The 113026-nt window shown below is 70.1% G+C and carries 92 protein-coding genes, 1 pseudogene and 1 riboswitch (1 of these 94 cut by a window edge); of the genes and pseudogenes, 34 read left to right on the forward strand and 59 right to left on the reverse strand.

The window, feature by feature from the left end; genetic code table 11:
* Window positions 1-63 carry the final stretch of a response regulator transcription factor gene (locus tag AB0J78_RS28470; RefSeq protein WP_363794270.1) on the forward strand. Its footprint begins 591 nt before the window's first position, so 63 of the gene's 654 nt are visible here — the last part of the coding sequence; the start codon falls outside the window, past its left edge; it ends in the stop codon at window positions 61-63.
* Window position 64: 1 nt separating this feature from the next.
* On the opposite strand, the gene AB0J78_RS28475 is transcribed toward AB0J78_RS28470, so the two are convergent.
* A complete protein-coding gene (locus tag AB0J78_RS28475) occupies window positions 65-1492 on the reverse strand; it encodes a protein kinase (protein WP_363794272.1) in 1428 nt (475 codons plus the stop codon).
* Window positions 1493-1708: 216 nt separating this feature from the next.
* On the opposite strand from AB0J78_RS28475, the gene AB0J78_RS28480 reads away from it, so the two are divergent.
* On the forward strand, window positions 1709-2905 hold the full coding sequence (locus AB0J78_RS28480; protein ID WP_363794274.1) for a cytochrome P450: 1197 nt from the start codon (window positions 1709-1711) through the stop codon (window positions 2903-2905).
* A gap of 97 nt (window positions 2906-3002) precedes the next feature.
* Here AB0J78_RS28480 and AB0J78_RS28485 read toward each other — a convergent pair whose 3' ends face one another.
* The 3 genes from AB0J78_RS28485 to AB0J78_RS28495 all read right to left on the reverse strand — a co-directional run bounded on the left by AB0J78_RS28485 (window position 3003) and on the right by AB0J78_RS28495 (window position 7081).
* Window positions 3003-4430: an aminotransferase class V-fold PLP-dependent enzyme gene (locus AB0J78_RS28485; protein ID WP_363794276.1), complete on the reverse strand. Its 1428-nt coding sequence runs from the start codon at window positions 4428-4430 to the stop codon at window positions 3003-3005.
* A gap of 473 nt (window positions 4431-4903) precedes the next feature.
* Window positions 4904-5503 carry a cadmium resistance transporter gene (locus AB0J78_RS28490; protein WP_363794278.1) on the reverse strand — a complete coding sequence of 200 codons (600 nt, stop codon included), beginning with the start codon at window positions 5501-5503 and terminating at the stop codon, window positions 4904-4906.
* A 132-nt stretch (window positions 5504-5635) separates the two neighbouring features.
* A complete protein-coding gene (locus AB0J78_RS28495) occupies window positions 5636-7081 on the reverse strand; it encodes a glycoside hydrolase family 30 beta sandwich domain-containing protein (protein ID WP_363794280.1) in 1446 nt (481 codons plus the stop codon).
* 339 nt (window positions 7082-7420) lie between these two features.
* On the opposite strand from AB0J78_RS28495, the gene AB0J78_RS28500 reads away from it, so the two are divergent.
* On the forward strand, window positions 7421-9244 hold the full coding sequence (locus AB0J78_RS28500; protein WP_363794282.1) for a glycoside hydrolase family 3 N-terminal domain-containing protein: 1824 nt from the start codon (window positions 7421-7423) through the stop codon (window positions 9242-9244).
* 126 nt (window positions 9245-9370) lie between these two features.
* On the opposite strand, the gene AB0J78_RS28505 is transcribed toward AB0J78_RS28500, so the two are convergent.
* The gene (locus AB0J78_RS28505) at window positions 9371-9652 is read right to left on the reverse strand and encodes a hypothetical protein (protein WP_363794284.1); all 282 of its coding nucleotides are present in this window, start codon (window positions 9650-9652) and stop codon (window positions 9371-9373) included.
* A 123-nt stretch (window positions 9653-9775) separates the two neighbouring features.
* Between AB0J78_RS28505 and AB0J78_RS28510 the strand changes: the two genes are divergently transcribed.
* Both AB0J78_RS28510 and AB0J78_RS28515 read left to right on the forward strand, forming a co-directional pair.
* Complete coding sequence (locus tag AB0J78_RS28510; protein WP_363794286.1) at window positions 9776-10777, forward strand: aldo/keto reductase family protein; 1002 nt, start codon at window positions 9776-9778, stop codon at window positions 10775-10777.
* 76 nt (window positions 10778-10853) lie between these two features.
* A complete protein-coding gene (locus AB0J78_RS28515; protein WP_363794288.1) occupies window positions 10854-11576 on the forward strand; it encodes a haloacid dehalogenase type II in 723 nt (240 codons plus the stop codon).
* A 20-nt stretch (window positions 11577-11596) separates the two neighbouring features.
* Here AB0J78_RS28515 and AB0J78_RS28520 read toward each other — a convergent pair whose 3' ends face one another.
* From AB0J78_RS28520 to AB0J78_RS28530, 3 genes are all read right to left on the reverse strand, one after another.
* The gene (locus tag AB0J78_RS28520) at window positions 11597-12472 is read right to left on the reverse strand and encodes a LysR substrate-binding domain-containing protein (protein WP_363794290.1); all 876 of its coding nucleotides are present in this window, start codon (window positions 12470-12472) and stop codon (window positions 11597-11599) included.
* 101 nt (window positions 12473-12573) lie between these two features.
* The gene (locus AB0J78_RS28525) at window positions 12574-14004 is read right to left on the reverse strand and encodes a PrsW family intramembrane metalloprotease (RefSeq protein ID WP_363794292.1); all 1431 of its coding nucleotides are present in this window, start codon (window positions 14002-14004) and stop codon (window positions 12574-12576) included.
* A gap of 106 nt (window positions 14005-14110) precedes the next feature.
* A complete protein-coding gene (locus tag AB0J78_RS28530; protein ID WP_363794294.1) occupies window positions 14111-15400 on the reverse strand; it encodes an aspartate aminotransferase family protein in 1290 nt (429 codons plus the stop codon).
* Window positions 15401-15858: 458 nt separating this feature from the next.
* Between AB0J78_RS28530 and AB0J78_RS28535 the strand changes: the two genes are divergently transcribed.
* Complete coding sequence (locus AB0J78_RS28535) at window positions 15859-16089, forward strand: hypothetical protein (protein ID WP_363794296.1); 231 nt, start codon at window positions 15859-15861, stop codon at window positions 16087-16089.
* Between the two features lies 1 nt (window position 16090).
* On the opposite strand, the gene egtD is transcribed toward AB0J78_RS28535, so the two are convergent.
* The 4 genes from egtD to egtA are packed head-to-tail and all read right to left on the reverse strand — an operon-like array spanning window position 16091 to window position 20329.
* Complete coding sequence (gene egtD / locus AB0J78_RS28540; RefSeq protein WP_363794298.1) at window positions 16091-17056, reverse strand: L-histidine N(alpha)-methyltransferase; 966 nt, start codon at window positions 17054-17056, stop codon at window positions 16091-16093.
* A complete protein-coding gene (gene egtC / locus AB0J78_RS28545; RefSeq protein WP_363794300.1) occupies window positions 17038-17814 on the reverse strand; it encodes an ergothioneine biosynthesis protein EgtC in 777 nt (258 codons plus the stop codon). The genes egtD and egtC overlap by 19 nt, the downstream gene beginning before the upstream one ends.
* A gap of 2 nt (window positions 17815-17816) precedes the next feature.
* Window positions 17817-19151 (reverse strand): ergothioneine biosynthesis protein EgtB, encoded by a 1335-nt coding sequence (egtB, locus tag AB0J78_RS28550; RefSeq protein ID WP_363794302.1) that lies wholly within the window; start codon window positions 19149-19151, stop codon window positions 17817-17819.
* Window positions 19152-19168: 17 nt separating this feature from the next.
* Window positions 19169-20329 (reverse strand): ergothioneine biosynthesis glutamate--cysteine ligase EgtA, encoded by a 1161-nt coding sequence (egtA, locus tag AB0J78_RS28555; protein WP_363794304.1) that lies wholly within the window; start codon window positions 20327-20329, stop codon window positions 19169-19171.
* Between the two features lie 253 nt (window positions 20330-20582).
* Here egtA and AB0J78_RS28560 point away from each other — a divergent pair, with 253 nt between their 5' ends.
* The 3 genes from AB0J78_RS28560 (at window position 20583) to AB0J78_RS28570 (ending at window position 24947) form a co-directional block, all read left to right on the forward strand.
* Complete coding sequence (locus AB0J78_RS28560) at window positions 20583-21176, forward strand: helix-turn-helix domain-containing protein (RefSeq protein ID WP_363794306.1); 594 nt, start codon at window positions 20583-20585, stop codon at window positions 21174-21176.
* Window positions 21177-21246: 70 nt separating this feature from the next.
* The gene (locus AB0J78_RS28565) at window positions 21247-23328 is read left to right on the forward strand and encodes an FUSC family protein (RefSeq protein ID WP_363794308.1); all 2082 of its coding nucleotides are present in this window, start codon (window positions 21247-21249) and stop codon (window positions 23326-23328) included.
* 101 nt (window positions 23329-23429) lie between these two features.
* Complete coding sequence (locus AB0J78_RS28570) at window positions 23430-24947, forward strand: alpha/beta hydrolase (RefSeq protein ID WP_363794310.1); 1518 nt, start codon at window positions 23430-23432, stop codon at window positions 24945-24947.
* A gap of 67 nt (window positions 24948-25014) precedes the next feature.
* Here AB0J78_RS28570 and AB0J78_RS28575 read toward each other — a convergent pair whose 3' ends face one another.
* Entirely contained in the window at window positions 25015-26493 is a 1479-nt protein-coding gene (locus AB0J78_RS28575; protein ID WP_363794312.1) for a peptide MFS transporter, read from the reverse strand.
* Between the two features lie 411 nt (window positions 26494-26904).
* Here AB0J78_RS28575 and AB0J78_RS28580 point away from each other — a divergent pair, with 411 nt between their 5' ends.
* The 4 genes from AB0J78_RS28580 (at window position 26905) to AB0J78_RS28595 (ending at window position 32065) form a co-directional block, all read left to right on the forward strand.
* On the forward strand, window positions 26905-28245 hold the full coding sequence (locus tag AB0J78_RS28580; protein ID WP_363794314.1) for a hemolysin family protein: 1341 nt from the start codon (window positions 26905-26907) through the stop codon (window positions 28243-28245).
* Entirely contained in the window at window positions 28242-29282 is a 1041-nt protein-coding gene (locus AB0J78_RS28585) for a hemolysin family protein (protein ID WP_363794316.1), read from the forward strand. Before AB0J78_RS28580 ends, AB0J78_RS28585 begins: the two co-directional genes overlap by 4 nt.
* A gap of 162 nt (window positions 29283-29444) precedes the next feature.
* On the forward strand, window positions 29445-31160 hold the full coding sequence (locus AB0J78_RS28590) for a protein kinase (protein WP_363794318.1): 1716 nt from the start codon (window positions 29445-29447) through the stop codon (window positions 31158-31160).
* Between the two features lie 26 nt (window positions 31161-31186).
* Window positions 31187-32065, forward strand: a complete 879-nt coding sequence (locus AB0J78_RS28595) for a 3-methyladenine DNA glycosylase (protein WP_363794320.1) — start codon at window positions 31187-31189, stop codon at window positions 32063-32065.
* 34 nt (window positions 32066-32099) lie between these two features.
* Here AB0J78_RS28595 and AB0J78_RS28600 read toward each other — a convergent pair whose 3' ends face one another.
* Entirely contained in the window at window positions 32100-33416 is a 1317-nt protein-coding gene (locus AB0J78_RS28600; protein WP_363794322.1) for a hypothetical protein, read from the reverse strand.
* A 249-nt stretch (window positions 33417-33665) separates the two neighbouring features.
* Between AB0J78_RS28600 and AB0J78_RS28605 the strand changes: the two genes are divergently transcribed.
* Entirely contained in the window at window positions 33666-34727 is a 1062-nt protein-coding gene (locus AB0J78_RS28605; protein WP_363794324.1) for an NAD-dependent epimerase/dehydratase family protein, read from the forward strand.
* On the opposite strand, the gene AB0J78_RS28610 is transcribed toward AB0J78_RS28605, so the two are convergent.
* Genes AB0J78_RS28610 through AB0J78_RS28625 form a run of 4 tightly spaced genes read right to left on the reverse strand, consistent with a single transcriptional unit; the run spans window position 34659 to window position 39770 of the window.
* A complete protein-coding gene (locus AB0J78_RS28610) occupies window positions 34659-34994 on the reverse strand; it encodes a DUF2304 domain-containing protein (protein ID WP_363794326.1) in 336 nt (111 codons plus the stop codon). The genes AB0J78_RS28605 and AB0J78_RS28610 overlap by 69 nt on opposite strands.
* Complete coding sequence (locus tag AB0J78_RS28615; RefSeq protein WP_363794328.1) at window positions 34991-35686, reverse strand: glycosyltransferase family 2 protein; 696 nt, start codon at window positions 35684-35686, stop codon at window positions 34991-34993. Before AB0J78_RS28615 ends, AB0J78_RS28610 begins: the two co-directional genes overlap by 4 nt.
* Window positions 35683-37686 (reverse strand): DUF6541 family protein, encoded by a 2004-nt coding sequence (locus AB0J78_RS28620; RefSeq protein WP_363794330.1) that lies wholly within the window; start codon window positions 37684-37686, stop codon window positions 35683-35685. Before AB0J78_RS28620 ends, AB0J78_RS28615 begins: the two co-directional genes overlap by 4 nt.
* Before the next feature lie 2 nt (window positions 37687-37688).
* The gene (locus AB0J78_RS28625; RefSeq protein ID WP_363794332.1) at window positions 37689-39770 is read right to left on the reverse strand and encodes a DUF6541 family protein; all 2082 of its coding nucleotides are present in this window, start codon (window positions 39768-39770) and stop codon (window positions 37689-37691) included.
* Window positions 39771-40013: 243 nt separating this feature from the next.
* On the opposite strand from AB0J78_RS28625, the gene AB0J78_RS28630 reads away from it, so the two are divergent.
* The gene (locus AB0J78_RS28630) at window positions 40014-41699 is read left to right on the forward strand and encodes a hypothetical protein (protein WP_363794334.1); all 1686 of its coding nucleotides are present in this window, start codon (window positions 40014-40016) and stop codon (window positions 41697-41699) included.
* Window positions 41700-41727: 28 nt separating this feature from the next.
* On the opposite strand, the gene AB0J78_RS28635 is transcribed toward AB0J78_RS28630, so the two are convergent.
* The 14 genes from AB0J78_RS28635 to AB0J78_RS28700 form a co-directional block, all read right to left on the reverse strand.
* A complete protein-coding gene (locus AB0J78_RS28635) occupies window positions 41728-42924 on the reverse strand; it encodes a Bcr/CflA family multidrug efflux MFS transporter (RefSeq protein WP_363794336.1) in 1197 nt (398 codons plus the stop codon).
* Window positions 42925-43093: 169 nt separating this feature from the next.
* On the reverse strand, window positions 43094-44593 hold the full coding sequence (locus AB0J78_RS28640; protein WP_363794338.1) for an AMP-binding protein: 1500 nt from the start codon (window positions 44591-44593) through the stop codon (window positions 43094-43096).
* A 65-nt stretch (window positions 44594-44658) separates the two neighbouring features.
* Window positions 44659-45435: an ABC transporter ATP-binding protein gene (locus tag AB0J78_RS28645; RefSeq protein ID WP_363794340.1), complete on the reverse strand. Its 777-nt coding sequence runs from the start codon at window positions 45433-45435 to the stop codon at window positions 44659-44661.
* A complete protein-coding gene (gene cbiQ / locus AB0J78_RS28650; protein WP_363794342.1) occupies window positions 45423-46190 on the reverse strand; it encodes a cobalt ECF transporter T component CbiQ in 768 nt (255 codons plus the stop codon). The genes AB0J78_RS28645 and cbiQ overlap by 13 nt, the downstream gene beginning before the upstream one ends.
* A complete protein-coding gene (locus AB0J78_RS28655) occupies window positions 46191-46526 on the reverse strand; it encodes a PDGLE domain-containing protein (RefSeq protein ID WP_363794344.1) in 336 nt (111 codons plus the stop codon). It lies immediately after the preceding gene.
* Window positions 46523-47212, reverse strand: a complete 690-nt coding sequence (locus tag AB0J78_RS28660) for an energy-coupling factor ABC transporter permease (protein ID WP_363794346.1) — start codon at window positions 47210-47212, stop codon at window positions 46523-46525. Before AB0J78_RS28660 ends, AB0J78_RS28655 begins: the two co-directional genes overlap by 4 nt.
* A gap of 301 nt (window positions 47213-47513) precedes the next feature.
* The gene (locus AB0J78_RS28665) at window positions 47514-47783 is read right to left on the reverse strand and encodes a HesB/YadR/YfhF-family protein (RefSeq protein ID WP_125089038.1); all 270 of its coding nucleotides are present in this window, start codon (window positions 47781-47783) and stop codon (window positions 47514-47516) included.
* 84 nt (window positions 47784-47867) lie between these two features.
* Window positions 47868-50756, reverse strand: a complete 2889-nt coding sequence (gene gcvP, locus AB0J78_RS28670) for an aminomethyl-transferring glycine dehydrogenase (protein ID WP_363794348.1) — start codon at window positions 50754-50756, stop codon at window positions 47868-47870.
* 162 nt (window positions 50757-50918) lie between these two features.
* Window positions 50919-51015: riboswitch (glycine riboswitch) on the reverse strand.
* Window positions 51016-51098: 83 nt separating this feature from the next.
* Window positions 51099-51671 (reverse strand): MerR family transcriptional regulator, encoded by a 573-nt coding sequence (locus tag AB0J78_RS28675; RefSeq protein WP_132673654.1) that lies wholly within the window; start codon window positions 51669-51671, stop codon window positions 51099-51101.
* A gap of 271 nt (window positions 51672-51942) precedes the next feature.
* Window positions 51943-52419, reverse strand: coding sequence for a bifunctional nuclease family protein (locus tag AB0J78_RS28680; protein ID WP_132626999.1), 477 nt, complete (start codon window positions 52417-52419; stop codon window positions 51943-51945).
* 394 nt (window positions 52420-52813) lie between these two features.
* Window positions 52814-53281, reverse strand: a complete 468-nt coding sequence (gene garA, locus AB0J78_RS28685; protein ID WP_132673653.1) for a glycogen accumulation regulator GarA — start codon at window positions 53279-53281, stop codon at window positions 52814-52816.
* Window positions 53282-53399: 118 nt separating this feature from the next.
* Entirely contained in the window at window positions 53400-53783 is a 384-nt protein-coding gene (gcvH, locus tag AB0J78_RS28690) for a glycine cleavage system protein GcvH (protein ID WP_363794351.1), read from the reverse strand.
* Window positions 53784-53884: 101 nt separating this feature from the next.
* Window positions 53885-54478 (reverse strand): CDP-alcohol phosphatidyltransferase family protein, encoded by a 594-nt coding sequence (locus AB0J78_RS28695; RefSeq protein WP_363794440.1) that lies wholly within the window; start codon window positions 54476-54478, stop codon window positions 53885-53887.
* A gap of 253 nt (window positions 54479-54731) precedes the next feature.
* Complete coding sequence (locus AB0J78_RS28700; RefSeq protein WP_363794442.1) at window positions 54732-54947, reverse strand: hypothetical protein; 216 nt, start codon at window positions 54945-54947, stop codon at window positions 54732-54734.
* A 299-nt stretch (window positions 54948-55246) separates the two neighbouring features.
* Between AB0J78_RS28700 and AB0J78_RS28705 the strand changes: the two genes are divergently transcribed.
* A complete protein-coding gene (locus AB0J78_RS28705) occupies window positions 55247-57160 on the forward strand; it encodes a propionyl-CoA synthetase (protein WP_363794353.1) in 1914 nt (637 codons plus the stop codon).
* Between the two features lie 150 nt (window positions 57161-57310).
* On the opposite strand, the gene AB0J78_RS28710 is transcribed toward AB0J78_RS28705, so the two are convergent.
* Window positions 57311-58681 (reverse strand): IS1380 family transposase, encoded by a 1371-nt coding sequence (locus AB0J78_RS28710; protein ID WP_363794355.1) that lies wholly within the window; start codon window positions 58679-58681, stop codon window positions 57311-57313.
* A gap of 452 nt (window positions 58682-59133) precedes the next feature.
* Between AB0J78_RS28710 and AB0J78_RS28715 the strand changes: the two genes are divergently transcribed.
* Window positions 59134-60096, forward strand: coding sequence for an IS481 family transposase (locus AB0J78_RS28715; protein ID WP_363794357.1), 963 nt, complete (start codon window positions 59134-59136; stop codon window positions 60094-60096).
* Window positions 60097-60109: 13 nt separating this feature from the next.
* On the opposite strand, the gene AB0J78_RS28720 is transcribed toward AB0J78_RS28715, so the two are convergent.
* The gene (locus tag AB0J78_RS28720; protein ID WP_363794359.1) at window positions 60110-60709 is read right to left on the reverse strand and encodes a TetR/AcrR family transcriptional regulator; all 600 of its coding nucleotides are present in this window, start codon (window positions 60707-60709) and stop codon (window positions 60110-60112) included.
* 112 nt (window positions 60710-60821) lie between these two features.
* Between AB0J78_RS28720 and AB0J78_RS28725 the strand changes: the two genes are divergently transcribed.
* Both AB0J78_RS28725 and AB0J78_RS28730 read left to right on the forward strand, forming a co-directional pair.
* A complete protein-coding gene (locus AB0J78_RS28725) occupies window positions 60822-61676 on the forward strand; it encodes an NAD(P)H-binding protein (protein WP_363794361.1) in 855 nt (284 codons plus the stop codon).
* A gap of 116 nt (window positions 61677-61792) precedes the next feature.
* Window positions 61793-63379, forward strand: coding sequence for a beta-N-acetylhexosaminidase (locus AB0J78_RS28730; RefSeq protein ID WP_363794363.1), 1587 nt, complete (start codon window positions 61793-61795; stop codon window positions 63377-63379).
* A gap of 151 nt (window positions 63380-63530) precedes the next feature.
* Here AB0J78_RS28730 and AB0J78_RS28735 read toward each other — a convergent pair whose 3' ends face one another.
* The 7 genes from AB0J78_RS28735 to AB0J78_RS28765 all read right to left on the reverse strand — a co-directional run bounded on the left by AB0J78_RS28735 (window position 63531) and on the right by AB0J78_RS28765 (window position 71167).
* The gene (locus AB0J78_RS28735) at window positions 63531-63767 is read right to left on the reverse strand and encodes a phosphopantetheine-binding protein (RefSeq protein ID WP_363794365.1); all 237 of its coding nucleotides are present in this window, start codon (window positions 63765-63767) and stop codon (window positions 63531-63533) included.
* A gap of 32 nt (window positions 63768-63799) precedes the next feature.
* Window positions 63800-64453, reverse strand: coding sequence for an isochorismatase family protein (locus tag AB0J78_RS28740; protein ID WP_363794367.1), 654 nt, complete (start codon window positions 64451-64453; stop codon window positions 63800-63802).
* Between the two features lie 39 nt (window positions 64454-64492).
* Window positions 64493-66118, reverse strand: coding sequence for a (2,3-dihydroxybenzoyl)adenylate synthase (locus AB0J78_RS28745; protein ID WP_363794369.1), 1626 nt, complete (start codon window positions 66116-66118; stop codon window positions 64493-64495).
* Window positions 66119-66135: 17 nt separating this feature from the next.
* Window positions 66136-67392: an isochorismate synthase DhbC gene (gene dhbC / locus AB0J78_RS28750; protein ID WP_363794371.1), complete on the reverse strand. Its 1257-nt coding sequence runs from the start codon at window positions 67390-67392 to the stop codon at window positions 66136-66138.
* Window positions 67393-67418: 26 nt separating this feature from the next.
* Window positions 67419-68204: a 2,3-dihydro-2,3-dihydroxybenzoate dehydrogenase gene (locus AB0J78_RS28755; protein WP_363794444.1), complete on the reverse strand. Its 786-nt coding sequence runs from the start codon at window positions 68202-68204 to the stop codon at window positions 67419-67421.
* A 178-nt stretch (window positions 68205-68382) separates the two neighbouring features.
* On the reverse strand, window positions 68383-69720 hold the full coding sequence (locus AB0J78_RS28760; RefSeq protein ID WP_363794373.1) for a carboxyl transferase domain-containing protein: 1338 nt from the start codon (window positions 69718-69720) through the stop codon (window positions 68383-68385).
* Window positions 69713-71167: an acyl-CoA synthetase gene (locus tag AB0J78_RS28765; RefSeq protein ID WP_363794446.1), complete on the reverse strand. Its 1455-nt coding sequence runs from the start codon at window positions 71165-71167 to the stop codon at window positions 69713-69715. The genes AB0J78_RS28760 and AB0J78_RS28765 overlap by 8 nt, the downstream gene beginning before the upstream one ends.
* A 179-nt stretch (window positions 71168-71346) precedes the next feature.
* Between AB0J78_RS28765 and AB0J78_RS28770 the strand changes: the two genes are divergently transcribed.
* From AB0J78_RS28770 to AB0J78_RS28790, 5 genes are all read left to right on the forward strand, one after another.
* Window positions 71347-72048: an FCD domain-containing protein gene (locus AB0J78_RS28770; RefSeq protein ID WP_363794375.1), complete on the forward strand. Its 702-nt coding sequence runs from the start codon at window positions 71347-71349 to the stop codon at window positions 72046-72048.
* Window positions 72049-72086: 38 nt separating this feature from the next.
* Window positions 72087-72587: a VTT domain-containing protein gene (locus AB0J78_RS28775; protein WP_363794377.1), complete on the forward strand. Its 501-nt coding sequence runs from the start codon at window positions 72087-72089 to the stop codon at window positions 72585-72587.
* 87 nt (window positions 72588-72674) lie between these two features.
* The gene (locus AB0J78_RS28780) at window positions 72675-74759 is read left to right on the forward strand and encodes a catalase (RefSeq protein ID WP_363794379.1); all 2085 of its coding nucleotides are present in this window, start codon (window positions 72675-72677) and stop codon (window positions 74757-74759) included.
* A gap of 147 nt (window positions 74760-74906) precedes the next feature.
* Window positions 74907-76364 (forward strand): amino acid permease, encoded by a 1458-nt coding sequence (locus AB0J78_RS28785; RefSeq protein WP_363794381.1) that lies wholly within the window; start codon window positions 74907-74909, stop codon window positions 76362-76364.
* Window positions 76365-76428: 64 nt separating this feature from the next.
* Window positions 76429-76596, forward strand: a complete 168-nt coding sequence (locus tag AB0J78_RS28790; RefSeq protein WP_363794383.1) for a hypothetical protein — start codon at window positions 76429-76431, stop codon at window positions 76594-76596.
* Between the two features lie 49 nt (window positions 76597-76645).
* On the opposite strand, the gene AB0J78_RS28795 is transcribed toward AB0J78_RS28790, so the two are convergent.
* The 3 genes from AB0J78_RS28795 to AB0J78_RS28805 all read right to left on the reverse strand — a co-directional run bounded on the left by AB0J78_RS28795 (window position 76646) and on the right by AB0J78_RS28805 (window position 80683).
* Complete coding sequence (locus tag AB0J78_RS28795; protein WP_363794385.1) at window positions 76646-78016, reverse strand: FAD-linked oxidase C-terminal domain-containing protein; 1371 nt, start codon at window positions 78014-78016, stop codon at window positions 76646-76648.
* Between the two features lie 208 nt (window positions 78017-78224).
* Window positions 78225-79490 carry an SLC13 family permease gene (locus AB0J78_RS28800; protein ID WP_363794387.1) on the reverse strand — a complete coding sequence of 422 codons (1266 nt, stop codon included), beginning with the start codon at window positions 79488-79490 and terminating at the stop codon, window positions 78225-78227.
* Between the two features lie 2 nt (window positions 79491-79492).
* Window positions 79493-80683, reverse strand: a complete 1191-nt coding sequence (locus AB0J78_RS28805) for an aminotransferase class V-fold PLP-dependent enzyme (RefSeq protein WP_363794389.1) — start codon at window positions 80681-80683, stop codon at window positions 79493-79495.
* Between the two features lie 169 nt (window positions 80684-80852).
* Here AB0J78_RS28805 and AB0J78_RS28810 point away from each other — a divergent pair, with 169 nt between their 5' ends.
* Window positions 80853-83735 (forward strand): FAD-linked oxidase C-terminal domain-containing protein, encoded by a 2883-nt coding sequence (locus AB0J78_RS28810; RefSeq protein ID WP_363794391.1) that lies wholly within the window; start codon window positions 80853-80855, stop codon window positions 83733-83735.
* Window positions 83736-83816: 81 nt separating this feature from the next.
* Here the strand turns inward: AB0J78_RS28810 and AB0J78_RS28815 are convergent, their stop codons facing one another.
* The 3 genes from AB0J78_RS28815 to AB0J78_RS28825 form a co-directional block, all read right to left on the reverse strand.
* Window positions 83817-84755, reverse strand: a complete 939-nt coding sequence (locus AB0J78_RS28815) for an NAD(P)-dependent oxidoreductase (protein ID WP_363794393.1) — start codon at window positions 84753-84755, stop codon at window positions 83817-83819.
* 165 nt (window positions 84756-84920) lie between these two features.
* Entirely contained in the window at window positions 84921-85124 is a 204-nt protein-coding gene (locus AB0J78_RS28820; RefSeq protein WP_145739725.1) for a cold-shock protein, read from the reverse strand.
* Window positions 85125-85433: 309 nt separating this feature from the next.
* Window positions 85434-86627, reverse strand: coding sequence for a Glu/Leu/Phe/Val dehydrogenase dimerization domain-containing protein (locus AB0J78_RS28825; protein WP_363794395.1), 1194 nt, complete (start codon window positions 86625-86627; stop codon window positions 85434-85436).
* A 508-nt stretch (window positions 86628-87135) separates the two neighbouring features.
* Here AB0J78_RS28825 and AB0J78_RS28830 point away from each other — a divergent pair.
* The 3 genes from AB0J78_RS28830 to AB0J78_RS28840 all read left to right on the forward strand — a co-directional run bounded on the left by AB0J78_RS28830 (window position 87136) and on the right by AB0J78_RS28840 (window position 92051).
* Window positions 87136-87957 (forward strand): hypothetical protein, encoded by an 822-nt coding sequence (locus AB0J78_RS28830; RefSeq protein WP_363794397.1) that lies wholly within the window; start codon window positions 87136-87138, stop codon window positions 87955-87957.
* 183 nt (window positions 87958-88140) lie between these two features.
* On the forward strand, window positions 88141-89739 hold the full coding sequence (locus tag AB0J78_RS28835) for an amidohydrolase (protein WP_363794399.1): 1599 nt from the start codon (window positions 88141-88143) through the stop codon (window positions 89737-89739).
* Window positions 89740-89870: 131 nt separating this feature from the next.
* Entirely contained in the window at window positions 89871-92051 is a 2181-nt protein-coding gene (locus AB0J78_RS28840; protein ID WP_363794401.1) for a germacradienol/geosmin synthase, read from the forward strand.
* On the opposite strand, the gene AB0J78_RS28845 is transcribed toward AB0J78_RS28840, so the two are convergent.
* The 6 genes from AB0J78_RS28845 to AB0J78_RS28870 all read right to left on the reverse strand — a co-directional run bounded on the left by AB0J78_RS28845 (window position 92012) and on the right by AB0J78_RS28870 (window position 95999).
* Window positions 92012-92842, reverse strand: a complete 831-nt coding sequence (locus tag AB0J78_RS28845; protein WP_363794403.1) for a serine hydrolase — start codon at window positions 92840-92842, stop codon at window positions 92012-92014. The two genes, AB0J78_RS28840 and AB0J78_RS28845, sit on opposite strands and share 40 nt — an antisense overlap.
* Before the next feature lie 292 nt (window positions 92843-93134).
* A complete protein-coding gene (locus AB0J78_RS28850) occupies window positions 93135-93269 on the reverse strand; it encodes a hypothetical protein (RefSeq protein ID WP_363794405.1) in 135 nt (44 codons plus the stop codon).
* 143 nt (window positions 93270-93412) lie between these two features.
* Window positions 93413-94267, reverse strand: a complete 855-nt coding sequence (locus AB0J78_RS28855; protein ID WP_363794407.1) for a helix-turn-helix transcriptional regulator — start codon at window positions 94265-94267, stop codon at window positions 93413-93415.
* A complete protein-coding gene (locus AB0J78_RS28860) occupies window positions 94254-94763 on the reverse strand; it encodes a DUF6879 family protein (RefSeq protein ID WP_363794409.1) in 510 nt (169 codons plus the stop codon). The genes AB0J78_RS28855 and AB0J78_RS28860 overlap by 14 nt, the downstream gene beginning before the upstream one ends.
* Window positions 94760-94960 (reverse strand): hypothetical protein, encoded by a 201-nt coding sequence (locus tag AB0J78_RS28865; RefSeq protein ID WP_363794411.1) that lies wholly within the window; start codon window positions 94958-94960, stop codon window positions 94760-94762. The genes AB0J78_RS28860 and AB0J78_RS28865 overlap by 4 nt, the downstream gene beginning before the upstream one ends.
* A gap of 100 nt (window positions 94961-95060) precedes the next feature.
* The gene (locus AB0J78_RS28870; RefSeq protein ID WP_363794413.1) at window positions 95061-95999 is read right to left on the reverse strand and encodes an ornithine cyclodeaminase family protein; all 939 of its coding nucleotides are present in this window, start codon (window positions 95997-95999) and stop codon (window positions 95061-95063) included.
* Between the two features lie 154 nt (window positions 96000-96153).
* Between AB0J78_RS28870 and AB0J78_RS28875 the strand changes: the two genes are divergently transcribed.
* From AB0J78_RS28875 to AB0J78_RS28890, 4 genes are read left to right on the forward strand one after another with little or no spacing between them, the layout of a single operon-like run.
* Window positions 96154-97734 (forward strand): aldehyde dehydrogenase family protein, encoded by a 1581-nt coding sequence (locus AB0J78_RS28875; protein ID WP_363794415.1) that lies wholly within the window; start codon window positions 96154-96156, stop codon window positions 97732-97734.
* On the forward strand, window positions 97734-98870 hold the full coding sequence (locus tag AB0J78_RS28880) for an FAD-binding oxidoreductase (protein ID WP_363794417.1): 1137 nt from the start codon (window positions 97734-97736) through the stop codon (window positions 98868-98870). The genes AB0J78_RS28875 and AB0J78_RS28880 overlap by 1 nt, the downstream gene beginning before the upstream one ends.
* Window positions 98871-98882: 12 nt before the next feature.
* Window positions 98883-100034 carry a Glu/Leu/Phe/Val dehydrogenase dimerization domain-containing protein gene (locus tag AB0J78_RS28885; RefSeq protein ID WP_363794419.1) on the forward strand — a complete coding sequence of 384 codons (1152 nt, stop codon included), beginning with the start codon at window positions 98883-98885 and terminating at the stop codon, window positions 100032-100034.
* Window positions 100035-100052: 18 nt separating this feature from the next.
* The gene (locus AB0J78_RS28890) at window positions 100053-100967 is read left to right on the forward strand and encodes a LysR family transcriptional regulator (protein ID WP_363794421.1); all 915 of its coding nucleotides are present in this window, start codon (window positions 100053-100055) and stop codon (window positions 100965-100967) included.
* A gap of 5 nt (window positions 100968-100972) precedes the next feature.
* On the opposite strand, the pseudogene AB0J78_RS28895 reads toward AB0J78_RS28890, so the two are convergent.
* Window positions 100973-102185 (reverse strand): annotated as a pseudogene (locus AB0J78_RS28895) (IS110 family transposase).
* Between the two features lie 227 nt (window positions 102186-102412).
* Here AB0J78_RS28895 and AB0J78_RS28900 point away from each other — a divergent pair.
* Window positions 102413-104617 (forward strand): thiamine pyrophosphate-dependent enzyme, encoded by a 2205-nt coding sequence (locus AB0J78_RS28900; RefSeq protein ID WP_363794423.1) that lies wholly within the window; start codon window positions 102413-102415, stop codon window positions 104615-104617.
* Here the strand turns inward: AB0J78_RS28900 and AB0J78_RS28905 are convergent.
* Entirely contained in the window at window positions 104610-105986 is a 1377-nt protein-coding gene (locus AB0J78_RS28905; protein WP_363794424.1) for a PLP-dependent aminotransferase family protein, read from the reverse strand. The genes AB0J78_RS28900 and AB0J78_RS28905 overlap by 8 nt on opposite strands.
* Window positions 105987-106023: 37 nt before the next feature.
* Between AB0J78_RS28905 and AB0J78_RS28910 the strand changes: the two genes are divergently transcribed.
* Entirely contained in the window at window positions 106024-106896 is an 873-nt protein-coding gene (locus tag AB0J78_RS28910; protein WP_363794426.1) for a DMT family transporter, read from the forward strand.
* Window positions 106897-106932: 36 nt separating this feature from the next.
* Here the strand turns inward: AB0J78_RS28910 and AB0J78_RS28915 are convergent, their stop codons facing one another.
* The 4 genes from AB0J78_RS28915 to AB0J78_RS28930 form a co-directional block, all read right to left on the reverse strand.
* Window positions 106933-108333 (reverse strand): FAD-linked oxidase C-terminal domain-containing protein, encoded by a 1401-nt coding sequence (locus AB0J78_RS28915; RefSeq protein ID WP_363794428.1) that lies wholly within the window; start codon window positions 108331-108333, stop codon window positions 106933-106935.
* A gap of 67 nt (window positions 108334-108400) precedes the next feature.
* A complete protein-coding gene (locus tag AB0J78_RS28920) occupies window positions 108401-109861 on the reverse strand; it encodes a carboxylesterase family protein (RefSeq protein ID WP_363794430.1) in 1461 nt (486 codons plus the stop codon).
* Between the two features lie 57 nt (window positions 109862-109918).
* Window positions 109919-111268 carry a wax ester/triacylglycerol synthase family O-acyltransferase gene (locus AB0J78_RS28925; RefSeq protein ID WP_363794432.1) on the reverse strand — a complete coding sequence of 450 codons (1350 nt, stop codon included), beginning with the start codon at window positions 111266-111268 and terminating at the stop codon, window positions 109919-109921.
* Between the two features lie 610 nt (window positions 111269-111878).
* Window positions 111879-112763, reverse strand: a complete 885-nt coding sequence (locus tag AB0J78_RS28930) for a mycobacterial-type methylenetetrahydrofolate reductase (protein WP_363794434.1) — start codon at window positions 112761-112763, stop codon at window positions 111879-111881.
* Between the last annotated feature and the right edge of the window lie 263 nt (window positions 112764-113026).

Consider the following 113026-nt stretch of genomic DNA (forward strand, 5'->3'; position numbering starts at 1 on the left):
CTCGGTGCGCGCGACCGCGCCCAGCTGGTGGTGTTCGCCTACCAGTCCGGCGTCGTCGACTGACTCACTTGCTGACCGGCGTGAACTCCGACCAGGGCGTGTCGGCGAGCTTCTTGTTCGCGTCCCACAGCTCGACCATCACCCGCACCGAACCCTCGGGCCTGAGCTGGAGCTTGCACTCGACGTACTCGCCCTCGCTGCTGGTGTCCCGGCACTCGGCGGTGTGGTGGTAGTCGGTCTCCGAGCGGATCTTGACCCAGTACCCGTCCTTGTAGGTGTCCTTGATCCCGATGTGGTCGCGGTCGGCGTTGAAGCACCCGTTGCCGCGCGCCTTGCCCTCGTAGGTGATGGTCTTGCACGTCTTCGGCACGTACGGCGGCCGCGAGGTCGTCGGCTTCGCGGTGGTGCTGGGCGGCGCAGGCGCCTCGGAGGACGGCGTGACGGTCGGCGGGCTGGTGGGCGCGAGCGAGGCGCTCGTCGCGAGCAGGCTCGTCGGCGCCGCGGGCGATGTGGGGGGCACGATCGGCGTCGCCTGGCCGTCGGTGGGTTCGGGTTGCAGCGTCATGACCGCCGCGGCGACGCCGGCCACAGCGGCGACCGCGCCGATGCCGGCGAGGGCGATCGGCCACCGCGACTTGCGCCGCTCGGGCTCGGCTCCGGCGGCCCCGAGCGGGGCGGTGCTGCGCAGCGCCCGCCGGGCCGCTGCGGCGAGCTCACCGGCGGTGGCGTAGCGGTCGGCGGCGTTCTTGGCCATGCCGGTGGCCACCACGCGGTCGAACTCCGGCGGCACGCCGGCCACCTCAGCCGAGGGCTTCGGGGGCTCGCGGTTGAGGTGGGCGTAGATCAGCGCTTCGGTGCTGGTCACGCCGTAGGGCTTGGCGCCGGTGAGGCATTGGAAGAGAACGCAGGCCAGCGAGTACACGTCCACGCGGTGGTCGGACGGGGCGTCGCCGAAGCGCTCCGGCGCCATGTAGGCCAGCGTGCCCATGGTGACGCTGCCGGAGGTGCGGCTCGTGGCGTCCTGGATGGAGGCCGCGATGCCGAAGTCCACGAGGTAGGCGAAGCCGCCCGCGCCGAGCAGCACGTTGGAGGGCTTGACGTCCCGGTGCACGACGCGCGCGGCGTGCGCGGCGTCGAGCGCCTGCGCGACTTGCTCGATCACGTGCACCACGTCCTGCGGGTGCATCGGACCGTGGGCGTTGAGCCGCGCGCCGAGGTCTTCGCCCTCGACCAGGCGCATGTCCAGGTAGAGGCGGCCGTCGATCTCGCCGTAGCCGTGGATCGGGATGACGTGGGGTTCGTTGAGGCGGCCGGCGGCGTGCGCCTCGCGCTTGAAGCGCTCGCGGAACTCCTGGTCAGCCGCCAGGTGCGGGGCGAGCAGCTTGAGCGCGACGATGCGGTCGTGGCGGGTGTCGTAGGCGCGCAGGATCTCGCCCATTCCCCCGCGGGCGATGACGCCCTCCACCCGGTACGGGCCGAACTGCGACTGCACGACTGCTGCTCCTCATCCGAAGTTGCGGCCATCCTATTGGGTGACGCAGAGCGCTCAGCACGGCCCACTGCCCGCTCCGCTGAACGGCCGCTGCGCTCGGTGAAGTTTCCGCTACGAAGCGCCGGACCCGGCTGCGCCGACCCTCGCGCGCCTGCTACCAAAGGTGAGGCAAGATCATGTTCCGCCACCGGCTTCGGGAAAGGACCGGTCCCACAGATGTCGACGACCGACGACGGCACGGACGCGCGCAAGATCGAACGCGGGGAGAGCACCGGCGGATGCCCGGTGAGCCGGGATTCCGACGGTGTGTGGCGAGTTCGCGGTCACGCCGCCGCCCGCGCGGCCCTGCGCAGCACCGACACGGTCCAGGCCGGTCTCGGCGTGGAGACCGTGGAGAAGATGCCCGCCAAGATCCGCCGTCCGGTCCTCTACCGGGACGGCCCGGAGCACCGCGAGCACCGCCGCCAGACTGCGAAGTACTTCACTCCCCGCAAGGTCGACGAGTCCTACCGGGGGATCATGGAGCGGGTCAGCGACGAGCAGTTGGCCAAGCTCACCGCGAACGGCACGGCGGTGCTCTCCGAGTTGAGCTTCGAGCTGGCGATCGGCGTGGCGTGCGCGGTGATCGGGCTGACCGAGAGCCGTCCGGGACTGGCGGGACGCCTGGAGCGGTTCTTCCCGGAGGAGTTCGGCGAACCGGGTTTCACCAGCCTGCACGGCTTGTACTGGGTGTGGCGGCAGGCGGTGAACTGGGGCGGCATCTACTTCGCCGACGTGCTGCCCGCGGTGCGCGCCCGGCGCAAGCAGCCGCAGGACGACCTCATCTCGCACCTGCTGGCCGACGGTTGCTCGTCGGCGGAGATCCTCGGCGAGTGCATCACCGTCGCGGCGGCGGGCATGGTCACGACCCGCGAGTTCGTGAACCTGGCCGCCTGGCACCTGTTCACCGACGACGCTCTGCGCGAGCGCTACGTCAGCGCCGAGGAGTCCGAACGGCTGGCGATCTTGCACGAGTTCCTGCGGCTGGAGCCGGTGGTCGCGCACCTGCTGCGCCGCACCACGGCTGAGGTGGAGCTGCCCGGCGAAGACGGCCAGACGCACACCGTTCCGGCCGGTGAGGTCATCGACATCGACGTGACCAGCACCAACGCCGATGAGGCCGCGTTCGGCGAGAAGCCGCTGCAGGTGTGCCCGCACCGCGAGCTCACCGACGCGACGGCACCGGGGCTGTCGTTCAGCGACGGCCCGCACCGCTGCCCGGGCAACAACATCGCCGTCCAGGAGACCGACGTCTTCCTGACCAGGCTGTTCGCCCTGCCCGGCGTCCGCTTGCAAACCCCGCCGAAGGTGTCGTTCAACGACGCCATCGGCGGCTACGAACTCCGCGGCATGGTCGTGGCCGTCGGCGAGTGACGCTGCGGCGGGGGAAGTTCCTGGCGCGGTGACCGGTGGGAGTTCCGTTCCTTACGGTGTCATGCCGTCGGTGAGGCTGGGTCGGTAACCGGTGAAGTCATGGCTCATGCACTTGCCCATCCAGGGCTTTGCGAACGGCGCTGATGGCGCGGGTGATGTCCTCGTCGTCGGTTTGCCAGCTGACGACAGAGATGCGCATAGCGCGCATCCCGTTCCATGTGGTGGCGCCGAACCATGCCTCTCCGGACCGCTGGACATGCTCGATCACGTGCTCGGTTCGGGCATCGTGATTGCCATCAGCAGCGAGAAAACGCACAAGGCCCTGGTTGATCTGGGGTGTGACGAGCAGCTCCGCACCCTCCAACGCCCCAATTTCGGTCGCGAGGCGATGTGCATGGTCGCTGCAACGCTCGATGATGTCCGCGATACCGCGCCGCCCCAGCGCACGAATTGCGGCATAGACCGGTACGGCCCGCCCACGGCGGGACCACTCCGGGTTCCAGTCGATTTGGTCGCGGGCCGGCCGGGTGGTTGAACCGCTGTGGGCATCGTCGGCGTGGGTGAGGTAGCTGGCGCGGGTGGACATTGCGGTGCGGTGCGCGTCGGGGTGGCGCACGAATGCGAATCCTGAGTCAAACGGGACGTTGAGCCATTTGTGGCCGTCCGTGGTCCAGGAATCGGCGTGCTCAACACCGTCCAGCAGATAGCGGTAGCGCTCACTCACTCCTGCCCACAGCCCGAAGGCACCGTCGACGTGTACCCACGCACCGTGGTCGTGGGCGAGTCGGCACGCCTCGGCGAACGAGTCAAAGGCTCCGGTGTTGATCTCCCCGGCTTGTAGACACACGATGGCCGGGGTGTCCTGCTCGGCAAGATGCCGTTGCAGAGAGACAAGGTCGAGGCGCCCGCACTCATCGGCGTCGGTGGCGTGGAGACAGTCCATACCCAGGCCCAGCAGGCGAATCGCCCGTTCGACGGAGGCGTGCTGGTGTCCGGAAGTGAACACGCGCAAGGCGGGCGCTCCCATCAGTCCTTGACGTTCGACGTTCCAGCCGTGATCAGCCAAGACCTTCGTGCGAGCCGCTGCCAGCGCGGTGACGTGGGCCTGTTGCGCCCCTGTGGTGAAGGCGAACGACGCCTCCGTCGGTAGCCGAAGAAGCTGTTTGAGCCAGTCTCCGGCCACCTCCTCGATGACGGCCTCGGCCGGTCCGCAGGCGTACAGAGCAGCGTTTTGATCCCAGGTCGAGGTCAGCCAGTCGGCGGCCAGCGCCGCCGGAATCCCGCCGCCGATCACCCAGCCGAAGAACCGACCCCCGGCACTGCCGAGAATGCCCGCTTCGCTGTCATGGACGAGCTCATCGATAACCCGCGCATCATCGGATCCCTCCTCGGGGAGCTCTCGCGTCAGAGCCTCGCGCAGCTGTGCCAGAGTCGCTCTCGCCGCCACCGGACGTTGCGGGAGGCCGTCGAGAAACGTGGCAGCGTGTGCGGCGGTCTGTTGCAGGAGCTGCTGCCGACTCGTCATCAAAGCCTCCGGGATGACACGAACGTTGTCTCAGGTAGACGTTGGCGCAGCGCAAAACCGGAGATCGCCCGGGATCGGCCATCAGGTTCTCGTGCAGCCGCCACTCAGGAGTGCACCGACCCAGCGGGCAGGTCGGTCAGTTCCAAGCCCCGTATTCTTCAGAGACCGGTAGGCAAGCGCTGGCGGCTTTCGGCCGTCGCGTCCGCGCAGCCTCCAGCCACGTCACAAGCAACCGTCCGTAAGACGATCAACTACGGGGACATACCGGGACGACCGGGAAAGCAAAAGTAGTTGACGAGGAGATTGAGATCCCCCCGCGATCGCGGGTCGAACGGGGCCGGTCGTGAGGTTCCTGGCGCGTCCTGGGATGCCAGGAACAGCACTTCTGCCGACCTTGCGCCGTATGGGCACTCGGGATCAACGCACTTCCCAGCGAGAACTGGTTGCGGCGACCTAACCGACTCACCCGCCTCTCAAAGCCCGAACGCTCCCCCTTCGATCAGGATCGCCAGGCCGATGCCGATCAGGACAACGGGCAGCACGACGTGCCCCCAGCGCGACAGGGAGCGAGCGATCACGGGTCGAGTCGCGAAGTACCGCCCTGAGGCACACCACACGGCCACCAGCAGCACGAACACAGCGGCGAACACGACCAGCCCGCCCGGGCCGGTGGTGGCGAACACCGGGACGTAGACCCCGATGTTGTCCCCGCCGTTGGCGAACGTCACCGCGGCGACCGCCCACGTCGTCGGGCCATCGCCCGCGCTCGGGATCTCTCCGCCATCCGTGCCGTGACGTTCGCGCCATGCCGTCCACCCTGCGCGGATACCCAACAGCAGCGGAAGCAACCCGAGGTACGGAATGGCCGCCTCGGGCAGCAGACCAGCGCCAAGCGCACCGATGATCGCCGCCGCCAGAATCGCGCCGAAGCCCAGGTACTGTCCGGCCACGACCCGAACGGCACTCCCAGGATGACCAGCGGCCTGACCGAAGAACAACGCCAGGATCAAGATGTCATCGATGTTGGTCACCGCGAACATGCCCACGGCCTGCCCGACCAGCGTCAGCTCCACCGCAACCTTCCCGCCTCAACCGTCTGCCCCAGCAACCCTATGCGGTCGACGGCAGGCATGACCCGAGCTCAGCGCGAGCTACGGCATCGACACGGGCCTTGAGAGGGAGGTGGGCACTTCCCCCACCTCGTCTCAGGGTCCCTGCCAGGTGAAAGTCGTGACGGCTCCCGCTGGGAGGGTGTGCTCGAAGCTCTGACCGCCGCTGCGGACCTGGAAGGTCTGCTCGGAGTCCGATGCGTTCAGCGCCATCAAGGCGGTGGAGCCGTCGGTGTTGCGGAAGGCGACCGACTCGATGCCGTTGGGGTTGCTGGTCGATTCGACACGCTGCGCACCGGGTTTCACGAACTTCGCGACGTGGCCGAGGACGTAGTACTCCTCGTTGTAGGTGACCTGCCCGTCGTCGGTGTTGACGGTGACCACGCCCCGGCAGTCGGAGCAGCCGCCGTTGGTCGGGCCGTGGTGCTGGTCGAGCGCCACGTTCCACAGCGCGACGCCCTTGGCCCAGTTCCGTGTTCCGCCGATGATGAGGTTCTGCGTCTGCCACTTGAGGTTCTGGGCGAAGTCCGGCGACCAGTCACCGCCGGAGCACTCGGTCAACCAGATGCCCTTGTCCGGGTGCGCCTGCTGGAACTCGCTCTGGCCGGACGCGTCGCCTTCGTAGCAGTGGAAGGCCGCGCCCGCGACGTGCTGCCCCGCTTCCGGGTCGTCGGCGACGATGCCCGGGTACTCGGGGTGCGACCAGTTGTGGTCCCACGCGAGCAGCTGGGTCTTCAGGCCGGATTCGGCGAACTTCGGGCCGATCTCGTCGCCGATCGCCGCGGCCTGCTGCTCCGGGGACATGTGCATCGACGGGTACCCGGAGGAACCGTCCCCGGATTCAGGGTGGTAGGGCTCGTTCTGGATGCTCAGGAAGTCCAGCGGCACACCGGCGTCGGAGTAGGCCTGGGCTGTCTTGAGGAGGTAGTCGGCGAAGACGCCGTGGTTTTCGGTCTTGAGCTCACCGCCGTCGACGTTGTCGTTGGTCTTCATCCACGCCGGAGCGCTCCACGGCGTGCCCATCACCTTCAGGTCCGGGTTGATCTGCTCGGCCTGCCTCAGGATCGGCAGGATGTAGGCCTCGTCGTGACCGGTGTTGAAGTCGGAGAGGTCGCAGCAGGTGTCGTCGAAGGTGTAGTCGCCGGACTCGGCGGTGGCGAAGTCGCTGGCGCCCAACGGCTGCCGCACCATGCTCAACCCGATGCCGTCGGCGCCGAAGAGGTTGTTCATCAGCTCGTCGCGCGCGCCCTGGTCGAGGTCGTTGGCGACCAGGGCGGCCGAGGAGTCGGTGAAGGCGGCGCCGAACCCGTCGATGGTCTGGTAGGTCGTGGCCGGGTCCACGTCGATGATGGTCTGGGCACTGCCGCCGGATCCGAACTCCTCGTCCTCCTGGCGTTCGAGGAGCTTGCTCTTGTCGCCGGTGGTCTCCCACACCTGCACGACCGGCGCGGCACCCCCGGGCGCGGCGCCCGCCGCCGTTCCCAGCAGCAGGGTGCCGGCGAGCAGCGCGGCGCGCCTGCGCCAGGGTCGGGTTCGCTTCATCGCGAGTTCCTCTCAACCGGGGGACGGGTGAACGACGCGGATTGTTCGCCGAATTCCTCCGGAGCGCACATGGGAATTCCCATTTGATACGGCATTCCGGCGAACATGCCGCCGACTTTTGGGCCACCGTGTCGAACTTTCGCCAACGATCCCGCAATTCGCGTTCCCGGTGCTACGTTCGGCAATCGCGACAAACCCGACCACACCGCGACGTCCCAGGACTGTATCGGTTCGGAGGCATTCGATCCGCGCAGGAATCCGAAATCTTTCGGAATTCGACTCGCAGTCGCGCGAATGCCTTTCAGCACTGTGCTTTCTCAACGCCGAGGAGATGCGTTCATGGCCTTCAGCAGACGGATGCGCGTGGCGGCGATCGGCGCCGCCCTCGCGTGCACGGCGGTGATCACCCCGACGGTGACCGCTGCCGCTCCGACCTACCGCGACGCGTCCGCGCCGGTTCCCGACCGGGTCGAGGACCTCCTGTCGCGGATGTCGTTGCAGGACAAGATCGGTCAGATGACGCAAGCCGAGCGCGTCGCGGCGGACCCGCAGACCGCCGCCTCGGCGTCGCTGGGCTCGGTGCTCAGCGGCGGCGGGTCGACGCCCGAACCCAACACCGCCGAGTCCTGGGCGGACATGTACGACGACTACCAGCGCGCGGCGACCGCCACTCCGCTGGGCATCCCGCTGATCTACGGCGTGGACGCCGTGCACGGGCACAACAACGTGCACGGCGCGACGATCTTCCCGCATAACATCGGCCTGGGCGCGGCCAACGACCCGAAGCTGACCGAGGACATCGGGCGCGCGACCGCCGAGGAGATCTCGGGCACCGGCATCGACTGGGACTTCGCCCCGTGCCTGTGCGTGGCCCGCAACGACCGCTGGGGACGCACCTACGAGTCCTTCGGCGAGACCCCGGAGCGGCCCACCGCCCACGCCACGGCCATCAACGGCCTGCAGGGCGAAGCGCTCAACGCCCCCGGATCGGTGCTGGCCACGGCCAAGCACTACATCGGCGACGGCGGCACGACCGGAGGTGACGACCAGGGCAACACCGAGATCGACGAGCAGGAGCTGCGCCGCGTGCACCTGCCGCCGTTCCAGGAGGCCGTCAACCGGGACGTGGGTTCGGTGATGATCTCCTACAGCAGCTGGAACGGCCTGAAGCTGCACGCGCACTCGTACCTGGTCAACGACGTGCTCAAGGGCGAGCTGGGCTTCAAGGGCTTCGTGATCTCCGACTACGACGCGATCGACCAGATCGACGGCCAGCTGGGCTTCACCGCCGAGGAGGTCGCCACCGCGATCAACTCCGGCCTGGACATGATCATGGTGCCCAACGACTGGAAGAAGTTCACCGAGCTGCTGCGCGGCGAGGTGGAGAACGGGCACGTGCCGATGTCGCGCATCGATGATGCCAACAGGCGCATCCTCACCAAGAAGTTCGAGCTCGGCCTGTTCGAGAACCCCTACACCGACAGGCAGTTCACCGGCACGGTCGGCAGCCCGGAGCACCGCGCGCTCGCCCGCGACGCGGTCCGCAAGTCGCAGGTGCTGCTGAAGAACGACGGTGGCCTGCTGCCGCTGCCCAAGGACGGCGGGAAGCTGTTCGTGGCGGGCAAGAACGCCGACGACATCGGCAACCAGTCGGGCGGCTGGACGATCAGCTGGCAGGGCGAGAGCGGCCCGATCACCCCGGGCACGACGATCCTGCAGGGCATCAAGGACGCGGCCAAGGGCTCGCAGATCACCTACGACCGCCACGGCACGGGCATCGACAACACCTACAGCGCCGCCATCGCGATCGTCGGCGAAACCCCCTACGCCGAGGGCAAGGGCGACCGCCCGGCCGGCATGGGTCTGGACCAGGAGGACCAGGAGACGCTGAAGAAGCTGGAGGACAGCGGAGTTCCGGTCATCGCGGTCACCGTCTCGGGACGTCCGCTGGACATCAGCCAGCACCTGCCGAACTGGGACGCGCTGCTCGCCTCCTGGTTGCCGGGCACCGAAGGCGCGGGCGTCGCCGACGTCCTCTTCGGCGACCACAACCCCACCGGCACCCTGCCGATGACCTGGATGAACTCGGCCGACCAACAGCCCATCAACGACGGAGACGGCCAGAAGCCCCTGTTCCCCTACGGCTTCGGCCTGCAGTACTGACGTGATCCTGGCGCTCACCCCGGTTCGCGGGATGAGCGTCCGGTTCGGCTCAGGATCATGGCGCCCTGCCGCACCGCGGACCGGAGCGGTCCCGGGCGCAGGACCGGCCGTCGCCGCAGGGCGGACTCAGCGCACGAAGGAGGTGAAGAGCTGCAGCCAGGCCGCGCGGAGGAGGAGGCGGGTGGGACTTGCGTTGTCGTCGGCGGTCGGTTGCCGGCGGATGTTGCGCACCTGGAAGTCCTCTTCGAATCCGTCGGGCCGGGCGTCGTCGCACATCGGCCCTGAACTTTCGACGCCTGGCAAGACTCCGTTGTCTCGCCAGGCCACACACCCGGCCGAAGCGCGGCGTGCGCTGGATACCTTGGCGGTTACCTCGCGTTTACGCAAGAGATCATCATCGGCGAACACGCTCAGTTGATCGTAAATGCAGGTCTGACCTGCGAGGATCGAATGAGAGTTAGCCGATCGGGTGGAGCAGCGGCTTATGCTGCGAACGGCGGCTTGCGCTTCGAGGCGACCAGGAGGACGCGAATGCACTACCGGCATCTGGGCAGCAGCGGCTTGATCATCAGCGAGCTGGTCTACGGCAACTGGATCACGCACGGCTCCCAGGTCGAGGAGAACGCCGCCGTGGCCTGCGTGCGCGCCGCGCTGAACAACGGCATCACCAGCTTCGACACCGCCGACGTGTACGCGGGCGGACGCGCCGAGGAGGTGCTCGGGCGGGCGTTGCGGTCGGAGCGCCGCGAAGGGCTGGAGATCTTCACGAAGGTCTACCACCCGATGGGCGAGGGCAAGAACGACCGCGGGCTTTCGCGCAAGCACATCATGGAGTCGATCGACAACTCGCTGCGCAGGCTGCAGACCGACTACGTCGACCTCTACCAGGCGCACCGCTACGACCCGGAGACGCCGCTGGAGGAGGCGATGGAGGCCTTCGCCGACGTCGTCCGCAGCGGGAAGGCGCACTACATCGGGGTTTCCGAGTGGACCGCCGAGCAGATCCGCGCGGGTCACGCGCTGGCCCGCGAGCTGCGCATCCCGCTGGTGTCCAACCAGCCGCAGTACTCGGCGCTGTGGCGGGTCATCGAGGGCGAGGTCGTCCCGGCGTCCCGCGAGCTGGGAATCGGGCAGATCGTGTTCTCCCCCATCGCCCAGGGCGTGCTGACCGGCAAGTACAAGCCCGGCGCCGCGCCGCCGGAAGGCTCGCGCGCCACCGACGAGCGCGGGTCGACGTTCGTGGCCCGCTACCTGCGCGACGAGGTCCTGGAGCGCGTCCAGCAGCTCAAGCCGCTGGCCGAGGATGCGGGCTTGTCGCCGGCTCAGCTGGCGGTGGCGTGGGTGTTGCAGAACGACAACGTTTCGGCCGCCATCATCGGTGCCTCCCGACCCGAGCAGGTCTCGGAGAACGCCGTCGCCGCAGGTGTGAAGCTGGACGGGGAGCTGGTGGCGAAGATGAACGACCTCCTCGCTCCGGTCGCGGTCACCGATCCGGGCAAGACCGCCGAAAACGCCCCGAAGTCCCGCAGCTGACCCACCACGTCGCCCTTCCGGGCGTGCCAACGAGCCCGTAACCTGCGAGCGTTGGACACGACCCGGGAGGGCGACGATGCGACCGAAGCACCTGGTGGACGCGGTGCTGTTCGACACCTTCGGCACCGTCGTCGACTGGAGGACCGGCATCTCGCAGGCGCTGGCGGAGTTCTCCGGCACCGTCGACCCGAACGATTTCGCGCTGGCGTGGCGCGGCCGCTACCAACCGTCGATGGCGCCGGTTCGCAGCGGCGAGCGGGAGTTCGTCGACCTCGACGTCCTGCACCGGGAGAACCTCGACGCCACCGCAGCCGAACTCGGCCTCCCCCTCGACACCGCCGATCCGTCCGATGTGGACTGGCTCAACCGCGCGTGGCACCGGCTTCCGCCCTGGCCCGACAGCGTCCCCGGACTGACCGAGCTCAAGCGGCACTTCATCATCGGCCCGCTGTCCAACGGCCACACCGCGCTGCTGACCAACATGGCCAAGCACGCGGGCCTGCCGTGGGACGTGATCATCGGTTCCGACATCACCCGCGCCTACAAGCCCGACCCCACCGCCTACCTCCGCACCGCCGAACTGCTCCGGCTCCCGCCGGAACGCGTCATGCTGTGCGCGGCCCACAACACCGACCTGGAGGCCGCGCAGCAGGCAGGGCTCCGCACGGCGTTCATCCCGCGGCCCACCGAGTACGGGCCGAGCCAGCGCCAGGACCTCCACGCCGCGGGGCCGTGGGACGTCATCGCGCAGGACATCGTCGACCTCTCCATCCAGCTCCCGCAGCACGTCCCGGGCTGACCCGCGCGGGCGAACCTGCCTCAGAGCAGGTCGAGGAGAGCGCGGAGGGCCGGGTTGTCGTTGGCGTGGCGCCAGAGGAGGTGGAGTTCGACCGGTTCCGGTTCGGGGAGGTGGATCGGGCGGAAGGACACTCCTTCCAGGCGCAGCCGGGCCGCGGTGGCGGGCACCAGGGCGGAGCCGAGTCCCACCTGCACCAGCGCGAGGGCGGTGTGGATCTGGCTCACGTGCTGGACGTAGGTCGGTTGCACGTCGGCGTTGCCGAAGATCGTGACCAGCAGTTCGTGGAAGTAGCGGGCTTCGGTCGGCGAGTACATCACCATGTCCGCGCCGTGGAATCTCGCCAGTTCCAGGGGTTCCGAGCCCTCGGCCAGCGGATTCTCCTCGGGCAGGGCCGCCAGCAGCGGTTCCGCGCGCAACCGGCGCGACGCCAGCTCCGGCCGCGCGGCAGGGGGCCGTGCCAGGCCGAGGTCCAGGGAACCGCCGGAGAGGCGTTCGATCTGGTCGCGGGTGACGAGTTCGTGCAGCACCACGTCCACGTGCGGCAGGTGTTCGCGAACGGTCGCCAGCACCCTGCCGAGCTCGCCGTAGGCCGACGTCGCGGTGAACCCGACGCGGATCATCCCGGCCTGCCCGGCCGTCACCCGCCGCACCGACAGCGCCGCGTTCTCCGCCTCGCTGAGCAACCGCCGGGCGTCCTGCAGGAAGGCTCGTCCGGCCGGGGTCAGCCGCACCGTGCGGCTCGTGCGGTCGAACAGCTGGACCTTCAGCTCCTTCTCCAGCTGCTGGATCTGCCGCGTCAGCGGCGGCTGGGTCATGCGGAGCCGCTGCGCGGCGCGGCCGAAGTGCTGCTCCTCGGCCACCGCGACAAAACCGGTCAGGTGGGTCAGGGTGAACATCGATGCCGCCTCAGTATCGGTGGCCGCCTCAGCAGGTCCGGTCCTGCATTGATGGCTCACCTTACCGAGGCCGCAGCCGAAAACCGACCGTCAGACCGCCACTACCGCGGCGGCCACGGTCCCTGCTGCCCCGGCCCCTGCTGAGGCCCCGGCTGACCCGGCCACTGCTGCCCGGGCGGCATCTGCTGTCCAGGCGGCATCGCCTGGCCGGGCGGCATCGGCGGCTGCGGCCCCGGGCGGGGCGGGTTCCCCGGACCCTGTCCCGGGTGCTGCGGCGGCTGCGGCTGCGACGGTGGCTGGATGCGCAGCTTGTGGGTCGGCATCTCGTTGAGCTGCTTGGGGAGCGTGAAGAAGCCCGACTGCTCGTTGCGGGCCCACGGAGCCGGTGCCGGCTGGGGCCTGCGGAGGAAGAAGGCGTCCCGGGCCACGCGCATCAGACCGACGATCTGGTCCCGGCGGGTGAAGAACGCCTGCGGCTCGATCGTGCGGCGCTCGGCCTGGGAGTGCAGCAGCGCGAGTTCCGTCGCGGCGAGCTGGTAGTCGCCCATGGCCTGCGCCCCGACGTTGCCCGCCTGGGAACGCGCCCAGTGCCGGGCCTGCCTGCGGCCTTGCATGGTGCCGAGCATGTTCAGGTCGTTCGGCGCCACCAGACCGCTGGGGATGTAGGCGGGCAGGTACCGGCCGATGAGGTGCACCAGACGCCTGCGGTCGCGGATCAGGATGATCACCAGGATCAGCAGCACGACGGCCTCGACGATGTAGGCCAGGATCAGGCCGCCGATCCCGAACAGCACCGACCCGCCGTTCCACAGCGCGTGCAAGAACACCGCCGCGCACCAGCCGAAGAAGATCGCGAAGATCCGGCCGGCACCCCGGTGCGTGGCCGCGTAGGCGATGCCCAACCCGGTCATCGCCGTGTACATCGGGTGTCCCAGCGGGGCCACCACGCCCCGGATCAGGACCGTGCCCCAGATCTCGCCGGGAACCGAGGCCAGGCCCTGCATGTAGTAGAGGACGTTCTCGACCAGGGCGAAGCCCAGCCCGCACAGGCCCGCGTAGACGATTCCGTCGGTCGGGCCGTCGATCTCGTTGCGGCGGACCACCAGCAGGAACAGCAGCAGAGCGCCCTTGAAGCTCTCCTCCACCACCGGTGCGATCACCGAAACGGTCAGCACCGTCGCCGTTTCCGGACCGAAGACCACGGCCAGCACAGACTCGCCGAGGGTGTTGACGATCAAGGCGCCCAGCAGCGCCACCCCCGCACCCCAGCCGAAGGCGACGAGCAGGTTCAGCCGCGGCTCGGGTTCCAGGCGGTCCACCAGCAAGAACAGGGCCACCAGCACGATCGCGGTCGGCAGCGCCAGCAGCATGCCGAGCACGACGTTGCCGGGGGCGCCGGGGACGAGCAGGAAGTAGGACGCCAGGGCCAGCAGCATGCAGATGCCGGAGACCACCAGGCCGATGATCAGCGACACCGGCGCGCGGTTGGAGTTGCGGCCTTCCAGGACCGACTGCGGGCTCAGAGCGGGCATGCCCGGCAGCGTAGGAGATGAACCCCGATCACGTCCGGTCAGCCCCGAAAATCACCGGGCCGACCGGACGTGCTCCACCACCTCAACGATGAGTCCACAGAGGACGTCACAGCTCCCGCTCGGCCTGCGAGATCGCGTCGGTCAGGATCCGCAGCGCGTCGGCGGCTTCGGACTCGGTCAGCGTCATCGGCGGAGCCAGGCGCAGCACGTTGCCGTGCAGCCCGCCCTTGCCGATCAGCAGGCCGCGCTGCTTGGCCAGCTCCATCACCCGCGCGGCGGCCTCCGGCACCGGCTTCTTCCCGCCCGGCGCCACCAGCTCGACACCGATCATCAGGCCCTTGCCGCGCACGTCGCCGACGAGCGCGCTGTCGTGCGAGCGAAGTCCCTGCAGCAGCTGGGAACCGAGCTTCGCGGCGTTGCCCTGCAGGTCGTGCGCGAGCAGGTACTCCAGCGCGGCGTGCGCACCACCGGTGGAGATCGGGTTGCCGCCGAAGGTGGAGATCGAGTTCGCGCCGATGTCGTCCATCAGCGCGGCCTCGGCGACCAGACCGCCGATCGCCAGCCCGTTGCCGAGCCCCTTGGCGAAGGTCATCGCGTCCGGCGTGACGCCGTGCGCCTGGATGCCCCAGAAGTGCTCGCCGGTGCGCCCCCAGCCGGTCTGGACCTCGTCGGAGATGAGCAGGATGCCGTACTCGTCGAGCACCTCGGCGAACGCGCCCAGCAACCCGTCCGGCGGGGTGGCGAAGCCGCCGACGCCCTGGATCGGTTCGGCGATCATGCAGGCCACGTCCCCGGCCGTCGTGGTCTCGATGACCTCGCGCAGGTCGTCGACGCAGGCGGCGATGTAGTCGGCGTCGGAGAACTCCGCGAACGGGCTGCGGTACCGGTAGCCGCCGTGCACGTAGCTGACCTTCACCGGCGACAGCGACGTCGCCGACCAGCCCCGGTTGCCGGTCACGGCCAGCGTCGCGAAAGCCCGCCCGTGGTAGGAGTTGCGCAGCGCCAGCACCTGGTTGCTGCGGCGCTTCTGCGTCGCCAGCATCAACGCGGTCTCGTTGGCCTCTGTGCCGGAGTTGGTGAAGAACACCTTCGGCTCGCGCAGCCCTGACAGCTCGGCGATGCGCTCGGCCAGCTCCACCTGCTGCCGGATCAGGTACAGCGTCGAGGTGTGCAGGACTCCGGTGTCGACCTGGCGGCGGATCGCGTCGCTGATCTCGTCGATGTCGTAGCCGATGGCGTTGGTGAGGATGCCCGCGAAGAAGTCCAGGTAGGTGTTGCCGTCGGCGTCGGTGACGTGCCGTCCCGAGCCGCTGACGATCTCGATCGGCTCCTGGTAGTACAGCGACAGCCAGTCCGGCAGCACGGCTTTGTGCCGAGCCAGCAGCGAATCCGACATGCTTCCTCCTGCTCTTGCGACCACGTGCGGTCAGGCCAGTGTCCCGCGCCGAAGGCCTGCGGGCCATGACCGGCCGTCTGGTCGACTACCCCCGATGATCGCGCGCCCACGGGGTGTAGCCTGTGCCGCGCCGGTCACGCCGCACCAGCACCTCCCCCCAGTAGCTGGCGCCGCGTGGCCGGCCCTATCAGCCCCACTCCCCGTGCTCAGCGGTGCGGACAGCCGCACCCGGGCAATCCCTTCGGGTGATCAGTTGGGCGTTCTCGCGCAACGTCGCTAGGCCGAACGGGTCAACACACCTAGCCTCGCGTCACGTGCCACCGGCGGACGAGTCCCGTTCGCAGGAGGTGCCAGATGATCAACCGAGTCCACATCGCCCTGCCCGCCCGCGGTCTGCCGGGAGACCCGGTGGACACCAGCCTGCGGCCGGGCCGGGCACAACCACCGGGGGCGGCACTATGAGCTCAGTGGTCGCGGTGAGGTTCGCCGCGGGAGTGGTGGCCGAGTCGCGTCGCCAAACGCACCTCGCGGCGCAGCCGGAAGGACCGTTCCCAGCCGCTTGGCGCACCTTGTGCGGCATCCAGATCCCCTCGTACGTCGCCGAGGTGTCCGACCACCCGGCCGGGATGCCCTGCGTGCGGTGCATGGCGCGGCTGCCCGGACCCTCCGAGCAGGAGCTCGAGCGGTGATTCAGCGCGCGATCGACAGCGACAGCGCGTACTCCGACGCGTCGTCCAGCCACCAGCTCCCCAGCTCGAAACCGGCCACCGCCAGCTCGTCGGAGATGCGATTACGCCGGAACTTCGCCGAGATCTCGGTGCGAATCTCCTCGCCCTCGGCGAAGTCGACGTCCAGCGCGAGCTCGCGCACCCGCACGTGCATCGGCCGCCGGGCGCGCAGCCGCATCTCGATCCACTCCTGATCGCTGTTCCAGCGCGCCACGTGCTCGAAGGCCTCGGCGTCGAAGTCGGCGCCGAGCCGGTTGTTGAGCACCGTGAGCACGTTGCGGTTGAACTCGGCCGTCACGCCCTGGGCGTCGTCGTAGGCGCGGATCACCCGCGACGGCTCCTTGACCAGGTCGGTGCCCAGCAGCAACCACTCCCCCGGCCGCATCGCGGCGTGCAGCGAGGCGAAGAACCCGGCGCGCTCCTCCGGGAGGAGGTTGCCGATCGTGCCGCCCAGGAACGCCACCAGCCGGTCCTCGCCGTGGTCGAGGCGGCCGGTGGTGAAGTCGTCGACGACTCCGGAGACCTCCAGGTCCGGGTAGTCGGCCTCGATGGCGGCGACCGCCGATCGCAGAGCCGATTCGGAGACGTCCAGCGGCACGAACCGGCGCAGCGTGCCGTGCTTGCTCAGCGCGTCCAGCAGCAGCCGGGTCTTCTCCGACGAGCCGGAGCCGAGCTCGACCAGCGTGGCGGCGTTGGTGAGCTCGGCGATGGTCAGCGCCGTCCGCCGCAGGATCTGGTGCTCGGCGCGGGTCTGGTAGTACTCGTCGAGCTCGGTGATGCGCTCGAAGAGCTCGCTGCCCGCCGCGTCGTAGAACCACTTGGGCGAAAGCCACTTCGGGTGGTCGGTGAGTCCTTCTCGGACCTCGGCGCGCAGTTCGCGATCGGCATCGGCTTCGGTGAAGCGCACGGTCAGCTCGGGAATTCGCACGAATCCTCCCCCAGGGAGACGATCTCGGTGTGTTCGGTGTCGGCGACCACCAGGCAGCGGTCGGGAATCTCGACCCAACTGGTTCCGCCGGTCTCAGCGGTCCGGCCGAAGGGTTCGGAGGCGACGGTCACCGCATCGGGCTCCCGGCGCACCCACAGCGAGTGCGTCCAGGTGGTGGCCACGATCCGGGTGCCGTCGCCGAGCAGCAGGTTCAGCCGCGAGTCGGGTGCTGCGGCGTGCACGTCGCGCACCAGATCCGCCATCGCGGTCCCGGGCTCGGCGCCGTCGGCGAGGCTCCGGCGAAGCAGCGCCCACAGCACCGCGGAATCGGTGGGCTGGGCGGTGAGCAGCTCCGCCGGGTCCAGTCGCGCGGCGAGCTTGGCCAGCGAGTCCGGCCAGCCGCCGACCTTGCCGTTGTGGCTGAACAGCCACCGGCCGTCGGTCAGCGGCGCGCACAGCTCGGGGCCCACCGGCATGCCGACGGTCGCCGACCGCACGGCCGCCACGACCGCGGAGGACCGCAGGTCCCGGGCCAGCCCGGGGAACGACGTGTCGGTCCACATCGCGGCGCCGTTGCGGTAGACGCCGGTGGTGCCGTCGTCGCGGAACCAGCCGGCGCCGAAGCCGTCCGCGTTGACGGTCCCGCCGCCGCGCATGTCGTTCGGCGCCCAGGACTGCTCCAGCAGCGAGTGCTCCGGGTCGAGCAGCAGCTCGTCCAGCGGCACGGGCGTCCCGAGGTAAGCCAGGTGCCTGCACATGCTCAGCGCTCGTCCGGGCTCGGGGTGCGGGCGCAGCGGAAGCCCGCGAAGATCTGCCGCCGGATCGGGTAGTCCCAGTTGCGGAACGTGCCCCGGCAGGCCGACCGGTCGGTGCCGAACGAGCCGCCGCGCAGCACCTTGTGGTCGGTTCCGAAGAACACCTCCGAGTACTCGCGGTACGGGAACGCCGCGAATCCCGGGTACGGCAGGAAGTCGCTGGAGGTCCACTCCCACACGTCGCCGATGAGCTGCCGCGCACCGCACGGCGCCTCGCCCAGCGGGTAGGCGCCGGCGGGTGCGGGTTGCAGGTGCCGCTGCCCGAGGTTGGCCTGCTCGGGTGTCGGGTCCTCGTCGCCCCACGGGTACCGGCGGGAGCGCCCGGTGCCGGGGTCGAAGCGGGCCGCCTTCTCCCACTCGGACTCGGTGGGCAGCCGCTTCCCCGCCCAGGCCGCGTAGGCCTCGGCCTCGTAGAAGCTGACGTGCACCACGGGTTCGTCGCCGGGCACCTCTTCGACGTGGCCGAAGCGGCGGCGCATCCACCGCTGCCCGTCGCGGAACCAGAACCGGGGCGCCTCCAGGGAAGCCTTGTGCCGGTAGCGCTGCCCGGCTTCGCTCCACCACCGCGGATCCCGGTAGCCGCCGGCCTCGATGAAGCGGGCGAACTCGGCGTTGGTGACCGGTGTGGTGTCCAGGTGGAAGGCGTCCACGTGCACTTCGTGGGCGGGCCGTTCGTTGTCCAGCGCCCACGCCTCGGTGGAGGTGCCCATGGTGAACGCTCCGGCCGGCACGAACACCTCGGCGGGCAGCGCGTCGGAGGAGCGCGGCGGCGGTTCGGCGGTGAGCGCGGGTGGGCCGTCGCGGAGCTGGTGGGTGGCCAGCATCGTCTCGTCGTGCTGCTGCTCGTGCTGCACGATCATGCCGAAGGCGAAGGCGCGCTCGACGAGCCTGCGGCCTTCCATCGGGGTCTCGTCGAGCAGGTCGAAGACCTTGTCGCGCACGGTGGCGATGTAGTCGCGGGCCTCGCGCGGGCCGAGCAGCGGCAGCTCGGGCCGGTCCGAGCGGCGGTGCTGGAAGGCGTCGTAGAGGTCGTCGATGTCGGGCCGGACGGCCTCGCGCCCGCCGACGTCGCGCACCAGCCACAGCTCTTCCTGGCTGCCGACGTGCGCGAGGTCCCACACCAGCGGTGACATCAGCGGCGAGTGCTGCTTGACGAGCTCCTCGTCGTCGACGGCGTCGGTGAGCTGCGCGCTGCGCTGCCGGGTGCGCGCCAGTTCGGCGGCGACGTGCTCGCGCAGCTCTTCGGTTCCCAGTTCTTGGACGTCTTTCACCGTCCACACCTCCGGTCGTGACGGGTTCAGCTCAGGCGCCGGGCGACGTGCTCGGCGAGTCGGTCGGAAAGCCCGTCGCCCGTGCCGCCCAGCAGTCGGCAGGCCAGGTCGAAGATCTCCCGGGCGCAGCGGGCCAGCACGGGGTCGGCGAGGCCGAAGCGGGCGGCGTGCACCCAGCGCCCGGCGGCGGGCGCGGCCATCACGGCGACCTTGTCCACGATGGACTCGTCGCCGAACAGCGCGGCGAGCGCGGCGGTGGGCAGCATCCAGTCGGATCCGGATTGCGCATCGAGGAAGCGCACCTCCAGGTAGCCGTGGGCGCGGACCGGCGGGAACACCGTGGTCAGGTGGTAGTCCAGGTCTTCGCGGGTGGGTGGTTCCGGCAGCCCGCCGTGGATCCACTCGGCGAAGCTCAGGCCGCTGGGCGCCGACCAGTCCTCGCCGTCCCGGCGTCGGCAGACGACCGACATGTCCAGCATGCGCCGCGCCCAGCCGCTGACCGGGTCGCCCTTGGTCGGGCCGGGTCTGGTGCGCGGCGGGTCGGTGTCGAGCAGCACGCGCGTGCGCGTGGAGGCCCAGCCGGTCTCCTCGCCGAACAACCGGGGCGAGTTGGCGAAGGCGGCGATCATGACCGGTCCGAGGGCGTGCAGCGCGTTCCAGCGCGCGGCGATCCGGTCCGGTTCGCCCGCGTCCAGACATACCTGCACGCCGGCGGTGCTGCACATCATCAGCCTGCCGTCCAGGCCGATGCGGTCGAACGCGGTTTCCATGGCTTGGTAGCGCGGCACGCGCAGGATGCGGTTCGGATACCGGTAGGGGTCGGTTCCGCTGTCGCCCAGCACCAGTCCTGCTTTGTCCAGCAGGCGGTGCAGGTAGTCGGTGTCCGCGGCCACGACGCTCAGCAGCGAGCGCAGCGATGTGGTGGGAAGACTGGAGATCTCGACCTGGCCACCAGGCTCAACGGTGAGCACGGAGCCGTTCGGCAGCGGTTGTTGCGGGCTGTCGGGAACCAGGGAGCGGGGTGCGTGCGAGCCGAGCGCGGTGATGAGAGTCGCAGCGTCGAGGGCACGTCCCGGATCAGATCGGTGGTGCACGGTCCATTCGAGTTCGACACCCAGCAGCCGGGGAGGTCCGTGCTTGAAGCACACCGACGCGACGTAGGCTTCCGCCTCCGCCCTGGTGCGCACTCGTGAGGTCGGGAACTCGCCGGTTGCAGGATCGGTCGATATCGCCAAGATGATCACCGCCCGTGATTGGCCGGTTACCGACGCTACCGGCAGCCCCCGACAGTCGCGACCCTTGTTCTGCGCTCGCACACCTGTTAGATGCGGCGCGAAACACCGCCCGATCCGGTGCGGTTGCGCCGGATTCGGCCCGAAAAGTCAACAAAACGTACGTACGGATTGCGATGGCGCGGACTGTCCTGCCAGGATTCACGCCATGCCCCGGGTCAGCCAGGACCACTTGGACGCGCGACGCCGTCAGATCCTCGACGGTTCGCGGTCCTGCTTCGCGCGCTTCGGGTACGAGGGTGCCACCGTGCGTCGTCTGGAAGAAGCCACCGGGCTGTCCCGCGGAGCGATCTTCCACCACTTCAAGGACAAGGAATCGCTGTTCCTCGCCCTGGCGGAGGACGACGCCGCGCGGATGGCCGACGTGGTCGCCGAACAGGGCCTGGTGCAGGTGATGCGCAACCTGCTCGACGCCCCCTCCGGCGTCGAGGCGAAAGCGCTCGGCGCCGACTGGCTGGGTACCCGGCTGGAGGTCTCCCGCAGGCTGCGCACCGACAACGAGTTCCGGGACCGCTGGGCGCAGCGCTCCGAGCTGCTCACCGCCGCCACCCGGGCGCGTCTGCAGTGGCAGCGCCGGTCCGGGAACCTGCGCGACGACGTCGACGTCGACGTGCTGACCGCCTACCTGGAACTGGTCCTGGAAGGACTGGTCTCGCACCTGGCGATGGGTCTCCCGGCGAGGCACCTGGGCTCGGTCCTCGACGTCGTCGAGGAGAGCGTGCGACGCCACCGCGGCCGGTGATCCAACAGCGCGGGCCCCGCTCGGCGTAATCTCACGCCAACGACAGCTGAGGCGAAGGAGAACGCGCGGCATGGGCAGCGAGTGGTGGAACCGCTTCCTCGCTTCCGATCCGTCGTTGCGGAGACTGCGCACCGCCGTGCGCGTCACCCTCGCGGTGGCGCTGACGCTGGCCATCGCCGTGCCGCTGCTGGCCTGGTGGGGGCAACCGCTGCCGAGCGCCATGATCGGCGCGGTCGTGGCGATCAACGGCTCGCTCGGCGTCAACGACCCGGAGCGGCGCGAGCAGGCCGTCACCTACGCGCTGCTGCCGCTGCCGGTCCTGGCGGCCCTGGGCCTGGCGATCGCCACCCAGTTCTCACCGCCGCTGCACAGCGGGGTCTTCCTGCTGGTCATCTTCGTGGCCGTGTACGTGCGCAGGTTCGGCCCGCGGTACTTCCCGCTGGGCATGGTCGCGTTCATGGGCTACTTCTTCGCGATGTTCCTGCGCCCGCAGTTCGCGCAGTTCCCGGCGCTGGTCGCGGCGGTGCTCATCGGCACGATCATGGCCGCCGCACTGCGGTTCCTGGTGCTGCGCGACGATCCCGAGGGCGTGCTGGCGCGCGGCCGCCGCACGCTGCGCGCCCAGGTGCACGGCCTGCTGCACGCGGTGCGCGACGTCGCCGACCAGCCGACGTCGACGGCCCGGCGGCGCAAGCTGCACAACCGCTCGGTGCGGCTGAACGAGACCTCGCTGATGCTGGAGACCACCGTCGGCCGGATGGACGAGCTCTCCGAATCCGGCCGCGACGTGCTCCGGCAGCGGATCCTCGACGTGGAGCTGGCGGCGGAGAACCTGGTGATCCGGCTGCTGCGGCTGGTCGACCACCCCAGCGGTGGTGGCGCCGTGCCGCACGCGGTCGGCGCGCTGCTGTCGGTGCTGGAGAGCCGCCCGCGCGAAATTCGGGAGGCCACCCGGCGGGTGTCCGAGCAGATCGAGGACCGCGGGTCGGTCGACCTGGCGATGGCGGTTCGCAGGCTCGGCACCGAGCTGGCGGAACTCGCCGAAGCGGCCGGTGAGCTGGGCGAGCAGCGCGACGAACAGGAGAGCGCGACGGAGGAGGACACCGAGGAGTCCGGCGACGAGCAGACCGGGCTGGCACGACCGGAGCTGCGCACCGCCATCCAGGTCACCGTGGCCGCGGGCCTGGCGATCGTGCTCGGGCAGCTGGTCTCGCCGAACCGCTGGTACTGGGCGGTGATCACCGCGTTCGTGGTGTTCATCAGCGCCAACAGCCGCGGCGAGCTGCTGGTGCGCGCCTGGCAGCGGACGGCGGGCACCATCCTCGGCGTGCTGGCCGGCATCGTGGTCGCCGCCCAGGTCGGCGGAGACCTCACCGCCGAGCTGTCGGTGATCCTGCTGTGCGTGTTCCTGGCGTTCTACTTCGTCGGCTACTCCTACGCCGCGATGACCTTCTTCATCACCACCCTGCTCGGGGCGCTGTACGGGATGCTCGGCACCTTCGACGCCTCGGTGCTGGAAACGCGACTGGCCGAGACCGCGGTCGGGGCGCTGGCCGGGGTGCTGGCAGCGGTGTTCGTGCTGCCGACCCGCACCCGCGAGCTGGTCCGCACCAACACCGGCGAGTTCCTCAAGGCGCTGCGGGACTTCCTGCGCAGCACCGGAACCGAGCTCAGCGAGCAGGGCACGGCCTCGGGCTTGCAGGAACCCACGCGCGCGCTCGACGACGCGCTGCAGCAGGTGCTCACCAGCGCGAACCCGCTCACGGCCTACCGGTTCCGGTCCCGGCGCAGCCAGGTGCAGCGCACGGCGACCAAGCTCAGCGGCTGCGCCTACTACGTCCGCAACCTCTCGGTGGCGCTGGGCGACACGGCCGAGATGGTCGACGCCGACACCCGGGAGCGCCTGGCCGAGCAGCTGTGGGCGCTGGCCGACGCCGCCGAGTCCCTCACCGATGAGGGGCAGGTCCCGTTCGAGGAGGCGATCGCGGCGGCGCACCGCCGCTCCGACGAGCTGCACGACCTGGCCGAATCGCTCACCGACGGACCGACGTCGTTGCACCGCAGCATCCGGTGGCTGGACCGCACGACGCAGGTCCTCGACGAGCTGCCGCGCGAACTCGGGACCGACGCTCACCTGGCCGGGCGAAGCTGATCCACTCTTCCGGCGACACGGCACCGAGTGCGTAGGTCGCCACCGCCACCGCTCCTACGCTGCGAGATCAACTGCCTCCACGCGTCTGAGGAGCCCCCCACGTGAAGCGTTCGATCGCGCTCGGCCTGGCTGCGGTCGCGGCACTGGCCGTCGCGCCACCCGCGGCGAGCATCGCGGCGCCCCGACCTGCCCTGCAGTTCGGGCAGTGCCCGAAGGACATCGCCACGTCCTACCCGCAGCTGAGCTGCGCGACCATCGAGGTCCCGCTCGATCACGCCAACCCCGGCGGTGAGCGGGTGCAGATCCTGGTCACCAAGCTGCCCGCCCGCGACCCGCAGGCGCGGCGCGGCTCGCTGCTGGTCAACCCCGGCGGGCCCGGAGGCCCCGGAGCCGACTTCGCCGGCACCCTGGGCGGACGGGTGCCGCCGCAGGTGCGCGACTCCTACGACCTGATCGGCTTCGACACCCGCAACACCGCGCACAGCACGCCGATCAGCTGCGTGGACCCGGCGACCTACTGGGCCAACCCGCTGCCCGATCCGGACTCCCCCGCCGCCCGCGAGACCAACTGGCAGCGAGCGCAGACCTACGCCGACGGCTGCGCGCAGCGCGCCGGGAAGTACCTGCCGCACCTGAACACGCCCACCAATGCCCGCGACATGGACCTCATACGGTCAGCGCTGGGCGAGCAGAAGATCAGCTTCCTCGGCTACTCCTACGGCACCTACCTCGGCGCGGTCTACGGGCAGCTGTTCCCGGAGCGGGTGGACCGGATGGTCCTGGACAGCTCGGTCAACCCCGACGTCTCGGAGATCTGGTACGGCAACAACCTCGCCCAGGACGTCGCCGCGCAGCAGCGGCTCGACCACTTCTTCGACTGGGTGGCCCGGCACGACCAGGTCTTCCACCTCGGCACCGAGGGGTCGGCGGTGAAGGCCGCCTGGCAGCGCACGCAGGAGGACCTGCGGAAGGCGCCGCGCGGACCGCTGGGGCCCTCGGAGCTGATCGAGATCAGCTTCAACGCGCTCTACGGCGAATCCGACTGGCAGCCGCTGGCCCAGGGGCTCGCGGACTTCCAGCTGCGGGGCGACGACCGTGCGCTGGCCGCGATGGTCACTCCGAAGGACGAGCTCGCCGAGAACGGCAACGCGATCTACAACGCGGTCGAGTGCGCCGACGCGCCCTGGCCGACCCGCCGCGCGGAGTGGGAGCGCGACTCCCGCCAGATGGCGACCGGGCACCCTTTCGCCGCCTGGTACAACAGCTGGACCGTCGCGCCGTGCCGCACCTGGCACGCGCCCCGGCAGCAGCCCACCAAGATCACCGGTGAGAAGCTTCCACCGGTGCTGATGTTCAACTCCGAGCACGACGTCGCGACCCCGTACGAGGGTGCCGTCGAGATGCACCACTCGCTGCCGTCGTCGGTGCTGGTCACCGAACGCGACGCCGGCAAGCACGGGGTCTGGGCGCTGTCCGGCAACGCCGATGCGGACCGGATCGGCGCGGACTACCTGGTGCACGGCGCCCTGCCCGCCGAGGACGTCGCCATCCCGGGTCACCCCGAGCCGGACCCGTCGGGTTCGGACGCGCGCGACTCCCGCACCTTCGACCTGCGCTGATCCTCGCCGCGACGACGAAGAAGGCCGGCCCCGGGAACGGGACCGGCCTTCTTCGCGCGCTGAACCGTCAGTTCACGCCGTGCATGTAGCGCTTCACGCTGCGCGCGGAGGCCAGCAGCAGGAGCGCGCACGCGATCGTGGCCACACCGACGATCGAGAAGTACACCTGCTGGTTGTCCACCGAGTACAGCTTGACCACCTGGGCGCCCAGGCCCTGGCCCATCGCCGGGGCCAGGAAGTACAGGCCCATCGTCTGCGAGGCGAAGACCTTCGGCGCCAGCTTGGTGCTCACCGACAGACCGACCGGCGAGAGCATCAGCTCACCCACGGTCATGATCACGAACACCAGCGCGAGCATGATCGGCAGGTGCTTGCCGTCGTCACCGGCGGCGAACTTCGAGAGAACGACCCACAGGAACGACACGCCGACGAAGAACAGACCGCCGACGAACTTCTGCGGGGTGGAGGGCTGCCGCTCGCCCAGCTTCATCCACAGCGCGGCCATGACCGGCGCCAGGATGATGATCGCCAGCGGGTTGACCGACTGGAACCACGAGGCCGGGACGGCGAACCCGAGCACGTTGAGGTCGGTGTCGGACTCGGCCAGGTTCGCCAGCGTGTTCGGCTGCTGCTCGAACAGCAGGAAGAACAGCGCGGTGGCCAGGAACAGCGGGATGTAGGCGATCAGCCGGTCGCGCTCCACCTTGGTGATCTGCTTGCTGGAGAGCATGACCACGAAGTAGATGATCGGCAGCACCGCCGAGATGATGCTGATCAGGTTGACCAGACCGTCGAGCCCCATCATGCCGCTCGCCGCGAGCGCGACCAGCACCACGACGAAGCCCAGGGCGATGCCGCCCGCGCGGCCGAGGACCCGGCCCTTGTGCTCGGCGGGCAGCGGGTTGACCGGGACCAGACCGGCGCTGCCGAGGTTCTTGCGACCCAGGGTGTACTGGATCAGACCCAGCGCCATGCCGACCGCGGCGGCGCCGAAGCCCAGGTGCCAGTTGACCTTCTCGCCGAGGGTGCCCACGACGAAGGGCGCGATGAACGCACCCAGGTTGATGCCCATGTAGTAGATCGAGAAACCGGCGTCGCGGCGGGTGTCCTGCTCGCCGTAGAGGCCGCCGACCAGGCCGGAGACGTTCGGCTTGAGCAGACCGGTGCCGATGACCAACAGCACCAGGCCGATCAGCACGGTGGTCATGCCACCGGGCAGGGCCAGTCCGATGTGGCCGAGCATGATGATCACGCCGCCGTAGAGGACCGCCCGCTGGGCGCCGACGACCCGGTCGGCCAGCCAGCCGCCGAGGACGCCGGTCATGTAGACCGAGGCGCCGTAGACGCCGACGACCGACAGCGCGGTCGATTCGGGGATTCCCAGGCCGCCTTCGGATACGGCGTAGTAGAGGTAGTACGCCAGAATGGCGCGCATGCCGTAGTAGGAGAACCGCTCCCACATCTCGGTGAAGAACAGCGTCAACAAACCGCGCGGGTGCCCGAAGAAACCCTTCTGCGGTGCGTCCGCAACCGTGGGTGTGCTCACGATCACGTCCTCTCGTGATTGTTCAGCGCGGTGGTGACCGCGACAACTCCGTCGCAGGTTACTTCCAGGTAGACTGGATCAGACCATCGGGGCGAGAAGCAGCCAACGACCGGCCACAACGGACTCCGCTCCGCCCAACGCACCTGGTGGGAGCACTCCCCGAGGTACGTCCGCGCGCGCACCCGGCCGCCGTCGAACTCCGGGAAACCCGGCAATCGTGATCGCGCCGCTACCGATTGCATCCCGTCAACGCCGGTATACTCGGTATGACCTTTTCACCTGGTCCATTCAATTCACGGGAGTGAGCACTTCAGTGCCAGCGGCACAATCCCCAGAGGGAAGCAGTACCGAGCCGGGCAGTAGACCCGGCTACCTCCGATCGTCGGTCACTCGCACGAGGTGGGCCGAGGGTTGATCGAAATCCTGTTGGCCGTTGCCGGCCTTCTGTTCATCGCAGTGCTCACGCTGGGCACCGGTCTCGCGGTGGCAGCGGAGTTCTCCTTGACCTCGCTGGAACGCTCCACGGTGGACGCGCACGTGCACTCCGTGGACGACAAGCGCGCCCGCGCCGTGCAGCGCGCGCACCGCACGCTGTCGTTCCAGCTCTCGGGCGCCCAGGTCGCGATCACCCTGACGACTCTGATCACCGGTTACGTGGCCGAGCCGCTCATCGGTGACCTGATCCAGCCGGTGCTGACGGCCCTGGGCATGCCGCTGGGCGTGGCCGGGGGCGTGTCGCTGGCGCTGGCGATCCTGCTGGCGACCGCGCTGTCGATGGTCTTCGGCGAGATGGTGCCGAAGAACCTCGCCATCGCCCGCCCGCTGCCGACCGCGCGCGCCGTCTCCGGCTACCACGCGGGGTTCTCGCAGGTGTTCAAGTGGCTCATCGACGCCATGAACAACAGCGCGAACTGGGTGGTGCGCAGGCTCGGCATCGAGCCCCAGGAGGAGCTGCGCTCGGCGCGCTCCCCCGACGAGCTCGGCTCGATCGTGCGTTCCAGCGCCGCGCACGGCACGCTCGACGAGTCCACGGCCCGGCTGATGGACCGCTCGTTGCGCTTCGGCGACCGCAGCGCGGAGGAACTGATGACCCCGCGCGTGCGCGTCGCTTCGCTGCAGGTAGGCGAAACGCTCGTGGACCTGCTCGACCTCGCTCGCCGGACCGGGTTCTCCAGGTTCCCGGTGCACGGCGGCGACCTCGACGAGATCCAGGGCGTCGTGCACGTCAAGCAGGCGTTCGGCGTCCCGGCCTCCCGCCGGGAGTCCACCCGCGTGGAGACGCTGACCCGCCCGGTGCCGACGGTGCCTGCGACGCTGGACGGAGACGCGCTGCTCAACCGGCTGCGCGGGTCGGGCCTCCAGCTAGCGGTCGTCGTCGACGAGTACGGCGGCACCGCGGGAATCGTGAGCCTGGAGGACGTGGTCGAGGAGATCATCGGCGACGTCCGCGACGAGCACGACCGGCTGGAGATCTCCGCCGTGCGCAGGCTCGGCGACGACTCGTGGCTGATCTCCGGCCTGCTGCGCCCCGACGAGCTCGCCGAGGCCACCGGTTTCGAGATGCCCGAGGGCGACTACGAGACCGTGGCCGGTCTGCTGCTGTGGCGGCTGGGCCGGATCCCGTCGGTGGGCGACCAGCTCGACCTGGAGGACTGGCGGCTGACCGTCATGCGCATGGACAAGCACCGCATCGCCGAGCTGCGCCTCACCAAGCAGCCGGCCCAGGCCGAGGCGATGGGGGCGATCCGATGAGCGACTCCTACGCACTGCTGCTCGGCGTGCTCCTGCTGCTGCTCAACGCGCTGTTCGTGGGCGCGGAGTTCTCCCTGCTGTCCTCCCGCCGCGACCGGTTGGAGGCCCTGCTGGCCCAAGGCGTCGGCGGGGCGCGCACGGTGATCAAGGCGAGCCAGGAGGGCTCGCTGATGCTCACCAGCGCGCAGCTGGGCATCACGCTGTGCTCGCTGGGTCTCGGACGGCTGGGCGAGCCCGCCGTCGCGCACACCCTGGAAGCGCCGTTCACCGCTCTGGGCATCCCGGAGCCGGTGACGCACGCGGTGGCGTTCACGATCGCCCTGGCGATCGTGGTGATCCTGCACGTGCTGGTCGGCGAGATGGTGCCGAAGAACCTGGCGCTGGCCGAGCCCGAGCGCATGGCGCTGTGGCTGGTGCCCGCGCTGGTCGGGTTCGTGCAGCTGGCGCGCCCGTTCATCGCGCTGTTCAACATGATGGCCAACGCGGTGCTCAAGCTGCTGCGGATCGAACCGAAGGACGAGCTGGAGACCGCCTACACCTCCGCGGAGCTGGCCGAGCTGCTGGTGGAGTCGCGGCGCGAGGGGCTGCTGGAGCACTCCGAGCACCGCAGGCTCGCCCAGACGCTGTCGTCGGTGGAGCACACCGTCGCCGACGTCCTGGTCCCGCTGCCGGAGGTCACGACGCTGCCGGGTCGTCCGACGCTGGGCGATGTGGAGCGGCTGGTGGCCGACACCGGCTTCTCCCGGTTCCCGGTGCGCGACGACGACGGCAGGCTGCTGGGCTACCTGCACATCAAGGACGTGCTCGACCAGGCGGGCGACGATCCGCAGACGCCGATCTCCGACGCCCGGCGGCGCGACCTGCCGACGGTGCCGGTGACCGCGCGCCTGGACGAGGCCATGACGTCGCTGCGCCGGGCGGGAAGTCACCTGGCCGCTGCGGTGGACGCCGGTGGTGCGGCGGTCGGCGTGGTGGCGCTGGAGGACCTGGTCGAGGAGTACGTGGGCACCGTTCGCGACGGCACCCACGTCCACTGACCGGACGAGGCGCGGGCGGAGGGCTCTCCTCCAGATGGCCCAACTTCACGGGAAAAGACGGGCGCACGGGATTGCCCGAACGGCCGCAAAATCCCGTTTTCCCAGTTCGCGCCGGGGATGCCCCCGGCGCGAACCCGGAACCGCGCTCGGTAGTGTCCATGCGTGCGAGATGATCAGCTCTCGCCGTCCCACGCGGACACATCTTCTTCCGGCCGCGTGATCGGCGGCAGGTACCGGCTGGACCGCACCATCGGCAAGGGCGGGATGGGCTACGTCTGGTCCGGGACGGACGAGGTCCTGGAGCGCCCGGTGGCGGTCAAGGAACTCCACCTGCCTGCCAACCTGCCCGAAGAAGGCGCCGATGAGCTGCGCGAACGAGCCCTGCGCGAAGCCCGGGCCATGGCCACCCTCAGCCACCCCAACACCGTGATGCTCTACGACGTGGTCCGCGAGGACGCCGCCGGTCCGTTCGTGGTCATGGAGCTGGTGCCGGGGCGGAGCCTGTCGGCGATCCTGAAGAAGCACCGCGCGCTCAACCACTACCAGCTGGCCGTCATGATCGACGGTGTGGCCGCGGCGCTGGACGCCGCTCACCGGGTCGGCATCGTGCACCGCGACGTCAAGCCGGGCAACGTGCTCCTCGGCCCGCGCGGGCAGGTCAAGCTCGCCGACTTCGGGCTCTCCCGCAACATCGCCGAGACCACCATGACCCGGTCCGAGATGCTGCTGGGCACGCCCGCGTACCTGCCCCCGGAGATCGCGCGCCGGGGCGCTCTCGATTCCCAGGCCGATCTGTGGAGCCTCGGCGCCACGCTCTACTCGGCCGCTGAGGGCCACCCGCCGTACGACAAGACCAATGACCCGCTGGTCATCATCAGTGCGATCGTGCACGGGCCGCTGCCCCGCCACCACCAGACCGGCCCGATCGGCGAGGTCCTCGGCGGGCTCCTGATCAAGGAGCCGGGTCGGCGGATGCCGCTGGTCGAGGTGCGCCGCAGACTGCACGAAATCGTCAGGTCCGCCGGTGACGAACCCTTCGAACCCCTGCTGGACCCCAGCTCGCCCGATGCGACCGAGCGCTTCCCCACCCCGGTGGCGGCCCCGGCGGCGGTGCCCCGCCCGCCAGCTCGGCCCGCCGACCGCCGCCAGTCGATCCCGCGCGTGACCCCGACGCCGCCGTCGACCCCCCGGCCGATGGCGGGCACCCCGCAGCCGTGGATCCCGCCGCAGCAGGTGCGAGCCGAACAACCGAACCTGTCCGCCCAGTCCGGCGCCTGGCAGGGTCAGCACGGACCCGGCCCCTCGCACCCGTCACCCGAGCAGCCCGCGTCCGAGCGCCGCGTCGGGCGGACCGCGATCATCGCGGGTGCGGTGACGCTGGTGCTGGTCGCGGGCGCGGCGGTGTTCGGTTATACGGTCGGCAACGAGGAAGAAGACCCCCAAGCGACCATCCAGCCAAGCCGCCCGGCCGGCAGTGCCTACGGTGTGCTGCAGGCCGAGTTCGCCGGTTGGACGGGCCGCTCGTTCGGCACCACCACCTACCAGGGCGTCACCTACGCCGGCCCCCTGCTGCCGGGCCACGTGCTGCGGTTCGACCAGGTGGATTTCGGGCCCGTGCCCGCCACCGAGGTCGCCGCGCGGTTCCGCACCTCGGTGCCGTCGTCGGCCAACGCGACGATCGCGGTCCGGTTGGCCAGCCCCAACGGCGAGCGGGTCGGCCAGATCAACGTAGCCGACCTCCACCACGACAACGCTTGGAAGACCGTGCCGGTGGAGCTGGAGCGCGGTGTGTCGGGCAAGCACACGGTCTACCTGGTCATCAGCTCGCAGGTCGGCGGCGAGGCGTTGCAGCTGGACTGGGTCCAGTTCCACCGCTGAACCCCGGACCGATACCCTGACCAGCGATGTTGGTGTTGACCGAGCAGGAGTGGCGCGAGCGCCAGACCGCCCACCGCGAGCGGGTGGCCCGGTGGACCTCGCCGCACCGGCGGCGTCAGCACCACCAGCGCAAGCATCCGGTGCTGGACTTCCTGTTCACCTACTACTCGTTCCGCCCGGCCCGCCTGGAGCGGTGGCAGCCCGGCGTCGACGTGGTGCTGGAGAACGGTCAGGAGTTCTTGTCCCGCAAGGGCTTCACCGAGGCGCCCGGCGGTGTCGCGCTGGACCCGGCGTCGCTGACCGACAAGCGGCGTGATTCGGCGGAGTTCATCCTCGGTCTGCTCAGCGCGACCGCGTCCCGTCCGGCCCGGCTGGGCTGCTTCGGACTGCACGAGTGGGCGATGGTCTACCGCACCGAGCCGGGCGACGTCCGGCACAGCGGCTGGCCGCTGCGGTTGGGGCACGACGGCACCGACGAGGTCGTGGAGTCGATGCCGATCAGCTGCACCCACCACGACGCGTTCCGGTTCTTCACCCCGCAGGCCCGCCCGCTCAACGAGCTGCAACCGTCCCGAGCCGACCAGGTGAGACTGGAGCAGCCGGGTTGCCTCCACGCGAACATGGATCTTTTCAAGTGGGCCTACAAGCTCGACCCGTTCGTGCCCGGCGAGCTCATCGCCGACTGCTTCGAGCTGGCGGTGCGGGTCCGGGAGCTGGACATGTGCGCCAGCCCGTACGACCTCTCCGAGCTCGGCTACGAGCCGGTGCCGATCGAGACCCCGCAGGGACGCGCCGACTACGCGCGGCGGCAGCGCGAGTTCGCCGAGGAAGCCGCGGGGCTGCGGCAACGGCTCATCGACACCTGCCGCGACATCCTGACCTGGGCAGCGCCGAGCCCGGTCTGACACGCCCTCCGCGGAAGGGGCTTCGGGTTCTCGCCTAGCGCTCCCCCGCCAGGGTGCCGACAGCGCCCGCCGGGGTTGCCCTGCTCCCGGGTGTCGGCGAGGACCGGCTCAGCGCCCAGGCCATGCCGACCACCACCGTCACGGCCGCGAGCGCCTGCGCGGCGACCGCGGCCGCCACCGGCTCGGCCGGTGATGTCAGCACCGCCACCAAGACCACCGCTCCCGCCAACCAGGACGCCGCCACCTTCCGGTGCCGACCGCGCGCGATCAGCGCCGCGTGCAGCACCTGCGCTCCCATCAGCAGCACCGTGCTGCCGACCAGGCAGACCGAGGTCAGCGTCGACAGGGGAACCCGCGTTCCGAACAACTCTCGCAAAGCCCAACCGCCGAGGCCGGCAACGCCCAGGAACCCGGCTGCTCCGAACGCCAGCGCCACCGCCATGCCGTTCCTGACCGTCGCCCGGAACCGGTGCCGTTGCGCGCGCGCCTGAGCATCGGTCAGCGCGGTCAGCAGGAACGCCTGCACCGGCGAGAACACGAACAGCGGCATCCTCGCCAGCAGCAGTCCGGCGGCGAAAGCCGCAGCCAGCGCGGCATCGTGCAGCCGCGTCGTCACGATCACGACCGAGAGGTTGGCGATCACGTACGTCAGCAGCGTCGCCACCGCCAGCGACGGCAACCCGCCGGACGCGCTCGGACGCGAAACGCTTTGCACAGCAGCATCCCCAGGACCCGGGTGCACGAGCGGACGCCTCCGCCTCACCGCGCACAGCGCGCCGCCGAGCGCGCTGCACCCGGTCCCGGCCGCGAACGTGGCCGCGTACCACGTCACCGGAACCGGACCCGTGACCCACGCGGAACCGACGAACACGAGCCGTCCGATCCCCTCCGCACCCAATGACGCTGCGTAGCCACCGAAATCGTCCAGACCAGCGAGCACCCCGCGCACCAGCGACATCATCGCGGTGAGCGCGGTGTTGACCGCGGCCACGACGAGCAGCCCGCTGTGGCCCGCCAGCGCGTCGTCGACCAGCAGCGGCGCGCACGCCACGAGTGCGAGCAGTCCCGCGGCGAGCAACCCCGCACCGCGAATCGCCGTCCACACCACGGCTTCTCGCACCGACCGCCCCAGCGCGACCGCGTGCGCGGTGCGGCGACTCACCTCCTGCTCCAGGGCGAGGAAGACACCCGGGCCGAGGATGTTGATGACCATGTACAACGTGGACACCGCCGCCGCCTCGGGCGGGGCGAACAGATGTCCCGCCGACGCGACGAACGCGTAGCCCGCCGCTCCGACCAGAACGGTTCCCACCGCGAGCGCCACTGCCCCTGACTGCTCACCTCCGGTCACGGAGTCGCACGCTACGCGTGCGAGCACACCCCCGCAGAACGCACGAGCCCCGCCCCGGTTCCGATGTCCCCAAAGGACGAGCGTTCGAGAATCTGCCCGGCCGTTAGGAGCATCACGTGTTTGAGTGGTGTGCCACCTCCCGGTTTGCGACTCGCGCTCGGGGCCACCCACGCTCGCAGGTATCAGGCCGCAGCGGGTGGCCTCAGGCGCCTGGGATCGAAATCGTTTTCGTCATTCAGGAGGCAACTTGTGCGCGCTTTGGTGACAGGCGGGGCCGGTTTCATCGGCTCGCACCTCGTGGATCAGCTCGTTCGTGACGGTCATGAGGTGTGCGTGGTCGACGACCTCAGCCGAGGAAGCGCCGACAACCTGGCCGCATCGCTCGACAGCGAAAACCTGAGCCTTCATCGCGTCGACGTCTGCTCTCCCGAAGTCGTTGCCCTGGCTGGACAACATCGCCCGGAGGTCGTGTACCACCTCGCCGCGCAGATCGACGTGCGCGCGAGCGTCGCCGACCCGCTCGCCGACGCTCGCGCCAACGTCCTGGGCGTCGTCAACGTCGGCGAGGCGGCCCGGTTGTCGGGCGCCCGCAAGGTGGTCTACGCCACCTCCGGCGGCTCCATCTACGGGCACGCCGAGACCATTCCTACGGACGAATCCGAACCCGTTCAACCGTTCTCGCCGTACGCGGCGTCGAAGTTCGCGGGCGAGACCTACTTCGACACCTACCGGCGGCTGCACGGCTTGGAGTGCACGCACCTGGCGATGGCCAACGTGTACGGTCCCCGCCAGCTCTCGCTCGGCGAGGCCGGAGTGGTGGCCGTATTCGCCGGTGCGATGCTCGACGGCGCGCCGACCGCGATCTACGGCGACGGCCGCAACACCCGCGACTACGTGCACGTCCACGACGTCATCGCCGCGTTCATCGCCGCCTCAGGAGAGCGGGGATCGGGCAAGCGCTACAACGTCAGCACCGGAGTGCCGACCTCCGACCGGGAACTGCACTCCATCGTCGCCGCGGCGACCGGTGCTCCCGACGAACCGGCGTTCCTGCCCGCGCGGCAGGGAGACGTGCGGGATTCCGTGCTCGACTGGTCCCTCATCGGCCGTGAACTCGGTTGGAAACCGCAGATCGACCTCGTCACCGGCATCGGCAGCGTCGTGGAGCACCTGCTGTCGCAGCGCGACATCCCGCTTCCAGGACCCCGACACCGCCGATGCGACGACGTCTCACGAGAAGCTTCAGGAGGTCCGATCGCGCTCTTCGTCGAGGGCGACCGCGCGCGCCAGCCGCGAGAACCGCACCCGTAGTTCCTTGAACCGCAGGTAGGTGTTGAGCGAGAAGAACGCGAACGCCGTCACAAGCCCGTACAGCAGCAGGTCCGAGCCCCGGCCAACGCCGACGGCGGCGGCCAGCACCGTCAGCATGTCCGGGCGCAGCACGGCGAACACGCCGAACGCCAGGAACATGATGAAACCGATTCGGACAGCGGCGGTCACGTACGTCGTGCCGTGGTGCCGGAGGAAGAACACCAGCAGTGCCGTCACGGCGGTGACCAGTATCACCTGAATTGTCATCTGATGTGCTCCGTCTTGGTCCGCACCACCGTCTCGAACGCGATGTTGACCGCGTTGAGCAGTGACTGTCCCTTCGCCATGGAATAGGCGGTGTACCGAATGGTCACCGGGCTCTCGGCAACCCGCCAGCCAAGACGCCGGATCATGCCGATGATCTCGGAGGCGTGACCCATGCCGTCGCAGGTGATCTCCATCGTGTCGGCGACCGATCGGTTGAACGCCCGCAACCCGTTGTGCGCGTCGGAGAGCTGCAGGCGTCGCAAGCTCGGACTGCACCGCACCACCGTGCGGAGGACCACTCGTTTGAGGATCGGAACGGACGCTGCGCCGTCGCCGAAACGAGTGCCGATGACGATGTCTCGATCACCGACTGCCAGCTCGTCGAGCAACCGGAGGGCGTCGGACACCTGGTGCTGACCGTCGGCGTCGAAGGTCAAGAACCACCGGGCACCCGGCCGCGTTCGCGCGAACTCGACCCCGGTCTGCAGCGCGGCGCCCTGCCCGAGGTTCACCGGATGACGCACCACCACGGCCCCGGCCTCGCGTGCCCGAGCGGCCGAATCGTCGGCGCTGCCGTCGTCGACGCACACCACGTTCGGGAACGCCTGCTTGAGCTCGGTGACCACCTCGTGGATGACCGTCGCCTCGTTGTACATCGGGATGATCACCCAGATGTCGTCCCGTGCAGTCATCGCGTTCCCCTCCGTCCGTCGGGCGTCGGCGCCGACGAATCCAGGTTGGAGTTCTCCGAGCAGGAGGACAGCGCGAACAAGGCCAGTTCACCCTGCCGTTCGACCAGTCGAAAACCGGGTATTCGTCCCGGATCGCGCACACCGGGGTAGTCGTCGACCCTAGGGTCGGTCGGCCAGAAGTGCACCTCGCCCACGAGCAGGTAGCGCACTCCCAGCTTCGCCGCGATCCGGCACGCGCGCGCGTCGGATGCGGCGAAGACGAGGTTCTGGGCGAGGTAGTTCTGCTCGGCGGTCTGCTTCCGGCCGTCCAGCTGTCCGAACAGGACGCGACGGCCCTGCAGCGGCCACAGCAGCGCGCTGCCGTCCCACGGGTTGTTGGCGACCACGGCGTCCGGTTCGATGCGGTCGCGGATCCGCGCGAAGAACTCCGCCTCGTCCGGGCTGACCATGTTGGTCGCCGGGGCGTCCTCGGCGGCGAACGTGCTGTGCACCAGCGTCGCGGAGCGGCCCAGGTGCATGCCCTTCGTGGCGCCCGCGATGATCGCCGCGATCAGCAGCGTGGTCGCGCCGACCGGCACCGCGACCCGGAGGTCGATCCGCTCCCGGAGCCACTCGGCGATCGCGACCGTGCCCAGCGCCGCCAGCGGTACCCCGGTCATCGGCAGCATCGCCGCGATCCGCCACGAGTCGCTGTACCAGAAGCCGGTCAGCAGCATCGTCCACGGCGACTGGATCGACGCGGCCATCACGAACAGCGCCGCCGACACTGCGTGGGCCGCCGCCAGCCACCGCAACCCGGGCTCGCGGAGCGACCGCACGATCCCGACCAGGACCACCGCCGCCAGCAGCCACTCCGCTCGGCGTCCGTGGGTGGCGTGCAGCAGCACCTCGCCGACGGCTCCGGCCGCGGTGGTGGTGGGTGCCCACCACACGGCCGCGACTTCCCGCATCAGCGGCGTCATGCGCAACCCGGCCAGCAACGCCACCGGCACGACCACCGCCGCGGCCACGGTCCACCCCGCACGACCGACGCGGCCGTCCGCGACGTGCTCGCCCGCCCGCTGCGCGGTCGTCACCAGGATCAGGACCGAGGCCAGCACCGCCAGGAACACCACCGTGTTCGGGTGCGCGAACGCCATCCCCACGAGCGTCACGGCGAGCAGCACGAGCGCGCGAGGCCGACCCACGACGTCGTCGACCGCTCGGCCCATCACCGCCAGCACCAGTCCCAGCGCCACGGGAACGAGGCTCATCCCCAGCAGGTTCGGCCACAGCACACCCCACTTGAGCAGGCCCCACGGAAACGCGGTGAACCCGACCGAGTAGAGCCCGGTGACGGCCAACGTCCCCGGCCTCGGGCCGAACACCTGGCGCGCCAAGAAGACGCACGCCACCGGCCACACCAGCACGGCGATCACCCCGGCGACCGCGTTCGCCCCGGCCGGGATCGCTCCACCGACGGTGGCGAGCACCAGCGCGGTGAGATCGTGCCACGCGGCCGGGTAGAACCGGGGCGGTGCCCCCGGAACGTCCAGCGCGCCCAACGTCAGCGACGACCCGTCTCCGGAGTCCCGGATCGCGGCGAGAGCGGTGTAGTGGAACACCGCGTCGAAGCTCTGCGACAACGCCGCCGGGGTTCGCAACGCCAGCACGAGCGCGACCCCGCCCAGCAGGGCTCCGGCCAGCACGCCACCGGCAGCGCAGGCCCGCACCGATCCCGGGTCACGCGCAGGGCGTCCGCCGACCAGCCCGTTCACCGCCATCGCGAGCAGCGTCGCGAGCGCGACCGCGCCCAGTGCCACGACGGGCGACCACCGCACCGACGCGGCCCCGGCCGCCACTGCGGCCATCGACAGGGTCGTCACCGCCAGAGCCGGAGCCGCGGCCCACGCCGCGCATCCCCGCAGTCCCATCGCCGAGGCGATCGGCAACCCCGCCAGCAACGTCCACACCACCGCCGTCGCCCAGAGCGGAACCTCGTGCGACCACGCATCGGCCATCGTCACCTCGTCGAGCCCACGACGACGGGAAGGCGTCCGGCCGGCGGGACCGCGTCGAGCGCGCGAATCGCGTTCAGGTCCACCGAGTACACCGCGACCGTGCCGCTGCGGAACGCCGGACGGACCTCGGGCAGCGCTTCGAGGTTCAGCAGTCCAGGTGCCAGCCCGTATGACTGTCCGGAAACCCAGTTCTCGGGCGCTCCCGCCGAACTGATCTTCGGGGTCTCCGTGTCCACGTAGATCCAGGCGATGTCGAAATCGATCAGGGCGCGCCGCACGTCGCGGTCGGTTCGATACCGGTTGAAGTCCTCCAGCAGCGCGTAGCTCGGCGGCCACGTGGCCGCGCCCAGCGTCAGCACGTTCACCACCGGCACGCCACCGAGGACGTAGAGGTAGGTCGACCCGTCGTTGGCGGAGTTCAGCACGCGCTGGCCGGGCAGCACGCGGGGAGCGAGCCACCGGATCGCGGCGAGGTCGTCCGGCGACACCCGCACGTACGGAGTCGGATTGCTGAACCGGCTGGCCACCGTGGACTGGCCGGTGCGCAAGTATCCCGGCAGAACGGCCACGCCGTAGGTCACCGCCAGCACCGTCACCAGCCCGACCGCGGCCCACCGCCCCGCCGCGGGGCGCAGCGACGGCAGCCGAGGCAGCCGCCGCGCCACTGCCGCGCCCGCGAACACGACGCCCAACGCCGCGATGACAGGCACGAACAGGTTCAGGTGGCTGGAGATCCGAAACGTCGCGTTGTAGAAGTAGCGGGTGATCCCGGCCTCCCAGCCGCGACCGGGGCTGACGTACATGGCCACGACGACGATCGCCCACGCGCCCCAGGTCGTGATCAACCCCCACGGCCCTCCCCTGACCAGGATGGCCACCAGTCCCGCCAGCAACAGCAGCATCACCGCGAACTGCCCGGCGCCCAACGGCACCGTGTCACCCGGGAACCCGTCGTAGGGGACCGCGAAGACCCGTCCCACAGCCTGCGTCAGCGTCTCAGCAGGTTTTTCCGACGGGAACGAGGTCACGGTCGTGCTCTGCGACAGCACCGCGGCGAGTCCCGGCAGCGACATCACCCCCGCCACCACGACCGCCGCCCCCACCGCGCGCACCCGGTCCTTGGCGAAAACCGCTCCGCCCCGGGTGAACAGCTCCCCCGCGCACCAGGCCACCAGGCTCACACCCACCGTCACGCCGGCGCTCGGGTGCACCGCCACGGCGCCCGCGCACGCGAGCCCGGCCGCCAGCACCGGGCCGGCTGCCAGCGGCATCGTCACGAGGGCGGCCAGGATGCCCGGCGTCATCGCCAGGGCGGTCGCGTTCGGCAGCATCCCGCCGACGTGGTTGAGCAGGAACATGGGCTGCTGCAGGCCGATCGCCACCACAGCGGCCATTCCTCCGGCGAGCATCGCGATTCCGAAGCTCATTCGCGCTCGTCGGGCCGCCAGCACGCCCAGTGTCGCCACCGACACCGGCCACACCACCGCGCAGACCACGATGGACACCGCGTTCAACCCGACCACGGCATCCCCGGCGAACCGGGCCACGACCGCCGAGAGCAGGTGCAGCCCCGCCGGATACGGCTGAGCGGGTGCTCCGGTGAGCAGGTCGGCCGGGAGCAGCTGCCAGGGAGCGCCCCGCCCGGTGCGTTCGATGAAGGCCGTCAACGTCGTGTGCACGACCATGTCGTGCTCCTGCGGCAGGGTGCGGAGCGAACCCATGCCCGCCAACCACGACCGCACGCCTGCCGCGATCGCGCCCGCGACGAGCACGACGCCGCACGCCGCTCCGGCCACCTCGACCGGCCGACGCCGCGGTCCGGTCAACGGCTTGCGAGGACTCCGCCACCGCACCCCCACCCCGACCAGCGCCACCAGCCCGACGACCAGGCCGAGCGGACCCGGTCCGAACGGGACGCCGATCAGCGCGCAGCCCATCGCCGTCAGCGATGCGATCCCCAACGAAATCGGCGGCGCCACCCCGGCGAACCAGCTCACCTGTCTCACCCGGGCCGCCAGCAGCACGATCGCGCCGGGGACGAACCACACCGACGTCGCAACCGCGAGCACCCACAAGGTCTTCACCGTGTCCCACCTGCGTTGGCTGCGCCCGCCGGGTCACTCCCGGCGGCGTACGTCGCACTCACCGCAATCGCTGACGGCTCTGATCACGGCACAGGCAAGCTAAACCAGAGCCGTCGTGATCGCAGTCCCAGAACCGGTGCCCGGACGAGTGATCGAGCGTTCGCGCGCACCCCGCTTCAAAACTAGCGTCGCCACGAAGCAGCCGCGCAGACATGTCCGTTCACTACTCAAAAGAGGGTATCGATGGCCAAGACGCTGGCCGATCGCTCCGCACCGGCACGCTCACTCCGCACGACGCTGAGGCACCGATCGGCTTGGGGACCGATCCTCTCCGTCGGCTGCGGCACCGCGTTGATCGCCGTGCACGCGCGCGCCTACGGTTCCTGGCTCATCGACGACGCGGCCATCACGTTCGCCTACGCGCGAAACCTCGCGAGCGGAGCGGGGCTCGTGCTCCAGCCGGGCGCGATGCCGGTCGAGGGCTATTCCAACCCGACGTGGCTGGTGCTGCTGACCCTCGGCCGGGTACTGGGCCTGTTCGATTCCGGGACCCTCTTCGGGGTTCCCGACTACGTCGCCTTTCCGAAGCTGCTGGCGCTCGGCTGCTGCGCGGGCGTGCTCGTCTGCTGCTACGTCGCCGCCCGGCCGCTGACCTCCCGGGCCGCGTGGGCTCCGCTGGTCGCGGGCGCGGTCCTCGCGGCGCTGCCGTCGTTCGTGATCTGGAGCTTCTCCGGTCTGGAGAACCCGCTGTACGCGCTCATCACCGCGGCGCTGGCGACGCTGCTGCTGCGAGCGAGTCTCGCCGGAACGCTGCTGCACCCGCGCATCGCCGCAGCGTCGGGAGCGCTGGCTCTGCTGGCCGCGATGACGCGACCCGACGGCGCGCTGCTCGCCGCCGCGTTCCCCCTGCTCGCCGTCTGGTGCGCGCGCAGCGCGGCGATACGCGCGATCTTGATCTCCTGCGCGTCTTTCATCATCCCCTTCGGACTCCTCCTCTCCTGGCGTTTCGTCCACTTCGGACTTCTGGTGCCCAACACCGCCGTCGCCAAGGGAGGGATCGCGCTCGGCGCGCCTCAACTGGACCGGCTGCGCGAGCTCCTCTCCTACCCCGGATGGCCGGCCACCATCGCCCTCCTGATCGGCGTGATCGCGCTGGGGCGTCGTCGCGACCACCGCGCCGCACTTCCCGCGCTGCTGATCCCGCTGGCCCTCGCGGTCCTCGCCTACACCCTGCTGCCGGAGGACTGGATGAGCCAGTACCGCTTCGCCACCCCGGTCTGGACGCTCGCCGCGCTGACCACGGCGCTGGTCGTCACAGCCGGCCTCGCCGGTCAACGCAGCCGGTGGCGCGCACTGGTGCTGGTCGTCGTGCTCGCCGGACTCGTCGGCGCACCGCAGCTGCATCGCGATGCCACGGCGTTTCGCGCCGCTCCCGATGTACCGCTCTGCTCGATCGCCGAACGCTACGGTCACGTGCCCGACCGCTACGCCGATCTCCTCGGCCTGCGCAGCGGAACCCTGCTCGTCCCCGACGTCGGCGGCACGGCGCTGACCGGCCGGCTCCGCATCGTCGACCTCGCCGGGCTCACCGATGCCGCGATCGCCGAGCACCACCACCGCGGCGACATGCGCGGACTGCGCGACCACGTCTTCGACCGCGCACGCCCGACGATCATCCACGCGCACGGGCACTGGAGCGCGGCCACCGGCGTCCTCGGCGATCCGCGGCTGGCCCGCGACTACGTGCTCGTCCACGCGGACCAAGCCCTGGCTCCCAACCAGGACTGGATTCGCCGGGAGGCCATTGCGGATCCCGCGCTGCTCCCGGCTCTGCGCGCCGACGCCGGGCGCCACATCGACGAGATCAACCACCGCGATGCCACCGTCCCGACCCGTGATTGCGGACCCGTGCTCCGGGTCGGCCGCTGACGCCCTCCCTTCACCGGGAGGGGTGGTGTCAGCGCGGCTCAGGTTCGGCGCGGCCCCTGGTCAGCACCGCGAACACCACGACCGCCGAGACCGACAGCACGCCCATCACCAGGCCCATCGGGACCGCGGTGTCCGAGCCTGCGATGCCGACCAGCGGGGAGACCAGACCGCCGATCATGAACTGCAGCACGCCCAGCAGCGCCGAGGCGCTCCCGGCCGTCTCGCGGTGCCCGGACAGGGCGAGGGCGGTGGCGTTCGGGAACACCAGGCCGATGCTGGCCACCGTCACGAACAAGGCAGGGAGCAGTGCGAGCAGCCCCAGGCCGAGCACCGTCGACACGGCCACGGAAATACCGCCGAGGGCGTTGCAGCTCAGCCCGATCGCCAGCAACCTCCGCGAGTCGACCTTGCCGACCAGAAGCCCGTTGATCTGGCCCATCGTCACGATGCCGATCGAGTTCACGCCGAAGACCACGCTGAACATCTGCGGCGAGAGGTGGTGGACGTCCTGCAGCACGAACGACGAACCGGAGATGTAGGCGAACATGGCGGCGAAGGCCAGCGCCGCCGACAGCGCGAAACCGGTGAACTTCCGGTCGCGCAGCAGTCCGCCGAAGGTGCGCAGGGTCTGCGGCAGGCTGCCAGGACGCCGCCGCTCGGGCGGCAACGTCTCGGGCAGGGCCAGCAAGGCTGCGACCAGCAGCGCGGCACCGATCGCGCACAGCGTCACGAACACCCCGCGCCACGAGGTGACCCGCAGCAGCTGTCCTCCCAGCACCGGCGCGAGCACCGGGACCACACCGTTGACCAGCATCAGCAGGGAGAAGAACTTCGCCAGCGCGACGCCTGAGAACAGGTCGCGCACCACGGCTCGGGCGATCACGATGCCGGCCGCTCCGCCGAAGCCCTGCACCAGCCGCAGCGCGGCCAGCGCGTAGGCGGAGGGCGCGAGCGCGCAGGCCAGCGAGGCGAGGGCGAAGACGACGACACCGATCAGCAGCGGGCGGCGTCGACCGTAGGTGTCCGACAGCGGACCCATCACCAGCTGCCCCAGCGCGAGCCCGATCGTGCAAGCCATCAGCGACAGCTGCACCTGGGAGGCGCCCGCGTGCAGCTCGCCGGAGATGGCCGGCAGGGCGGGGAGGTACATGTCCATCGACAGCGGCCCGAACGCCGACATCCCGCCCAGGATCAGCGCGTACTTCCCGCGCGACTGCTCTGACATCCACCCTCGATCGTTCGCACCGCGAATCAGTTCGGCTCAACGGTAACCCGCGGCGCAGCGCCCTCGCGATGAGTCGTTCATCGCACCAGGCGGCGGTTTTGGTCCGAACCGACCGGACGAAAAGGACTCGATCATGAACGGTTCGGACCAGAACGGCCGGTGCCCGTGCTCACCGGCCCCAGAGCGGCCCTTGCCAGGTGGAGGTGGCGCGCAGGTCGCGCTTGAGGAGCTTGCCGCCGGGGTTGCGCGGCAGCGGCCGCTCGCTGACGTGCAGGAACTGGGGGATCTTGAAGTCCGCCAGGTGTTCCCCGAGGTGAGCCAGCAGCCGTTCGGCGTCGAAGGTGTCGTCGGCGACGATGACCGCGCCGACCTTCTCCCCCATCACGTCGTCCGGCACGCCGACGACCGCCGCCTCCACCACGCCCGGCGCGGCTGCCAGGGCGTTCTCGACCTCCACGGAGTAGACGTTCTCGCCGCCCCGGTTGATCACGTCCTTGGCCCGGTCGACGACGTAGACCAACCCGGCGTCATCGACGCGGGCGAGATCACCGGTGCGCAGCCAGCCGTCGACGAACGTCGACGCCGTGGCCTCGGGCTTGTTCCAGTAACCGGCGACGACGTTGGGCCCGCGGATCAGCAGTTCGCCCACGCCCGTGACCGGGTCGGGCTCGTCCACCGCCACGTCGACCACCGGCGCCGGGAACCCGACGGAGTCGGCGTGGGCGACCGCGTGCTCGTGCGGCAGGAACGTCGAGATCGACGAGGTCTCGGTCAGCCCGAAGCCGTTGCCCACCCGCGCCCGCGGGAACGCCGCTTTGATGCGCTCGACCAGCGCGGGGGCCATGGGAGCGCCGCCGTAGGAGACGTGCTCGACCGAGGACGTGTCGAACTCCGCGAAGTCCGGTTGCTTGAGCGCGAGCGCGTAGATCGCGGGCACCGTGGTGAACAGGTTGATCCGCTCCTCGGCGATGATCCGCAGGAACTGGCGCACGTCGAAGGACGGCATCACCACGGTCGATCCGCCGTAGGAGAGCTGCAGCAGCAGCTGCGTGTTGCAACCGGTGACGTGGAACAGCGGAACGGACACGAGATTGCGCGTCCGCCAGCCGTTCTCGACGTCGATGCCCTTCACCCGGCACACGTTCTCCACATTGGACAGGAAGTTCTCGTGGGTGGTCATCGCCCCCTTGGGGCGCCCGGTGGTGCCGCTGGTGTAGAAGATCGCCGCCACCTCGTCGCGGGCGAGGTCGTCGACGGCGAAGGGCGCTCCATCCGGCGGCGGTGCGCCGGGGTGGAAGGTGAACGCCGCGCCGGAATCGGCCAGCACGTAGTCGACCTCGGGCTTGGCGAAGCGGGTGTTGACCGGTACCGCGATCGCGCCGGCCAGCTGCGTGCCGAGGAACGCCAGCACCCAGTCGACGCCGGCGGGAAGCAGGTTGGCCACGCGGTCGCCGCGGGAGATCCCGGCCGCGCGCAGCCCGCCGGCGATCCGGGCGGCCCCGTCCCACAGCTCTCGGTAGGTCAGGCGGCCACCGCCGACCTCCACCAGCGCTTCGCGGTCGCCGAACCGCTCGACCGCGCCTCGCAGCATGTCCACCAGCGACTCGGCCAGCCCGGTGTAGCGGGCGATGCCTCGTTCGTCGCGTTCGATGCCGGACCTGTCGAACATCGCCTGACCTCCCCGTCGCGCGGACCGTGATCACGGTCACTCGCCGGATGGCGGGGGTCAAGCGGTCACGGCACTCGGAACCCGAACGGAAGTTCCAGCCGGTGCGCGGCGAGCAGCTCCTCGTCGGCGAGCAGGTCGGCGGTGGAGCCGTCCGCGACCACCCGGCCGTCGTCGATGATCACGCTGCGCGGGCACAGCTGCAGGGCGTAGGGCAGGTCGTGGGTGACCATCAGCGTCGTGCCGCCCACGGCGAGCAGCACCTCCGCCAGTTCGCGGCGCGCGACCGGTTCCAGGTTCGCCGAGGGTTCGTCGAGCACCAGCAGTTCCGGGCGGCACGCCAGCACGGCGGCCAGCGCGACGCGTTTGCGCTGGCCACCTGACAGGTGCAGCGGTGAGCGGTGGGCGTGCTCGGTCATCCCGACCGCGTCGAGGGCGTCCTGGACGCGCTGTTCGAGCTCGGCGCCGCGCGCCCCGAAGTTGGCCGGTCCGAACGCGACGTCCTCCCGGACGGTGGGCATGAACAGCTGGTCGTCGGGGTCCTGAAAGAGCAGGCCGACGCGGCGGCGGATCTCCTTGAGGTGCCGGGCCTCCACCGGCATCCCACCCACGGAGATGCTGCCCGCCGTGGGCCGCAGCACGCCGTTGAGGTGCAGGGTCAGCGTCGTCTTGCCCGCGCCGTTGGGGCCGAGCACGGCAACCCGCTCGCCCGGCTCGACGCGCAGGTCGACGTGGTGCAGCGCGCGATGCCCGTCGGGGTAGGCGTGCGCCAGACCGGTGATCTCCAGCGCGGGTGCGGTCACCGCTTCGCGGAGCCCGGCGGGCTGCTCGGTCACGCGGTCCACAGCGACACCCCCAGTACGACGGCCGCTGCGGCGGGCGCGGCCAGGCCCGTGCTCCAGGTCTTCCACGAGGTGCGGCGAGCCGGTTCCAGCTCGGGCATCTCGCCTTCCCAGCCGCGCGAGACCATCGCCAGGTGCACGCGCTCGCCGCGCTCGTAGGAGCGGATGAACAGGCTGCCGACGCCGCGCGCGGTCGCCCCGACCTGCCACAGGAACCTCGGGTCGTGACCCCGGGAGATCCGCGCGATGCGCATCCGGCCGGCTTCGGCGACGATCACCTCGGCGTACCGCAGCATCAGGGTGATGATGGTGATCACCAGCTTCGGCGCGCGCAGCCGTTGCAGGCCGAGCACGATCTCGCGAGGCGCGGTGGTGGCCGCCAGCAGCAGCGAGGTCCCGAGCCCGAGCGTGCCCTTGACCATGATGTTGAACCCGGCCAGCAGTCCTTCGGTGGACAGCGCGACGCCGGCGACCTCCGTGCTCGGGCCGCCCGCGGTGAACGGCAGCAGCAGCGCCAGCACCACGAACGGCACCTCGATCAGCAGTCGCGCGGCCAGCCAGCGCGGCGGGATGCGCGCGACGGCGGCCAGCGCGGCGAGCAGCAGAGCGTAGCCGCCGAAGGCCCAGAAGATCTCGCGCGGTGTGGCCACCACGCACAGCACCAGCAGGAACGCGGCGGTGATCTTCACCTGCGGGTCGAGCCGGTGCACCGCCGTGTCACCGGGCAGGTGCAGGGCGTCGGCGTGGCCGGTGCCCACCTACGCCTCCTCTGATCCGGAGCGGCGACGCAGTCCCCAGAACAGCCCGCCCGCCGCGAGGAGGGTCACCACCGCGCCGATGACCCCGGCGACACCGGTGAACCTCTCGTCACCCCCGACGGCGTAGTCGGCCAGCGGGCCGTCGGCCAGGGCGTGGTCACCGGCGTGCTGGGCGATGCAGTTGCCCTCCAAGGACTCGCCGCGCTCGGTCTGCACTACCGAGCAGCCCTGCTGGGTGACGGCGTCGAGACCGTCGGCATCGGAGTCGGCGAAGTAGGCGACACCCCCGGCGACGGCGAGCACGACCAGGGCGAAGATCAGCAGAAAGCGCTTCATCGGGCGACCTCCTCGCGCCGGGCACCGCGCAACAGGTGGACCAGGTCCGGCCGGGCCTTGGCGACGGCGCCGACCGTGGCGGCGGTGATCAGACCCTCGCCGAGCCCGATCAGGCAGTGCACGCCGATCATCGCCACCGAGACCGTCGCCAGGCCGAACCCGGCGGCGCCGCCGATGGCGTACTCGACGAGGAACCCGCACGAGGCGGCCACGGTGTTGACCCACGCCGCGATGAACGCGGTGGCCAGCAGACCGGCCCGGCTGCGGGTGGCCAGCTTCCGCAGCGCCAGCGCCACCAGGTAACCGACGGCGGTGCCGATCAACGCCATGTTCGTGATGTTCGCGCCGAGCATCGTCAGGCCGCCGTCGGCGAACAGCAGCGACTGGACGACCAGCACGATCGCCACGCACAGCGCCCCGACCCACGGGCCGGCCAGGATCGCGGCCAGCGCACCGCCGAGCAGGTGCCCGCTCACGCCCGGCAGCACCGGAAAGTTGATCATCTGCGCGGCGAAGACGAACGCCGCGACCAGCCCCGCCATCGGGGCCGTGCGGTCGTCCAGGTCGGCCCTCGCGCGCACCAGCGCCACCGCCAGGCCGGCTATCGCCACGACGGCGAACAGGACCGCCGTGCGGGCGTCGAGCAGCCCGTCGCTCATGTGCATGGCGAGCGTCGTGGTCGGCACTGAGCTCCCTCTCCTGCGAACCGGTGTTCCCCGGTGGAACAACCGCCGGTCAAGGGTAGTTGCCGATCACCCGCTATCACCAGGTCCTGGCAAGAGGTACTCGTCGCAATCAGGCCGAAAAAAGCCGTCGACCCGGGTGCACCACCCGGGTCGACGGCTCAAGAGCGCGTTCTGAGGTTGTGCGAGCGGCGCAGCCGCGAGGGCCGCCCTCGCAACCCGCGCCGCCGCGGGTTCTCAGACGTCGTCTGGGGAGGACGCCGCGACGCCAGACCGCACGGCGACGCGGAACGAACCTCTGAGGTCAGTCCCGCACGGCCAGCGCCAGTTCGCCGTTGCTGTCCTTCTCGGCATCCAGGGTCTTGTCGCCCAAGAGCTCCGAGACCTCCTTCTCCAGGAAGATCCGGACGCCGTTCTCCTCGATCACCTCGTCGCCCTCCTGGGGTTCCTCGGCGATCGACGCCTGCAGCCCCTGCCCGGCCGGCGCGATGCGCAAGCCCGAGCTGGCCGGAGAGTCGCCGCCGACGAGGACGAGCTTGATGACCTCGACGGCGCTCTCACTGATGGTGAGCATGGTGCTCAACTCCTCTCGGAGCCGGTCGGTTGAAGGGGCCACCGTGTCATCGTCGCGACCGGACGCGCAAACCGACCCGCCGACTCAGCTCTGGTACGCCGCCAACGGTGGGCAGGAGCAGACGAGGTTGCGGTCGCCCTTGGCTCCGTCGATGCGCCGGACCGGCGGGAACACCTTGATCGCGTCCGTGCCCATGGGGTAGGCCGCCTCCTCGCGGGAGTAGGCGTGGACCCACTCCTTGGCGAGGCTGGCCGCCGTGTGCGGAGCACCGACCAGCGGGTTGTCGTCGGCGGGCCACTGACCTGCGACGACCTTGTCGATCTCGGCGCGGATGGCGATCATCGCCTCGCAGAAGCGGTCCAGCTCGGCGAGGTTCTCGCTCTCGGTCGGTTCGACCATCAGCGTGCCCGCGACCGGGAACGACATCGTCGGCGCGTGGATGCCGTAGTCGGCGAGGCGCTTGGCGACGTCGTCGACGGTGATGCCGCTGGTCTTGCTGATCTGCCGCAGGTCCAGGATGCACTCGTGGGCGACGAGGCCGCCCGCACCCGTGTAGAGCACCGGGAAGTACTCGCTCAGCCGCCGCGCCACGTAGTTGGCGGCGGCCACGGCGGTCAGGGTCGCGCGGCGCAGGCCGTCGGCGCCCATCATCCGCACGTAGGCCCACGAGATCGGCAGGATCGAGGCGCTGCCCCACGGGGCGGCGCTGATCGGGCCGACACCGGTGGCCGGACCGGCGGCGGGCTGCAGCGGGTGGTTGGGCAGGAACGGCGACAGGTGCTCGCGGACGCCGATCGGGCCGACGCCCGGACCGCCACCGCCGTGCGGGATGCAGAAGGTCTTGTGCAGGTTCAGGTGCGAGACGTCGGAGCCGAACTTGCCCATCCGGGCCAGGCCGATCAGCGCGTTGAGGTTCGCGCCGTCGACGTAGACCTGGCCGCCCGCGTCGTGCACCAGCCCGCAGACCTCGCGCACGGTGTCCTCGTAGACGCCGTGGGTGGACGGGTAGGTGATCATGATCGCGGCGAGGTCCTGGGCGTGCTCGCCGACGAGCTCGCGCAGGTGGTCCATCTCGATGTTGCCCTGCTCGTCGCAGCGGACCACGACCACCCGCATCCCGGCCATCACGGCGCTGGCGGCGTTGGTGCCGTGCGCGCTCGCAGGGATCAGGCACACCTCGCGCTCGGCCTCACCACGGCTGTGGTGGTAGGCGCGGATGGCCAGCAGGCCCGCGAACTCGCCCTGGCTGCCCGCGTTGGGCTGCAGGCTCACCGCGTCGTAGCCGGTGACCTCGGCGAGCCATTCCTGCAGGTCGGAGACCACCTTGAGCAGGCCCTCGGCGTCCTGCGCGGGCGCGAAGGGGTGCAGCGAGGAGAACTCCGGCCAGGTGATCGGCTCCATCTCCGCCGTCGCGTTGAGCTTCATCGTGCACGAGCCCAGCGGGATCATGCTGCGGTCCAGCGCGATGTCCTTGTCCGACAGCTGCCGCAGGTAGCGCAGCAGCGAGGTCTCGGAGCGGTGCGTGTGGAAGACCGGGTGCGTCAGGTACTCCGAGGTGCGGGCCAGCGCGCCCGGCAGCGCGTCCTCGGTCTCGACGTCGAGCTGTTCGACGTCACCGGCGGTCACGCCGAAGGCCTCCCACACCGCGGCCAGGTGGGCACGGGTGGTGGTCTCGTCGCAGCTGATGCCCACGTGGTCGGAGTCCACGCGGCGCAGGTTCACCCCGCCGCGGCGCGCGGCCGCCAGGACCTCGTCGGCCTTGCCGGGGACCTTGGCGACCACGGTGTCGAAGAACTCGTCGTGCACGACCTCGACACCACCGCGGCGCAGCTGCTCGGCGAGCACGCCGGCCATCCGGTGCGCGCGGGTCGCGATCGCCTTGAGCCCGTCCGGACCGTGGTAGACCGCGTACATCGAGGCGACCACGGCGAGCAGCACCTGCGCGGTGCAGATGTTGCTGGTGGCCTTCTCACGACGGATGTGCTGCTCGCGGGTCTGCAGCGCGAGCCGGTACGCCTGGTTGCCCTCGACGTCGACGCTCACGCCCACCAGGCGGCCCGGAAGCTGCCGCTCCAGGCCCTTGGCCACGGCCATGAACCCGGCGTGCGGACCGCCGAAGCCCATCGGCACGCCGAAGCGCTGGGTGCTTCCCACCACCACGTCGGCACCGATCTCGCCGGGCGCGCGCAGCAGGGTCAGCGCCAGCAGGTCGGTGGCCACCACGACCTTCGCGCCCCGCTCGTGGAGCGCGGCGATCAGGGCCTCCTGGTCGCGCACCGCGCCGGAGGCACCCGGGTAGGACAGCAGCGCGCCGAAGAACTCGCCCTCGGGCAGTTCACCGGAGGTCAGGTCGGCGACCACGACCTCGATGCCCAGCGGCTCGGCGCGGGTCTCGATGACCGCGATGGTCTGCGGCAGCGTGTCGGCGTCGACCAGGAAGCGCGGCGACTTGGACTTGCCCGCGCGGCGCACCAGGGTCATGCCCTCGGCCGCGGCGGTGGCCTCGTCGAGCATCGAGGAGTTGGAGACGGGCACGCCGGTCAGGTCAGCGACCATCGTCTGGAAGTTCAGCAGCGCCTCCAGCCGGCCCTGCGAGATCTCCGGCTGGTAGGGCGTGTAGGCGGTGTACCAGGCAGGGCTCTCCAGCACGTTGCGCAGGATCACCGGCGGGGTGACCGTGCCGTAGTAGCCCAGGCCGATCATCTCGGTGTGCGGGGTGCAGCGACCGGCGAGGTCGCGCAGCTCCGCCAGCGCCTCGGTCTCGGTGGCCGGTTCCGGCAGCGACAGCTGCAGGTCGCCCTCGCGGATGGTGTCCGGGACGGCCTTCTGCCCCAGTTCTTCCAGGGAGCCGACGCCGATGACGTCGAGCATGCGGGCCAGCTCGGCGGGCATCGGGCCGACGTGGCGGTCAGCGAACGGCCTGCCGTGCTCCAGCGCGGCCAGAGGGATGCGGTCGTGCGTCGCGTCGGTCATCGCCAAAACCTCAATCATCGCGGCGAACAAAGGGCGGCAGCGGATGCTGCTCTCCCCCTCTGTCCCCGTTCGCGAAGCGAACGCCTGAGAGCTTCACCCGGCGGACCGGGCTTGCACCGTCGGCGGGGCCCACCAGTAGGTGTGCCCGCTTTCCAGAGGTATCTCGCCCGTGCGGTCCAGGTGGCCTGAGAGGTTGTCGGGGAGAGTTGCTCCTTCGGCGCCGGTCCTGGTCAGGGCCGGACTCTCCCGCACGGGGTCGGCGATGGCGCTCAGAGTACCCGATCAACAGCGTCTATCAGACCATCAATGTCGCCTACCGCACAGATGGCGGGCACCGGTGGTTCAGCCGGTCTCCGCTTGGCGGTCGCGGCGGCGAGCCGCGAGCTCGTCGTTGATCGCCGACTCGATGTTCTCGCCACCGTCGGCGCGCTCGGCCGGGAACTCGTGGATGGTCCCGCTGATCTCGCGCATCGCACCGCTGACCGCGATGCCGAACACTCCCTGCCCGCCCTGCAGCAGATCGACCACCTCCTCCGCGGAGGTGCACTCGTAGACCGTGGTGCCGTCGCTGAACAACGTCAGCTTCGCCAGGTCCTGAACGCCGCGCTTGCGCAGGTGCTCCACCGCGACTCGGATGTTGTGCAGCGACACCCCCGTGTCCAGCAGGCGCTTGACGACCTTGAGCACCAGGATGTCCTTGAACGAGTACAACCGCTGCGAGCCCGATCCGGCAGCACCGCGGATGGACGGCCCGACCAGCTTGGTGCGCGCCCAGTAGTCGAGCTGCCGGTAGGTGATGCCCGCGATCTGGCAGGCCGCCGGCCCGCGGTAACCGACCAGTTCGTCCGGGGCAGAGGCGTCGGGGAACAGCTCACCCTGCTCCGCAGCATCCGAGGTCGCTGCTTCCTCCACCACGCCTGCCTCCCCTCGTCCGGCCCGAAGCCGACGACGACGATCACCAGCGCCCGGACCGTTTGCGGTCCAGGGCCGCGAAGCCGTACACCGGCTGAATCACACCGGGGCAATTCGCGTAAGTCCGAAGGTATGCCCGCTCAGCAGGCGGGTCAACGCGACGCGCGGGCCGGGCGCGCTCTCGTTGGCCGGCGCAAGAACCCGGCCCCCGGGCTGCTGGTGCAACCCGGGGGCCGGTGTGGTCTGTTCGGACTAGAACCCGAAGCGCCGGTCCTCAGGTGTCGGCACCGCGGAAGTCCTCCGGGGAGACGGAGTCGAGGAACTCGCGGAACTTCTCCACCTCGTCCTCCTGCTCGTCCGGAATGATCAGCCCGGCCTCGTCGAGGACCGACTCGTCGGCGTGGATCGGAACTCCGATGCGCAGCGCCAGCGCCACCGAGTCGCTCGGCCGCGCGGACACCCGCACATCACCGTCGAACACCAGCTCGGCGAAGAAGGTGCCCTCCTGCAGGTCGGTGATCCGCACCTGCTCCAGGTCGCGGCCCAGGGCTCCGATGACGTCCTTGAGCAGGTCGTGCGTGAGCGGCCGCTGGGGCCGCACGCCCTGCTGCTCCAGGGCGATGGCCGTCGCTTCGACCGATCCGATCCAGATCGGCAGGTAGCGCTCGCCCTGAGCCTCGCGCAACAGCAGGATCGGCTGGTTGGCTGGTAGTTCAACTCGCACGCCGACGACGCGCATCTCGCTGCTCATCGTCACATCGCCTCCTCCAGCGCGCCGAAGCGTGACATCCCCGTCGAGGGTCCCGCACCGACGCCTCCGACGCTACCCGCGATACGGCGGACACGCCCTTCCATCGGCGGTCCCGGCGGACCACCACCGTCGCGGTCGTTGTAGTCGGGGCTCGCGGCCCGGACCGCTGGCGAGCTCGTCGTTGAGCAATACCCAGCACGATACACCGCGCAGAGCCCGGTCGAACCCGCCGGAACTGCCCTGCTGCGCTGTCAAAACCGCTTGTGGCGCCGGGAAATTCCCGGCGAGGAGGGACGAGATCCGCGCGCGGGCCGCGCAGCTGCCTCATGCGTCAGCGGGGCGACGCCTCGTGGCGCCGCCCCGCTGACGGGTTGAAAAGCCCTGTTCGACGGCCTCAGCGGCCGCCCTGGCCCCCATCGATCGGCCCGGTCAGGAACACCAGGCGGAACTTCCCGATCTGGACCTCGTCGCCGTTGGCGAGCACCGAGGTGTCCACCGGCTCCCGGTTCACGTAGGTGCCGTTGAGGCTGCCCACGTCGACCACCACGAAGTCGTTGCCCTCGCGGCGGAACTCGGCGTGCCGCCGGGACACCGTCACGTCATCGAGGAAGATGTCGCTGTCCGGGTGCCGGCCGGCGCTGGTGGTCTCCCGATCCAGCAGGAACCGCGAACCCGCGTTGGGGCCGCGCTTGACCACCAGCAGGGCGGAACCCGCCGGCAGCGCATCGACCCCGGATGCGGGGGCAGGCTCCGGGGCCGCGCTCTCGGTGCTTTCCGGCTCCGAGAGGAAGGGCCTGAAGACCGAGGTGGTCTCCGGTGACTGCTCCGGCGGAACGTCGCCGAAGCCGCTGTTTTGGCTCACCTGAGCTCTCCTCTACGCGGATAGATCGTGCCAAGTATGCACCCAACGTACCGTGCCTGGACAGCCTCGGAACGAGCGACTCCCGTCATCGTCCCACGGATGCCTCCCGGCAGGACGATCATGCCTGGTCGATCAGCTTCTGGTAACCATCGGCGTCGAGCAGACCGGCCAGCTGCTCCGGGTCGGCGAGCCGGATCTCCACCATCCAGCCCTCCCCCGTTGCGTCCGAGTTGACCAGCTCCGGTTGGTCCTCCAGCGCGGCGTTGCCGGCGGTGATCTCACCGGCGACCGGGGCGTAGATGTCGGAGACGCTCTTGGTCGACTCCACCTCGCCCATCGACTCCCCGGCGGCGATCTGCTGCCCCACCTCGGGGAGCTGGACGAACACCACGTCGCCCAGCTGCTGCTGGGCGTAGTCGGTGATGCCGATGCGCACGGTGTCCTCGCTGATGCGCTGGACCCATTCGTGCTCTTCGGTGTACTTGATCTCCGGGGCCGCCACGGTGGTCCCGCCTTTCGTCCGCTGTTGCAACGTGCCGAGTGATCGGCGCGGCGAGCGTATTCACCGGCCACCGAGGGCCGCAAGACGACGCGCAGCCGGGATCAGGCGCGGGCTCTGGCCCCGCGCACGGCGGCGGCGACCTGCCCGAAGTAGAGGATGCCGGCCCACAGGTACAGCGCCCCGCCCCAGGCGGTGAAGGCGTAGGCGATGGGCCGGACCACGTCGGCTCCGGTGAAGTCGTCCTGCACCAGCAGCAGCAGCGGGAACGCGTACATCAGGCAGAACGTGGCGGCCTTGCCCAGGTAGTGCACCTCGGGCGGTTCGTAGCCGTGCCAGCGCAGCACCGGCAGGCACAGGGTGAGCACGACGTCGCGGCCGACCAGGGCGACCGCCACCCACCACGGGATGACGTCGCGCAGCACGAAGGCGATCAGGGTCGCGACGATGTAGAGGCGGTCGGCCGCGGGGTCGAGCAGCTCGCCGATGCGGCTGTACTGGTTGAGCCAGCGGGCGAGCTTGCCGTCGAGCCAGTCGGTGGCGCCGCTGATCACCAGGACCAGCAGCGCGAGCAGGTCGGCCTGCGGGCCGAGCAGCAGCCAGAGGAAGACCGGCACGCCGGCCAGGCGTATCACGCTGAGCAGGTTGGGCAGCGTCCACCAGGGATCCGCCCACACGTCGCGGGCGACCTCGCGGATCCGGTCCAGGCCGGGATCACCCGGCCCCGGGTGGTCCTTCCCCGCTCCGGCCCGCGGCCCGCTCGTGGTGTTTTCCGTGGTGCGCTCGGCGTCCTGCACCACGAGCCTCCCCTGAATGGTTGTGCGCACTGCCCCGCAACGGGTGCACACCTGTGCATCCTTACCCGATCAGGGTCTCATATGGGCAGCGCAACCCACTTGGCGGCCAGCCGGAGGCGGGACAGCCTGCGGCTCCGGAAGAACCGCTGCGGATTCACCCGCGAGTGCGGCTCCAGCCCCGGCGGTGCAACTCGGCATCGGTGAGGAACCGGGCTCTGCCGCGATCGTCCACGCCCGCCCAGCGGGCGCCCGCGGTTCCCTCTCGGACGTAGGAGTGGCCGCCGCTCCAGACCACGCTGCACGGCGCGGTCGGCAGGTCGTTCGGCTCGTCGACGGTCGCTGTGGCCCTGGGAGGCTCTGCCGGTTCCATCGTGCTCATAAGTTCGTAGCACCTCCGATTCATTTGTCGGCGCGGGACACCTCGGTGTTAGCCCGGCCATCGGCTCGTCGCCGATTGTGCGGCCTGCGAGTCGCACTGTCGCGCCGGAAACGCACCCGCAGCGCCCAGCGGCGCGGCGGCGTCGCCGAATCGCGTCAGATGTGAGCGCGACCGAATTCCGTTCCCCCGTTCGTCCGAACACCGGTGTTTCGCTCGCGACGAACGCGTTTCGGCCGAACGGCCGCGCGGGCCCCTGGCGCCGAGATCTGATCTGAGGTACTACACAGGCGGTGCCACAGCGGACGCAGGAGGTAGTCGCAGCGATGGGTGAGTACGCGGAGAACTACCGGCGCAGCCTGGACGACCGCGAGGGCTTCTGGCTCGACGCGGCGCGGGCGATCGAGTGGGACCGCGAGCCGACGCGGGCGCTGGACGATTCGGCCGCGCCGATGTACCGCTGGTTCCCCGACGGCGAGCTCAACACGTGCTTCAACGCGCTGGACCGGCACGTGCGCGACGGGCGGGGTGAGCAGCCCGCGCTGATCTGGGACTCGGCGATGACCGGCGTCGTGCAGACCTGGACCTACCGCGAGCTGCTCGACCGGGTCGCGCTCTTCGCCGGAGCGCTGCGCGCGCAAGGCGTGGCCGCCGGCGATCGGGTGGTGCTGTACCTGCCGATGATCCCCGAGGCGGCGATCGCGATGCTGGCGTGCGCGCGGATCGGCGCGGTGCACTCGGTGGTCTTCGGCGGCTTCGCGCCCAAGGAGCTGGCCGCGCGCATCGACGACGCCCGGCCGAGCGTGATCGTGGCGGCCTCCTGCGGGCTGGAACCCAACCGGGTCGTGGAGTACAAGCCGATCGTCGACGAGGCGCTGCGGCAGGCGGAGCACCAGCCCGGGAAGGTGATCGTGCTCCAGCGCGATCAGGCGCGCGCCGAGCTGGGCCCGCGCGACATCGACTGGCAGGAGGCGGTCGAGGGAGCCGAACCGGCGGAGTGCGTGCCGCTGGCCGCCACCGATCCGCTCTACGTCCTCTACACCTCCGGCACCACGGGCAAGCCCAAGGGCGTGGTGCGCGACAACGGCGGGCACGCGGTCGCGCTGCGCTGGTCGATGGCCAACATCTACGACATCTCCCCCGGCGAGGTCTTCTGGACCGCCTCGGACGTGGGGTGGGTCGTCGGCCACTCCTACATCGTCTACGCGCCGCTGCTGACCGGGGCGACGACGGTGGTCTACGAGGGCAAGCCGGTGGGCACCCCGGACGCGGGCGCGTTCTGGCGGGTCATCGCCCAGCACCGGGTCAAGGCGCTGTTCACCGCGCCGACGGCGCTGCGGGCGATCAAGCGCGTCGACCCGGACGGCCGGCTGCTCGCCGAGCACGACACGTCCTGCCTCGAAACGCTGTTCCTGGCCGGTGAGCGGCTGGACCCGGAGACCTACCACTGGGCGGCCGGGCAGCTGGGCGTGCCGGTGATCGACCACTGGTGGCAGACCGAGACGGGATGGCCGATCTGCGCGAACCTGCGCGGGTTGGAGCCGATGCCGGTCAAGGCGGGTTCGCCGACGGTTCCGGTGCCCGGTTACGAGATCGCGGTGCTGGATCAGGCAGGTGATCCGCTGCCGCCGGAGACCGACGGGGCGATCTGCCTGAAGCTCCCGCTGCCGCCGGGCACGTTGCCGACGTTGTGGGGCGACGACGAGCGGTTCCGCGAGTCCTACCTGTCGCGCTTCGAGGGCTACTACCTCACCGGCGACAACGGCTACGTCGACGCCGACGGCTACGTGTTCGTCATGGGCCGCACCGACGACGTGATCAACGTGGCCGGTCACCGGTTGTCGACCGGGTCGATGGAAGCGGTGCTGGCGGCGCACCCGGCGGTGGCCGAGTGCGCGGTGATCGGCGTGCACGACAAGCTCAAAGGCCAGGTGCCGCGTGGTTTCGTGGTGCTCAAGTCCGGTGTGGACATCTCGGCCGAGACGCTGCGCGAGGAGCTGGTGACGGCGGTGCGCGAGCAGATCGGCCCGGTGGCGGCGTTCCGCGACGTCGCGGTGGTCGACGGTCTGCCCAAGACCCGCTCGGGCAAGGTCCTGCGCAAGTCGATGCGCGAGATCGCCGATCGCGGCGACACCGTCGTGCCCTCGACGATCGAGGACCCGTCGGTCCTCGATCAGTTGCGCCCCTCGCTGCGCGGGGACGGCTAAGCCTGGATCCACCGGTGATGAGTGTGGTTGATCTTGGTTAAGTCGTTGCCGATGCCGGGTGGCGGAAGGCGTGGTTGGTTTGCTGGCCTGCGCCAGCCTTTCCACTGTGGTTCCTTCGGTCGGGCCCTTGCGGGGTGCGGTTGGTGCTGGTCATGCCGCTGGTGGGTCGTGAGTTGCGTAGAACAGGGTGGTAAACGCGTGTTGCCAGCGCCAGTGGGCGGGCAGGTGTAGCAGGATCCGGCGGGCTGATCTGGCGATTCTGGCTGGAACGTTGATGAGGTGTCGGCGGATGGTGCCGGTGCGGGCTTTGGCGTGAAAGACACTGGCCAGGGCAGCGGCGGCGCGGGTGAGGTTGTGGGCGATCGCGGCGCAGGTCAGCCAGACCGCGTTTGCGGTGAACTTCCCTGAGGGCAGGTGGGCCAGAGCGGAGTCTTTGAGGTCGGCGATGACCTGCTCGACGATGGCGTGCCCGCGATGCCGGGCTTCGGCGGTGATGAGGTCTTCGTTGCTGTTGGTGAAGCAGGCGTGATACCGCCAGGCGGTGAACAACTCGCTCTGCTGCCGGTCGACGTTCTTATCCTTGACTCGGCGCACGATCAACCGGGCGGTCACCGGCATGTTCGTGGTGCGGTTGTTGAAGGCGGTGTAGGTAGTTTCGGCGACCTCAGCATCGGAGATCCACTGCCGGGTCTGCTCGTCGTAGATCGCCTGCGGATACGCGATTGGGATCCAGGCGGTTTCGGGAATCGACGCGATCGCAGCGCGGATCGTGGGGTTGAGCACTGTCGTGATCGAAAAACGCGCTTCAGCCCGCAAACATGCGGCGATCACGGCAGCGGAGTAGAACGCCGAGTCCGCCCGCACCACGATCTCCCCGCTCGCCCCGGCTGCCCGTGTCGCCGAGAGGGCTTCGGTGAGGAATCCGGCCGCGGCCTTGCCCGATCCGGCCGCACCTCGCCGCAGCCGGGTGCCCACGATCACCGGCGCCGTCGATTCGGTCGAGGCCACCGCCAGCAGCGGATGTAAACCTCGCTGGCGCGTGTAGCCGTATTCCGCGCCTTGCTTGGCATATCCGAACACTCGCGCGATCGTGGAATCCAGATCCAACACGGTTCTTCCCGCTGTGGCCGCAAACCCCGGCGCTAGCTGCGCCAGCGAGGCCACACAGTGCCGAGCCAGCGCATCCACTTGCCGCACATGTCCCCAGGTGAACGACCGTAGGAACGTGCCCAACGTTGACGGCGCCCGAACCCCGGTGAACAAGCGCGGCAACCCGCCGTGACGTAGCACGTCGAGATCCTCGATTGAGTCCGCACCGGCGACCATGCCAGCCACGATCGAACCCACCTTCGCACCAGCATGGGCACCCACGCTGCCCGGCAGCCGTACCAGCCGATCCGCAGCCTCACCCAGACCGGCTCGCTGTGCCAGCCGCATCACCGGCACCAACCCCGCCTGCGAAACCAGATTCACATCATCGAACGCCGCATCCACACGCGCGGCAGTATGAGAAGATCGCACCTCAGAGATGCCCTCTCGACTGCGGTTGAAAGATCCCTAGACAAGATCGATCATCCCAAGTCAGAGGGCATCTCGTCACCAACCCCGTGACCCGTTACCGAGCCTTGACCGGTGGATCCAGGATAAGTGCTGTTTAGGGATGCGGCGGAGCCGTTGCTTCAGGTGTGGGACTCAGCTCGCACCGCCGCAGGTTCTGAGCGGTTTCGTGGCGAGTACGCCGCGACGCCGATGTCCACCCCCTGGGTAAGCGGAATACATCAGGAGTGGCGCACGGAGTCCACGGAACCGCTCAGGTTCTGCCACTGGCACCGCTACGCAAAGCAAACCCTAAACAGCTCCTAGGTGTACTGGGCCGTGGGGTTGGTGACCGTTGGGCGTGTTGGCTTGATCATGAAGAAGACCTCCAGGTGCGGTGGAGATGACCGTCTTCACCCAACACTTGGAGGTCTTCGGTGCCCCACGGTAACGCTCGGCTGACCTTTCATGGCCGGTGCCTGCTGGTGCGGCGTGTCCGCTGGCTCTATCGCCCGGTAGCGCATGTGGCCAAGGAACTGGGGATCTCGCGGCAGTGTGCCCATCGCTGGGTTGCCCGCTACGACAACGAGGGCTGGGCCGGGCTGCACGACCGCACCAGTCACCCGCGTACCCGGCCCGGCCAGCACTCGGCCGTCACCGAACAACGGGTGATCACCTCCCGTCAACGCCTCCGCCAGGGACCACACCCCATCGCAGCCGACACCGGGATCCCGGCCCGCACCGTCACTCGGATCCTGCGCCGCCACGGCCTGCCCCGGCTCTGCGAGTGTGACCCGCTGACCGGCCAGCCCATCCGCGCGTCCCGCCACAGCCACCGCCGCTACGAACGCGACCAACCCGGCGATCTGCTGCACCTGGACGTCAAAAAGATCGGCCGTATCCCCGACGGCGGAGGCTGGCGCGCCCACGGCCGCAGCGAACAAGTCCGCGGGCGAGGGGTCGGCTACGACTACGTCCACGCCGCCGTCGACGACCACACCCGCCTGGCCTACGCCGAGGTCCTGCCAGACGAAAAAGGCACCACCTGCGCGGGCTTTCTCCGCCGCGCCGCCGGCTGGTTCGCCCAACACGGCATCCCCACGATCGGCCGCGTCCTCACCGACAACGCCCCCAGCTACCGGCACTCCCATGCGTTTGGCGCCGCGGCCGCCGAGATCGGCGCCAGCCAGCGTTTCACCCGGCCACACTGCCCCTGGACCAACGGCAAAGTGGAGCGATTCAACCGCACCCTGCAAACCGAATGGGCCTACCGCCACGTCTTCACCAGCAACACCCAACGCACCCACGCGCTCGGCCCCTGGCTACACCACTACAACACCCAACGACCCCACACCGCTCTCAACGGCCACCCACCCACCAGCCGACTGACACCAACCTGACGGCCCAGTACACCTAGGCCCGGCGGGATCCCTCCCGCCCGCGGATCCCGTCGAGGAGGAAGGTCGTGCGGCGGTCGTAGTCCTCCCGGCGGGGGCGGGTTCCGTGCTTGAGGGCGAGCGCGTTGTCGTGCAGGAGCGCGTGGAGGTCGTCCGCGGAGAACTCGGCGCGCAGCGCGCCCGCAGCGCGGCTCACCTCGATGAGCTCCTCGTTGATCTCGCCGGCGACCCGGCAGATCTCCAACAGGCTCTGCGCATCGGGGTAGACCTGCAGCATCGCGTCGTTGGCGGCGGGTTGGCGGTACTGCAGGTCGCGGATCGCGGTGACGTAGTGCGCGAACCGCTCCCAGGGATCGCCGATGGCGCGGGTGCGGTCGATGATGCCGTGCAGCTCGACCGCGACGACCTCTTCGATGACGGTGTCGATGAGGCCGATCCGTCCGCCGAACCGGTTGAAGATCGTCGCCTTGCTCACCCCCGCCGCTTTGGCGACCTCCTCCAGCGGCACGGTGAGGCCCCGCCCGCGGAAGGCGTCGATCGCGGCGTGCCGGATCTGGTCGGCGTTGCGCTTGGCGTCGGCGCGCAGGCGTGGTCCCGCAGGTGCTCCCCCGCTCATTCCCGCACCGCCCCTCGCGCCATAAGTTGACTCCCCCGGTCAGCTTACCTACGGTGGCGGCGCAGGACAAAGCTGACCACCGCGGTCAACTTATGAGCGGAAGGGCGCGACCATGATCGTTGTCACCGGTGCGACCGGCGGGCTGGGCGGCGCCACCGTCGAGCATCTCCTCCAGCGCGTGCCCGCCGAGCGGATCGGTGTCAGCGTCCGCGACGTCGGCAGAGCTCGCCACCTCGCCGACCGCGGAGTGCGCGTGCGACAGGGCTCCTACGAGGATCCGGCCGCGTTGCGCGAATCGTTCGAGGGCGCCGAGCAGGTGCTGCTGGTGTCCGGCAACGACCCGACCGCCGACATCGTCGGCCTGCACGGCAACGCGATCGAGGCCGCCGCGGCAGCCGGCGTCCAGCGGTTGATCTACACGAGCCAGCACGCCGCCACCCCCGGCAACCCGTACCCGCCGTCGCAGATCCACGTCGCCACGGAGGCGATGCTCGCCGACTCCGGCATCGCCTGGACCTCGCTGCGCAACGCCGCCTACGGCCCGCTCGACGAGGTGCTCGGCCCGTGGTCGCGGACCGGGAAGATCGCCCAGCCGGCCGACGGTCCCGTTCCCTACACCGACCGCGCCGACGTGGCCGAAGGCACCGCGGTCGTCTTGGCCGCCGGCCACCACCACGATGGCCCGGTCACCCTCAGCGCCTCGACCGCCGTCACCTTCGACGATCTCGCCGAGACCGCCTCCCGCCTCATCGGCCGCACCGTCGAGCGCGTCGTCGTGGACGACGAGCAGTGGATCGCCGACCAGGTCGCGAGCGGCATGCCGCCGGAGGCGGCCGATTTCATGCTCACCTGGTACCAGACCGCCCGCGCCGACCACTTCGCTGATGCCGATCCGCTCCTGTCCGAACTCCTCGGACGCGAACCCCGAAACGTCGCCGAGCGGCTCGCGGACGGCATCGCCGGCTGAGCTGCTGCCGGCGGCCGTCGCGCGACCAGTCCGATACGTCCGTTCGGAGGCTTCCGGCTTCCGTTTTGGTCTATACCTTTGTTGGCACCGTTCCCCCGAGAATGGAGCCTTCAACGATGAGCGCACGACCTCGATCGAGGGCGGCGAGGGCCGGACTGGCCGTCGTCGCCGGAGCTCTGCTGGCCGCCGGAACCGCGGTTCCGGCCGGCGGTGACCCCGCCCCCGCGGCCTCCACGATGGACAACATCGTGCCCGCGCCGGAATCGGTGGCGCCGAACCCGGCGGCCGACTTCGAGCTCTCCGAGCAGACCGCGATCCTGGCGCCCGGCGAGGCGGCCGGGGTCGGCGAGTACCTGGCGGGCGTGCTGCGGCCCTCGACCGGCTTCCCCGTGCCGGTCAACCCCGCGCTGCCCGGAACCGGTGACATCGCACTGGTGCTGGACGGAGATCCCGCGCTGGGCCCGGAGGGCTACCGCCTGCAGGTCGCCGACGACGCGGTGCGGGTGCACGCGACCAGCGCCGACGGCCTGTTCAACGGCGTGCAGACGCTGCGCCAGCTGCTGCCCGCGGGCATCGAGAGCCCGACCGCGCAGGCCGGTCCGTGGACGATGCCCGGCGGCGAGATCACCGACAAGCCGCGGTTCGGGCACCGGTCCGCGCAGCTGGACCCGGCGCGGCACTTCTTCACCGTCGACATGGTCAAGCGCTACATCGACCAGGTCGCCAAGTACAAGGTCAACAAGCTGCACCTGCACCTGACCGACGACCAGGGCTGGCGGCTCCAGATCAACAGCTGGCCCCGGCTGACCGAGTTCGGCGCGCAAACCGAGGTCGGCGGCACGCCGGGCGGGTTCTACACGCAGCAGGACTACACCGAGATCGTCGACTACGCCGCGTCCCGGCACATGACGGTCATCCCCGAGATCGACATGCCGGGCCACACCAACGCCGCGCTGTCGTCCTACGCCGAGCTCAACTGCGACGGTGTGGCCCCGCCGCCCTACACCGGCATCGACGTCGGGTTCAGCTCGCTGTGCGTCAACAAGGACATCACCTATCGGTTCGTCGAGGACGTCATCCGCGAGGTGGCGGCGCTGACCCCCGGCCCGTACCTGCACATCGGCGGCGACGAGGCGCACTCCACCACCGACGAGGACTACGTGGCCTTCATGTCGAAGGTGCTGCCGCTGGTGGAGAAGTACGGCAAGGAGCCGCTCGGCTGGCACGAGTACGGCAAGGCCGCCCCGCAGGGCGACGCGGTGCTGCAGTTCTGGGGCACCACGAACGGCGACCCGCTGCTGAACGAAGCCGTGGCGCGCGGCAACAAGGTCCTGGCCTCGCCGGCGAACAAGTCCTACTTGGACATGAAGTACGACGAGAACACGCCGTTGGGCCTGCAGTGGGCCGGGTTCATCGAGGTCGCCGACGCCTACGGCTGGGACCCGGGCAGCTACCTGCAGGGCGTGCCGGAGGAATCGGTGCTCGGCGTGGAGGCCCCGATGTTCAGCGAGACGCTGGAGACCTCGCAGCACATCGAGTTCATGGCGTTCCCGCGCCTACCCGCCATCGCCGAACTCGGCTGGTCCCCGAAGGGCACCCTGAACTGGGAGTCGTTCAAGAACCGCCTGGCCACCCAAGGCCCCCGCTGGCAGGCCGCAGGCCAGGACTACTACCGAAGCCCCCAAATCCCCTGGACCCAGTAACGCCCACCCCCACCCCGGAGCAGCCGACGACTTCGGGCGATACGTCGTCGGCTCCCGCTGGGCGTGGGTGATTCGAATTTCGCGCGAAATTTGACTCCGAACTTCGGCGGTCGAATTTCGCGCGAAATTCGAATCCTGCGGGTCGGGAGGGTCAGCTGATCTTGGGTTCGAGGACCTTCCACCAGTCCGCGAGGGTGGGGCGTTCGGCGAGGTCGGCGAAGGTGATCTGGACGCCTTGCTTGCGCCACTGCTCGACGAGGGTCATGATCCGCACCGAGTCCAGGCCCCAGTCGATGAGGTCCTCGTTGTCGGCGAGTTCCGAGGGGTCTTCGTAGAGCAGCTCGGCGACCTGCTCGCGGACCGCTTCGAGGGTGAGCTTCTCAGCCATGGTTCGGGGTTCTCCTGCTGGGTCGTTCGGGTTCAGGCGACTTCGGACTCGTGGGCGACGAGGTCGCGGCACAGGTTGCGGGTGGTGTCGACGACGCCGCAGTTGCGAGCGGCGTAGGAGACGGCCATGTCGTGGTCGGCGCGCGAGAAGTCGGCGACCGCGTCGGCGACGAAGAACGCCTGGATCTCCTGCTGGAACGCCTCCGCTGCGGTCATCAGGCAGCCGATGTGCGCGTAGATGCCGGTGATGATCAGCTGGTCGCGGCCCCACTCCTGCATCCGGCGGCGCAGGTCCGTGCGCTGGAAAGCGCTGTAACGCCACTTGATCAGCTGGACGTCACCGGCTCCGGGCGCCAGCTCGTCGATGATCGCCTCCATGGCCGGGTCGGCGACCCCCGGTCCCCACCACTCCAGCTGCAGTCCGCGCTGGTCCGGGGTCTGGCCGCCCGGTTGGGCGCAGTAGACCACCGGAACGCCTGCGGCGCGGGCACGTTCGCGCAGCAGCGCGATGTTGGGCACGACCTGGTTCAGCGGTTCGGCGCCGGGGGTGAAGGCGTTGACGAAATGCCGCTCCATGTCGTGGATCAGCAGCACCGCGCGTTCCGGGTCGGGCCGCCAGGAGACCTTGTTCGCTGGCAGCTCGCCGTCCTGCGGAACGGTGTAGGGTGCGATGCTCGGAAGCGCCACGGCTCCCCCTTCGATGTCTTCTCATTTTGAAAGTCGGTGTCAGCGGGCGAGTTGCGGCACCAGCTCGCGGCTGATGGCCTCGCGCAGGTCGCGCTTGGAGACCTTGCCGACGCCGGTCTGCGGGAACTGCTCGACGAACACCACGCGGTCCGGGACCTTGTAGCCGGCCAGGCCGCGCTCGCGGACGAACTTGATCAGCTCGCGCGCCTTCGGCCGCTCACCGCGCGGGACGACGAACGCGCAGGTCCGCTCCCCCAGGTAGTCGTCGGGCATGGACACCACGGCGGCGTCGTGCACGGCGGGGTGGGCCAGCAGGTGGTTCTCGACCTCCTCGGCGGCGACCTTCTCGCCACCTCGGTTGATCTGGTCCTTCGCCCGGCCTTCGACGACGATGTTGCCCTCGGCGGTGAACCGGACGACGTCGCCGGTGCGGTAGAAGCCCTCGGGGGTGAAGGCGCGCGCGTTGTGCTCATCGGCCTTGTAGTAGCCGCGGATCGTGTAGGGGCCGCGGGTGAGCAGGTGCCCGGTCTCCCCCGCCGCGACGGGGTCGTCCTGGTCGTCGACCACCAGCACCTCGTCGTCGGGCGAGATGGGCCGCCCCTGGGTGGTGACGATGACGTCCTCGGGGTCGTCCAGCCGCGTGTAGTTCACAAGGCCCTCGGCCATGCCGAACACCTGCTGCAACGTCGCACCGAGCACCGGGCGGACCCGCCGGGCGACCTCCTCGCTGCACTTGGCGCCGCCGACCTGCAGCACCTCCAGGCTGGACAGGTCGTGCTGAGCGTCGGCCGCGGCGTCGAGCCACAGCAGCGCCAGCGGCGGCACCGCGGCGGTCAGCGTCACCCGCTCCCGCTCGACGAGCGGGAATACCTCGTCCGGGCTGGGCCTGCGGGCGAGCACGACCCGGCCGCCGGCGTGCAGCACGCCGAAGGTGCCGGGCGAGCTCATCGGGAAGTTGTGCGCGGCGGGCAGCGCCACGAGGTAGACGGTGTCCTCGGTGACGCCGCAGAGGTCGTTGCTGGCGCGGAAGGAGTAGATGTAGTCGTCGTGGGTGCGCGGGATCAGCTTGGGCACGCCCGTGCTGCCGCCCGAGAGCTGCAGGAACGCGATGTCGCTCGGCGTGGGCTCGTCCAGCTCCGTCGGATCGGCGTCCACATCGGACAGCGCGGTGAACTCGCCGGGGTCGCCGACGACGAACACCTGCAGCCCCTCGTGCTCGGCGGAGACGTCGGCGGCCAGCGCCCGGTGGTCGAACCCGGCCTCGGTGTCGACGGTGATGTAGGCGGCGGCCTCGCTGAACCCGCAGAAGTAGGAGATCTCGGTCAGCCGGTGCGAGGGCAGTGCGAACACCGGCACCGCGCCGAGCCGGAACAGCCCGAAGCAGACCTCGAAGAACTCGGCGATGTTGGGCAGCTGGACGACGACCCGGTCGCCCTTGCCGATCCCGCGCTCGCGCAGCCCGGCCGCCAGCCGGTCGGCGCGGCGGTCCAGTTCTCCGTAGGTGATCCGGCGTTCGCCCTCGACGACGGCGACGCGGTCGGGGTGCTTGGTGGCGCGCACCCGCAGCAGCTGGCCGAAGGTGTATCCCTGCCAGTACCCCGCCGTGCGGTAGCGCTCGGCCAACTCGTCCGGCCAGAGCGTCACGCCGGGCAGATTTGCGATCATGATCGACTGCTTTCCCCTCAGACTGCCTGGCTCAGGCCCATCGCGGTGAGCGCGGTGCGGAACTTCGCGGAGGTCTCGGCGAGCTCGTCGGCCGGGTCGGAGCCCGGAACGATTCCGGCACCGGCGAACAGCCGCATCTCCTGGTCTTCGACCTCGGCGCAGCGGATGGCCACGACCCACTCGCCGTCACCGGCGGCGTCGCACCAGCCCACCATTCCCGCGTAGTAGCCGCGTTCGAACGGCTCCGTCTCGGCGATGACCTCGCGCGCGCGGTCGATCGGGGCGCCGCACACCGCCGGGGTCGGGTGCAGCGCGTCGGCCAGGTGCAGCGAGGTCGTCGAGCCGTCGCGGAGCTCGCCGGTGATCTCGGTGGCCAGGTGCCACATCGCGTTGGTGCTGACCACCGTGGGCGCCTGCGGCACGTGCAGTTCGGTGCAGAACGGGCGCAGCGCCTCGGCCACGGCTTCCACCACCACGGCGTGCTCGCGGTGGTCCTTCTCCGAGGCCGCCAGTTCGGCGGCGCGCCGCTGGTCCTCGTCCGGGTCGGTGCTGCGCGGCCGGGATCCGGCCATCGGGTTGGAGCGGACCTGGTTGCCGCGCCGGGACACCAGCAGCTCTGGGCTGGCGCCCAGGAAGGTGCGCTCCAGCGGGGGCTGCGGGCCGTAGGTGTCGCGGGTTCCGTCCTCGCCGCGACGCGGTAGGTCGACGGCGAAGGTGTAGCTGGTGGGGTCGGCCATCGCCAGGTTGCGCAGCACCTCGCGGACGTCGATCGCTTCCGCCGAGGTCAGTTCCAGGCTGCGCGCCAGCACGGCCTTGGTGAGCTCACCCTCCTCCATCCGCCGCAGGGCCCGCGCGACGCCGCGCTCGTACTCCTCGGGTTCCGGGACCGGCCGCAGCGAGCAGGCGGGCGCGGAGACCGGTTTCTGCTGCGGTACCAGCACGTTCAGCGGTTCGGCGCGCACGACCTCCTCGGGCAGGACCAGATGCGCGGGCAGGGTGCCGCCGAAGGGCACCGCCCCGACCACCATCGGGTTGCGGCGGCCGAATTCGACCGCGCCGTCGAGGAATTCCTGCATCCGGGCGGGTAAGTCCGAGCGCGCGCACTGGGTCTTGGACATGGTGGCGGCCACGCCTCGGGTCAGCAGCACCCCGCGCGGGCTGGAGAACAGGAAGGACTGGCCCTGCTCGTAGGCGGCCAGCAGGCGGGCGGCGGCGTCGTCGGCGAGTGCGTCGTCAACGGCGTCGATGCGCCCGTCGGTCTCGATCGTGGTCATGACAACCTTTCGGCGAATCGCGGAGGTCAGGCGCGCAGCGTGGCGCCGCCGTCGACGTACAGGTCGTGCATCGTGATGTGCCCGGCCTCGTCGGAGGCGAGGAAGACCACCGCGTTGGCGATGTCGTCCGGGGTGGCGAGCTTGCGCAGCGGGATGCCGGCCTTGTAGGTCTCCAGCGAGCCGGCGATGACCCGGTCCGGGCCGTTGCCGTCGGTCCACATCCCGCGCTGCATGTCGGTGTCGGTGGAGCCGGGCGCGACGATGTTGCAGCGGATGCCGTACTCGGCCAGCTCCAGGCCCAGCGACTTGGTGAACATCGTGGCGGCGGCCTTGGACGCGGCGTAGGCCGCCATCGAGTGGCGCGGCACGCCCGCGGCGTTGGAGCCGACGGTGACGATGGATCCTCTTCGCCGCGAGATCATGTGCTTCGACACCTCCCGGCACGCGTTGAACACACCGGTAGTGTTGACCGCGAAGGTGCGCTGCCACTCGGCGTCGGTGAGCTCCTGCACCGTGGCGACCTGGAGCACGCCCGCGACGTTGGCGAGCACGTCGATGGGGCCCTGCTCGGCTTCGACGCGCGTGACCACCTCGGTGACCGCGGCCGGGTCGGCCACGTCGGCGCGGTAGGCGCGCACCCGGTGCCCTTCGGCGGCGAGCTTCTCGGCCGTCTCGATAGCCTTGTCCCCGTTGCGGTCCACTGCCGCGACGTCGGCCCCCAGCTCGGCGAGCGCTCTCGCCACAGCGGCACCGATCCCCTGGCCGGCACCGGTCACGATGGAAACCTTGCCGCTGATCCCCGTACGGTTCATCTCGCCCTTCACTCAACTGAGGCTAGCCTAACCTTCGTCAGGCGAGCCTGAGTTTAGAACATGAACCGGAATCGAATCTCCCGCCAATGAGGTGGCATTGATCACCGATTACGCACGGTAATCGGGCGAATCCGCTGCTCACATGGGAGCAACGGCGCATGCCGGACGGTGCAGCGGATCAGCGGGCGATTCCGCGGGCGAAGCCGAGTTCCAGCAGGTCCTGCGGGCGCAGCCTGAGGTGGTCGGCGAGCTCGGGAACCTCGGAGGGCTCGCGCTTGAGGATCGCCGCGGCGGACTCAGGGGCGATCACCGCGAAGTAGGCGTCGGCGGTCACCCAGGTGTTCTCCGGAGCCGCCAGCGCCAACGCGCCGCCGGAGCCGCCCTCCCCGATGACCAGCGTCGTCACCGGCACGCGGGCGTCGGCGACGGCGCCGAAGACCTCGGCGATGGCCGGACCGACACCGCCTCGCTCGGCCTCGGCATCGTTGGCGGCGCCGGGGGTGTCGACCAGCGTGAGCACCGGCATGCCGAGCTGGTCGGCGAGCCGGATCAGGCGTGCCGCCGTGCGGAACCCGGCCGGGGAGTTGCGGCCGCCGATCTGCGCGGCGAAGGCCACCGCGCGACCGTCGTGATCGCCGAAACCGCAGATCATGTTCTCGTCGCGACCACCGGCGCGGTCACCGCTGATCTCGAACCGAGCGCTGAAGTAGGCGTCCAGGTAGTCACCGGCGCGTGGCCGGTCGGCCGCGCGAGCTCGCTCGACGGCCTGCATGCCCGTCTCGGGCAGCCGTGCCGCGCCGAGCGCGGCGGGCAGCGGCGCGGGTTCCGGCGCGTGGGTCAGCCGGGCCGGGTGCAGCAGCGACACCAGCTCGGCGAGCACCCGCGGCAGGTCCGCCTCCTCGACGACGCGGTCCACCTGGCCGTGGGCGAGCTTGCCCTCGGCGCGGAAGTCCTCGCCGTCCTCCTCCGCCGAGCGCACGCGGGCGCCCCCGAAGGAGATGCGGGCGCCTGGGACGGCCAGCACGACGTCGGCCGCGGCACCCATCGCCGCCCACATGCCACCGGTGGTCGGGTCGCGCAGCACCGCGACGTGCGGGATGCGGTCCTGCCCGGCCAGCCGGCAGGCGCGGGTGATCGCCTGGAGCTGCTGCAGCGCGCGGATGCCCTCCTGCATGCGGCTCCCACCGGAGGCGATCAGCGAGATCACCGGAAGCCGCTGCTCGCGGGCGTGCTCGAAGGCCGCCACGATGCGCGCACCGGTGTCCTCGCCGACCGAGCCACCGAGGAAGGCGAAGTCGAACGCGATCAGCACGGCTTCGCGCCCGCCGATCCCGGCCCGGCCGCACAGCACCGATTCGTCGGTGCCGGAGCGGCCGGACGCGCGGGCGCGCTGGTCGGCGTAGCCGGGCCAGTCGAGCGGACCGTCGGCGCTGGTGCGCCGCGACGGCGGCTCGAACTCCACAAAACCCTGGCCGATGCTGTCGACCAGCGCGCGAACCGCGCTATGCTCAGCCATTTCCCGGCCCCTTCTGCAGGGCCTTCTTCTGGACCTTGCCCATCTCGTTGCGCGGCAGCGCGTCGCGGAAGCGGACCTCGCGCGGGCGCTTGTGCGGGGTGAGCAGCCGCGCCACGTGGTCGACCAGTTCGGCGTCGGCGACCTGCTGACCGGGCGCGAGCACCACCCAGGCGATGATGCGCTCGCCCAGGTCGGCATCGGCTTCGCCGGTGACGGCGACCTCGGCCACCGCGGGGTGTTCCAGGAGGCAGTTCTCGATCTCGCCCGCGCCGATCTTGTAACCGCCGCTCTTGATGATGTCGGTGGCCTTGCGGCCGACGATGCGGATGTAGCCGTCGGCGGCGCGGGTGGCCATGTCGCCGGTGCGGAACCAGCCGTCGGCGAAGGCGGCCTCGGTGGCGTCCGGGCGGTTGAGGTAGCCGCTGAACAGGTTGGCGCCGCGCACCAGGATCTCGCCCACGGTCTCGTCATCGCTGGTGGTGATCTCCGCGCCCTGCTCATCGACGAGCTTGAGCTCGACGCCCGCGAAGGGCTTGCCGACGTAGCCGGGGCGGCGGTCGCCGTCGGCGCGCACACCGCAGTTCATGATCGTCTCGCTCATGCCGTAGCGCTCGACGACGCGCTGGCCGGTGAGCCGCTCGATGCGCTCGTGCTCCACCGCGGGCAGCGCCGCCGAGCCCGACACCAGCAGGCGGGCCTTGCCGACGGCCTGACCGATCTGCGGGTCGCTCTCGGCGTCCTCGGCGAGCCGGTGGTACATGGTCGGCACGCCGAACATCATCGTGGCCGGGCCGGAGAGCTCCTCGGCGATCGCCTTCGAGGAGAACTTGCCCAGGTGGTGCACGGTTCCGCCGAGGCGGACCGGGCCGAGGGTGCCCAGGATCAGGCCGTGCACGTGGAACAGCGGCAGCGCGTGCGCCAGCACGTCGGCCGAGGTCCACTCCCACGCCTCGGCCAGGGCGTCGAGGTTGGCGCTCAGCGCGCGGCGGGGCAGCACGACGCCCTTGGGCGGGCCGGTCGTGCCGGAGGTGTAGACGATCAGCGCGGGCGCGTCGGCGCCGGCTTCGGCGGGCAGGTCGCCGCCGCGCGCGGTCACGTCGATCTCGGCGACCTCGACGTCGCCGAGTCCGGCGGGCGGGGTGAAGCCGGGTTCGGCGAGCAGCAGTTCGGGCCGGCTGTCGCCGAGGATGTGGGCGAGCTCCCGCTCCCCCACCTTCGGGTTGATCGGCACCACGGCGACGCCGGCGCCCAGTCCGCCGATGACGGCCGCGGCGGTCTCCAGCGTGTTGGTGGCCCACACCGCGATGCGGCGCTTCCCGGCGACGCGCTCGGCGATCGCACCGGCGAGACCGGCCAGTTCCCGGTATGTCAGGGCTCGTGCGCCGAAACGCAGCGCCTCGGAGTCGTCGGGTTCGCGCAACTTCGGGAACAGCACCTGGTCGGCCATGGCCACCTCCGGGTCCTCACCGGGCAATTTCTCACCGGCAGACCCGCACCGCCCGGCGAGCCGGGTCGGCAGTGGTCCACTGGCTGATCCAACTTTTGCCGTCTGGGACGAAACGAGTCAAGGGAATGTGGCAGAATTGGCTCAGCCAGTTTGCCTCTTTCCGATTCAGGAGCGCGCCGGTGTCCGAATCCCTCCGTCCGCTGAACCGACCGCGCCTCTACGAGCAGGTCGTCCAGCGGCTGCGCGAGCACGTGGCGGACTCCGGCCTGCGCGCCGGCGACCGGCTGCCCCCGGAACGCACCCTCGCCGAGCAGCTCGGCGTGAGCCGGGCGTCGGTGAAGCAGGCGATCGTCGTGCTGGAGGTGCAGGGCCTGGTCGAGGTTCGCCACGGCGGCGGAACCTACCTGCTGCGCGAGTCCCTGGAGGTCGAGCCGGTCGAGGAGCTCGTGGAGCGCAAGCGGCGACTGCCCGACGTCCTCGACGCCCGCGAGGGCATGGAGACCAAGTTGGCGGAGCTGGCCGCCCAGCGGCGCACCGACGAGGACATGGCCGAGATCGACGCCGCGCTGGCCGCGATGCGCGCCGAGATCGAGGACGGCGAGATCGGCCAGGACGGCGACCGGCGGTTCCACGCCGCGGTGACCGCCGCCGCGCACAGCGCGCTGCTGGCCGAGTTCATGCGCACCATCGCCGCGGAGATCGCCGAGAGCCGCAACGAGTCGCTGCGGCAGCCGCGCAGGCCTCCCAAGTCGCTGGCCCAGCACGAACGCATCGCCGAGGCGATCCGCAACGGAGAGGCCAGGGCCGCCGCCTCGGCCATGGCCCGCCACCTGCGCACGGTCAGCCGGGTGCGGCTGCTGGACTGGGACCCCGAGGGCTGATCGCGGCTTCACCCGATAGGCTGCCGCAGGTTTCTCTCGTGGGGGTCAGCGCTTCGGTGATCGGGTGGTTGTTGGGCACGGCGGGCACCGCTGCCCTGGGCGCGGTCTTCCCGCTGGTGAACATCGAGCTCTACCTGCTCGGAGTGGTCCCCACCGTGCAGAGCGTGCCGTGGTGGGCCTTCGCGCTGGCCGCCGCGATCGGCCAGGTCGCCGCGAAGACGCTGTTCTACCTCGCGGGCAAGGGCGGTTTCGCGCTCGGCGAGCGGTTGAGCAAGCGGGTCCAGAAGGAGCGCACCGGGCGCTGGGCGGCCTGGGTGGAGCGGTTCCACCAGCGCACCCAGGAGCACCCCTGGTGGGGCATGACCGTGCTGGCGGTCAGCGCCGTTCCCGGCATCCCGCCGTTCAGCCTGATGTCGTTGCTCTCCGGCGCCGCCGGACTCCCCCTGCTGGGTTACCTCGCCGCGAGCCTGGTCGGGCGCATCGGCCACTTCCTCATCGTGGCAGGCGCGCCCGAAGTGGTGAGCTGGCTGGGTTCCTGACCCGAACCGGTGGCGCGCGCATAGTTCGGCCGCGTGAGGGGAAACCACAGATCGGTCCGCGTTTCGACACGAGGGGAGCCGATCTCGATGGCCAACGGCGACGCCAAGCACGAGCAGCTGGACGGGGTCCGCGCCGACCTCACCGACACCGAGCTGACCACGCAGCAGGGCGTGCGGGTCGACCACACCGACGACTCGTTGCAGGCCGGTGAGCGCGGTCCGACGCTGCTGGAGGACTTCCACTTCCGGGAGAAGGTCACCCACTTCGACCACGAGCGGATCCCCGAACGGGTGGTGCACGCGCGAGGCGCGGGTGCTTACGGGCACTTCCAGCCCTACGACGGCTGGCTGGGCGAGCACACCGTCGCGAAGTTCCTGACCGACCCGAACGTGCGCACTCCCCTGTTCGTGCGGTTCTCCACCGTCGCGGGCTCGCGCGGCTCGGCCGACACCGTGCGCGACGTGCGCGGGTTCGCCACCAAGTTCTACACCGAGCAGGGCAACTACGACCTGGTCGGCAACAACATGCCGGTGTTCTTCATCCAGGACGGCATCAAGTTCCCCGACTTCGTGCACGCGGTGAAACCCGAGCCGCACAACGAGATCCCGCAGGCCGCCTCCGCGCACGACACGCTGTGGGACTTCGTCTCGCTGCAGCCGGAGACGTTGCACATGATCATGTGGCTGATGTCGGACCGGGCGCTGCCGCGCAGCTACCGGATGATGCAGGGCTTCGGCGTGCACACCTTCCGGCTGGTCAACGCCCAGGGCAAGGGCACGTTCGTGAAGTTCCACTGGAAGCCCTTGCTGGGCAGCCATTCCCTGGTGTGGGACGAGTGCCAGAAGATCGCCGGCGCGGACGCCGACTTCAACCGCCGCGACCTGTGGGACGCCATCGAGGCGGGCCAGTACCCGGAGTGGGAGCTGGGCGTGCAGCTGGTCGACGAGTCCGACGAGTTCGCCTTCGACTTCGACCTGCTCGACGCCACCAAGATCATCCCCGAGGAGCAGGTCCCGGTGCGGCCGGTGGGCAAGATGGTGCTCGACCGCAACCCGGACAACTTCTTCGCCGAGACCGAGCAGGTGGCCTTCCACACCGCCAACGTGGTGCCCGGCATCGACTTCACCAACGATCCGCTGCTGCAGGCCCGCAACTTCTCCTACCTGGACACCCAGCTGATCCGGCTGGGCGGGCCGAACTTCGCGCAGATCCCGATCAACCGGCCGGTCGCGGAGGTCTCGACCAACCAGCGCGACGGCTACGGCCAGCAGCGCATCCACAGGGGGCAGACGAACTACACGCCCAACAGCCTCGGCGGCGGATGTCCCGCGATCGCCGATTCGGAGGTGTTCCGCCACTACCAGACGCGGGTGGACGGCGACAAGATCCGCAAGCGCAGCGAGAGCTTCACCGATCACTACAGTCAGGCCACGCTGTTCTGGAACAGCCAGTCCGACTGGGAGAAGGACCACATCGTTGACGCCTTCCGCTTCGAGCTCGGCAAGGTCGGCCACCAGCACGTGCGCGAGCGCGTCCTCGCCGAGCTCGTCCACGTCGACGGCGACCTGGCCGTGGCGGTCGCGCACGGGCTCGGGCTCGAGCCGCCGGAGGGCGGCACCGAGAACCACGGCCGCAGCTCCCCGGCGCTGAGCTTGGCCAACTCCCCCACCGATTCGATCGCGACCCGCAAGGTCGCCGTGCTGGTCGCCGACGGGGTCGACGCCACCGAGGTCGAGCAGATCCGGCGCGGCCTGTCCGAGCGCGGGGCGACCGCCGAGGTGCTGGGCGCCGGGCACGACGGGCGGGCGCGCGGCGCCGACGGCTCCGAAGTGGACATCGACGTGGCGGCGCGCACCGCGATGTCGGTGGTCTACGACGGGGTGATCGTGCCCGGCGGGAGCGAGAGCGCGCGGACGCTGGCCGCCGACGGGCACGCCGTGCACTTCGTCGCCGAGGCCTACAAGCACCACAAGCCCGTCGCGGCCAGCGACGAGGGGCTGGAGGTGCTGCGGCGAGCGGGCATTGGCACCGACGGCGAGGGCACCGACCGGGGCGTCGTGCTGGCCGCGAACACCGGCGGCTCGCTGCCGGACCAGTTCGTCGAGCAGTTCGCCGCCGCTCTGGGCAAGCACCGGGAGTGGGACCGCGACACCGCCTCGATACCCGCCTGATCAGTCCTTTTCGCACCGTTCGGGGGGTCTGCGACGATCACCCGCAGGCCCCCGCCGTGCACCGAGGGTGACTTTGGGTACCGGTAGTGTCACACTCCGCGAGCCCGAGGGAGCCGCCGCGGGTGACATCTTCTAACGTGCGGCTCCGTGAACATTCTGCGAACGATGCCCGTCGAGGACATCCTCACCCGGGGTGAGCGCAGCGGCCTGGTCCGCCGTCTCACCGGTAAGGAACTCGTCGGGTTCGGCATCGGAATCATCATCGGCACCGGCGTTTTCACCCTCGCCGGGATCGAGGCCAAGGACCACGCCGGTCCCGCCGTCGTGCTGTCCTTCATCATCGGCGGCATCGTGGCGGCGCTGGCGGCACTGGCCTACGCCGAGCTGGCCTCATCGGTGCCCACGGCGGGAAGCGCCTACACCTACGCCTACGCGACGCTGGGCGAGCTGTTCGCCTGGATCATCGGCTGGGACCTGCTGCTGGAGTTCGCCCTCGGCGCGGCGGTGGTGTCGCGGAGCTGGTCGGGCTACATCGCCAACCTGCTGGGCCTGCCGCAGGCGTGGTTCGGCGAGGACGCCACCGTCAACGTGGGTGCGATGCTGATCATCGCGGCGCTGACCGCGGTGGCGGTCATCGGCATCCGCGAGTCCTCGTGGCTGACCAACGCGCTGGTCGTGGTCAAGGTCGCGGTGTGCGTGCTGGTCATCGTCGCCGGCCTGTTCTTCGTCAACGGCGCGAACCTGGACCCGTTCGTCCCACCGGCCCAGCCCGCCGAGACCGGGTCGAGCGCCCTGGAGCAGCCGCTGGTGTCGGCGCTGCTGGGCATGGAGCAGTCGGTCTACGGCTTCGGAGGCGTGCTCACCGCGGCGGCCATCGTGTTCTTCGCCTACACCGGTTTCGAGGCGCTGGCCAACCTCGGCGAGGAGACCAAGCGCCCCCGGCGCGACCTGCCGGTGGGCCTGCTGGGCAGCCTCATCGTCTGCACGCTGCTGTACGTGCTGGTGGCGTTCGTGCTGGCCGCGATGGTCGACTACCAGCAGATCGACGAGGGCGCCCCGCTGGCGGCGGCGTTCCAGTCGGTCGGCCAGCCGTGGGTGGCCGCGCTGATCTCGCTGGGCGCGGTGACCGGTCTGACCTCGGTGATGATGGTGGAGCTGGTGACCATCGGCCGCATCGGGTTCGCGATGAGCCGCGACGGCCTGCTGCCCCCGAAGCTGTCGCAGGTGCACCCGAGGTGGGGCACCCCGCACCGGATGACCATCGGCGGCGCGGTGGTGATCATCCTGCTGGCGGGGTTCATCCCGATCTCGGAGCTGTCGGACATGGTCAGCATCGGCGCGCTGTCCGGGTTCCTGATCGTGGCGCTGGCGGTGCCGGTGCTGCGGCGCACCAAGCCCGATCTGCCCCGCCCGTTCCGGATGCCGTTGTCGCCGGTGCTGCCGGTCATCACGGCCCTGGCGTGCCTGTACCTGATGTCGAACCTGGACGTGGTGACCTGGCTGCGGTTCGCCGTGTGGCTGGCGCTGGGCCTGGTGATCTACTTCGGCTACGGCCGCAGGCACGCGCACCTGGGTCGGCGCAGCGTTCAGCCGGCCGAGGATTGACCGACAGGAGGGCCGGATCGGCGCTACGGTCGATGGTGCCCGAGCCCATCATCTTGGAGGTTCGATGAATCCCGAGACGCCCGAGGCCGACGCCGTCGAGCAGTCGCGCCGAGCCGAGGACCTGCCCGATGAGGACGAGGCCGTGCCGGCGGAAGTGCCGCTCGACGCCGATCCGGCCGATTTCTCCGAGCAGTCCAGAGCGGTGCCGGTCGAGGAGGACTACGACCGCTGACCGGTGCGATGACGCCGGGTCCCTGCTGGTCAGGGGCCCGGCGTCGTCGTCACGGCAGGACCCGCGTGGGGTTGAGGACGTTGTGGGGATCCAGTGCGGCCTTGATCGCGCGCGAGGCCCACAGGCCGGCTTCGTCGAGCTCCCGGCCCAGCCAGTCGCGCTTGAGCTGCCCGATCCCGTGCTCTCCGGTGATAGTGCCGCCCAGGTCCAGACCGAGCTGCATGATCGCGTCGAAGGCCTGCTGGGCGCGAGCGGTCTCGTCGGCGTCGACGTCGTCGAAGGCGACCACCGGGTGCATGTTGCCGTCACCGGCGTGCCCGGAGCACAGCACCTGCACGCGGTGCTCGTCGGCGATGCGCTGCAAGCCCTCCACCAGGTCGACCAGGTGACGGCGGGGCACGCAGACGTCGTCGACGAGCAGCGCCTTGCCGAGCTTCTCGTGCGCGTCGCCGACCAGGCGGCGGGCCTGCATCAGCATCTCGCCCTCGGCGGCGCTGTCGGAGACCACGACCTCCGCCGCGCCCATCGCGCGCGCGACCCGCTCGAAGGCCGCGAGATCGGCCGGGGCGTCGGCCCCGCGATCGGACTGCACCAGCAGCATCGCCGCCATGCCCTCGGGAAATCCCAGGTCGGCGATCTGCTGGACGGCCTTGACCGAGGAGGCGTCCATGAACTCCAGCACGGACGGCTGGTAGCCCTCCGCGAGGTAGCCGGAGACGGTGCGGGCCGAGCCAGCGACCTCGGGGAAGAACGCGACGGCGGTCAGCGGCTGGGCGCTGGCGGGGCGCAGCGCGACGGTCACCTCGGTGACCACGCCGAGGGTTCCCTCGGCGCCGACCATCAGGCGGGTAAGGTCGTAGCCGGCGACGCCCTTGGCGGTGCGGCGGCCGGCTCGCATCACCCTGCCGTCGGCCAGCACGACCTCCAGACCGCGCACGAAGTCACCGGTCACGCCGTACTTGACGCAGCACATGCCGCCCGCGTTGGTGGAGACGTTGCCGCCGATGGTGGAGATGCTGCGCGAGCCCGGGTCCGGCGGGTAGAACAGGCCCTTCGCCGCGACGGCGGCGGCCAGCACCCCGTTGACGACCCCGGGCTGCACCACGGCCAGCTGCTCGTCGGGGTCGATGTCGAGGATGGCGTCCATCTTCTCCAGCGACAGCAGCACGCAGCCGTCGAGGGCGTTGGCCGCACCCGACAGACCGGAGCGCGCGCCCTGCGGGACGACCGGGACCCGGTTCTCGTGCGCCCACTTCAGCACCGTCGCCACGTCACCGGTGTCGTAGGCCCGCACGAGCCCGGCCGGGGTTCCGGCCGGGCAGAACGTGGCCCGGTCACGGCTGTGCGCCGCCAGCACGTCCGGATCGTCGAACACACGGCCCTCGGGCAGCAGCTCCCGCAGCGCGTCGGTGGAGATCATCGCCTCGTCTCTCCCAGGCTTTCGAACACTGGTCCTACCACCGCGAACCTAGCCCGCCGAACACCCCGATCCCACCCCGAGTGATTTTCTCCCCTCTTCCCCTCTCCCTCCTCCCGCACTCCTCAGAACGGATTTCAGTGGAACTCGGGTCCCTGATTTCCACTGAAATCCGGTCCCCGAGTTCCACTGAAATCCTCCACCTCGCGGGTCAGTTGATGCCTGGGGCGATCATGGTGAGCCAGACGACGATCGGGGCGATGACGACCATGGCTCCGCCGTAGAGGGCCAGGCCCTTGAACACGGAGTCGCGCTCGGGCTCGCGGGAGTTGGCGAGCATGATGGCGCCGCTGGTGGAGAACGGGCTGATGTCGACCACCGTGGAGGCGATCGCCAGTCCGGCGACCATGCCCGCGATGCCGACCTCGCCCGCGGCCATGAGCGGCACCGCCAGCGGGATCAGCGCGCCGAGCAGGCCGGTGGACGAGGCGAACGCCGACACGACCGCGCCGATGAGGCAGAGCAGGAACGCCGACAGCAGCGGGACGCCGATGCCGCTGACCGCCTTGCTGACGTAGTCGACCGTGCCCAGCTCCTGCAGCACGCTGACGTAGGTGAGCACACCGCAGATCAGCAGCACGGTGGGCCAGGTGACGTTCTTGACCGCGTCGCGGTGCGCCTGCGGCGAGATGACGCCGAGCACGACGGCGACGGTGATCGCCACCAGCCCGATGTCCAGCTCCAGGAACAGGGTCAGCACGACCATGGTCACGATGCCCAGCAGGGTCAGCGCCTTGTCCCAGCTCATCTCGACCTTCGCCAGCAGGGTGGCGTCGCGCGCCGCGCCCGGTGCGTCGGCCGGCACCGGGGCTTCGGCGGTCTTCCGGCCCCCGAGCAGCACGAAGGCGACCGCGGCGAAGACGAGGTTGAGCACGAAGCTGGCGAAGAACAGGAACAGCGGACTGCCCTGCAGCCCGCTGTCGTCGACGACGCCGTTGACGATGACGCCGAACACCGAGATCGGCGAGAACCCACCGACCATCGTGCCGTGCACGACCATCACCGACATCAGCAGCGGGCTGATGCCGTGCTTGGCGGCCAGTCCCATCGCGACCGGGGCGATGATGGCCACCGCCGCGGGCGGCACCGCGCCGATGGCGGTCAGCAGCGCCGAGACCGCGAGCATCACCCACGGCACCAGCGCCAGCCTCCCGCGCACCAGCTGCACCGACCGGTAGACCAGCCAGTCGATGGTGCCGTTGGCGCGGGCGATGGCGAACAGGTACGTGACACCGACGAGCACCATGAAGATCTCGCCGGGGAATCCGGCCAGGATGTCGTCGGAGCTCATCCCGCCGGCGAGGGTGCCGACGAGGAAGGCGGCGGCGAAGGCGAGCGCGCCCATGTTGACCGAGAACACGCCGGTGATGACGAAGATGGCCACCAGCGCCAGGATCGAGATCAGTTCGGGCGACATCCTCAGTCCCCCGATCTGCCGGTCAGCTCGGCGATCGCGGCGGTGACGCCACCCGGTTGGTGCGGCACACCGGCCAGGCCGAGCCCGGCTTCGACGACGCCGAGGGTCCCGAGCAGGGTGGCGTCGTTGAAGGCACCGAGGTGCCCGATGCGGAAGACCTTCTTGGCCACTTTGGACAGTCCCGCGCCGAGCGAGGTGTCGAAGTTCTCCAGGACGACCTCGCGCAGGTGGTCGGCGTCGTGGTCCGGCGGCATCAGCACGGCGGTCAGCGCGCTGCTGTAGTCGGTTCCGGGTGCGGTTGCGGGATCTCGGCAGAGGACTTCCAGGCCCCAGGCGCGCACGGCGGCGCGGGTGGCCGCGGCGTGCCGGTCATGACGCGCGTAGACCTCGTCGAGCCCCTCGTCGAGCAGCATCGACAGGGCCTCGCGCAGGCCGAAGAGCAGGTTGGTGGGCGGGGTGTAGCGGAAGTAGCCCTGCTTGCCGGCGTCGAGCTGAGGCTGCCAGTCCCAGTAGGACTTGGTGAGCTTCGACGACTGCGCGGCCAGCAGCGCCTTGGCGCTGATGACGTTGAGGCCGATGCCCGGCGGCAGCATCAGGCCCTTCTGCGAGCAGCTGATGGTGACGTCCACGCCCCACTCGTCGTGCCGGTAGTCCACCGAGCCCAGCGAGGAGATCGTGTCGACCAGCAGCAGCGCCGGGTGGTCGGCCGCGTCGAGGGCCGCGCGCACCGCGGCGATGTCGGTGACCACGCCGGTGGAGGTCTCGTTGTGCACCACGGCCACGGCCTTGATCCGGTGCTCGGAGTCGGCGCGCAGCCGCTGCTCGATGACGCCCGGGTCGGCGCCGCTGCGCCAGTCCCCCGGGATCGTCTCGGGCCGCAGGCCGAGCGTGGCGGCCAGTTCGGACCACTGATCGGAGAAATGCCCGGTCTCGCACATCAGGACCGCGTCGCCGGGCGAGAGCGTGTTGACCAGGGCGGCCTCCCACGCCCCGGTTCCCGAGGACGGGTAGATCACGACGTCGGCGGAAGTGCGCGCCACGGCGCGGAGTTTGTCGAAGACCTCCAGGGCGAGGTCGGCGAAGTCGGGGCCCCGGTGGTCGATGGTGGGTTTGGCGATCGCGTGCAGGACCCGGTCGGGAACGTTGGTCGGACCGGGGATCTGCAGGAAGTGACGACTGCTGGCAACGGACATTCGTTCCTCCACGGTGAGGACGCTCTTCCGGCATGTGAAAACCAAGTCTCGGTGGGTTGAATTCTGTAGACAGCAAGCCGATCATGTCAAGTGGCTCACTTCCCCCTTGACAACGGTTCTAGCTGGTCACGGCCGCGAAATCGGCCGGAAAACGCTGGAAGGAAACCCAGTGCGCAACGTCGCCACCGCAGGGATCGCCACCGAACTCGCCCGGAGCCTGGACGGCAACGTCCGCTTCGACGACTACACCCGCCACCTCTACTCCACCGACGCCAGCATGTACCGGGTCCGCCCCCTCGGCGTGGTCTTCCCGCGTCATGCCGAGGACGTCGCCACCACCGTCCGGTTGTGCCGGGAGGCCGGTGTCGCCGTGCTGCCGCGCGGCGCGGGGACCAGCCACTGCGGGCAGACCGTCGGCGAAGCCGTGGTGCTGGACTTCTCCAAGCACATGAACCGGATCCTGGAGCTCGACCCGGAACGCGGGATCGCCCGCGTGCAGCCCGGAGTGGTGCAGGACGAGCTCAACCTCGCCGCGGGAGCGCACGGGCTGTTCTTCGCGCCGGACACCTCCACCAGCAACCGCGCCACGCTCGGCGGGATGATCGGCAACAACTCCTGCGGTTCCCGCTCGGCCCGCTACGGCATGACCATCGACCACGTCGAAGGACTGGAAGTCGTGCTCTCCGACGGCACCCCGGTGTCGTTGGGCGAGCTGTCGGCCGCCGAGCTCGCGGCGAAGTCCACTTCGGACACGCTGGAGGGCCGGATCCACCGGCGGTTGCCGGAGATCGTCGATTCCGCGCGGCCGGGGCTGGCCGAGCAGACCCAGCAGTTTTGGCGGCGGGCCGGTGGCTACCGGCTGGACCGGCTCGCCGAGGGACCGTTCGACCTGGCGAAGTTCGTCGTCGGTGCCGAGGGAACGCTGGTCACCGTCACCGAAGCGCTGGTGCGTCTCACCCCGAAGCCGAAGGCGACCGTGATGGTCGTCGGGCACTTCGACTCCACCGCCGCGTGCATCGCGGGCACCGACGCGGCGATGCACACCGGTGCCGCCGGGATCGAGATGGTGGACAACTTCATCCTCGACCTCGCCCGCCGCTCTCCGGAGCACGCGCACCTCTTCGACGCGCTGGAAGGAGATCCGCGCGCGCTGATGTTCGCCGAGTTCTACGGCGACACCGTCGAGGAGGCCCGCGCCGCGGCCGAAGGACTCGTGGCCGCCTGGCGAGCTGAAGGGCACGGCTACGCGACTCGACTGGCCGCCACCGACGCCGAGCTCGCGCCGCTGCGCGCCCTGCGCAAGTCCGGGCTCGGGCTGCTGATGGCCGCGGGCGACTCCACCGAGCGGTCGGTGGCGTTCGTCGAGGACACGGCTGTGCCACCGGAACACCTGGCCGAGTACACGACCCGGTTCGCCGAGATCCTCGACGACCACGGGCTGCGCGCCGGGTTCTACGGGCACGCCTCGGCCGGCTGCCTGCACGTGCGCCCGTTCATGGACCTCACCCGGCCCGACCAGGTCGCCACCATGCGCAAGGTCGCCGAGCAGGTCTGCGATCTCGCGCTGTCCTACGGCGGGGTGAACTCCAGCGAGCACGGCGACGGGTACGCGCGCAGCGAGTTCAACCGGAAGATCTTCGGCGACACCGTCTACGAGGCGATGCGGGAGGTCAAGGCGCTGTTCGACCCGGACGGCATCATGAACCCGGGCAAGATCGTCGACGCTCCGCCGATGACCGAGAACCTGCGCGAGCCGACGATCCCGGTGGCAGCGCCGCTGGACACGCACTTCGACTTCACCCGCTACGGCGGGATGCGCGGGGAGGCCGAGCGCTGCCAGCGCATCGGCGCCTGCCGCAAGCCCGACACCTCGGGCGGGGTGATGTGCCCGTCGTTCATGGCGACCCGCGACGAGGAGCACTCCACGCGGGGCCGGGCGAACGCCCTCGTGCTCGCGCTCTCCGAGCCCGATCCGAAGGCCGCGCTGGGCGGCGACCGGCTCAACGAGGTGCTCGACCTGTGCCTGGAGTGCAAGGCGTGCCAGCACGAATGCCCGATGTCGGTGGACATGGCCACGCTCAAGAGCGAAGCCCTGGCCCACCACCACGCGCAGCACGGGACCGACCTGCGGACGCGGATCTTCGGTGCCACCCGACTGCTCTACCGGCTGGGCGCGATGGCCGCGCCGCTGACCAACGCGCTCGCCCGGCCGAAGCCGGTGCGGGCCCTGATGCAGAAGATCGCCGGGATCGACAGCAGGCGACCGCTGCCCGGTTTCCGCCGGGACGACCTGGTGCGCTGGAACCGGTCGCGTCCCGCCACGCCGACCGCCCCGGGAGTCGCCCCGGGCGAGCGGGGTGATGTGGTGTTCCTGGCCGACTCGTTCACCAGCCACACCGAACCGGCCATCGGCCGGGCCGCGATCCGCCTCCTCGAACACGCGGGCTGGCGGGTGCGGGTCGAGTCGCAGGTGTGCTGCGCGCGTCCGCAGATCTCCAAAGGCCTTCTCCCCCAGGCGAAGAAGGTGGCCGGGAAGTTGGTCGCCAAGCTCGCGCCGGAGGCGGAGCGGGGCGTGCGGATCGTGGGGTGCGAGCCGTCGTGCGTGTCGACGCTGTGCGACGAGCACCCCAGGCTGCTGGGTGACTCGCGGGTGGCCGGCAGCGCGAGCCTCGTCGAGGACCTGCTCCTGGAGGCCTTGGACGACGGCACCCTCACGCCGTCACCGGGCCCGGAGAAGGTCCTGTTCCACGGCCACTGCCACCAGAAGGCGGTGCTGGGCACGACCTCGTCGGCGCGTCTGCTGGGACACCTCTCCGAGGTCGACGTGCTCGACGCGGGCTGTTGCGGCATGGCCGGTTCGTTCGGTTTCGAGACCGAGCACTACGAGCTGTCGATGCGCATCGGCGGGCAGCGGCTCTTCGCCGCGATCGAGGGTTCGGCCGATGCGGCGGTGGCCGCCACCGGGGTGTCCTGCCGCCAGCAGGTCGCCCACGGGACCGGCCGTGAGGCCAAGCACCCGGTCGAGCTGCTCCACGACGCCGTCTTCGGGTGACGCGACCCCAGCAGGTGGCGGTTTGGGTCCGGACCGTCCTGTTCGTCCGGACGGTTCGGACCAGAACCGCCCGTCACCGGCTCACGCGGGCCAGAGGCCGAAGAGGGAGGCGAAGCCCTCCCGCCAGCTCGGCCAGGTGGGCTTCCAGCCCAGGGTCTCGCGGAGCCGGAAGTTGCTCGCCCCGCGCTGCTCGGTGAGCTGGTGCACGGTCAGCCAGTCCAGCTGGGAGTTCGCCTGGTCCGTGGTCAGCGTGACTGGGGCGGGAGCACCGGCCATCCTGGCGTAGGCGGGCAGCCACTCGCTGGACTCGGCCGGCTCGTTGTCGACCACGTTGTAGGCGTCCGGATCGCCCCCTTCGAGCAGCTCCAGGATCACTCCGGCGGCGTCGTCCACGTGGGTGAAGGAGGTGAGCCCGACCCCGTCGCCGACCAGCGGCAGTTCGCTGCCGACCACGCGGGCGTGCACGTCACCGCCGGGCGCGTAGCGGGTGTCCGGCCCGTACAGCGAGCCGTAGCGCAGCGACACGCCCTCGATGCCGGAGCGGCTGAACAGGTCCTCCTCCACAGAGGCCAGAGCCCGCACCAGGTCGCCCCAGCGCCCCGGGGCGTCGACCCACAGCGGTGTGTCCTCCTCCAGGACGTCGTGGCCGTGCGGGCGGTAGGCGGCCGTCATGCCCTGGGCGATGAACCGGCGCGCACCCGCCGTCACGGCGGCGTCCATCAGGTTCTTGGTGCCTCGTTCGCGGAGCTTCGCGGTGCGCTGCAGGGCTTCCTGCGGGTCGGCGGCACCGAAGGCGGAGCTCTGGTCGATCACGACGTCGGGAGCGGCGCGGCGCAGGTGTATGCGCAGCGCATCGGGATCCAGGAGATCGACCGCCGCGATCTCGTCGACGGACAGCTCTTCCAACCGGTCAGCCCTGCGCGCCAGCGCCGTCACGTGGTGACCGCGCTCCCGCAGCAGCGGCAGCAGCGCTCTCCCGATCACACCTGTCGCACCGGCGACAACCACACGCAGGGGCATTCCCCAGAACCTCGCATCTGGTCAAACGTCAGCGAGCCCTGAGGCTACCCCGGAACTCCTTGCCCCATCGGGTGAAACTCACCGGTGATCGACGAGAGGAAGATCATCTGCGACGAGCGGCGGGCCGGCTGGTCACGACCCGCCACCCGTCCAGACGGAGGAGTGTCACACCGTGCGGATGCCGGCCGCCTGCGGACCCTTGGGACCCTGGGCGATCTCGAACTCCACGCGCTGGTTCTCCTCCAACGTGCGGAAACCCGTGGCATCGATGGCGGAGTAGTGGGCGAAGACGTCAGAGCCGCCGCCGTCGGGGGTGATGAACCCGTAGCCCTTCTCGGCGTTGAACCACTTGACCGTACCGCTTGCCATTCCTTGTTCTCCCGTTCCTGCTGACCAGGGTCAACACTGCGCCGACCCCTGGTTGCCAGAGCTGATCACCGGCAGCCCGCGGAGCGACCACGGCACAAAAAAAGCGCCTGCGTTCTGGCAGGCACTCTTTCCAGTACTGCAAGGACCAAAACCGCAACCACGAGTCACGCTAGCACCGCAGTTGCGGGTTGTCACACGTTGATCGCAGCCAGTCAACATGAGACCGTATCCGGTCCGCCGCAGCGCTTTTCGGCCGCCGGACGTCGTGGTCCCCGGGCCGGTTCACGACCCGGGGACCACGACCCGCCATCACGGGATGCTCAGCAGCGCCTGCCCGCTCTCCTCGGCGACCCGGTTCTGCTCGGTGCGCCGCTCGGCCAGCATCAGCGCCGCGTCGCGCGGGGTGTGCCCCTCGGTGTCCCACGCCGCCAGCAGCAGCGGGATCTTGGCCAGCATCTCCTCGCGCAGCACCTGGAAGGACAGCACCGGGTCGGCGTCCACCCTGCCCAGCAGCAGCCACCACGCCCAGGCCGCGGCACCGGCGTTGGCCACGAAGTCCGGGATCACCGGGATGCCGCGGGTCGCCAGCATCTCCTCGGCCTCGGGCGTGACCGGGTTGTTGGCCGCCTCGACGATCACCCGCGCCGCCACGTCCGGCACCTGGTTGGTGCCGATGGCGAAGGAGACCGCCGCCGGGATCAGCACGTCGACCTCCTGCGAGAGCACCGCCTCGCGGGGCAGCCGCTGGACGTCGGCCGGGACCTGCTCGCGGTCGATCTCGCCGAACCGGTCGCGGATCTCCAGCAGAGCCGGGACGTCCAGGCCGTCCGGGTGGTAGAGGGTTCCGGCGGCATCGGCCAGGGCCACCACCTTCAGGCCAGCCTCGTGCAGGTAGAAGGCGGCGCCGCCGCCCATGGTGCCCACGCCCTGCACCGCGACGGTGGTCTCCTCCGCGGCCCAGTCGCGGGCGTGGACCACGCCCAGGCAGCACTGGGCGACGCCGTAGCCGCCGACCACGTCACCGAGCAGCAGGCCACCCGGCACCGGGGCGTTGAGCCCGGCCCGGACCCGGCGCAGCGTGCGCTCCGCGTCCGGCGCCCGGCGGATCGCCGCGTGGTAGGACTGGTGCATTCCGAGCTCTTCGAAGGCCTCGTCGATCAGGTGCTGGGGCACGCCCAGGTCCTCGGCGGTCACCCAGTGCGCGTCCAGCCACGGACGCATCGCCTGGAGGTAGCGCCGGAGCACTCCCTTGGCCTGCGGGTCCTTCGGGTCGCAGTCGATGCCGCCCTTGGCTCCGCCCACGGGCAGTTCGAACACAGCGGTCTTGCGGGCCATGCCGCGCGCCAGGTGCTCGACTTCTTCCATCGTGCAACCGGCCCGCATCCGCGTCCCACCGGTGGCAAGACCCGACACCAGGGTGTGCACGACCAGGAAGCCATTGCTTCCCGTCACCGGATCCGTCCAAGTCACCTTCATGAGCGGTTCGCCGCCGACGAGTCCCATGGGCGAAAACCTCCTTTCAGAGCGCATACGAGGTGGGGTAAGTCGATCGGGCTATGCCGACATAGGGCGGATAACCCGCCCTGGTTGCCGGAATAGCCCGATCAGATATGTGCTAACTCGAAGAGTCCGATTCGAGGAAGAAGATCCACAGATCCGGCCGGACGCGGGAGGTGATTCAACTCGGTTCGCATGGGCACCTCCCGCGTTGGCCGGATTGGCTCGAAGCTAAGGCCGGGGAAGTGACATTGTCAACAATCGTCGGTTCGGACAACCGTTAAGACGTCGGAACGGGTGGATGACGGCAGGTAAAACGGCCCTATCCGGTTGGTGCGTAACGAGATCAACTCACCCGGCCCCGCCGGGGACGCGTTGGTCCTAAGCTTCAGCGTGAAGGCGCTCGTGAGCCTTCACCGCCGCTCCGAAAACCGTCATTCCAGAAGAATCGGCCGCTCGGAGCAGGGGGAACGGCGTGCATCGCCCACGCTGCACGACTGGAAGGATGGGAGTCATGAGTCAACCTGACCCGCCGGGATCGCTGGACGAGGCCACGCAGCAGCAGCTGATCCAGGAGATCGGCCGGGTGATCGTGCGCGCGCTGCCCCCCGGCTGGCAGGAGTCCACCACGGAGTACCGCGCGCTCGGCGATCACGTCGAGACGGTGTGCCGGCTGATCGCGCCCAACGGCAGCGCGATCCCGCTCGCCGCGCCTCCGGAGGCCTCCGACCTGTTCGGACGGCTGCGGGCCGGCATGCACCAACCCGATCGGGGGACCTGGATCAGCGCGGTCTACCGGCTGCAGCGTCCCGGGAGCTACGCGGTCGACTTCAACGGCGACAACGAGCCGGACTGGCAGAGCCCTCCCCCGCCCTCGGCCTACGCCGAAGAGCTGCGCAGGCACCCCCGGCCCGCGGAGGCGACGCCGCAGTGGCTGGCCGCGGGCACCGCGCAGCAGGAGCAGCCGAGGCCGTCGCTGCGCACCGCCGAGGTCTTCGACGACCGGGGCAACCCGATCACCGAGCGCCCCGAGATCGGCCGCGCGGAGGCCGAGCGGGTGGCCGAGTACCTGGAGAAGGCACCGGTCGTGCTGGCCGCGCGCAGCTACGACAACGATCGCCTGGACCCCCAGCGCGCCGCGTCGGTCCCGATGACCTTCCACACCGACGGCAGCTGGATCTGGCCGGGTGCGGTGGCCTACTACCTGCGCCTGCACGGGGTGTCTCCGGAGCCCGAACTGCTCAACCACATCCGGGCGCTGGGCTTCCAGCTCCCGGAGGTCACCGAACCTCAGCGCGAGCTGGCGGTGTCGGTGATAACGGGAGAACGCCGCTAGGAGCTCTCAGGGGGATCACTTCGCCTAGCGCTGCCGGTAGGAGAGCCTGACTCCTCACGCGTGCCGGCCTCGGGCGCTCCGAAGGGGCGGGACGGTTCGTCCCGCCCCTTCGTCCCTTCAGGCCGGTCGATGTGGCCGGAACTGCTCGGTCATCGCGGGCCCGGCGCCTGCGACAATCAGCTCATGGCTGATGACGTGGCGTTCGTGGGCGGCCCGGTGGCCACCATGGATGCCGCGCGCTCGTTCAGCGACGCCGTGCTGGTGCGCGACGGCCGGATCGCGGCCGTCGGCGGCGAGGCCGTGCGCGAGCGGATCCGTCCCCGCACCGAGGTCGTGGAGCTGCGCGGACGTCTGCTGCTGCCGGGCTTCCACGACGCCCACGTGCACCCGGTGTTCGGCGGCATGCTGAAGTTGCGCTGCGACCTCTCGCAGGCCACCGACGGTGGCGACTGCCTGCGGTTGATCTCCGAGCACCTCACCGAGTTCCCGGACTCGCCGTGGCTGCTCGGCGGCGGCTGGGACATGGCCCAGTTCCCGGGCGGGACGCCGACCCGGCGAGCGCTGGACTCGGTGACCGGCGACCGGCCCGCCTACCTGGTCAACCGCGACCACCACGGGGCGTGGGTGAACTCGGTGGCGCTGCGGCTGGCCGGCATCGACCGGCACACGCCCGATCCGACGGACGGACGCATCGAGCGCGATCCGGCCGGGCGTCCCGACGGCACCCTGCACGAGGGAGCCACTCGCTTGATGGAGCACGTGCTCCCGGCCGCCGGTTCCGAGCAGTACCTCGACGCCCTGGCGGCGGGGCAGCGCCACCTGCACGCGCGCGGTGTCACGTCCTGGCACGACGCCATCGTCGGTCGCTACCTCGGTTACGACGACCTGCTGTCGACCTACCTGGCCGCCGACGAGCGCGGGTTGCTGACCGGCAAGGTCCGCGGAGCGCTGTGGTGGGACCGCGATCGCGGCGTCGAGCAGATCCCGGACCTGCTGGAACGCCGCAAGCGGGCACGAGGGAGGCGGTTCCGCGCGGAGACGGTCAAGATCATGCAGGACGGGGTGTGCGAGAACGCCACCGCCGCCTTGCGGCTGCCCTACCTGGGTCCCGCCGGCCGGGGGTTGTCCTTCGTGTCCCCGGAGGAGCTGGCGGAGCTGGTGCCGCAGCTGACCGCTGAGGGCTTCCAGCTGCACTTCCACGCCGTCGGCGACCGCGCGGTGCGCGACGCCCTGGACTCCGTGCGCGGGAGCGGACCCGAGCTCCGCCACCAGATCGCCCACGCGCAGGTGGTGCATCCGGGTGACATCGCGCGGTTCCGGGAGCTCGGGGTGGCGGCGACGATCCAGCCCCGCTGGGCGGTCAACGACGCGGCGATGACCGAGCTGACGGTCCCCAAGCTCGGGCACACCCGGGCGTCCTGGCAGTACCCCTTCCGCTCGCTGCGCGCGGCGGGGGTGGTGCTGGCGGCCGGCAGCGACTGGCCGGTGTCGGAGGCCGATCCGATGCTGGGCGTGCACGTGGCGGTCAACCGCCGGGAGAGCGGTTCGGACGAACCGCTGGGCCCGGACGAGGCGCTGGACCTCGTCGACGCCCTCGCGGCCTACACGGTCGGCAGCGCCTGGGTGAACCACGTCGAGCAGCACACCGGTTCCGTCGAGGTCGGCAAGGCGGCCGATCTGGTGGTGCTGGACGCCGACCCGTTCACCCTGCCGCCGGAGGAGATCGCCGGGTGCGGAGTGGATCTGACAGTCGTCGACGGGGAGTTCGTGCACCAGCAGTGATCTCGCCGCTGGGCCGGGCGGGCGATGTCGTGTCCCGATCGTGTGCCAACTCCGGTGAGGCATTGGCGAGGGCGCGGGTGACTGGTTCCGTCAGCTGGCGACGGTGCACACCTCTGGGAGGCCGCTGACCCATGTCGTTCCGACTGCCCGAGTTCTACCTGTCCTACCCCGCCCGCTTGAACCCGAACCTGCAGCGAGCCCGCGAGCACACCAAGGTGTGGGCCCGCAGCATGCAGATGATCGACGTCCCGCAGCAGGGCAAGGAGATCTGGTCCGAGGCGGATCTGGACCGCGACGACTACGCGCTGCTGTGCGCCTACACCCACCCCGACTGCGACGGTGACGAGCTCGACCTGGTCACCGACTGGTACGTGTGGGTGTTCTACTTCGACGACCACTTCGTCGAGCTCTACAAGCGCGACCCGGACCTCACCGCCGCCCGCGAACACCTCGACCGGCTGCGGGCTTTCATGCCGGTCGAGGGACCGATCACCGAGCAGCCGACCAACCCCGTGGAGGCCGGGCTGGCGGATCTGTGGCGCCGCACGGTGCCGTCGATGAGCGCCGACTGGCGGCGCCGGTTCGCCGAGAGCACGAAGGCGCTGCTGGACGAGTCCCTGTGGGAGCTGCACAACATCAGCGAGAACCGGCTGTCGAATCCCATCGAGTACATCGAGATGCGCCGCAAGGTCGGCGGCGCTCCGTGGTCGGCGAACCTGGTCGAGCACGCCGTGGGGATGGAGGTCCCGGCCGAGCTCGCCGCGACCCGGCCGCTGAAGGTCCTGCGCGACACGTTCTCCGACGCGGTGCACCTGCGCAACGACCTCTTCTCCTACGAGCGCGAGGTCGCCGACGAGGGCGAGCTGAGCAACGGCGTCCTGGTCTTCGAGCGGTTCCTGGGCTGCGACACGCAGCAGGCCGCCGAGACCGTCAACGACCTGCTGACCTCGCGGATGCACCAGTTCGAGCACACCGCGCTGACGGAGGTGCCGAGGCTGCTCGACGAGCACGCGGTGGACCCGGTCGGACGGCTGGCGGTGCTGGGTTACGCCAAGGGCCTGCAGGACTGGCAGTCCGGCGGGCACGAGTGGCACATGGCCTCGGGGCGGTATCCCGAGGGCGGTGGCAACTCGTCGGTCCTGGGTGGCCCCACGGGTCTGGGCACCGCGGGCGCCTACATCGCCAAGTCGCTGATCTCGACCGCGCCGCAACGCCTTCGGAGCTTCACGAGGGTGCCCTTCCAGCCGGTCGGCCCGATTCAGAAGCCCCAGTTGGAGGTACCGTTCGAGCTGCGGTTGTGCCCTCACCTGGACGCCTCCCGGGAGCACGCGGTGGAGTGGGCGCGGGAGATGGGGATGTTCGCCGACTCCCCACCGGTGTGGGACGAGGAGGCGGTGCGGTTCAACGACCTGCCGCTGTGCGCCGCAGGGCTGGATCCGGACGCCTCGCTGGAGGAGCTGGACCTGGGCTCGCACTGGCTGGTGTGGGGGACCTACGGCGACGACCTCTACCCGCAGCGCTACGGCCACGCCCGTGACGTGGCCGGCGCCAAGGCGCAGAACGAGCGGCTGAAGCAGGTCATGACCGACACGGGCGAACCGGGGATCGTGCCGGTGAACATGATGGAGCGCGGCCTGGCCGACCTGTGGCGGCGCACCACGGCTCCGATGAACGCCCGGGAGAGGCAGTCGCTGCGCAGCGCCGTGGAGGTGATGATCGACAGCTGGGTGTGGGAGCTGGACAACCAGGCGCACAACCACGTTCCGGACCCGGTGGACTACGTCGAGATGCGCCGCGCCACCTTCGGTTCGGACATGACGATCAGCCTGGCGCGCTTCGCCCACGGTGACGTGGTGCCTCCGGAGCTGTACGAGACGCGTGCGGTGCAGAACCTGGAGAACTCGGCGATCGACTGCGCGACGATGATCAACGACGTCTTCTCCTACCGCAAGGAGATCGAGTTCGAGGGCGAGGTGCACAACGCGGTCCTGGTGGTGCAGAACTTCCTGGACTGCGACCAGGACCGCGCCTTCGAGATCGTGCACGGGCTGTTCAACGCCCGGATGGAGCAGTTCCTGCACGTCATCAACGTGGAACTGCCCGTCCTGTACGAGGAGCGGGAGGTCGCACCGGAGGCGCAGGAGGCGTTGAACCAGCACGCCGAGGAGCTCAAGGACTGGCTCATCGGCATCCTCAACTGGCACGAGAAGGTGGCCCGGTACCACGACTCCGAACTCCGGCACAACGCGCCGCTGAGCGGATTCCGCGCGCCCTACGCGCCTTCGACTCCGTGGGATCCGGTGCTGGGCTGAGTCATCGCCCGCCAGGCGGCCAGTCCGACGGCGGCGATGGCCTCGACGCCATCGCCGCCTCGGTAGCCCTTGGTGGACACCGCGTCGGTGAGCTGGTCGACGAGCACGGCGAGGACGACCTGCGGGGTGTCGTCGGTGCTCAGCAGCGCGACGTCGTGGCGCAGCCCCTTGATCTCGCCGGTCTTGTTCCAGCAGCGCGCGTTCTCGGGCAGCAGCAACGGGATCCGGTCGACGACCTGCTGCCGTGACAGCACGGTGAGGGCGTGCGCGGTCAGCGCGGGCGGCAGCGCTGTGCCCTCGGCGAGCGCGGTCAGGACCCGCGCCTGGTCGAGCGCCGTGGTCCGCAGGACGCCGGGAGCTTCGGTGTCCATGATGTGGCGCTCGATGCGGGTCCCGGTGCAACCCAGGTCGGCGGTGCACGCGGCGATCGCGGTGAAGCCCACCTCGTCGATGACGGCGTTCGTGGCGGCGTTGTCGCTGACCACGATCATGAGGTTGATCAGGTCGCTCAGCGACGCCCTGGGCACGCTGGGGACCTCGAAGAGGACGCCTGTCCCTCCGGTCCGCTCGGCGGGCAGCTCCACCGGCGCGTCCAGGTCGAGCCGCCCGTCGGCGACGGCCCGCAACGCGGTGATCATCACCAGGACCTTGATGGTGCTGGCCGAGTGCACCTCGACCTCGGCACCTCGCAGCACCGGCGCGTTCTCGCGGAGGTCCCAGCTCGCGATGCCCACGCGCCCGGGGAGTTCCAACTCCGCCAGCTCTGCCTCGAACCTCGCCGCGTAGCCCACCCGCAAACCTCCTCGACACCGTCCTCGCCCGCCAAGGAAAGCACACCGCGCGCGCTCACTCGCGAACCCCGGCTCGCTTCGCCGCGGTCGCCCGCAACCAAGCTCGCGCTCGTTGCTGCAGGTCCTGGACGTCCTTCCAGGACTGATCGACGGGGATCACGGCGACTCGCCGCCCGTTTCCGTGAACGGGTCCCGTATCGCCTCGGAGCACGTCGATCGCCGGATCACCTCTCCCCCACCGGAATGTGAACCCACCGAGGAACAACCACTGGCACGGAATGCGGGCCACCGCTCACCGCCCGCAGCACGGGCAGCCGCACGCGAGGAAGTGGTTCTCCGCGTGGAAGTCGACGGCGTCCTTCGCGATCTGATCCATGTCCGCGACGACCCGGAAGCAGGCCGGTCCACCGACCGGCACACCAGCCATTTGCGACCGTCGACGAGAACCGTTGTGCGCTCCTGCGTTTTGCATCGAACCGGCGACTTCGGGGGCTGTTCGGCATCGCGCCGCCCCTCGTTCAACACCACCATGACGCGAAATTAAACGCAGCGGAGACCGCAATTCCAGTTCTAGTCAGGACCTCGCATAAACTCGTCGGCCACCGAATTCAGAAGCCGCCGAGCATCATTTTCCGAAGCGGCTCGCTCCCGAAAGTAGTCGAACACGTTCAAGTGATACGAAATATCGCGGTAGTCCCGAAGCGCCACGCTTCCGGAGAAGATTTCAACGGTCACCAAACGCTCGTCGTAAACCACGAAGATGTTCAGCGGGCTGGCGCCAACCAGCTCTGAGCTGGGAACGATCGCCAGGTCGACGTTCGGCCGGCGCGATACCTCGCCCAGGTGCCTGAGCTGCTCGACCATGACCGCCGACGGGGCGCGCTTGATCCTGATCGCTTGCTCGGTCAGCAGGAAGTGAAACTGCCTGGATTCGTCATCCAGCACACTCTGAGCATCCAACCGGGTCCTCACCGCGCGGTCGATGTCACGCGCGGGGTTGCCTTCGATGACTGGGGTCAGTGCTGCACGAGCGTATTCGGCTGTCTGGATAAGCCCAGAAGGGATGATGGGCAGGAAATGCCGTACCGACGTCGATGACTGGCAAAGCGCCTTGATTTCAGCCTGACGCCGCCAGATGCCTTTGCGGGCTGACGCGCGCACCGAGACATAATCAACGTTGGCAGCCCTGGCGACAGTCAGGATGTCCTGCTGAGCGTCCGGTGGCACGTCCAGCGCCTTCATGATCCGCTCGACGTCGGAGACGCTGGGTAACGACCTGCCGGATTCAATCCGACTGATTTTGGACTGAGACATCGCAGCACGAGCGGCCAGCCTCTCCCCCGAGAGGCCGGCTGCCTTCCGTAGCTGCTTCAGCGTGTCCGCCAGATCCCTGCGACCACGCCGCTCATCGTCAGGTTCGAGCATCAAACTCTCTGAACGGCATTGCGTGAGCAAGTGCCGTATCCCGCCACTTCCGGTACTGCAGCAGGTCTGGATCTTCCAGCTGTTCCACGTTGATCATTGTGCCGTCTGCTTCAAAGTTGAGATGGACGACCGTCTCGTCATCGAAGAGCCAGAAGTCCTGGTTCGGCAGGTCCAGGTCGAGCTCAGTCATGTCGAGGATGCGGATGTCTTCCCCCGCCTCGATGTTGCCGGGGATTCCCCAGTCGAGTTGGTACTGCTGGTAGACGGTCAGAGGACGGCGCACCACGCGGACGCGACCAAGGGTCTTCCCAGCTCCAAGGTAGCCCCGGACGCGCTCGTGCCACGCAGAGTTGTGGTCCTCGGGTTTGGGTTCCCCCGCCTTCCAGAGGGCGAAGCCAGTGTTCTCCCTGGGAATTGCATAGGACGGCTGGCACTCGAACCGCCATGCGGTGCGTTCGCAGTCCTCAAAGCTTTGCAGCAGGTCGGAAAGGATCATTTCTTGGCTCCTTGGAGTGCTTCAACCGACGCGAGGACGATTTCCGGAGGCAGTTCGACGGCGGCCTCTCCCTTCCCGAGCACGAGGCCATCAGCCATGTGCACCGGAAACCCCTGCACCACTGCCGTTCCCGCATCCGAGACGTACACAGCAGGACAGTTGTCATTCTCACACCCTGACACCTTGGATAGCTTCATGGCTCCATGATTCGTCGAGCCGAAGCGGTCGATCAAGCTCCAGACAGCTTTATGCACGATGTTGGGTAACCCATCACCCGCATGAGCAACACGGGACGCTTCAGAGCAGGCCCAGGACTGCGAGGGCTGCTGCTGCGTCCTGGACTCCGATTCCAACGCTGTTGTAGAAGATGCGGTCCTCGGCGGACTTTCGGCCCGGGGCTTGGGCGGTGAGGATCGCGCCGAGCGGGGTCAGGCCGTCCCGGTCGAGGTCGCCGGTTTCGAGTGCGGTCATGATCGGACCTGCGTGGTGGGCGGCCGTGTCGACGTCGTCGACGACGATCGCGTCCGCTGTGCGCAGGAGGTCGCGGTCGACCTCTCGCCGGTGGGGCTCGAAGCTCCCGACGCTGACCACCGTGGCGCCCGGGGCGAGGTCGGCGGTCGGGACGACGGGGTCAGGGCTGAGGGTGCAGGCGACGACCATCGCCGCATCGCGTACCGCGTCCGCCGGGGTGCCGACCGCGCGGACGTCGAGTTCGAGCTCGGCGGCGAGCTCAACGGCCGTCGACTCGCGCCGGGCCGCGTCGCGGCTGTGGATCCGGACCTCGGTGAGCGCGCGGACGCGGGAGAGGGCCCGGACGTGCGCGCGGGCCTGGACGCCGGAGCCGATCACCGCCAGCACGTCCGCGTCGGCGGGCGCCAGGGCGTCGAGGGCGACCGCGCTGCCTGCGGCGGTGCGGATCTCGGTGAGGGTCGTGCCGGACATCGTCGCGGTGAGCGCGCCGGTCTCGGCATCGAGCACCAGGACCGTGGCGTTGATCGACGCCAGGCCGCGATCGGCGTTGCCGGGGTTGACCGAGACGAGCTTGGCGACCGGGCCGTGCCGGGGCGAGATCCGGCTCAAGTAGGACAGGACCGTGTCCTCACCCGTGCGGATCGCTGTCTTCGCAGCTTGTTGTGCCTCTCCCCGGCCCAGGGATTCGAAGGCCAGGCGTTGCGAGGCGATCGCCGCGTCGTAGTCGAGGGAGGCGGCCACGTCGGCGTCGCTGAGGAGGTCCATGCGCACCGACGTTGGCACATCCGTTCGCCCACCGGAAGGCAGCCCCAGCGACGCTGGGTCTCAGCGCGACAAGAAATCACTCTTCTGATTCTCAACAGAGCGAGCTCCGTCGTTCTACGGTGATCTCAGCGTGGTCCCGAGCAGGAAGAGGTGCATGTCGGTGCAGGCGACGTTGAGCTCCGTGATCGGTCCGGACGCCCCGGAGGTGATCGACGGCGGAGGCGAGTACCTCTCGAAGAACCCCGCGAACCTCGACGACGTCGTCGCCAAGGTCGCGCTGGGCACCCCCGAGACGCTGGTGGCCGCGACCGAGCAGGCCCACCGCGCCCAGAAGGAGTGGGCGCAGGTCCCCGCCCCGGTGCGCGGCCGCGTCATCGCGGGCCTGGGACGGCTGGTCGAGGCCAACAAGGAATCGCTGGCCCGGCTGGTGACTCGCGAGATCGGCAAGCCCTACGCCGAAGCGCTCGGCGAGGTGCAGGAGATCGTCGACACCTGCGACTTCTTCCTCGGCGAGGGCCGCAGGCTCTACGGGCAGACGGTGCCCTCGGAGATGCCGGACAAGCAGCTGTTCACCTTCCGCGTGCCGGTCGGGGTCGCCGTGGTGATCACCGCGGGCAACTTCCCGGTGGCGGTGCCGTCCTGGTACCTCGTCCCGGCCCTGCTGTGCGGCAACGCGGTGGTGTGGAAGCCGGCCGAGTACGCCGCCGGGGCGGCTCGCGCGGTGGCCGAGCTCGCGTGGAAGGCGGGCGTGCCCAAGGGCGTGCTCAACCTCGTCTACACCGACGGCGAAGCGACCTTCAAGGGCCTGGAGGCCTCGCTGCAAGCGGGCACGGTCAACAAGGTCGGCTTCACCGGGTCCAGCGCGGTCGGCACCCGGGTCGGCGAGCTGTGCGGCCGTCACCTGCAGAACCCGTGCCTGGAGCTGGGCGGCAAGAACCCGATGATCGTCACCGAGGACGCCGACCTGGACCTGGCCGTGGAGGGCGCGCTGTTCTCCGGCTGGGGCACCGCCGGTCAGCGCTGCACCTCGCTGGGCAACCTCATCGTGCACCGCGACATCAAGGACGAGTTCACCTCGCGACTGGACGCGGCGCTGCGCGCGGCCACCGTGGGCGAGCCCGGTGGGGACGTGCTCTACGGTCCGATGCTGGACCAGAAGTTCGCCGACAACTTCGAATCCATCCTCGACACCCTGCAGCCGCACCACACGCCGCTCGGCTCGGACTCGGTCGGACGCATCACCAACGACAAGCCGCGCAGGGGTTTTCACGGCGATGCGGGCGCGGGCCTGTACTACCACCCGGTTCTGGTGGACGGGATGCGCACCGACGACCACATCTTCCGCCACGAGACCTTCGGGCCGATCGTCGGCGTCACCCCCTACGAGAGCCTCGACGAGGCGATCGAGCTCGGCAACGCGCCCGGGTACGGGCTTTCGGCGGCGATCTACACCACCGACCCGGCCAAGGCGTTCCGGTTCCGGCAGGGCATCGGGGCGGGCATGGTCAGCGTGAACAACTCGACGTCCGGGGCCGAGGCGCACTTGCCGTTCGGCGGGAACGGCAAGTCCGGCAACGGAAGCCGCCAGTCGGGCATCTGGGTGCTCGACCAGTTCACCCGGTGGCAGTCGTTGAACTGGGACTTCTCCGGCAAGCTGCAGAAGGCCCAGATGGACGTCGACACCGTTGAACCTGAGATGGACTTCCGACTGCCGCCGGAATTGGGCGGCAACTAGTGCTCCCGGCCGCAGCGGAGGTGGTGGTCGTCGGCGGCGGGGCGGTGGGTGTCAGCACCGCCTTCCACCTCGCCGAAGCCGGCGCGGACGTGCTGTTGCTGGAACGCGGCGAACTCGGTTCGGGCAGCACCAGCAAGGCGGCCGGAGGTGTCCGGGCGCAGTTCTCCGATCCCGTCAACATCGAGCTCGGGCAGCGCAGCCTGCGGGCCTTCGAGGACTTCGCACGACGGCCGGGCGGCGACATCGACCTCAAGCAGCAGGGGTACCTGTTCCTGCTGTCGGATCCCGCTGATGTCGCCGCCTTCGAAGGTGGCGTGGCGCTGCAGAACTCGCTGGGCGTGCCGAGCCGCATGCTGACGGTGCAGCAGGCGTGCGAGCTGTCTCCGCTGGTCTCGCCCGAGGGGTTGCTGGCGGCGGCCTTCTCCCCCACCGACGGGCACTGCACTCCCGAAGGCGTCGTCCAGGGTTACGCGCGGGCGGCCCGCGAGCACGGCGCGGTGCTGCGGCGCGGCGTCGAGGTCACCGGCGTCGACACCCGCGGCGGGGAGATCAGCGCTGTGCGCACCGACGCCGGAACCGTGCGCACCTCGACGGTGGTGTGCGCGGCCGGGGCGTGGTCCGCGGCGGTCGGTGAGCTCGCCGGTGTCGAGCTGCCGGTGCAGCCGCTGCGCAGGCAGATCCTGGTCACCGAGCCGATGCCGGACCTGCCGCCTCGGCTGCCGTTCACCATCGACTTCGCCACGAGCTTCTACTTCCACGAAGAAGGCCCCGGCCTGCTGGTGGGCATGTCGGATCCCGACGAGGAGTTCGGGTTCCGGCTGGGCACCGACGACCGCTGGCTGGGGCGGCTCAGCGAGGCCGTCGCGCGACGGGCACCCCGGGTGGCCGACGCCGGCGTGGCGCACGGCTGGGCCGGGCTCTACGAGGTCACTCCGGACCACAACGCGCTGGTCGGCAACGTCGGCCGGTTCTTCTACGCGACCGGCTTCTCCGGGCACGGCTTCCTGCAGAGCCCGGCGATCGGCGAGGTGATGCGGGACCTGGTCCTGGGACGCACACCGCCCATCGACGTCTCCGGTCTCGACGTGCGCCGATTCGACGGCGCCGAGGTCCGGCCCGAGCACAACTGCGTGTAGGAAGGGACAACCGTGGTTGATCTGTTGCAGGAGATCGACGAGTGGGGCCCGGAGAAGGTCGTCTGCGTCTCCGACGCGCGCACCGGGATGCGCGGCGTGCTGGTCATCGACAACACCGCGCGCGGCAGCGGCAAGGGCGGCACGCGGATGGCCCCGAGCGTGACCATCGGCGAGATCGCCCGGCTGGCGCGGGTGATGACCTGGAAGTGGGCGGCGGTCGACCTCTTCCACGGCGGGGCCAAGGCAGGCATCGTGGCCGATCCCGATTCGCCGGACAAGGAAGCGGTCGTGCGCGCGTTCGCGCGGCGCCTGGCCGACCAGATCCCGGCCAGCTACGTCGCCGGGCTCGACATGGGCATGACCGAGCACGACGCGGCCATCATCCAGGACGAGCTCGGCGATCGCGGTGCGGCCGTCGGCGTTCCGGAGGCGCTGGGCGGGGTTCCCTACGACCAGCTCGGCGTGACCGGGCACGGTGTCGCCGAGGCCGCGGTGGCGGCGCTGGAGCGGGCGGGCACGCCGGTGCCGGGAGCTCGGATCGCGGTGCAGGGCTTCGGGGCGGTCGGCGCGGCCACGGCCGCGCGACTGCACGAGCTGGGGGCGCAGCTGGTCGCGATGTCCACAGCGGACGGTTCAGTGCACGACCCCGACGGTCTCGACGTGCCCGCGTGGCTGGCCGCCAGGGCAGAGTTCGGCGACACCTGCGTGGCGAAAGCCGCACCGGCGCAACGCATCGCGCACGGAGAGGAGTTGACCGTGGACTGCGACGTGCTGATCCCGGCGGCCCGCCAGGACGTCATCGACTCCTCGGTCGCGGCCCGCATCCGCGCCGGGCTGGTCGTGGAGGGCGCCAACCTGCCCACCGGTCCGGCCTCGCGCGCCGCGCTGGCCGCGCGCGGGGTGGAGGTCGTGCCGGACTTCATCGCCAACGCCGGTGGCGCCATCGCGGCCGGATTCGCGATGGACGCGCGGTATTCCGCGTTCCGGCCCGAGCCCGCCAGGATCCTCGACGAGGTCGCGAACCGGACCAGGCGCAACACCCTGCTGGTACTCGACACCGCGGCGGAGACCGGGGTGCTCCCGCACGCGGCGGCCCTGGAGATGGCCCAGCAGCGGGTGCGCGAGGCGATGCGGCTGCGCGGCCGCCTGCCGGTCCCGGCCTGAACCACCTGAGGAGTCGGCGTGCTCAACCCCATTCACCTGCGGACCTTGCAGGAGTGCGTGCGCACGGGCTCGTTCGCCGAGGCCGGGCGGGTGCTGGGCTACACGGCCTCGGCCGTGTCGCAGCAGATGGTGTTGCTGGAGCGGGCGATCGGTGCGCCGCTGTTCGAGCGCTCGGCCCGGTCCGCCCGCAGCACCGCGCTCGCGCTGCGGCTGGCCGACCGGAGCCGGGACGCGCTCGGCGCGCTGGACTCGCTGGAACGCGAGGTGCGGGCGATGGTGGTCGGCGAGGAGGGCAGTCTCCGCCTGGCGTCCTTCGCCACCGCCAACTCCCGCGTGCTGCCCGACGTGCTCGCTGCCGTGATCTCGCAGCGGCCCCACGCCGAGGTGCAGCTCGACGAGGGCGAACCCGACGAGGTCGTCGACGGCGTCCTGGAGGGAGTGCTGGACGCGGCCCTGGTCTTCGAGTACGACCTCGACCCGCGTCAGTGGCCGATCGAGCTGTGCGCGGAGGAGCTCCTGGCCGAACCCCTTCGCGTGGTCCTGCCCTCGTCGCACCGGCTGGCAGGCCGGAGCCGGGTGGAGCTGCCGGATCTGGCGGACGACAACTGGATCTGCACCCGCCAGGACACCGCGGGCGCCCGCTCGCTGGTCCGGCTGGCCGCCGCGGCGGGTTTCGCACCGCGCATCACCTTCCGCAGCAACGACTACTCCGTCATCCGCGACCTGGTGCGGCGGGACCTGGGCGTCGCCGTCCTGCCGGCGCTCGCCATCCCCCGGGAGCAGCAGGGCGTGGCCCGGATCATCGGCTTCGAACCGCGCCGGCGGGTCAAGGTGCTCTACCGCAAGCAGAACACCAACCCGCTGCTCCCGGTCGCCCTGGAATTCCTCGCCAAGTCCTGCACAGCGGTCGCATCCGAGTGGGAGTTTCAATGATCGTGTCAAGCCGCGTTGACCTGGATCGGTGGTGTGATCTGGAAGGTGCGGCCATCGCGCAGCAGTGCCCAGATGACGTCGACCAGGCGGCGTGCGAGCGCGATCAAGGCCTGGGTGTGGAGCTTCCCTTCGCTGCGTTTGCGCTGGTAGAAGGCGCGGGAGGGGCTGTTGGTGCGTTTGATGCTCGACAGGGCCGCGAGGTAGAACACCCGCCGCAGTCCGCGGTGGTAGCGCTGAGGGCGGTGCAGGTTGCCGCGGATACGCCCGGAATCGCGCGGGACCGGGGCCAGTCCGGCGTAGGCGGCCAAACGGCTCGGCCGGCCGAAAGCGGCGAGCAGGTCGCCGCCGGTGTCGGCCAGCAGCTGGGCACCGAGGATCGGGCCGAAACCGTCGACGCTGGTGATGCGCTCGGCGTCGGGATGCTCTGCGAAACGTTCGGCGAGTTGCTTATCGAGGTCCTTGATCTCCCGATCCAGGTCCAGAAGCTGGTGAGCGAGCCGGGCGATCAGTGGGGCTGTGATCGTTTCCGTCGGCAGCGCAACGGTTTGCTCCGCAGCGGCGGCCAACGCTTTATCCACGATGGAGGCGATGCTGCGGGCGTGGGCCTGGTGTTCGACAAGATACGACCGCATCCCCTCCGGCCCGGCGGCGCGGACGCCGTCGGGGGTTTGAAAACCGGTCAGCAGGATCAGCGCAGAGCGGGTGGAAAAGTCGAAAGACCTTTCCAGCGAGGGAAAAATACTTGCCAGCATCTCGCGGATCCGGTTCACACCACGCACCCAGTCAGCCATGAGGTCATCGCGGCGGGCAGTGAGGACCCCCAGGTCGGAGACGATGTCGTTCGGGCTGGTCACCGGGGTCAGATCGCCGCGCATCCGGGCGGTTTCGGCGATGGTGCGGGCGTCTTTGGCGTCGGTCTTGCCCTCGCCGGCGAACGCTCCGGCCATCCGATTGACCAGCCTGCCGGGCACATACATCACCGGTTGCCCGGTGGCCAGCAGCAGTGTGATCAGCAAGCCTGCGGCTCCGGAGGTCATGTCCACCGCCCACACCACCGCACCGGCCTTCTTATCGGCGCGGGCGATCAACGCCTCGATCGCAGCCTGACTGTTGACCACCCTCTGCGCAAACACGACCTTGCCGGTCTCATCCACCACACACGCGATGGGCGTGCTTGCCGACATCGATACCGACCCAGACCCTCTCGCGGACCTTCACCGGTCCCGACCTCCCGTCATCCCAGTACAACCCCGTGGACGACCCCGCCTGCAGCTCCATAAACAGCGACCACGCGCACAGATTTCAATCAGCGGCCAGGGCGTCCAGAACGACAGGGCGGCCACTCCCAATAAGCCACCCAACGGCAAGAAACCATCAGCCACACCCCGCCGCCCTGGGCATCCAGAACACCACGTCCTGAACACCAATAATCTTATGGAGACACCATGACCGAACCCGTCGACGAACACTTCCTGCAGTCGATCGCCCACCTCGGCGACCGGATTTCAGTGGAAATCGGAACCCCGAGTTCCACTGAAATCCGGTCGACCGCCGCATCGGGTGAGGACCTGATGGGGTTGTTCGACTCCCAGGCGGGGAGCCGTCACCTGGATTTCAAGGCCCGCGAGCTGGGGAAGCGCGGAGTGGGTTTCTACAGCATCGGGTCGTCCGGGCACGAGTCGAACGCCGCTGTGGCGGCGGCCCTGCGGGTGAGCGATCCGGCGCTGCTGCACTACCGGTCCGGGGCGTTCTACCTCCAGCGGGCCGGCGCGGTCGCCGGGAGCACCCCGTTGTTGGACGTCCTGCTGGGCGTCGTCGCATCGGCGGACGAACCGATCTCGGCCGGGCGGCACAAGGTCTTCGGCAACGCCGACCTGTCGATCATCCCGCAGACCTCGACGATCGCCTCGCACCTGCCGCGCTCGGTGGGCCTGGCGTTCGCGTTGGAGCGCGGCGCGAAGCTCGGGGTACCTGCGGAGTGGCCCGCCGATTCGGTCGTGGTGTGCAGCTTCGGTGACGCCTCGGCGAACCACTCGACCACCACCGGCGCCATCAACTCCGCGCTGCACTGCGGTTTTCAGGGGCTCCCGCTGCCGTTGCTGTTCGTCTGCGAGGACAACGGGGTCGGGATCAGCGTGCGGACACCGGCGGGCTGGATCGCCTCGACCTACCGGGACCGGCCCGGCCTGCGGTACTTCACCGCCGACGGAGCCGATCCGGTCGAGTGCCTGCGGGTGTCCCAGGAGGCCGCCGACTGGGTGCGCGAGCACCGCGCACCGGCGTTCCTGCACCTGCGCACGGTGCGGCTGATGGGCCACGCCGGCTCGGACGTCGAATCGGCGTACCGGTCGCGCACCGAGATCACCGCCGACCACGAGCGCGACCCGCTGCTGGCGACCGCGAGAGCCCTCATCTCCCGCGGCGTTCTCACTCCGGACGAGGTCCTCTCCCGCTACGAGGCGATACGGGCGGAGGTCGCCGCCCTCGCCGAGGACGCCCTGAGCCGACGCAAGCTCGGCAGCGCCGCGGAGGTCATGGCCTCCGTGCACGCCCACTCCCCCGACGCCATCGCCGCGCGGACCGCCGAAATCCCCTCCGGCCGCGCCACGACCTTCGGCACCGCACCCGAGAACGAGGGGCCGCTGACGCTGGCGCAGGCGATCAACCGGTCGCTGGCCGAGGAGCTCGGGCGCGACAACCGGGTCGTGGTCTTCGGCGAGGACGTCGCGCGCAAGGGCGGCGTGTACGGCGTGACCCGGGGTCTGCGCAAGAAGTTCGGCGGCAGCAGGGTTTTCGACACGCTCCTGGACGAGCAGAGCGTTCTCGGCACGGCGCTGGGCGCCGGTTTGGCGGGTCTGGTGCCGATCCCCGAGATCCAGTACCTGGCCTACCTGCACAACGCGGCGGACCAGCTGCGCGGCGAGGCGAGCACGCTGAGCTTCTTCTCCAACGGCCGCTACACCAACCCGATGGTCGTGCGCATCGCCGGTTACGGCTACCAGAAGGGCTTCGGCGGGCACTTCCACAACGACGACAGCGTCGCCGCCCTGCGCGACCTGCCCGGTGTCGTCCTGGCCTCGCCGTCCCGGCCGGATGACGCGGCGGCGATGCTGCGCACCTGCGTGGCCGCCGCCCGGCAAGACGGCCGGGTCTGCGCCTCCCTCGAACCCATCGCCCTCTACCACACCCGTGACCTGCACGAATCCGGCGACGACGGCTGGTTGGCCCGCTATCCCGCGCCGGGCGAACACCACGTGCCGATCGGTCGCGCCCGCCTCTACGGCGACGGCAGCGACCTGACGCTGGTCAGCTTCGGAAACGGCGTCCCGATGAGCCTGCGCGTCGCCGAACGACTCCGGCACCAGGGCGTGCACGCCCGAGTCCTCGACCTGCGCTGGCTCGCCCCGCTGCCGGTCGAGGACCTGCTCCAGGCCGCCGAAGCGACCGGCACCGTGCTGGTCGCGGACGAGACCCGCCGCAGCGGAGGGGTTTCCGAGCCGGTCGTCACCGCGCTGGTCGATGCCGGGTTCAGCGGCCGGATCAGCCGCGTGACCAGTGAGGACAGCTTCATCCCCCTCGGCGCGGCGGCCTACCACGTGCTGCTCGACGAGGACACCATCGAAACCGCCGCGCTCAAGCTGGTTACCTGACGAGGGCTTCACCGATGATCCGAGCCGCCTGCGGGTAGGCACCGGGGTTGGGCCCGGCGTAGTTGAGGCGCAGGAAGCGGCCCGTCGGTTCGGCGGGGAACCACTCGTCGCCCGGGGCCACGACGACCCCGGCGGTTTCGCAGTCCCGCACGAGCGCGGCCAGATCGGTGGTGTCCGGCAACCGCACCCAGAGGTTGAGCCCGCCTGCCGGGACGTCCAGGTGCGCGCCGGGAACGTGCTCGCGCACGGCACCGGCCAGCAGGTCGCGGCGGGCGGCCAGCTGCTTGCGGAGGTCTCGCAGGTAGGTGCGCCAGGCCGGTTGGGTGACCACGTCCAGGGCCACGGCCTGCAGCATGCCGCTGACGTAGACGGCCTCGGACTGGGTGTCGGCGAGGATCCGCTCCCGCGCGGGACCCCGGGCGACGATCCCGGCGATGCGCACCGACGGCGACACCGTCTTGGTCAGCGAACGCAGGTAGACGACGTGCCCGTCCTCGTCGCGGGCGGCCACCGGAACCGGGTCGGTGGTGATGCCGAGATCGCGGGCCCAGTCGTCCTCGATCAGGAAGGCGCCGTGGCGGCGAACGGTGTCGAGCACCTCCTCGGCCAGGCGCGAAGACCACTGCACGCCGGTGGGGTTGGCGTAGTTCGGCTGGGCGTAGAAGGCGCGCGCACCGGTGCGCTCGAAGGCGCGGGCGAGCTGCTCCGGGTCGGGACCGTCCGGTCCGCTCGGGATGGGCACCGTCTGCACTCCCACCTGGGCGGCCGCCACGATCGCCCCCCAGTACGTGGGCGATTCCATCAGCAGCGGACGACCCGCGCCCACCAGCGCGCGGAAGATCGCGCTCAGCCCGCTCTGGCTGCCCGGGAAGATCACCACGTCGCCCGGTACCGCCGTGCCGAGCTCGGTGACGAACCACGCCTGCAGTTCCGGGACGCCGGCCGTGGCGGGCCGGTCGATGACCGCGTCGCTGCGGGCCGCTCGCGTGAACGCGGACCGGACCAGCCGTTCGGGTAGCAGTTCGCGGCACGGGTACCCGGAGTGCAGCGCGATCACGTCGTTGGGCGCGGGCCGCATGGCGGTGGACAGCGTGGGGCGGCTGTTCTTCGGTGACCCCAGCGCGGCGGTCTGCCAGCCGAAGTCGCTCGGCCGGGCCACCCGAACCGATCGGACGAACGTCCCCACACCTGGCCGACTTTCGACCAGACCCCGGGACGCGAGGGTGCGCAGCGCCTTCTGCACGGTGACCGGGCTGACCCCGTGTTCCGCGACGAGCTCGCGCGTGGACGGCAGTTTCGCGCCCGGCCGAGCCGTCGCCATCCACTTGCGGAGTTCCGCGACAATCCGTGAGCTGCTATCGTCCGACATGACAGGCAATAGTAGCGCTACTGCTCTTCGAGAACCGGTGCTATCCCCGCCTCGCGCCGGACTGGCCTGGGGATTCCTCGGCGTCGTGGCGTTCTCGTTCACCCTCCCGCTCACCCGCATCGCCGTCGACGGGCTCTCGCCGCTGTTCATCGGGGCCGGCCGCGGCGCCGTCGCCGGGATCATCGCCGTCGTCGCGCTGCTGACCACCCGGCAGGCGCTGCCGCGCGGCACGCAGTGGGCGCGCGCCGCCGTCGTCGCGGGTGGCGTGGTCGTGGGATTCCCGTTCCTCACCTCGTACGCGCTCGCCAGCACCCCGGCTGGTCACGGCGCGGTCGTGATCGGCGTGCTGCCCGCGGCGACCGCCGTGATGGCGGTGCTGCGCGGGCACGAACGGCCGCCGAAGGCGTTCTGGATCATGGCGTCGCTGGGGGCGATCGCCGCAGTGTCCTTCGCCTCGCTGCAGGGCCTGGGCGGGCTCCACCTCGCGGACCTGCTGCTGTTCGGCGCCGTCGTCGCCGCCGCGATCGGCTACGCCGAAGGCGGACTGCTCGCGCGGGAGCTCGGCGCCTGGCAGACGGTCTCCTGGGCTCTCGTGCTGGCCGCACCCGTGATGATCGTGATCACCGGCATCGAGGTGGCCGAACATCCCCCGAGCGCGACCCCGGTGGGGTGGGCGGCCTTCGCCTACCTGGCGGTGATCAGCCAGAACCTCGGGTTCCTCGCCTGGTACCGGGGTCTGGCGATCGGCCCGATGGCCCAGGTCAGCCAGATCCAGCTCACCCAGCCGGTCATGACCATCCTCTGGGCCGCCCTCCTCCTGGCCGAACCCCTCACCTGGCCCACCGCCCTCGGTGCCCTGGCGGTGATCACCTGCGCAGCCCTCTCGGTCCGCACCCGCCGCAAGACCTGACCCACCGAAGACCCGAACCCGGGTCGCGGACGAGGGTCAGGACGGGTCGCCGAAGACCTTGCCGGGGTTGAAGATTCCGGCGGGGTCGAGGGCGTTCTTGATGTCGTGGTGCATGTCGATCACCTTCGGCGACAGCTCCGCGTGCAGGCCCTTGCGCTTGAGAAGGCCCACGCCGTGCTCGCCGGTGACCGTGCCGCCGAGGTCGATGGCGTCGGCGACGATGTCGTCGAAGGCGCGCTGGGCGCGCAGGCGGGCCTCGTCGTCGCCGGGCGGGGTGATGATCAGCGGGTGCAGGTTGCCGTCGCCGGCGTGGGCGATGTTGGCGATCTGCGTGTCGTGCCGCTGCGCGGCGGCTTCGATCCGCGCGAGCATGTCGGGCACCAGGGCGCGCGGGACGCAGACGTCCTCGGTGAGCAGCGGGCCGAGCCGCTCCAGCGCCGGGTAGGCCAGGCGGCGGGCCGAGAACAGGGCGTCGGCCTCCTGCTGGTCGGTGGAGCGCGCGCTCCAGGTCGCACCCGCTTCGTCGAAGCAGCGCACGAGGGCGTCGACCTCCTGCTCCCCCGCCTGTCCCGGCGCGTCCGACCGGCCGAGCAGCAGCACGTCGGCCTCGGCGGACAGGCCCATGTTCTTCCACTCGTCGACCGCGCGCAGGCAGTGCTGGTCGAGCAGCTCCAGCGCCGAGGGCACCACCCCGGCCGCCGCGACGGCCGCGACCGCCTCCCCCGCGGCGACCAGCGAGTCGAAGTAGCCGACCACGGTGCGCTCCGGTGCGCGCAGACCCGGCAGGAGCTTCACCGTCACCTCGGTGACCACTCCGAGCGTGCCTTCGGAACCGACGAACAGACCGCACAGGTCGTACCCGGCGACTCCCTTCGCGGTGCGCCGGCCCAGTCGCACGACCTCACCCGAGCCGACCACGGCCTCCAGCCCGAGCACGTAGTCCCGGGTCACGCCGTACTTCACGCAGCACACGCCGCCCGCGTTGGTGGCGACGTTGCCGCCGATGGTCGACCACGGCGAGCTCGCCGGGTCCGGCGGGTACCAGGCGCCGTGCTCGCGGCAGGCGGCGCGCAGGTCGTCGTTGACGACGCCGGGCTGGACCACGGCCAGCTGCTCGCGCGGGTTGATCTCCAGGATCTCGTTCATGCCTTCCAGCGAGATCAGCACGCATCCGTCGATGGCGTTCGCGCCGCCGGACAGGCCCGTCCCGGCTCCGCGCGGCACGACGGGCACCCCGTGCTCGGCGCAGGCCTCGACCGCGGCGACGACGTCCTCGGTGCTGCGCGCGCGCACGACCGCCAAGGGCTTCCCGCACGGTGCCCACTCCGCCTCGTCGTGGGAGAAGCGTCCGGTGGAGTCCGGATCGGTCAGCACCACCTCGTCCGGCAAGGCCGAGCGCAATGCCCGCAGCGCTGCGTTGTCCGAGTTGTCCACCATCGATTACCTCCCACTTCACGAACCGCCCACACAGTAACTCCGTGAACAGGACGTGGAGTTCGAGGTCTCAACCGAGCTCCGGGAAGCGGTGCGCCCAGATCTGCCGGGACCCGCTGATCGGATCGGACGCCAGAGACACCGGCACGTTGAAGATCCGCGTCTGCCGATCGGTGAGCTGGTAACCGGGCCAGCCGGGATCGCCGGTGGCGGCGAACGAGGTCCATGACCCGCGGATCGCGGCCGACAGCTCGTCGAACCCGGCGGGCGAGGCACCGAGCATCGCCAGCGCCAACGGGTCGTCGAGGTTGCCGAAGGTGAACGGGACGTCGAGCCCGTGCGTCGCGCCGAGCAGGCCGTCGCGCTGCGGGGTCTCCCAGGTGAACTCGTACAGGAAACCGCGCCCACCCGCGGCCGCAGCCGCCTCGGCCATCCACACCGCGGGCATCCGGAACAGCCTGTCGCCGAGCAGCACGGTGTAGAGGTCGGGATCGGGCACGCCCGGATGCGCCGACCGGTACTCGGCGACCGTCGTCGGCGGTAGGTGCAGGTCGTCGGCCAATCGCCACACGTCGCGGGCCTCGGCAGGCAGGTCGATGGTGAACCCGGTCGCCTCGTCGCGGTTGAACCCGGCGATCACGTCGATGCCGTTGGCCACACCGCCGCGCATGGCCACCCACGGCAGCTCGGAGAGTACCTCGCCGTCGAGGACGACGTTGTAGGGCGTGCTGTTGGTCCAGGCCGCGCGGTTGCGGCCGATCTCCGCCATCGCGTGGGTCTGCGCGAGGTGCAGGGCTTCGGGCGGGACCTCCGCGAGCGCGGCGGTCGTCGCGGGCACGCCGAGCCGCCCGGTGATCAGCTCACCGATCTTGCGGTGCTCGTCCTCGTCGCAGTACATCGCAGCCGGGCTCTGCGCGATGGCGCGGCGGAACAGCCCGCGCCGCGCGGAGCCCGCGACCAAGGTCGCCACCGACACCGCGCCGGCCGATTCCCCGAAGATCGTGACGTTGTCCGGGTTCCCGCCGAAGGTGATGATGTTGTCGCGGACCCAGCGCAGCGCGGCCAGCTGATCCAGGATCCCGCGGTTGGACGGGGCGTTGTCCACCCAGCCGAAGCCCTCGTAGCCGACGCGGTAGTTCACCGTCACCACGATCACGCCGTCGCGCGCGAGCTGCGCCCCGTCGAAACCGTCCGTCGAGGCGGTGCCTCCCAGATACGCGCCGCCGTGGAACCACACCATCACCGGCAGGTGGCCGCCGCGATCGGGAGTCCAGACGTTCACGGTCAGGCAGTCGGTCGAGTCACCGGGCCGCCAGCACGAGGGCAGCGCGGGGTCCAGCGCGGCCTGCGGCACCGAGGCGCTGTAGCCCGAGGCGTCCCGGAGCCCGTCCCAGCGCTGCGGCGCCACTGGCGCCTGGAACCGGCGTTGGCCGTCCAGCGGCGCCGCGTAGGGAATCCCCTTGAACGACATGACATCGCCCTCGGAGGTTCCCCGCACGGCGCCGTGCTCGGTTCGAACGATGAGGTCCACGCCTCCATACAACCAGCCGAAGGTCGATAAGGAAGGCGGAGTGTCAGCGTCCACGTCTCACGTCCCGTCGCTGAGTTCGGCGACCGCCTGCGGCAGCGCCTCGGCGAGCTTCTCCAAGTCTGGCAGCGCCGCCCGGTTCGCCTGCACGCCGATGTGCACGGTGCCGCGGAACTGCGAGACCGCGATCGACAGCGAGTGCCCGGAGGCCAGCGGGGCGAGCGGGAACAGCTCGGCGACCTCGGCGCCGTCGAGCGCGGCGTGGAAGGTCGGCAGCGGGACGTTGGTGATCATGGTGTCGAACAGCAGCGGCGCGCCCTGCGCGACCAGCGGGGTCGCCACGTGGTGCAGCACCTGCGGCAACCGGCCGGCCAGCACCGGGAACGCCCCTGGTCCGCGCAGCGGTCCGGCGCTCTTGTTGCTGCTCATCTCGTCGCGGATGGACGCCAGCCGGGTCGCCGGATCGGGCTCGTCGACCGGCAGCTCGCACAGGAAGCCGGAGAGCTGGTTGTTGCCGCTGCGCGGCTGGTTCCTGCGCCTGCGGCACACCGGGATCAGCGCGCGCACCGGGACCTCCCCGGAGTCCTCGCCGCGCGCGGCCATCCAGCGCCGCAGCGCTCCGGCGATCACCGCGAGCACCACGTCGTTGTTGGTGCCGCCGCCGTGGCGGGAGCGGATGCGGCGGATGTCGGCGAGGTCGATGGGCACCAGCGCGAGCCGGCGGGCCGGGGACGTCGAGGCGTGCATCGGCGAGGACTGCACCGGGATCCGCATGTTGCGCATCACCGATGCCGCGATCCCCAACGATTCGCTGGACTTCGACAGCGTGCCGCGCAGCGCCCCGACCAGCTTCTCCGGTCGGCGGATCAGCCCGAACGCCTCGTCCAGCGGGTTCGGCGGCGGGGTCGCGGGGGTGTCGGTGAGGTCGGTGAACTCGTCGAGCAGCCGGACCCCGACCTCGACCGCGTCGTGCCCGTCGACCAGCGAGTGGTGGAACTTCATCAGCACCGCGAACCGGTTGTCGGCCAGCCCGGTGATCAGGTGCAGTTCCCACAGCGGGCGACGCTGGTCGAGCGGATCGGCGATCAGCTCGGAGGCCAGGACCGCCAGTTCCTCGCGTCCGCCGGGCGCGGGGATCTCGTGGTCGTAGACGTGCTCGGCGGCGTCGAAGTCGCGGGCTTCGCGCCAGTGCGGTTGCAGCCACGAGCGCTCCAGCCGCATGCGCAGCCGGGCGATGCGCTGCGCGCGTTCGGCCAGCACCCGCCGCAACCGGTCCCGGTCGACCGCCCCTTCGGGGCGGAAGACCGCGACGGCGCCGACGTGCATGGGCGTGTCCTCGTGCTCCATGCACAAAAAGGCCCAGTCGAGTGGCGTGAGTTCACTTCTGGATGGCGTCTCGGTTGCGCTCATCGCCTATTTCCCGTCAACAATAAATTGGTCATTCATGTTACAAATCATTTCTCGAATGGTCCGCGAGGCGCGTTTGCAGACCAAGCCGAAACCGGTTCGCAATCCGACGATCTGGTGAACCGGCAGTCCTGCGAGCGAGCACGAACATGCTGGTGGCGACGACATCGACGGGTTCCTTCCGGTGCTGTCGGCGATCGGTGTGCGCGCACCGATCACCGCAGCGGTGAGGGTTTTCGGTTGGGCGCACGAGCGTTATTCACATACCGGTGCGCCGTTGCACGATTCGTCATCGTAACCGCTGACGAGTGCATCGACCTTAGCGAAGAAATGATCGGTTGAGAACGACCGACATCGCGCACGCTGAACCCCGGAAGAGTTTTGATCACTTCGTTCGGTGCCCGTTGGCGCTCAGGCGATCACCCGAAAGCATGCAGCAGCGCGGATGATCAGGCCCCGACGGACGAAGCGATGACACCGAGCACTGGAGCGGAACCGGCGAAGCCGCCGGATTCTCACTCGAACGCTGCCTCGGAAAAGCACGAGACCCCGCCTCCGCAGGCGTGTCGCGCTGCGGAGGCGGGGTCTCGTGATTCCCAGCCGGGTGGTCTGCCTACTTGCCGGGCTCCCAGTGCTCCAGCATCGCCGCGAACGTCTCGAACGCGGGAGCGTTGTAGCCGTAGGGGGCTTCCAGGTGGACGCTGATCGGGAAGCCGAGGTCGTGCACGCCGTCGACGACCCGCTTGTAGAGGTCGACGACCGCCTGCTTGCGCTGCTCGAACCCGAGCCCGGCGGTGCGTGCGACGAACTCCTGCTCGGCGGCGACCGCCTCGTTGCCCGGGTCCTGGATGAGCCACTGGATGAGCTTCTTGTCGCCCTCCACGCCCGGGATGAACCCGAACGACAGCAGGATCTCCGGGCGGTGCGGCGTGGTGCGCGCGAACTCCTCGAGGAAGTCCACGATCGCGTCCGAGTACAGCAGCTGCGTCATCCCGTAGGTGGCGCCGCGCTCGCACTTGAAGCCGAACCGGCCCTGCTCCCCTTCCCGGGTCGGGATGAGGATGGACCCGCGGTGCGGGACGACGTCCTGGAACTTGGTGAGCGCGTCGGTGGGCGGTACTCCGGGGCCTTCGCCGTCGGCCATGTTCCGGGGCACGCCGACGAAGGCGATGCCGTCCATGTCGGCGTCGCGCAGCGCCTGCAGCCGCTCGGCCAGCGCGCGCTCGTCGTGGAACGCGGTGACCTGCGTGCACAGACCCCGCAGGTCGCCGAGCTCCGGGCGGATCGTGCGCCAGAAGTCGATGGTGTCCATCTTGGGCCGGAAGTCGACCGGGCGGTCGCCGTCTTCCTGGATGATCCCCGGGATCATCACGTGTCCGATGCGGCCGGTCAGCCCCGAGTTGCGGCTGAGCTCGGCGATCTTCTGACCCTCTTCAACGGCCCTCTGCACACCGCCGTCGAGGTCGGGCGGAACCAGTTCGAGTGCGATGGTGGTCATGTCGGCCTCAGGTATTCCTTCTGTCGACTTCGGTCACCGCAGCGCTTGTAGTGGATTCGCCTGCGAACCTGCGCGTGTGCGACAGGGACCGTTTTCTTTCAAGGAGAAGGTTTTTCGACGCGACCGGCGGCTCATCGCGGACGGCCGCCTGGCTATCGCGGAACCGGGGGTGGTCACCGCTCGCGGGGAGCGGTGACCACCGACCGGATCAGTAGCGGTAGTGCTCGGGCTTGTAGGGGCCCTCGACGTCGACGCCGATGTAG

Source organism: Saccharopolyspora sp. NPDC049426 (genome assembly GCF_040676935.1).
Lineage (GTDB): Bacteria > Actinomycetota > Actinomycetes > Mycobacteriales > Pseudonocardiaceae > Saccharopolyspora.

Coding starts and splice junctions, on each gene's coding strand:
- AB0J78_RS28745 (WP_363794369.1), bottom strand. CDS start 66,118: ATGATCGCAAATCTGCCCGGCGTGACGCTCTGGCCGGACGAGTTGGCC.
- AB0J78_RS28850 (WP_363794405.1), bottom strand. CDS start 93,269: ATGGCTGGTGTGCCGGTCGGTGGACCGGCCTGCTTCCGGGTCGTCGCG.
- AB0J78_RS28905 (WP_363794424.1), bottom strand. CDS start 105,986: ATGTCGGACGATAGCAGCTCACGGATTGTCGCGGAACTCCGCAAGTGG.
- gcvP (WP_363794348.1), bottom strand. CDS start 50,756: ATGACCGACGCGACGCACGACCGCATCCCTCTGGCCGCGCTGGAGCAC.
- AB0J78_RS28680 (WP_132626999.1), bottom strand. CDS start 52,419: ATGAGCAGCGAGATGCGCGTCGTCGGCGTGCGAGTTGAACTACCAGCC.
- AB0J78_RS28640 (WP_363794338.1), bottom strand. CDS start 44,593: ATGTTCGACAGGTCCGGCATCGAACGCGACGAACGAGGCATCGCCCGC.
- AB0J78_RS28790 (WP_363794383.1), top strand. CDS start 76,429: ATGAATCCCGAGACGCCCGAGGCCGACGCCGTCGAGCAGTCGCGCCGA.
- AB0J78_RS28875 (WP_363794415.1), top strand. CDS start 96,154: ATGTCGGTGCAGGCGACGTTGAGCTCCGTGATCGGTCCGGACGCCCCG.
- AB0J78_RS28560 (WP_363794306.1), top strand. CDS start 20,583: ATGCCCCGGGTCAGCCAGGACCACTTGGACGCGCGACGCCGTCAGATC.
- AB0J78_RS28930 (WP_363794434.1), bottom strand. CDS start 112,763: ATGACCACCATCGCACTCGAACTGGTTCCGCCCGACCTCGACGGCGGT.
- AB0J78_RS28915 (WP_363794428.1), bottom strand. CDS start 108,333: ATGGTGGACAACTCGGACAACGCAGCGCTGCGGGCATTGCGCTCGGCC.
- AB0J78_RS28615 (WP_363794328.1), bottom strand. CDS start 35,686: ATGACTGCACGGGACGACATCTGGGTGATCATCCCGATGTACAACGAG.
- AB0J78_RS28900 (WP_363794423.1), top strand. CDS start 102,413: ATGACCGAACCCGTCGACGAACACTTCCTGCAGTCGATCGCCCACCTC.
- AB0J78_RS28520 (WP_363794290.1), bottom strand. CDS start 12,472: ATGTTCACCCTGACCCACCTGACCGGTTTTGTCGCGGTGGCCGAGGAG.
- AB0J78_RS28510 (WP_363794286.1), top strand. CDS start 9,776: ATGCACTACCGGCATCTGGGCAGCAGCGGCTTGATCATCAGCGAGCTG.
- AB0J78_RS28485 (WP_363794276.1), bottom strand. CDS start 4,430: ATGACGAGTCGGCAGCAGCTCCTGCAACAGACCGCCGCACACGCTGCC.
- AB0J78_RS28655 (WP_363794344.1), bottom strand. CDS start 46,526: ATGAAGCGCTTTCTGCTGATCTTCGCCCTGGTCGTGCTCGCCGTCGCC.
- AB0J78_RS28630 (WP_363794334.1), top strand. CDS start 40,014: ATGGCCAAGACGCTGGCCGATCGCTCCGCACCGGCACGCTCACTCCGC.
- AB0J78_RS28535 (WP_363794296.1), top strand. CDS start 15,859: ATGAGCTCAGTGGTCGCGGTGAGGTTCGCCGCGGGAGTGGTGGCCGAG.
- AB0J78_RS28760 (WP_363794373.1), bottom strand. CDS start 69,720: ATGGCTGAGCATAGCGCGGTTCGCGCGCTGGTCGACAGCATCGGCCAG.
- AB0J78_RS28780 (WP_363794379.1), top strand. CDS start 72,675: ATGGCCAACGGCGACGCCAAGCACGAGCAGCTGGACGGGGTCCGCGCC.
- AB0J78_RS28730 (WP_363794363.1), top strand. CDS start 61,793: ATGAGCGCACGACCTCGATCGAGGGCGGCGAGGGCCGGACTGGCCGTC.
- AB0J78_RS28865 (WP_363794411.1), bottom strand. CDS start 94,960: ATGAAGCTATCCAAGGTGTCAGGGTGTGAGAATGACAACTGTCCTGCT.
- AB0J78_RS28815 (WP_363794393.1), bottom strand. CDS start 84,755: ATGCCCCTGCGTGTGGTTGTCGCCGGTGCGACAGGTGTGATCGGGAGA.
- AB0J78_RS28825 (WP_363794395.1), bottom strand. CDS start 86,627: ATGGGACTCGTCGGCGGCGAACCGCTCATGAAGGTGACTTGGACGGAT.
- AB0J78_RS28855 (WP_363794407.1), bottom strand. CDS start 94,267: ATGCTCGAACCTGACGATGAGCGGCGTGGTCGCAGGGATCTGGCGGAC.
- AB0J78_RS28840 (WP_363794401.1), top strand. CDS start 89,871: ATGTCGTTCCGACTGCCCGAGTTCTACCTGTCCTACCCCGCCCGCTTG.
- AB0J78_RS28925 (WP_363794432.1), bottom strand. CDS start 111,268: ATGAGCGCAACCGAGACGCCATCCAGAAGTGAACTCACGCCACTCGAC.
- AB0J78_RS28500 (WP_363794282.1), top strand. CDS start 7,421: ATGGCCTTCAGCAGACGGATGCGCGTGGCGGCGATCGGCGCCGCCCTC.
- AB0J78_RS28700 (WP_363794442.1), bottom strand. CDS start 54,947: ATGGAACCGGCAGAGCCTCCCAGGGCCACAGCGACCGTCGACGAGCCG.
- AB0J78_RS28735 (WP_363794365.1), bottom strand. CDS start 63,767: ATGGCTGAGAAGCTCACCCTCGAAGCGGTCCGCGAGCAGGTCGCCGAG.
- AB0J78_RS28565 (WP_363794308.1), top strand. CDS start 21,247: ATGGGCAGCGAGTGGTGGAACCGCTTCCTCGCTTCCGATCCGTCGTTG.
- AB0J78_RS28585 (WP_363794316.1), top strand. CDS start 28,242: ATGAGCGACTCCTACGCACTGCTGCTCGGCGTGCTCCTGCTGCTGCTC.
- AB0J78_RS28765 (WP_363794446.1), bottom strand. CDS start 71,167: ATGGCCGACCAGGTGCTGTTCCCGAAGTTGCGCGAACCCGACGACTCC.
- AB0J78_RS28835 (WP_363794399.1), top strand. CDS start 88,141: ATGGCTGATGACGTGGCGTTCGTGGGCGGCCCGGTGGCCACCATGGAT.
- AB0J78_RS28830 (WP_363794397.1), top strand. CDS start 87,136: ATGAGTCAACCTGACCCGCCGGGATCGCTGGACGAGGCCACGCAGCAG.
- AB0J78_RS28800 (WP_363794387.1), bottom strand. CDS start 79,490: ATGTCGCCCGAACTGATCTCGATCCTGGCGCTGGTGGCCATCTTCGTC.
- AB0J78_RS28720 (WP_363794359.1), bottom strand. CDS start 60,709: ATGAGCGGGGGAGCACCTGCGGGACCACGCCTGCGCGCCGACGCCAAG.
- AB0J78_RS28805 (WP_363794389.1), bottom strand. CDS start 80,683: ATGTCCGTTGCCAGCAGTCGTCACTTCCTGCAGATCCCCGGTCCGACC.
- AB0J78_RS28635 (WP_363794336.1), bottom strand. CDS start 42,924: ATGTCAGAGCAGTCGCGCGGGAAGTACGCGCTGATCCTGGGCGGGATG.
- egtC (WP_363794300.1), bottom strand. CDS start 17,814: ATGTGCAGGCACCTGGCTTACCTCGGGACGCCCGTGCCGCTGGACGAG.
- AB0J78_RS28480 (WP_363794274.1), top strand. CDS start 1,709: ATGTCGACGACCGACGACGGCACGGACGCGCGCAAGATCGAACGCGGG.
- AB0J78_RS28495 (WP_363794280.1), bottom strand. CDS start 7,081: ATGAAGCGAACCCGACCCTGGCGCAGGCGCGCCGCGCTGCTCGCCGGC.
- AB0J78_RS28820 (WP_145739725.1), bottom strand. CDS start 85,124: ATGGCAAGCGGTACGGTCAAGTGGTTCAACGCCGAGAAGGGCTACGGG.
- AB0J78_RS28515 (WP_363794288.1), top strand. CDS start 10,854: ATGCGACCGAAGCACCTGGTGGACGCGGTGCTGTTCGACACCTTCGGC.
- AB0J78_RS28870 (WP_363794413.1), bottom strand. CDS start 95,999: ATGGACCTCCTCAGCGACGCCGACGTGGCCGCCTCCCTCGACTACGAC.
- AB0J78_RS28665 (WP_125089038.1), bottom strand. CDS start 47,783: ATGCTCACCATCAGTGAGAGCGCCGTCGAGGTCATCAAGCTCGTCCTC.
- AB0J78_RS28725 (WP_363794361.1), top strand. CDS start 60,822: ATGATCGTTGTCACCGGTGCGACCGGCGGGCTGGGCGGCGCCACCGTC.
- AB0J78_RS28525 (WP_363794292.1), bottom strand. CDS start 14,004: ATGCCCGCTCTGAGCCCGCAGTCGGTCCTGGAAGGCCGCAACTCCAAC.
- AB0J78_RS28620 (WP_363794330.1), bottom strand. CDS start 37,686: ATGGCCGATGCGTGGTCGCACGAGGTTCCGCTCTGGGCGACGGCGGTG.
- dhbC (WP_363794371.1), bottom strand. CDS start 67,392: ATGACCACGATCGAGACCGACGGGCGCATCGACGCCGTTGACGACGCA.
- AB0J78_RS28795 (WP_363794385.1), bottom strand. CDS start 78,016: ATGATCTCCACCGACGCGCTGCGGGAGCTGCTGCCCGAGGGCCGTGTG.
- AB0J78_RS28860 (WP_363794409.1), bottom strand. CDS start 94,763: ATGATCCTTTCCGACCTGCTGCAAAGCTTTGAGGACTGCGAACGCACC.
- AB0J78_RS28610 (WP_363794326.1), bottom strand. CDS start 34,994: ATGACAATTCAGGTGATACTGGTCACCGCCGTGACGGCACTGCTGGTG.
- AB0J78_RS28530 (WP_363794294.1), bottom strand. CDS start 15,400: ATGTCGGATTCGCTGCTGGCTCGGCACAAAGCCGTGCTGCCGGACTGG.
- AB0J78_RS28755 (WP_363794444.1), bottom strand. CDS start 68,204: ATGAACCGTACGGGGATCAGCGGCAAGGTTTCCATCGTGACCGGTGCC.
- AB0J78_RS28595 (WP_363794320.1), top strand. CDS start 31,187: ATGTTGGTGTTGACCGAGCAGGAGTGGCGCGAGCGCCAGACCGCCCAC.